This is a genomic window from Nostoc sp., assembly GCF_036917615.1.
Lineage (GTDB): Bacteria > Cyanobacteriota > Cyanobacteriia > Cyanobacteriales > Nostocaceae > Nostoc.
The window spans coordinates 115,343-196,145 of record NZ_JBALCZ010000060.1 but is presented as its reverse complement, the minus strand read 5'-3'; the positions used below and the strand labels follow the sequence as shown (position 1 = coordinate 196,145).

The window sequence follows — 80,803 nt, the reverse complement described above, 5'->3', positions numbered from 1 at the left end:
GGGGAAAGTAAGAATCGGGCTGCCTTACCTGGGGAAAGTAAGAATCGGGCTGCCTTACCTGGGGAAAGTAAGAATCGGGCTGCCTTACCTGGGGAAAGTAAGAATCGGGCTGCCTTACCTGGGGATAGTAAGAACCGGGCTGCCTTACCTGGGGATAGTAAGAACCGGGCTGCCTTAACTGAGGATAGTAAGAATCGGGCTGCCTTACCTGGGGATAGTAAGAATCGGGGAAATTATTGCGTTGTGGCATTAGTCCCGTTGCTGGGTCTACAGGCATAGGTGTGGGAATCGGACTACCATAAATAAAGGAACCAACAGCAGGCGATTGCCTGACTCCATAACCACCGTTAATCACTCTCACACGCTGGGCAGAAGCTGGAGCAATGCTTACACCCATAACTGCTAAAGTCATGCCTGCTAAGAGCCAATTCAGTTGCGAATGCTTGATTTTCAACATATTTTGCTCACCTGCATTTGATACCGGAATTTTTAATCAGAAAATAGTCGCAGCTACTTAGTTAAAATTTTAGAAGTTTATCCACTTCAGATTGCCAGCTTTTGAAAAAATTTCAAAAAGATTGCTGGCATTGGCAAAATTAAAACAGTGCTGATTTGTGTAGAAGACGTGAGTGCAGAAAGTTTAGAAATTGCTAAAACCCGCTACCAGAGTGGGAAAATTGCGTTTGAAAATGGGCAATACCGCCAAGCCGTAGAAAATTTAGAAAAGGCCAGCGCCCTGTTAGCTCGTAATTCTCGCCTTGGAGGCGAAGTAGAAATTCATCTAGTGACAGCTTATGAAGCGTCTGGACGCACGGATGATGCGATCGCTCTTTGCGAAAGACTCAAACGCCATCCCCATTTTGAAACCAGCAAACAAGCGCGACAGATGCTTTACATTTTAAAAGCACCAAAGCTGAAAAGACCCAGCGAATGGATGACCCAAATCCCTGATTTGGGGACACTACCTGATAATGAACTCAAAATTTCTATAGCTGCTAAACCTACTAAATCTTCTGTGCAGCAGAAGCCTAAACCTACGGAGCCAGAATTTGTTGACCTCAGTCAGGTCAATACCAGAGATAATCGCTTTATCTGGGTGGCGCTAATTGCCATTGGTTTAACCATCTCGTACTTGGTTTGGTTGAATTTTTCAGGAACCCCTGGCTGATACCAATTTTGGATTTTGGACTTCGGCTCCTTTCGGCTTACCTCGACTTACCTCGACTTACCTGTTCCAGGAATCTCAAACAATACGAATAAGTCAAGATTGGTTAAAAACTTTGACTTTTGGGGAGATTTATAGTTATGAATTCTTCAATTTTCGGAAAGATTTTCTTGTGGTTAATCAGACCATTTAATTTTGTGTTGGCAAAGATGAAATTTCTCTCACCACTGAATGGTCAAAATCGAATCAACCGCGTTTTTGCCATCCGAAATCCTATTCTGTGGCTAGTGCTGTTAACATCCCTGCTACTGTCTGGCTGTGTTAAGTACGATGTGGGGCTTAACTTTGACAACTCAAATAGTGGCGAACTAGTACAGCATATTAAGTTGGGAGAACGGCTAACCAGTTTTAGTGGGGATTCTGTGTACGAATGGATAAATAGCATAGAGCGCCGCGCCCGTAAACTTGAGGGTAAAGCACAGCGAGTTTCCACTGAAGAAATTATTGTCACAATTCCTTTTAGTAGTGGTAGGGAATTGCAAGAGAAGTTCAACGAATTTTTTAACTCCCGTACGAATCAACCCTCTGAGTCTGTGCAGAGCAAATCTGATTCAGAATTGCCGAAAATTGAATCAAACGTCCTCTTGGAGGAGAACAATTTTTTACTTTTAGTCCGAAATCGGTTAATTTATGATTTGGATTTGCGATCGCTGTCTCTAATTGCCAACAAAGGTAACGTCTTGGCTAATGCAGGTTCAATTCTCGACTTAGAATTTAGCTTGAAGACTCCTTGGGGAGCTAAAAACATTCAACTAACTGAAACTGCCATTGAGCCAAAAAAGAATGGCAATCAACTGGTGTGGAAACTTCAACCTGGTGAGTTAAACCACATAGAAACTGTTTTCTGGCTTCCCAGTCCCCTTGGTATTGGGGCGCTGTTAATTATCCTGTTTGTCTGGGGAGGATTGTACTTGAGATACAATTTCATGCCAGATCCCAGAATTCAGTTCCATCCCAAAGCAGCAGCTATCCAGGAACAGTAGACTATTCATCTGTTCAATATTGTTAGCAAAGCCGATGGAGAATGCATCGGCTTTTTTACACTTCCTCAGCTTTTTGTAAAGACTCAACAGTGTCTTTCGCAAGTATGAGGACTGCACCAACCAACGAAGAAACCATTTAACATCGACACTGTGATGTTATCAAGTGTAGTTTGGTAGCAAATCATTTTTAAGTGTAGTTTTGGGATCAGAAACAGACAACATTCAACTGCTTATATTGAATTTGGCGATCGCAACACTATATGTTGTTTTACGGTGAGCAATCCCTCAGCAAATAGCCCTGAGGGCTAGCATTGCGCCTACCCTACTTTTGTGTGGTCTATTTCAAACCTTATTTCGTCACGATTTTACACAAATCTGTACTAACTTACCGTTGCTCGTTGCCATACCAGCGTTCAGCAAGTGCATTGAGTTGATGAAGGATTTCAATGAGTTCCTGACCACGTTCTGTCAGACCGTAAGTTACTTGGGGTGGCACAGTTGGTTCATAGTGGCGATAAATAATTTCAGCTGCCTCAAGCATTCTCAGTCTTTCTGTCAAAACTTTGGTGGAGATGCCCTCGACTAAATGCTTCAATGCACCAAAGCGAGTAGGCCCATTATTACACAACACCCACAGTATATACATTGTCCAAGGCCCTGATAGTAAGGACATCAGAATATTGACAGGGCAAGCATCAGGATTTTTAGAGACAGACATCGATAAGTTCGCCAAAATTTACCAACAGTTACTTTATGGTAACTACTTTACTTTAGTAACTAGTTACTTTTAGTATAAAATGTAATGCTTTAAAATTTAGACTCAAAAAAAGTCAAAGCAGTAAATCCTAGTTAATCAGGAGATATTTGGTGGTAAACATTCTACATATTGATTCCAGCCCCCGTGGTGAACGATCGCACTCAAGAGAACTATCCAAAGAATTCGTCAGTGGTTGGAGAGCAGCGCATCCTGAAGATGCGATCGCTTATCGAGATTTAGGGCATCACCCGGTTCCTCACGTTGATGAACCTTGGATTGCAGCTGCATTTTCACCACCAGAAACCCATACCCCAGAGTTAACTGAGGCAATCAGGATTTCTGACGAACTGGTTGATGAGCTTTTGGCAGCCGATCGCTACGTCTTTGGAGTGCCAATGTATAACTTTAATATACCTTCCACTTTCAAGGCTTACATCGACCAAATCGTTCGTATTAACCGGACTGTTGCTTTAGAAGCTCAAGGTTTTAGAGGATTAGTTGAGGGTAAAAAGGCAGTTATCATTACGGCTAGCGGCGGTGACTATAGTGCAACATCCCCTGCTGCTGCCTATAACTTCCAAGAACCATACCTGCGGGCGATTTTCGGGTTTATTGGAATTACCGACATTCAATTTATTAACGCTAATAGCTTGAGTAATGGTGATGATGCCCGTATCCAATCTCTATCAAAAGCACGGGCAGCAATTCAAGATGCGATCGCCCAGTGGTAATGTGATGCGGGGCATTGGTAATTGGGTATTGGGCATTGGGAAAGAGGAAACAAAAATTCTTTAATTTTGAATTTTGAATTTTGAATTGATTTTTCCCCCTGCCTCCTCATCACGGTGACAACCGCTCAATTTTCCAAGTGCCATTATCTAAACAGCTATAGAGTAAGCGATCGTGCAGACGACTAGGGCGTCCTTGCCAAAACTCAATTTCTGTGGGGATCACTCGTAAGCCTCCCCAATGAGGCGGTCGAGGAATCTCCTGATTTTCATATTTGCTCTTAAACTCCTGCAAACGTTGCTCCAGAACTTCTCGGTTTTCTATCACCTCGCTTTGATTAGATACCCACGCACCCAGGCGACTGTTGGCAGGGCGACTGTGAAAATAGTGGTCAGACTCAGTTTCTGAAACTTTCTCCACATACCCACTAATCCGGACTTGACGTTCCAGTTCTGCCCACCAGAAGACTAAAGCCGCCTGGGGATTTTCTGCCAGTTCTTGTCCTTTATGACTGTTGTAGTTGGTGAATAAGACAAAGCCCCGTTCATCAAAATCCTTGAGTAACACCATTCTGGCTGAGGGCTTACCGTCTGGTGTGGCGGTAGCAATGGTCATGGCATTGGGTTCAGGAAGTTGCGCTGCTAGTGCTTGATCGAACCATTTTTTAAATTGGATAAAAGGATTGAGGTCTACTTCGAGTTCGCTTAAACCTTCCAAGGTGTAGTCTTTGCGAAGGTCGGCTACGGTTTTGTCCATTTTGATTTACTTGCCTGCTATCAGATACGCTTATACATGTGTTTGTTAAAAATATCTATGATGATCAGCGCCATCAAGAATTTTACAAATTCTCTCAAGGAATATCTAAAATAGGTTGCATAAGATGCGCCGTTCGACCTCCCTTAAACGCCTGTTAATTTATGGGCTTAGCGGCCCGGTTATCGCTCTCAATGTCTGGCTGCTGTCTGTGCTTTTTCGCTATTTTCAGCATCCCATTACCATCTTGATCATTGCGGCAATTCTGGCTTTTCTACTAAATTACCCAGTTAAGTTCTTTGAACGTGCTCGAATCACGCGCACTCAGGCGGTGAGCATAGTTTTACTTGCAACTTTAACCTTGGTTGGAATTCTAGGTGTCACCCTAGTGCCGTTGATTATTGACCAAACAATCCAACTGTTAAATAACATCCCTGATTGGGCGCGTACCAGTCAAGCAAACTTAGAGCAGTTTGAGTTGCTGGCAAAACAACGACGTTTGCCAATTGATTTGAGAGTTGTGAGCAGTCAAATCAATGCCAACATTCAAAATGTGGTGCAACAGCTAGCTTCTGGTGCAGTAGGATTTGCTGGAACACTGCTCTCAGGATTACTTGACTTAGTGTTAGTCATTGTGCTTGCATTTTATATGCTTTTATATGGCGATCGCGTCTGGTATGGTTTGGTCAATCTTTTGCCCTCTAATATTGGAGATCCCCTCACCACATCCTTGCGCCTAAATTTCCAGAACTTCTTCCTCAGCCAGTTGTTGCTAGGACTGTTCATGATGCTAACCCTGACGCCAATTTTCTTAGTGCTCAAGGTGCCTTTTGCCCTGTTGTTTGCCATATTAATTGGTATCTCAGAACTCATTCCCTTTATCGGGGCGTCTCTAGGCATTGGTCTGGTGACGATTTTAGTATTACTACAAAATTGGTGGTTGGCAGTTCAAGTTGCCATAGCGGCGATTATCATGCAGCAGATTAAAGATAACCTGTTAGCTCCCAGGTTACTCGGCAACTTTATTGGACTGAATCCTATCTGGATTTTTGTGGCTATTTTGATGGGATTTGAGATTGCTGGATTGTTGGGGACACTTGTTGCTGTTCCCATTGCTGGTACTATTAAAGGCACTTTCGATGCGATTAAGAGTGGCAAGCCGAGTAACTTTGTATCAACTGTCACTATTGCCCATGACTCGCCCCCCGATTAAGACGGCAGGGGGGCAGAGGGGCAGGGGGCAGGGGAAGTTAAAACTTGAACGTTCACCCTCAGAAGCTCAACGTTCACCCTCAGAAGCTCAACGTTTACCCTTAGAAGCTCAACGTTCACCCTCAGAAGCTCAACGTTCACCCTCAGAAGCTCAACGTTCACCCTTAGAAGCTCAATGTTCACCCTCAGAAGCTCAACTTTGAGCCATTGAGGCTGAACTTTCAAGTTCTAACTCCCCATGCCCGATGCTCAATGCTCAATGCTCAATGCCCTGTTTGGCCAATGCCCAATGCAAAAGTTGCACATTCTGATCTCACAATTCACAATGGTGATTGATTGTAAATTTCAGGGGATACTGCCAGCAGGCGATTCCTGAATAAAAGAAGCGTAAGGAAATTCATAAAGTACACGCTTTGCCAATAGTCAATGAGTTTACTGTTGAATTTACGGTCTTTTGATTCTCATTAATTAACTTAGAACCCGTTGATGGAAGCTTCTGAGCTATTAGAAACAATCACACTCCTGATTTACCAAGCTGAACAAGGAGAAATTGACCCTTGGGATGTTCAAGTGATTGAAGTGATTGACCGTTACTTAGAACTGATGGCACCGGAGGCAATAACAAGAGGTTATGAAGCGGACTTGTCTCAATCTGGACAGGCATTTTTGTCAGCATCAATGCTGGTATTGTTCAAAGCAAATACATTGATGCAATTGTCAACAGTAGGAGATGTTGATGATTGTGTAGAAGATGATACGCTATTGTCAGGTGAAGACGGTGTATCACATCAGGGTCATCGTCTACCATTAGAACGGCAATTGCGGCGTCGTCCAGCGGCAATGCCGCCACCAAAGCGGCGAGTGACCCTGCAAGAGTTAATCGAGCAATTGCAGATCATGGCTAACCAACTGAAACTGGTAGAAAAAGTCAGCAAACCTATCCGTCCCAGGCGTCAACCTAGCGTCCAAAGTATGCGGGAGGCGCTGGAGTTAGCTCACCAGGAAAATCTGACAGAAGTCGCTGGGGAACTGGAGCAGGTGTTGAATTTGTCGGCAACAGATCTGAGTCTAGAACAAAATTGGTTGAATTTAGAACAACTTGTAGAGTTGTGGACTCAGACAAAGCTTCTCAACCAAAATCGCTCTGGACATGAGTCTAAACACAGTCACCTAGTTAGCGTTTTCTGGGCGCTACTACTACTCTCAGCTCAATCGAAAGTAGAGCTATTTCAAGAGGAGTTTTACCATGAGATTAAAATTCGCTTACTTAAAGATTCAGCTAACTCCTGCAAACCCTTTGAGCACCCAATGAACTAAGAAAGCCAAAAGTAAGTAGGTAGGCGTAAATAATTATTGTTGGGATAAGGCAGGGGGCAGGGGGCTCTTAGCAGGGTTAAAAAGAGTTTGAGCCTTGTTTACTTTTCTTCACACAGTTTGGTTTTATTGTGCCGACTTACTTAGCCCTACAGATAATTTACAGATTTGTGCTTCAACTCCAAAATCCGAGTAAATTGAAAATATAAGCGATAGCTTGTCATCTAAGTATACCTATGGTTGCAATAACCACTAAATTCCTGTTATCCCTGTCTTGAGGGATAACTTAGAGCATAAATAAAAACTGATGATTAAGTATCACTCGATGAAAGTAAACTGGCTTGTGGTTGAGGAATAAATTTTTATGAAAGCGATGATTCTCGCGGCTGGCAAGGGTACTCGCGTGCGTCCGATTACCTATACAATTCCCAAACCAATGATTCCCATCCTGCAAAAGCCAGTGATGGAGTTCTTGCTGGAACTGTTACGCCAACATGGATTTGACCAGATTATGGTCAATGTTAGTCATTTGGCTGAAGAAATAGAAAACTATTTTCGTGATGGTCAGCGATTTGGGGTGCAGATTGCCTATTCTTTTGAAGGGAAAATTGATGACGACGGGAAACTGGAGGGAGAAGCAATCGGTTCAGCGGGAGGGATGCGCCGCATCCAAGACTTTTCACCCTTTTTTGATGATACCTTTGTGGTTTTGTGCGGTGATGCTTTGATTGACTTGGATTTAACTGCGGCAGTTAAATGGCATAGAGCTAAAGGGGCGATCGCTACTATTATTACCAAATCTGTCCCCAAGGAAGAAGTTTCTAGCTACGGTGTGGTTGTGACTGACGAAGACGGTCGTGTGAAAGCTTTCCAGGAAAAACCCTCAACTGAAGAAGCCCTCAGCACCAACATCAACACAGGTATTTACATCTTTGAGCCAGAGGTTTTTAACTATATTCCCTCTGGCGTCGAATATGACATTGGTAGCCAATTGTTTCCCAAATTGGTAGAAATCAAAGCTCCCTTCTACGCCATTCCTATGGACTTTGAATGGGTAGATATTGGTAAAGTACCAGACTATTGGCGGGCGATTCGCGGTGTATTGCTGGGTGAAATCAAAAATGTGCAAATCCCTGGTCATGAAGTCGCCCCTGGTATTTACACTGGCTTAAATGTCGCCGTAAATTGGGACAAAGTAGATATCACAGGCCCAGTTTACATTGGTGGCATGACCAGAATAGAAGACGGAGCTAAAATTGTCGGTCCAGCGATGATTGGCCCCAATTGTTGGATATGTAGTGGCGCAACAGTGGAAAACAGCGTGATTTTTGAATGGTCGCGCCTGGGACCTGGAGTCCGGTTAGTCGATAAGCTGGTATTTGGACGTTATTGCGTAGATAAAACTGGCGCTGCGATCGATGTTCAAGCCGCTGCTTTAGACTGGCTGATTACCGATGCCCGTCAGACACCGCCATCACATACCCCTGTTGAACAACAAGCAATAGAGGAATTGCTGGGGACAAACTCAAATTAAAGTTAGGAGTTAGAAGTTAGGAGTTATTATTTTGTGTTTCACTCTTCACTTCTAACTCTTAACTTTATTCCTAACTCTTCACTGCTAACTCCTAACTATTTAAGTACGTATATCTTCTGAGACTCTGCTCGTAGGTTTGCAGCAGTCGCTGAGATTCTGCTAGGGTGATGCGCTTTTCTTCTAATGCTTTCTCGCAACGCTGGCGAATGTTTTCTACCATATCTTCGGAGTCATACTGAACGTAGCTCACCACTTCGCTCATGGTGTCACCTTTGACAACGTGTTCAATCTGGTAGCCTTTGGGCGTTAATTGAATGTGAACGGCGTTGGTGTCGCCAAATAGGTTGTGCAAATTGCCCATGATTTCCTGGTAAGCTCCATTCAAGAACATCCCCAAATAATAGGGTTCGCCAGGCTTGTAGGTGTGCAACTCTAAAACCGACTTGACATCGCGCAGGTCAATAAAACGGTCGATTTTACCATCACTGTCGCAGGTGAGGTCTGCCAAAATTCCCCGCCGCGTTGGTTCTTCATCTAAGCGGTGGATTGGCATAATTGGGAATAGCTGATCGATCGCCCAGCAATCTGGTGCTGATTGAAACACTGACATATTCACGTAGTAGATGGAAGCCATGATTTTCTCTAAGTCTTCTAGTTCATCGGGTACGTATTCTTGCTGTCTAGTGATGTTTAGAATTTTCTGACAACAAGCCCAGTAGAGGCGTTCGGCCTTGGCTCGTTCTCTGAGGCGTAAAATTCCTAAGTTGAAGCGGCTGATGGCTTCTTCTTTGAATTGTGCAGCGTCGTGGTACAACTCTTGGTAATTCTCTTGGTTGATGGATTGGAAGCTTTCCCAAAGATAATTAATAATTGGGGATTCTCCCTCTTGCGGAGGTTCTGGGGCGTCGAGGGGGACATCACTAGTACTGAGAACATCAAAAATCAGCAGCGACTGATGGGAAGCGATCGCTCGTCCACTTTCGCTAATCAGTGTTGGTACGGTAATCTGCCGTTCAGCACAGGTATCTTTTAACTCTGCCACGATGTCGTTGGCATAGTTCTGCATGTTGTAATTTTTCGATGCATAGAAGTTGGTTTGGGAGCCATCATAATCTACGCCCAAGCCGCCACCTACATCAAGGTATTTCATATCTGCCCCCAGCATCGCCAATTCCACATAAATGCGGCTGGCTTCTTGGATGGCATCTTTAATCACATTAATGGCAGAGATTTGTGAGCCGATGTGGAAGTGCATCAACTGCAAAGAATCGAGCAGGTTAGCTTCCCGTAACTTGTCAACAGCCTCAATGACCTCAGGCATTGTCAAACCAAATTTAGCGCGATCGCCACTAGAGGCTCCCCAACGTCCCATCCCTTGGGTACTGAGTTTAGCACGAACTCCCAAAATCGGCTTAATACCTAACTGGCGATTGGCATCAATCACCAAATCAACCTCTTCAATCTGTTCTAAGACGATGATTGGTGTTTGACCTAGTCTTTGGGCTAACATTGCCGTTTCGATGTATTCTCGGTCTTTGTAGCCGTTGCAAACTAACAATGCTCCTGGTGTATCCAAGATAGCCAGAGCAATCATTAATTCTGGCTTGGAACCGGCTTCTAAACCAAATTGATGGGGTTTGCCAAATTTCACTAAATCCTCAATCAAATGCCGCTCTTGATTGCATTTGACGGGAAACACGCCCCGGTATACACCAGGGTAGTTGTAGCGGGCGATCGCTTTGGCAAAACAAGCGTTCAACCGCTCAATCCGGTCTTCCAAAATATCAGAAAAGCGAATCAACATGGGAAGTCCCAAGTTGCGCTGTTTCATGGCGTTGACCAATTCAAACAAGTCTAGAGAACCCCCGTGATCGCCCTTGGGTGCAACAGTAACGTGTCCAGCAGCGTTAATGGAAAAATAAGGTTGTCCCCAACCTTCAATCCGGTATAAGGCTTCGCTATCCTCAATTTTCCAGGAGCGAGGTAAATCTCCTGTAGTAGTACTAGGTGGTAACAGCTTTTTCTGTTTATGATTTTTCACTTCAGATTTCTGTCCATTGGACGGTACTTGTACTACCTCATCAGATGTAGCAGTTGACTCAACACCCATTTTTTCCTAACCTCAGTTTTTCTACCCACGAGTTAACAATTTAGCGCATTCATCTTGGAACGGATATGCACCCAAAGATAAATTCTAAGATAAACTCTGATTGGTCAGGAGTCAGGAGTCAGGAGTGCAAAACCCTTGTACAAAAGACAAAGGACAATTGACTAGATAAAAATTTTATTGAGCTTTGGGAGATAGCAATGGAACGCACATTCTTAGCAATTAAGCCTGATGGAGTACAGCGGGGATTAGTCGGTGAAATTATCCGTCGCTTTGAAACTAAAGGTTTTACCCTAGTTGGTTTGAAGTTTCTGAAAGTCAGTCGGGAACTGGCTGAACAACACTATGATATTCACCGGGAACGTCCTTTTTTTGCTGGTTTAGTCGAATTTATCACTTCTAGCCCTGTGGTGGCGATGGCATGGGAAGGTGATGGCGTGGTTGCATCTGCCAGAAAGATTATTGGTGCGACGAACCCCTTAACAGCAGAGCCGGGAACGATTCGGGGCGATTTTGGCCTGAATATTGGTCGCAACTTAATCCACGGTTCTGATGCTCAAGAAACCGCGCAACGGGAAATAGCCCTATGGTTTAAAGATGAAGAATTAGTCAATTGGCAACCACACTTAACACCTTGGTTGCACGAGTGATGGAGAGTTAGGAGTTAAAAATTCATAACTAATAACAGACGCGATTAATCGCGTCTTTACTCCTAACTCTTGTACAGACGCGATTAATCGCGTCTCTTACTTGGAGACTTCGCTCTTTTCTGGTTCTACTGGTTGAGGCAATTCAGTGCTAACACGCTTGGAAAATCCCCAGCCTAAAATTAGGAAGATGGCAGCAATCATTAACCATTCTGGTGGAACTAAACTATCGTTCACCACTTTCAACAACAAGCGCAAGCCCACCAAGGCCACAGTTACATAGCCTGCGTCTTCTAAGTTTTCATATTCGTCTAGCCAACGGATAAACAATCCCGCCATGAATCGCAGCGTAATAATACCAATTGTTGCACCCGTCAGCACCAGCCATTTTTCTTGAGAAACTGCGATCGCAGTTGTCACACTATCTAAAGAAAATGCCAAATCTGTAAATGCAATCACGGGTATCGCTTGCAATAACGAGTTAAAACGCGGGCCGTGATGATGATCATCTTCACTTTCTTGAGAGCTAAAGTGTTGGAATACTAACCACAGCAGGTAAGCAGCGCCCAATAATTCAAATTGCCAGAATTGTTGCACCCAAGTAGCAGTGAGAATCAGGGTGATTCGCAGCACATAAGCAACGACTAAACCAAAGTTGAGGGCCTTACGCTCAAGTTCTTTGTCTTCCAGCCCCCGAGCGATCGCAGCCAAGGCGATCGCATTGTCGGCAGATAACAGCGCCTCTAAAAGCACCAGGATGAGCAGAACTATCGGGGCTTCAACGCTGAAATGAAAATCGAGGTAATCAAAAATTCGGTCTAGCATTCCGGGTTTCTCAAACAGAAAAAATTAAAATTTGACAGGAACAGAGATTTGCATATTAAAAAGCGCAATAAATTGCTACTTTAATCCAGCTTAACGTGGTTGTGGTGCATTCTGAAGAAGGTTGAATGTATGCGATCGCCGTGCCATTAGGGTGTTTTTGGTATTATTCAATACACTAAAAGTTTTAACATCTTACTCAATGTGATGACAATAGACTGCTGTCATTTCACATCTAGAATTAGAATATGAGAACAAAAATATGGTAATATTTATAGTTTATGAATATTTCCTTAACTACCGAGCTTGAGCAGTTCATTCAAAGTTAGGTTGCAAGCGGGAAGTACACCTCATTTGAGGAAGTGATTCTTGCAGGCAATATCAATAACTCAGAACTTGAATCCCTATTTATAGCTAACTTCTAATCTCTAATCACATACAAATAAAAACTAAGGTGAATACACTACCAGAACCAAGCCCCATCATAGAAGTGGAGAAAGCTGTTTTCATTCCCATCAGTAGCTCTTTACTGGCAGTTATCAGTTCGTTGGTATCTTTTGTAGATAAATTGATTCCTTGGAGTCCCTGTTGTATACCATAAAACGTTCCTAAAAGGCCAATGGCAGTACACAAGTTTGTCACAAAACGCAGGGAACTTCGAGGTATTGGGCGGGCTAAGACAGATGGATACTTTATAAGTATAAAATCGCTATCCTGTTGGAATTGTTGCTTAATTCTGCTTAGATCATCGGTTCCTAAATGCTCTTTTAACCAGGGGCGAAGTTTGTCTAAAAGCTTTGCATTTTTAGCCTTTTTCAAATTACTCAAAAATTTAATTATGTGTATATTTTATTCTTTGGAAGTCCATAATATCAGTTAGCAAACATTAAGCAAGCTACATGTATCATGGTCAATCAATCAACTCCACAGCCCCTAGCTCCTTTAAGGAGGCTTTTTGAGCCTCAGTAATGCCTAAAACACCTGTGATATTCATGCCCTCGTACGGTCTAGCGGCTCTCAACGTTTTGAGGCACATACCTGTGTTAACATTCCAAAGCTTAATCGTCTCATCTTGGCTGCCACTGGCAATAGTTTGAGCATCAGGGCTGCAGGCAACTGACCAAACGGAACTGGTGTATCCGTGCAAAGTTTTGAGGCACATACCCGTGTTAATATCCCAAAGTTTAATTGTCCCATCATGACTGCCACTGGCAAGCATACGACTATCGGTACTGAAAGCGACTGAATATACCCAACTAGTGTGCCCTTGTAAAGTTTTGAGGCATTGACCAGTGCTGACATCCCACAACTTCACTGTTTGATCATGGCCGCCACTAGCAAGAGTTTGGCCATTAGAGCTGAAGGCAACAGACCAGACGCGACTAATATGCCCTTGTAAAGTTTTGAGGCATTGACCAGTGTTGACATCCCACAATTTTACTGTTCGATCATGACTGCCACTGGCAAGCATATGACTATCGGTGCTAAAAGCGACTGAACAGACCCAACTAGTGTGCCCTTGCAAAGTTCTGAGGCATTGACCAGTGCTGATATCCCACAATTTTACTGTTCGATCATGACTGCCACTGGCAAGCATACGACCATCGATACTGAAAGCGACTGAATATATCCAATGAGTATGCCCCTGTAAAGTTTTGAGGCATAGACCAGTGTTGACATCCCATAACCTCACCGTTTGGTCAGGACTCCCACTAGCCAAGGTCTTACCTTGAGGGCTGAAAGCGACTGATGATACAAAATTTGTATGTCCCTGCAAAGTTTTGAGGCATTGACTAGTGGTGATATCCCAAAGCTTGATCATCTTATCTCCACTGCCACTAGCCAAGGTCTGTCCATCAGGGCTGCAGGCCACTGACCAAACCCAGTTGGTATACCCTTGCAAAGTTTTGAGGCATTGTCCAGTGCTAACATCCCATAACTTTACCGTTTGATCATGACTGCCACTAGCAAGCGTTTGACCATTAGGGCTGAAGGCAACTGACCAGACTTGACTCATGTGCCCTTGCAAAGTTTTGAGACATTGACCAGTACTGACATCCCAAAGTTTAATTGTCCTATCTTGACTGCTACTGGCAATAGTTCTGCCATTTGGATTGAAAGCAACTGACAATACCTCATCACTATGTTCGTGCAAAGTTTTGAGGCATTGACCAGTGCTGATATCCCAGAGCTTTACTGTTTGGTCATTACTGCCACTCAGAAGAATGTCACCGTTAGGGTTGAAGACAACTGCTCGTACCCGATTGGTATGATCGTACAAAGTTTTGAGGCATTGACCAGTACTGACATCCCATAGCTTAATCGTCTTATCTTCACTGCCACTAGCTAAAATTTGACCATCAAGGCTGAAACTAGCTGAACTGACCCGACTACTATGCCCATGCAAAGTTTTGAGGCATTCACCAGTACTGACATCCCACAACCTTATCGTTTGGTCTACACTGGTACTGGCAAGGGTTTGACCATTAGGGCTGAAGACAACTGAATATACCCAATCAGCATGCCCATGCAAAGTTTTGAGGCATTGACCACTACTGACATCCCACAACCTCACTGTATGATCAAAGCTGCCACTAGCAAGTGTTTGACCATTAGGGCTGAAGGAAACTGACCAGACCCAACTGGTGTGCCCTTTACAACTGAGTAGTTTTTTACCATTTGAAACTTGCCACAAGCAAATTTTACCATCAACATCACTTGTAGCTAAAAGTTTCCCATCAAAGCTAAATGCTACTGACATAGTAGCGTGCAAGGTTTCAGTAAAAATTGATTTAGCTAGATCTGAGTGGGCAAAATTTACATGGTGCAAATTCACACCTTGTAAGTATGCTTGCCAAACTGTTAAATAAGAAAAATCATAACCGCTTAAATCAATCTTCAGTTGACAAAGTAGATTGAGAACATTTCCCCCTACATATCCTGGTTGTAACGGAGATTTCTCTTGCAGCATTGAAATAATTTGAATTAGCTGGCATTTCAGATTTATTTTGCCTAGAGTATTGAGTAACAATTTCGTAATTGGATTGAGTACGAGGCGAATCTGAGTATCCCTAATATAGTCTTTTGCCTGAGCTTTGAGCAGAGCATGGCTGTTAAGGAGTATAATTTCTCTAGTCTCAATTTCTTGAGTAACGTTCTCAATTAATTTCTCAGTCATGTACTCCATGACAACTGGTTGTTGGGTAAAAAATGCTGCACTTTTCTGAATCAAGGAACGCTGTATTAAAGAGTTTAGAGTGTCTATCAATCCTCTTTGTGATAAGGGGGATACAATATCTGCTCGTAATTCAGATAGTAAAACTGGCTCACGATTAATTGCTAGCCAGTACATTATCTCTTTCTCTAAATCTGTCAAGCGATTGAACTGTCGCTCCAAAAGATCGTGAATATCATTAAAAGTAAACTGTCCTGAATTTAGATAATCTTTTATTAAAATAGAAATATTATTATCTAACAAATCTCGAGTAAGTGCAGCTACTATCTTTAAGGCTAGGGGATTACCAGCATAGTGTTCAATGACAACTTGCCATTCATCATCTGTTGCCGAAAAGTTACCCAGATTGTTAAAAATATTTTTTCCCTCTATCTGGTTCAAGCCATGTAGTTGTAAGGAGCGAACTTGCTTTCCCTCTAATAAGGTAATTTCTTTAGGTTTCTCCCGACTAGTTAACATTAAGCAGCTCTGATGAGATACTTCCCCTAATCGTTTGATTAGTTCCCCATATCCTTCGTATCCTTCATGATAGTGTCCAGTGTGCTTGCCACTACGCAGAATAGCCTCTACATTGTCTAACACCAGTAGACAGCGTGAGGAACGTAAACACTCAATCAATTGCGATATTCTACCGTCTACGCTTTCTGATAAATTTGTTTCCTGCTGGTTAGACAAGAAATTGATAACATCTGCCAGGATTTCTGTAATCGGTGGGCTATTACGCAATGAGCGCCAAATGACGTACTCAAAGTCTCCTTGAATCTGCTCGGCACAGCATACACTCAGAGCAGTTTTGCCAATCCCACCCATGCCTAGTAGTACCACCAATCGGCAGCGGTCTCTTACAATCCATTGCTTCAAGATGGTTAATTCTTCTGTACGCCCGGAAAAATCGGAAATATCAACCGCCTCTCCCCAATCTTGGTGGTTGCAGTAATTCTGCCGAGTTAGGGGAGTTATTGGATGTAACCTAGGTTCGTAAACTAGGTGGGAGTTGGAAACAATCCTACCGCGCAAATCTTGCCAGGTCGGTGGTAATTGGGCTGAATTCTGGCAAATTGTTGGTAACCAAGTAGCACAAGGAAATCGATCTTCTAGACCTTGCAGTTTTTCCCGTGCTTCCCGCACTGCTACATAGAAGGGCTTACCATGAGAAAACAACTCTAAGAAATACTTCAAAAACTCCTGTGCAACCTGGTCTGGCACAGGCTCACGCATCACAATGACTTGCGGTATGTGCAAATCAGCTAGCTCTCTGGCTAATCCCAAACCATCACAGGAGTTGAAAATTACTAGCTTCAAACCGCGTTCAACACTTTTTCTCAGGGCATACTTTAGCTCATTAATTGTTAAGCTATCAGTTTGATTAATGTAAAGCTGACCAGATTCACCATTTGCTTTACCTGAGCTATGCCCAGCGAAAAAGAGAATATCCCAATCTTGCTCCCAAAGCTTTTCGTTCAACTCTCGGCGTTGGGGTTCTGCTAGAAAGGTAACTTCAGCCTCAGGTAAATGCTCTAGTAAGACTCGATCTGCCTGGGTATCAATACCAGCACTATTACCCAAAACCGCTAAGATTCTCACATGATCTCTATGAGGTAATGGCTGTTCAACAAATTCATAACTAGACGTACTTAAAGCAATTTCAGCCTTGGGATAATGATCAAACCAATCCCACAGGTGCCAAGGCAATCGCTGAAGTCGGATGTCTTTGGCTTGAATAATTACTCGAATTTCGTCCGATGGCATTAATCTTTCTAACAATTTCTCTCTAATAGAGCGAAACGATTCAGATTTAAGCCAAGCATTCAAGTGGTCAAGCAACTCCTTTGCGGTATTGTAGCATTTCTCTTGAATAGAAACATTGGTGACTTGAAAGGCTTCAGCTGTCAGCCGAGAACTTAGTCCTAAGCTACGATATGTTGATTGCCAGTAGATGTAGTGTTGAAGAACCTCTGGGGCTGGAGGTAGCTTACCTATAATTTGTACCCAAGGGAGAGCGTCATCTTCGCCAATCTGCAATGTAACTGGAAACCCTTGCTCAGGATTACTATCCTCCAGCTTTAAAACAACTAACTTACCCACAATTCTTGCTGATTCCCTAGGAGTTTCTATAATTTAGAATACAATATTTTTCCATGTTTAATTAGTAGATCACAAAGTTTTTTAAAAGCCCTGCCACATCAGCATTCCATCAAAACACTTGTACACAAGAAAAGAACCTATTAATCAACATTTCAGTCGATACGGTGAGTTGCTTGAAAGCGTAGGCGTAGCCCGTCGTAGCAGGGCTGTTTCATTCCATCTCAAACAGGATTTGTCAAGATGGTTTGCGAGAAAAATTGTAAGTGAGGGTGACGAGGAGATGAACTTTTAAGCACTTAAACAACAGTAAGATTGTTCATTTTATCGGCACGTTGGTAACAAAATAATCAATTTTTAATCGTTAGAACACTTGATTTTTAAGGCTCTTTAGGAAATGAAACAGCCCTGCCCGTCGTAGACATCGGTCTTAGAGGATGTTTTAAAAGGGTTTTTTGCTCTCATATTGAGCGCAGCGAAGCATCTCAGTGCAGGGAGCGATGATTTGGCTGTTTACCCAATTGACTACAAGATTATTTTCTGGGAATGAGGCTGCGATCGCAGTTTCTATCTAATCCGTCAAAACCTTTCCTCATAAGCATTTAGGATTCCCGGACAAGTCTACTATTCAGCCGTATTCTCAACAGATATCAGGTTCCATCAGTTAGTTTTACTCGGAAAGTTTTGATAACAATTCTCATAATGAGAATTGCTGCATACACAGCGTCCCATTGTAAACGTTTTTTAAAAACTTAAAGGGGAAATATCGTCAGTATATGAAGTTTTGTTACATAAGGCGTAATTGTTACAAGCCAAGCTGAATTCATAATTATGAGCGTTCATGAAAGATTTAGAAACCTAGTTCTTTCGTCCTCCTCTAGATTTGATTGCTTTATTGCAAACTTTAGTAATCGAATTCTCGTTAATGTTAGTACATTGCAAGATAAGTTCACACATCTACCAATCGGCAAGATAAGTAAAAATTATGTGTTCTCAAAAAAAACAACAGTTACATCCAATTGCGATCTCACCTTCAATTATACCTATACATGATTAGTTGTATATAAGTAATCATATATAGGTGTAATTTAGTACCAGCCATATTTCAAAGATTCAGGGAAGAGTGGAAATCAACACGAAAATTGCCGAAGAATCGTGTAAATAAGCAATAAAAATCATTGATTTTTTTCATCCCCCACTACTTAGTGTTAAGTGTAGCTTTTGCATGGATAAAATCATGTAAATTATGGGCGATAGAACTCACCATCTTGATTATGGTAAATTTTCGATTTTCATAATAACAAAGCAATCTGTCTGTGATGCTCAACAGGGTTGATTAGCCATAAAAATAGGCTATCAAGCTCTATATTACTGCTCATACATTATCGAACTAAAATGCCTTTTATCAGAATTGAAACTAATCATGACTTCAGCTCAGAAGTTATTCATTATGTCATCACTGAAATTACTGAACAACTTCATATCATCAAAGGCTATCCTCAGTCCATGATTTTAGTAGTTGTCAACACCAAAGTGAATGTAGCTTTTGGTGGTGATTATGAAAAGCCTGCGGCTGTTGTTCAAGTAATGAACGGGAGAATGCCTGTAGAGATTACCACCAAGCTAACAGAAATTATCAGCGATCTTCTCCTAGCAAAATTCAATGTTCCAGCTAACAGAATGTATATATTTTTTCAAGAAGATACAAAAATGCATTTGGTTGGCTGGAATCGCACAACTTTTGAACAAATATTAGGTGCTGATGACTTAGCTGATGTAGAAGCAGCTCGAAAAGACGCAAAAAAAACAGCAATTCAATATAACAGGAGTGATAACACAAATGAGTAACTTAATCCAAAGAATCATTGCAGGCGAAGTATCATTAAAAGAATATACCAAGACAGAAAAAGAACGTTTACTTTACAAAGTTCTGTCTGATTTACCTTTATCCTCTATCTTAAAAATTAAACAAGAGTTAAAAGGTAATGTATTTGCTAAATCACGGCGAGCGTTTGGTAAAATAGTACATCGTGACTCGCTGATTCCTATTCCCAATTTAAGCTTAGAGTTATGGGATAGAGATCCATTTGGGTTAAAAGATTATTTAGCCTGTGGAGAAACAGATAAAATAGGAAATTTTGAAATTATGTATGACCCGAAAGCAGGAGGTTTTGGTGATGCACCAGATTTAGAATTAAGAATTTTTGACCCGCCACAAAATGTCTTTATTCATGGTAAAAAAAGTGAACTTAGGAACTTAATTGAAGTTAAAATCGGGCCTGATAATGTTAGAGATGACTATGATTTTGGGGTTTTGCAAATTTTATATTATGAGTACGATCCGCAATATACATTTTCTTACAGCCTACCAGATTCCATTCGCCATGATTTTGTACCTGAAGCTTTAGCCAGGACAATGCAATCTGTAGCCAAGTATAGCCAGATAATGGATAGGCTCATCCAAAAAAATCGCCGTGATCCTAATCAGTCATCCTACGATGAAATCCAGAAATCATTTCCGGAAACTTTAACGCTAATTTTAGAAAAGAGCCACAAAGGCTATACCAGAAGTGATGAGTTTTTTGGTGAAAGGATGCTCAATGGTTTCAATCCGGTTATTTTTAAGAAGAATAAAAATAATCCTTCACTATATAACACTGCTTTTAATGGCGATAAATTTACCCTAACAGGCAAAATAGATTTGCCTAATTACAAAGTCATATTTGAGTTAAAAAACGGAAAATTACTACCTATTGAAATCACGCTGCAATTCCGTGAAGATAATTGTAAGCAACCAAATCCACCCTTAAAAGCACTACAGACTTACACCCCTGCTGATGGTAATAAATGGTTGCAAGCTAAACGAGTTGTTCGCGCTACTCATCTGGGTGTTTTAGGTGAAATTAAAGGGCATTTAAGCCAGTGTCACTTTAACATGGAACAGTATGCGATCGCTTTCTTAAGAAACATTAGAAAGAATCCGCTACGTGGTTTTTTATATCCCCATCTCAAAGAAGTAGTTCATATTAACAAATTTGGGCGTAAAATCCTCATGGATGCCGAAGAAGGATTTTTTGCCAAACTCGAACCCATGCGTATTAAACCAGATATGTTGCAATGGATAACAACAAATATCGGAACATATGATTGGACAGATTGGCAACCTAGAAAACCTCTGTATGAAGGTCATACATTTGCCAAACTCGGCAATTTATACTGGAATATTCTCACTACCTATGTAGAGTCATTTTTTGCTGCAAATCAAGAAGAGATTGCTAATAATTGGACAGAAATACTCAATTTTTCCAACGATTTAGTACAAAACAGCGTTCCCTATGTTCCTCTGAGTATGGAACAAGTAGATGATGGCGATGAATGGTATGATTTAAACGAAATTGAACACTCATCAAATCCACGTCAAGAAGTTAATGGTGAATTAAAAGCCATTAGACCGATTACTATATCACCACAATCAACTGAGCAAGATATAGCAAATCTTAAACAGGTTTGTAAGTATGTAATTTATCAATGCACTTTTTGGCATAGCTGGATTCACAATGAACATAATCCTGAGTTTGGGGAATTGAAGTACGGCGATTTGTTAACCAATGGCTCAATGGGTGACGAAGATGATGAGAGTGTATTACCAGGTCATCAGGTAGCCAGTATCATTTTGGCTGTGACAAATATGCTGACCAATTTTAATTACGGCTATATACTCAAAAACGAAGATGGAGACGTACCACCAGAGTTAATCAAACTCATTGAAAGTAAAAAAGCAGAGTTTGAAAAATTAGGATTTGATCTCACAACCTTACGTTCTAGATTGAATAGCTAAAAATTTAACGTTTGCAACAAATGCTTATAGCGGTTATCGTTTGGATGCATTACAGTCTGACCTCTCTTGTAACCTCTCTCCTAAAAGCAGAAAGGCTTTGAATCTTACCCCCCTTCCCTTGCAGGGAAGGGGTTGTTCTTGTTAGGTCTGTATTCACATGCAATTGAGAACCGCTATAAACGTTTCTTATAAATGCTTTAACGTGAGTAACAATTGCTTCAACATTGATCAAAAAAAATTTAACGTTTGCAAAAAATGCTCAAACTTTCTTATGAATGCTTGAAAGTCAAGAACAAATGTAAATAGCCTTTAGAAGCAATTTACGACAATAGAATTCTAAATCTCACAAAATCTCTGCCAACTTTACCACCAGGGTATTTGCTAAATCCACTAACCTAATATCATCTGTGTCAAAACTATGGCCTTCACCAGCTAACAGATTTTTCACCGCAGATAACCTGTCATTGGTTTCAGAAATTCTCCAAGATTCTTCTAAGTTTACTGCGAAATCAAACAGCGATCGCTCTCCCAAATGCTGTCTTACCTTGACAGCTACACTATCATTACTTACCAAAAATTCTTTAATAGCATCTAATCGAGAATTACTTAATATTTCGTCATGTCCCCACGTTTCTAGCCAGTCTCCATCCACATCTTCAACGTAAAAATTGATAAAATCAACCCCGTAAGTTAGCCAGCTTTGCTGCATTTGTCGCGCTGTTGCTAAAGCTTCAGCAAATCTATCTACTTGATTGTTGCAGCTGTGAGTTTCTCTTTTATTTGCCATAAAAGCTGTAATTAGCAGGTAAGTATGTATGCTATAACACAAATCTTGAGTATCAAATTCCAGAAAGTTCACGAAAATTTTAAATACTTGCCACCAGAAAGATAATCACTGTTATACAATGCCACGTTGACTAACTGCTTGACAAAATTAGCATTCTTGGGATTGTAACTTAAGAACAGTCCTCTCTCTATTTCCCACGAGCGCAGTGTATTTTGCCAAGCTTGATACTTTTGTTGATTAAGTTCTTCACTAACACTGGTAACTTGAATACACAGTGGTTGATTGTTACGACTAACAATTAAATCTGTTGCCATAGAAAGGTCGGCAATATAACGCTGCCAAAAACTACCTTCTCGCTGAACAATATCTTGGGCTATTGACTTAATGATATCATGATCAACCTGATTAAATTCGCCTGTCATCAATTTTTGTTTCCAAATATAAAACTTGGAGTCACTTGCATTGAACCATCTGGGAAAGAGATAACCATACCAATATCTCTCAATCGGCGTCATTTGCTCAAACTTTGCTTTTTGTTCTTCTGAAGGTAATGATTTGATTATCAGCCAAATTGTCGAATCCGTAATTACCTCTAGGAGAAAGGCAAGGACAAAAGGTTTTGCAGTCAGGGAACCTGGCTTAATATCCTTTACCCAACGATTAATTTCATCTAATCTTCTCGCTAAATTATGATCTATCGAGGAGGCTTGCTCGATAAGGGATTTTAGCTTCTCCTTAATCTCTTTAGCTTGCAAACGATGCCCTACTTTCAGAAGATAATGCTTTTTTTACACACTTGTAACTAAATTTTAACTTGAAATGTCTTTGGTTGATTTCCTCATACCATCAAATATTCTCAGTGCCTATGCCCTGTGTACGTAAAACCTCCCGCAGTCAAGTAATTTCTTCCTCTGCTTGTTGGACGCATTCTTCTGCTTGTTGGGCACGTAAACGTTCTTGTTCAGCTAGTTCTTCAGATGATAGTCTTAATTTATTTTCAGTAGTGAAGAATCTTAATTTACCTTCATAAACTCCCAAATAAAGTTCTAACTGCTGACTCCACAAACGTCCATCAGTGGTTAGTTGAATTTCTTGATACTTACCATCAACTAGATGAAATCCCTGAAGCTCCATTGTTACAGAGTCAAACCAGAAATAATCTGGTGTACGGAAGGTATCCTGATAAACTTGTTTTTTGAAGCCTTTATCAACTGTTGCTGTTGAACTTGACAAAATTTCCACAATCAGATTTGAATATTTGCCGTCTTCTTGCCAAACTACTCAACTCTTACGGTCTTTTTTTTTCGGTTCCCAAAACTACAAAAAAGTCTGGGCCGCGAAAACTTTCGGATTTTTTCTAGTTAGGACTATAGTAAATCGTCAAATTGCCAGAAGCGTAGAAATTTTGCGGCGATCGCTACCATAATTTAAGTATGCGAATCAGTAAATCGTAGTCACGGTGCAGGTCACTTTCCAAAGGTGGTTAGTCACTCAGTATATCGCCAGGAGGAAAAATAACTTCGTCCTCTGAAATATTATCAGAGATGAATTCTAGGGTAGCAGGTTCAGACATCAGCGATCGCCCCACGATTTACGTTCATTTTACTGAAAATTCGGTAACTTACAGATGGCTTTGAGAACTTGTAATAACTCAATCACATCTGGAGATTCATTCAGATTTAATAATGGCATTAACTGATAAGTTGGCTGCTGGTCATGTGTTAAATAAACAAATTGATAACGCAGTCCGTTAGTTACCAGTCCCCAAACAGATGTTTGTTGATTTAAACTTTTAAAAGCATAAGTCAGTAATTGAGGTAAACCTTCTCCTACATCTATGGCACTGTTTTTCGTTTCAATCACTACAACCCAAAAAGGCGGCGCAATATCACTTTTAGGACTGTTAATTGCTAAAATATCCATCCGTCCGGTAATTCTTCTGTCTTCATCATCGACTGCGATCGGAATGCTATCTTCCATTGTCAATCGAATCGGCACATCGTAAAATCCTGCTAACCGCATTAATGGTGCAAGTGTTAAAAATTTTACTAACCCTTCAGAAATTTTACTCAACCTGAGATAACGGCGGAAGTCGTTTCTAATTCGCAATAAATCCTGTTGTTCAAACTCTGTTAACGGTTCTAAATTTAAGAACTCTGTGAATGAAGCAGTTGAAAGTTCTTCTAATTTGAGAAAGCGATGAACATCGTTGAGAGATAGGCTGCTAGCTTCGACAGTGAGTGTCATAGTTTCAGGCGTTGTTTGCGAAGACTACTTACATTTTGCAACATTGTTAGTAGAGACGTTGCAATGGAAGGTCTTTCCCTTGCTATTAAACGATTATTATACTTTAGATGCGTTTGACCTGAGTAAAACAGGCTTCATGCCTAGTAATCTATACTTTGCCAAATCACACTTGTATTTCTTGATGGTTTGGTTTTGGGAGGTGAAAATGAATGTAAGCTAAATAACTCGGCAATTTTCACCTAGCTTAACGAAAATCTAAGCACGGTATAGCACAACTGGGCTAAGAATAGTTTTTAGTAACAATAGCGATCGCCCTTATAACCATGTCTCAACCAACTATAGAATCAATCCTACAAGAGAACCGCCTTTTCCATCCTCCCTCGGAATTTTCACAAAATGCCCATATCAAAAGTCTGGAAGATTACCAGCAGATTTACGACAAAGCCAAAGCAGATCCGCAGCAATTCTGGGCAGATTTGGCTACAACAGAATTAGAATGGTTCCAAAAATGGGATACAGTATTAGACTGGCAACCGCCTTTTGCTAAATGGTTCGTTGGCGGTAAAATTAATATTTCTTACAACTGCCTTGACAGACATCTCACTACTTGGCGCAAAAATAAAGCAGCATTGATTTGGGAAGGAGAACCAGGTGATTCCCGTACCCTCACCTATGCCCAACTGCACCGGGAAGTTTGCCAGTTCGCGAATGTGTTGAAGCAACTTGGTGTACAAAAAGGCGATCGCGTTGGTATTTATATGCCGATGATTCCCGAAGCTGCGATCGCCATGTTAGCTTGTGCCAGAATTGGCGCACCCCATAGTGTGGTATTTGGTGGTTTTAGTGCCGAAGCTTTACGCGATCGCTTAATTGATGTTAAAGCTAAACTGGTAATCACGGCTGATGGTGGTTGGCGCAAAGATGCGATCGTCCCTCTCAAGGAACAGGTGGACAAAGCCTTAGCTGATGGTGCTGTTCCCAATGTAGAAAGTGTCCTAGTTGTCAAGCGCACCGGACAGGAAACTTATATGCAGTTGGGCGGACGCGATCATTGGTGGCATGATTTGCAAAAAGGAGTATCAGCAGATTGTCCCGCCGAACCAATGGACAGCGAAGATATGCTGTTTGTCCTCTACACTTCTGGCAGCACCGGCAAACCGAAGGGTGTAGTGCATACAACTGCTGGTTATAATTTGTATACCCACATGACCACCAAGTGGATATTCGACCTGCAAGACACAGATGTATACTGGTGTACCGCCGACGTAGGTTGGATTACGGGACATAGCTATATTGTCTACGGCCCCCTTTCCAACGGTGCAACGAGCCTGATGTATGAAGGTGCGCCCCGTGCTTCTAATCCAGGTTGTACATGGGATGTGATTGAAAAATACGGCGTTAATGTTTTTTATACGGCACCTACAGCAATTCGGGCATTTATTAAGATGGGAGAACAACATCCTAATGCGCGAAACCTGTCTTCGTTGCGTTTGCTGGGAACCGTCGGCGAACCGATTAACCCAGAAGCTTGGATGTGGTATCACAAAGTGATTGGTGGCGAACGTTGTCCAATTGTTGATACCTGGTGGCAAACGGAAACTGGCGGTATCATGATTACACCGCTACCAGGAGCAATTCCTACCAAACCGGGTTCAGCAACTCTTCCCTTCCCAGGAATTATTGCAGATATCGTGGATTTAGAAGGAAATACCGTACCCAATAAGGAAGGCGGTTATCTAGCGGTGCGACATCCTTGGCCAGGAATGATGCGGACAGTCTACGGCGATCCAGAACGCTTCCGCCGCACCTATTGGGAACACATCCCGCCCAAAGATGGTAACTATACTTACTTTGCTGGTGATGGGGCAAGAATTGATGAAGACGGCTACTTCTGGGTAATGGGTCGTGTGGATGACGTACTGAATGTATCAGGACATCGCCTCGGTACAATGGAAGTAGAATCAGCTTTAGTTTCTCACCCAGCAGTGGCAGAAGCGGCGGTAGTGGGTAAACCAGATGAACTTAAGGGTGAAGAAGTAGTTGCTTTTGTGACTCTAGAAGGCACTTATCAGGGAAGTGAGGAACTGAGTAAAGAACTCAAACAGCACGTTGTCAAAGAAATTGGTGCGATCGCCCGTCCGGGAGAAATTCGCTTTACGGATGCTTTGCCAAAAACGCGATCGGGTAAGATTATGCGCCGATTGCTGCGGAATCTAGCTGCGGGTGAAGAGGTATCTGGGGATACTTCAACATTGGAAGATAGAAGCGTGTTGGATAAATTACGGGAAGGTACGTAAATAATTTCAAATCAGCCTAGTAGGGGCGTACATATATGCGCCCCGTCTGTGTTGTGATGCATTACGTATTAACGCACCTCAATATTATTATAAAGATTAGAACATTATTGAGGCACTCAGAGCGATGAAGTTGAAGCACAAACTTAAATCAGCATTTATTCAATCTTTTAGTGGCATGACGCTAAGTATGATCACTGTAATTGGTCTATCACCCTTAGTGTTAGCGGTTCAGGCAAAAGTTTCTTTGCATTCGCCTGAACAGTATGCACAGAGACAACCACAAAAACTAGCACAGTCTCAAGCTCCAGACACAGGATCATCAGAGCGATCGCAGATGATGCAACAAGCCAATGCTTCATTTAATCAGGGAGACTTAACAGGTGCAGAAGAAAATTTACGCAAGTTAATTAAAAAATTCCCAGACGATGCCTTTGGACGTTTTCAACTGGGAAATGTGCTTTTTCGGCAAAAGAAATCAGAAGAAGCAATTAGCTCTTATCGAGAAGCCATTCGCATCCAGCCAAAATACGCTCTTGCTTATAATGCGATCGGTATTGTTTATGCTAGCGAAAGTCGCTGGGAAGAAGCCATTACTGAATATAAAAAAGCTCTAGAAATTAATCCTAATTATGGCGAGGGGCTGACTAATTTTGCACTGGCATTGTGGCAAACAAACAAAAAAGACGAGGCACTATCTTCTTTAGAAAAAGCTTTAAATATTTTTAAAGCACAGAAGAGAGGTGAAAAAGTTAATCAAGTTGAACGAATCTTGCGAGAGATCAAAGCTGGTGATGAGCCTAGTGTTTCATGAAAATCATATTATTCAGTAGATAAGAGTCAGAATAGTTGCTGGCAATTATCTTTAAGGATGCTTAGTGAATCGGTTCCTATATTACCTGCGAACGCATCCAACAAATCCATACAGGCATTGCTACATGATTCAAAACAGTTGTAAAGTTTTTGTCTAAAATCCTGGAATTGCGCTATTAATTGATTGCAATACACTTGGGTTAAGGATAATTGTAGATTGGGTTGTAGCTTGCTTGTCTAGTAGCGGTACGTAGTTAAACCCAACAAAGTCCCGAAAATGTTGGGTTACCCTTCGGGATCTTGCTACGTCCCTCAAACGCCACTTGCTTCTCCTAAGGAAGACGCTACGCATAGCTTCTCAGTAGGAGTACAAGCCGGTAAACCGCAAGGGCGCAGTGGCTCCCCAACCTACGTAGGTTAAGGTTTTTGGCTTTAACTGAACCCTATTGTAATTGATTGTGATTAAATTGAGGCATAGCCATCAGTATCTTCCTCAAGACAATTTATAGTTAATATTACTATGTGTTGGAGAAGATATTGATGGCTATCCTTTTTTCTGCCCGTGCTAATCACCGATGGTTCGAGACTGTGAATGCGTAAAACTTATTATTAGACTTAAACCCGCCTGGGATGCGGCTGTAGCCAGAACCCCAGTACACTGTACCATCAACCACTGCTGCACCTGCAATTACTGATCCCCCACTGTTAAAATTCCACAGAATCTTACCAGTCTTTGCATCTAATGCATACATGTTATTTTTATCGGCTCCAGATGCCATCGAGCCACCATACACCACTCCATTCGCTACTGTCATTGGAGCCATATCCCTTTCACCTCCTGGATCTGCTGTCTGCCAGAGAATTTTGCCCGTCGCTGCATCAAGCGCACTCCATGACCCACCCTTAATAGTCTTACCTGATGGCTCTAATGTGTACTGCTCAAATCCGTAGTTTGAAATCGCGACATAAATTTGTTGACCATCCGTAGCCGATCCCCACATTATTCCACCAAGAGGACCACCAGGACCAACAATTCGGCTCCAGACAACTTTTCCAGTATCCCGGTCAAGCGCCCAAAAGACACCACTCTTCTGACCAGCACCCAGTAGATCGCGCGATTTTCCAGCATCTTTAACAGTGAAAAGCATGGGTGCCTGAGCGAAATCATAATCTGGTCCTTTGGGGTCAGGGCAATTGGAAATAACGCCATAGTAGCAGGCAACAGTCCAGGTATCGTATCCCTCTAGTTTATTTGCCCACTTAATCGTGCCACTATCGAGATCAAGTGCCATGATCGCGTCAATATAATTATTGGTATCGAGGCATTGTGACTCATCAGGAGCTTTCTGCGAAGAAAGTTTTTTAATACAATCTCTTACCGTTTGAGGCACATTATAGTTATTGCCTGTTGCAATATATACCGAATTTCGCTTTGGATCGATTGCTGGTGTGCTACCCCATACTGCTCCACCTGAATAGCCATTCGATTTCCCATAATTTTCCGGTACGATGTAAGTTTTCCACAGAAGCTTTCCAGTATTCAAATCTACCGCCGTCATGCTTCCACTGAATGTGCAGCATGGGTATTTCGGATCGTTAGCCGCTGTTTCCTCAGAAGAGGAAACTCCAACATACACACGATTGCCATAAATGGTCGGTGACTGAGTAATAATAGCATACGGGTGTTTGTCAAGTTTTGTTTTCCAGATTAGCTTCCCAGTATCTTTGTTAACTGCTATCAGGAAAGCACCTTCCTGGCTACCAATAATCACTTTATTCCCTTTAAGTGCTGGACTTGTGCGCGAGACAGCTTTTGGGATACTTGGATCATTAATATAGCTGGCAATGCTATTTGCCCAAATCTCTGTACCCGTCTGTGCATCAATCTTAAAAAAATTACCGCCCCAGTCAGGCATATATACAGTTTTATCTACAACTGCTGGTGTAGCTGAGAGTTCACCTCCTGCACTGAAAACCCATTTGGAAGACAAGTTTGTTACATTCTTTGGGCTGAGGTATCTCTCACCTGCTTGATAGCGAGTATTGTTTAGGTTCTGACCACCCAACCTCCACTGATTATCCGATCTCCACTCACTGTCTTCAGCACTACTACTAATTGTTGGCATGATAAAGATTAATGCCACTGTAACAATTCCCAGCGCTCGTTTACAGGATGAATAAGTTTTAATCAAAGTCACTAATCTCCTTTGCTACTACTAAGGTGACATAAGAGGATGTTTTAAAAGTCCCGAAAGGTATAATTTTGCTCTTCTGCACGGGGTTAAGTGCGACGAAAAATTAAGGTTTTAGCCATGTCCTGAGATGCTTCGCTGTCTAACGATGAGAGCAAAGACCCTTTTAAAACATCCTCTAAGCTAAAGTTAAGTCTAAGTAAGTAGGCGTTAAAAAACAAGCTATGTGACGAAATGTAAAATCAGCAAATAGCCAAGAAATTGGCCATTCCATAGTTTTTACAAAACTAAACATACATGAGTTTTATCGTGCTGACTTACTTAATCGGAATGATGGGAGGATATAGAAAATATTCGCAATCATTGTAATAGCTTTTTTAATATAGAAAGATTGACTTTTGTTATATAAATGCCACCTAACCTAGTAGCGCTTCTATTCAAAAATAGCAATCTACAATAAGAATTAGACAAACCTTTGGTTAAAGCCTATGACTTCCCAATCGGCATTAACTTTACCTGACCACACCCAGTTACCAGACTCAGATGGTACGTTCGTGAAAAACTGGCAAGAGCATCCCCAAAGTATTTTACTCACTGACTCGATTACACTTGTCCTAGAGGAACTTCATCCTGATAGTCAATATTGTATTGGACAAGATTCTGGCATCTACTGGCGATTGACAGATCCTCCTGAGAAGGGCGCTGAGGCGCCAGACTGGTTTTATGTACCCAATGTACCACCGACCCTTAACGGTAAAATGCGGCGTTCATACGTCCTGTGGAAGGAGTATGTCGCGCCCTTGATTGTGCTGGAATTTGTCTCTGGAGACGGTTCAGAAGAACGAGATAACACACCGCCATCTCAAGGGGAAGGTGGAAATGTTGGTAAATTTTGGGTTTATGAGCAGGCAATTCGAGTGCCTTATTATGGAATTTATGAAGTAGCAAAAGCGCAGGTGGAAGTTTACCACCTAGTCGATAATACTTATCAAGTGATGAAACCCAATGAACGTGGACATTACCCAATTGCTCCTATGGGGGTAGAGTTGGGAATCTGGCAGGGATTTTATCAAAATGCAGAGTTACCTTGGTTACGCTGGTGGGATGCACAAGGAAATTTACTGCTAACGGGTGAGGAACGGGCTGTGATTGAACAACAAAAGCGAGAGAGAATTGTAGAGAAATTGCGATCGCTCTCTGCTGAACAACTCAACGCTTTAGGAATTGACCCAGAAATGTTGGATTAAGAAACATTATCGTCTACTAATAATACAACTTTGCCAGTACAATAATTTGTACTGAACATCCCCATTTTTATACACATGTATTTAGTAATATACAACGCCAAGAGTTCAGGGTGCTTGTCAAGTATTATACTACTTGCTAGTACTGCCAAAGCATGTTGTATGTCTAAATCTGCGATCACCGTTACCGTCAAACTGTTCGCTGCTTATCAAGAAGCCTTTAGGGTTTCGGAACTGGTGCTGGAATTCCCCAATAGTATGCCAGTCAAAGCAGTATGCGATCGCCTCATAGCTGAACACCCCGAACTCTCCCAATGGCGTGACATCACCCGCTTTGGGATTAATCTGATATTTGTCGAACCAGATACTGTACTACAAGATGGCGATGAAGTTGTGTTAATTCCGCCAGTCAGTGGCGGCTAGCAAAACAGTTATGAGTTAGGAGTTATGAGTTAAAGAATCTGGAATCAAACTGGTTAGAAGTTGTACGTGCCAATTCTATTCAATAGCTTTAGGACTTAGCAGTTAGCTCCACTAAGTGATCTAACTCTTGCTGCATCTGACTAACAACTAATTCATAACATTGATTGACATAGTGGCGATCGCTTGCTGCTTCAGGGCCGTAACGTTCAAATACAATTGGCGGACAAACCCGCGTGTACATGGTCACAGGTAATGGAATGTTTGGCAACGGGCCAATTGCTAATCCCCAAGGCAGTCCAAGATAGATCGGAAAAACTTTTGGATCAATCCCAAACAGCCAAGGCATTCCCCATTCATGGAGTTGCTGCACAATTTTGTAGCAGTCAGCTAGCACAATCAACGTATCGTGAGCACCCCACGAAATCACAGGCACAATCGGCACATTTTCCCGCAATGCTAACTTGATAAATCCTTGCCGCCCCGCAAAATAGATTTTGTCACGTAAATAATGCGGTCGGAAGATATCTTCGGCTCCACCTGGATAAACTAGCACACTAGCTCCAGAGTTAAAGGCAGCGTAAGCCATTTTTGGATGAGCGATGATTGCTCCAGCCTTGACGACCAGTTGTGCTAGTGGTGAGCTAATCTGCCAAGCCTTGGGATACATCAAACCATAGACGGGTTGCTCGACACCAAATCGTAGAAACCAGTCGTACATTACCATCGTCATATCGGGTACCGCCAGTCCCCCATTATGCGAACCGACAAATAGGACTTTTTCTTGGGGTTGAATATTATCCCAGCCACTAGTTTGAACTCGGAAATAGTAGTGATACAAAAAGCCCCATAGGGGCATCAAAAATTCTATGAACTTTGGATCTCGCTCATCCAAAGACCAACCGGGTTTTTTGTTTAAGAGATGTTGCTTTTTTGACATCGATGCATTCTAACAGGATTGGTAAAGGTCAAACAATTAATGCAGGAGAAGGCATTAGCATTGTCAACCGACGCATTAGCATTGTAAGCCGACGCATTAGCATTGTCAGCCAACGCATTGGCATTGTCAGCCGACGCATTGGCATTGTCAGCCGACGCATTGGCATTGTCAGCCGACGCATTGGCATTGCAGGGTATTACCTTTCTTGAATTCGCTACGAATTAATCAAATGCTGTACTTAGCTTTCATCGCTGTTTTGCTTCTGCTTGACTAGCCAAATAGAGAGCAGAGCGATCGCTACACCAACCACAATAAAACAATAAATGTAGCCGAAGTTATCCACAATCCTACCGAATACCGCTGCGCCGATTCCCTGGCCGACAAACAGGTTGAAAACGAACAGCGAAACAGCAGTACCTCGTGCTTCAGGTGTTAGCTCAGTGGCTTGGGTCTGGAGGGTGCTGTGCATCATATAAAAGCCCAATCCGATTAAAATACTCAAGGGGATAAACAGCATCCAGTTCTGGAACAATGCGATCGCCAAAAAGCTGATAGACATCAAGCCTCCTCCCACGCCGATTAAACCAATTTCACCCAGTCGCCTAACTAACCATTTAACTGAGCGACTGTAAATCAGTCCACCCAATCCAAAACCACTGAGCATAAACCCGATCACTAGATAACTTAGACTATAGCGATCGCGCAGAAATGCGCCGATGTAAGCAAATGCCCCAAAGACGCAAAAGCCTTCCACAAACACCCCGATAATTACAGTCCGGGCGATCGGTTGGGTCAATAGTTGATAATAAGGGCGAAATGTTATTCTACCTATCCGACCTTGGGGACGTTGCCCATCGCTAAGGTGGCGCGTCCCCCGCCATAAAAGTCCAGCAATCCCAAGGGAGACGATCCCAAATAGGAGAAAGATGTCACGCCAGCCGATATATTCTCCAAAGATGCCGCCTAAACTACCACCAAGGATTTGACCTAGCACCAGCGCACTTAAATACTTGCCGATCGCAGCTTGGCGTTCTTCATAAGGGAAGTTATCGCCAATATAAGCTAGGGTAACGGGGATGACCCCAGCAGCAGCCATCCCGGTGAGAAACCGCAGCAGGGTAAGTATGACAATATTTGACACAAAGGCACAAACAGCACTACCCACAGCAAATGCTACCAATGCTACTGTAATTACCTTAAGTTTGCCGATGCGATCGCTTAGTGGCCCATAAACTAACTGAAATAGCCCGTAGGGAATCGTGTATGCCGAGATAATCACCGCAGCACTACCAACACCGACTTTAAACTCCTCAGCAATGATGTGCAGCAGGGGGTCAATCACCCGTGCATCAGCAACCACCATGAAGGCAGCAGCGCCCAATAGTCCTAATGAGACAGGTGTTTTGCCTGCTATATCCTTTGCTAACCTGCCCACTGCTATGTTCTCCTGTAGTTTGAGTTTTCGCACTTATAGAATAGACTTTTTGCAGAAGGGGAAGGGCTAGTACCGTAAGGCGGAAGTTAAAAGAATTATATTCCGCGCTTTTGCGCCATTTTGAATGGTTGGTTTATTTACACCGTGCTGTACTAGGGTAGTAAGAGAGTTAGTGAAGACTAACTCTTCTTTCCCTCCCTTGTGTGCTTCCGATTATTCGATAATTTATATTTAGAAAAAAGCGTGCGAGTTGTCATGCAAATAGAGCAGCCTTTTAGAATTAATGCCGCCCAACCAGACAAGCTAAAACAATTCCTTCCCAAACCTTTAATTATCGTCAGCCCAATTACCGCTGGGAGTGGTTTTTATTTTGCCTATCATCGCCAGTCGAACTATCAACTTCCTGAGACATCGCCTTTTCAGCACATTATTACTATTTACAGTAGAGAGTTTGAGGCAAAATTAAAAATTAACGGACAATGGCAAAGTAAATCCTATGCAACAACTGATGTGGGTATTTTTCCTGCTCACCAAATTTCTCCAGCAGTACAATTTGAACAGGAATTAGGGTTTATTCACGTCGGTCTTGAACCAACGATGATTTCTCGTGTTGCCTACGAGTCAGTAAATGCTGATGCCGTTGAAATTGTCCAACAACTGCAAACCCACGATCCACTGATTCAACAAATTGGACTGACACTTAAGCAAGAAATAGAAACTAGTGGATTTGATAGTAACCTGTATATAGAGTCAGCAGCAAATCTGCTGGCGATACATTTATTGAAACGTTACTCAACGCAAAAATTCATTCTTCGAGAATATACAGGTGGATTACCAAAACATAAATTAAAAGAAGCGATCGTTTATATCAACGATAACTTAGAACAAAACTTATCCCTTGCAGAAATTGCGGCGATCGCACAGATAAGTCCGCATTATTTTGCTAGCTTGTTTAAGCAATCAATGGGAATAGCACCTCACCAATATGTTACTAAATGCCGAGTTGAAAGAGCAAAGTATTTACTTGCAAAGCGAGAATTATCAGTTATACAAGTCTCTCAACTAGTAGGATTTCAAAGTCAAAGTCATTTCGCCAAGGTTTTTCGCAAATATATCGGCATCACTCCTCAAGCATTTAAGAAGCTACACTGAATTTTTCGGAAGCTAACGCTAGTTTTCGGAAGATTGCGTGAGACGGCATGATCTTGTTAAAGCTAGACTCAATAATTATCACCACACTTTGAGCTTACAATCCAAAAAATGACACAACTAAAACCAGCCGAGGAAATGCCCGGTAGCTTTGGGCTACCCATTTTAGGTGAAACTCTCCGATTATTTGGTACCCAAGGATGGGGGCTGACGAAGAACTACCAACGCTACGGGCCGGTTTTTAAAACCAGCATTTTAGGAAAGAAATATGCAGTTTTGGTAGGAACACAAGCAAATCGACTAATTTTGCAAGAAAAAGCGGATCATGTATCTTCCTACTTAGGATGGAAAATTGCTATGGAGCATATTTTCGGGCGGCCAATGATGCTTCAGGATGGCGAAGAACATCGCCGCACTCGTCACTTAATGGCTCCAGCGTTTCATGGGAAAGCCATTGCTAACTATTTTGATATCATGCAAACTGAAGTTAACAAGTGTCTAGAAAACTGGGTGGAAGGCAATCCAATTTCCATCAAGAATGAATTTAATCAGTTAGCATTGCGAATTGGAATTCAGCTATTATTAGGTGTTCAACTACAAAGCGAAGTTGAGCAAGTCGAACATTTGTATAATACTTTGACACAGGGAGCATTGGCACTATTACGGTTTGATATACCGTTCACAAAATATGGTCGTTCCCAAAATGCTCGTCGTCAGATGAAAGCTTTCTTACAAAAGATTATCAGCGAACGCAAACTTCAAGGCAACTTACAGGAGTCTTGTGAGGTATTAGGATTGTTTTTGGCAGCAGTAGATGAAGAGGGAAATGCTTTAGCTCAGTCGCAGATCATAGACGAACTGATACACTTATTAAATGCAGCGCATTTCACTACTGCTACATCCTTAACGTGGGCAATGGTTGAATTGGCAGCGCATCCGCAATGGCGCGACAAACTCCGCCAAGAACTGGCAGAAGTTGTAGGAGATGAACCTTTGAACTTGGGACACCTCAAGCAACTTAATCAAATGACTTATTTTTTAAAAGAAATAGAACGACTTTACAACCCCGCAGGTGTAGTACTGTTTCGGGGAGCTGTAAAAGAAATTGAATACGCAGGTTACCGCATTCCTCCTGGTTGGGTGGTGATTATTGCTCAAGGATTAACGCATCGGATGAGTGAGATTTATACTAACCCAGAAAGTTTTGATCCAGAACGCTTTGCCCCTCCCCGCGAAGAAGATAAAAAAGACTCCTTTGCTTTAATTGGTTTTGGTGGTGGCGAACATATATGTATTGGAATGGAGTTTGCCAAGATGGAAATGAAGATTTTTTTGGCAACGTTGCTGCAACGATATGATTGGAAAGTGACGCCAGAATATCAACCTAACAACTATTATCAACCACCGTTTCAAGTAGAAGGAAAATTACAGGCGCAAGTCAGCAACCCCGCTTTGAAAAACTAAACTCAAGATCAGCCTGTATCCGTTGCTAACCTAAGCACTCATTTTTTTTGTGAAGCACAAATTGCTCCAGATCGTGAAACTGCCCTTTGAAGAAGCCATACTGTTTCAATACACCCTGACTGTGAAAACCTAACTTTCCTAGCAACTTTTTAGAAGCTATGTTGTCCAACATGATTTGGGCAACAACGAAACGCAAACCCATTTTCTTAAACCCAAATTGCAAGATGGTATGCACTGCCTCAGTCATGATGCCTTGTCTCCAAAAAGTACTGGCAAGCTCATAACCGACCTCAGCAGCGTGTTCTTGTGGGTTCCACGTAAACCCACAAGAACCAATCAAAACGTTGTCTTGCTTACGGGCAATTCTCCAGCGAATTCCATCTCCTCGCTCAAACCGCTTGGCTCTACGTTCAATGAGTGCGTAGGCGTAGCCCGTCGTAGACATCGCTTCTTTAATAGAAGTAAAAGTATCAAGATCATGAAACTGAGTCACGCCTGGATCACAGAGTATAGCAAAAATCGCCTCAACATCCTGCAACGTTGTCTCACGAAGAAGGAGCCTTTCTGTTTCTAATTGAGGAAAGGAAGATAGTGAGAAATCGTTGCTCATAGTTGCAACCGATGATCTGGGGTTAGAGCTAACTTAGTACAGGCCACAGTTACAAGACAATTCAAAAGGCTCAAGCTTGAATAGTCTTCGCCGACTGGTTAAATAATAACTCTCGTGACTTATCTGGATCAAGCGTTTGAGTTTTCAATGCTTCTGCTTTCTCATAGGCGCGAATTGTTGCCGGACGGGCTTTAATTGTCTCAAACCAGCGCTTGATATGAGGAAAATCCTCTAGGTTTTGGCTTTGGCGCTCATGGGGCACAATCCAGGGATAAGCAGCAATATCGGCGATGGAATAATCGCCAGCGACAAATTCTCTATCTGCTAGTTGCTTATTCAGCACTGCATATAAGCGTCCCGTCTCATTCACGTAGCGGTTAATGGCATATTCAATCTTTTCGGGAGCATAGCCGCTAAAGTGATGATTTTGTCCCGCCATTGGCCCCAGCCCTGCCATTTGCCAAAACAACCATTCTAAAACTTGAGTGCGACCATATAAATCTTGAGGAATTAATTTACCGGTTTTTTCTGCCAAATATAGCAAGATTGCGCCAGACTCAAATATCGAAATCGGCACACCTCCATCTACTGATTCGTGGTCAACGATCGCGGGGATGCGATTGTTAGGAGAAATCTTCAGAAATTCGGGCTTAAATTGCTCCCCATCCCCAATATTCACAGGAATTATCGTGTAGGGTAATCGGACTTCTTCCAAGAAAATTGTGATTTTATGACCGTTTGGGGTTGTCCAATAGTAAAGTTCAATCATGGTTATTTCTCCTGACCTTGTGCGATTGTTTTGTAGGTTAATAGTGCCTTACAGACACTTCTGCTATTCGGATGAGCGACCATCAACTAGTCCAGGCTCTATCTGACGCCTGTTAATTACGAATTAATATAAGATTGTGGTGATTTTGCGATCGCAGCCCAAACTCTATGGTGAACCGGAAGAATTGGTGTGGGATATTTTGCTTCGAGTAATATTGCCAATTCCTGGTCAAATACTTCTATTTTTGCTGGTGTTAAGCTGTCTCTCACACCAGCACTAGCACGAATTCGCCCCCGCCAATCTTCGTGTGTATAAGACACAAATGCATCGTAAGAAAATGTGCGGATTTCTCGAAATTCTCTTTCTCCAATGTCTTGTAACCACTGGGGATACAATCCATTACCGCCGTCCAGTGTCCACGCTGGATTATGAGCCTTAATCAGTTGTTCTGTTGCTTCAACTACATTACCTTTTAAGGGTATCCAATCAAAATGAGCGATCGCAATCGAGCCATTTCTTCTCAATATGCGAGTAATTTCCTGGACGACACGCGGACGGTCAAACCAATGCCAACACTGTCCAGCAGTTACCACATCCGCACTTGCGTCTGGTAACTCTGTATTTTCGGCAGTTGCGACTCGATAATCTACTTTCAATTGGGCAGATTCGCTTAAATGCCTAGCTTGTTCTAAAAGTGAGATTGATCGGTCTATGCCAATCACATAAGCACCTCTATCCGCAAAGCCTCGCGCCAGTGTTCCTGTTCCTGTGCCAAGGTCAACAATATTCTGCCCTGGTAAACCTATACCATATTCAGACAGTTTGTTAAATAATGAGCTGGGAAAATCAGCACGGTGTTTTGCATAATCAGTAGTAGTTGCACCAAAATTAATTCTCATACCTGCAAAACTATCTTTTTAACAGTTGTCTAGGCTAGAAGTTCTCTATCCACGGACGTAGTTCTACTTCCCATGTCCAAGCACTGCGGGGTTGGCGGAGAATACTGAGATAAGTTTGAGCGATCGCATCTGGGTCAAGGGTACTATCTGGTTTATCTGCTGGATCTTGGCGGTCTGCTGAACGGATTCCACCATCAATCACGAAATGCGCCACATGGATATTCTTTGGTGCTAATTCTCTAGCAATACTCTGAGCCAAACCGCGCAGTGCAAATTTACCCATTGCAAAGGGAGCAGACAGAGGATAACCCTTAATACTCGCTGAGGCTCCAGTAAAAAATATAGCACCGCCGCCAAGCTGCAAAAACCTTTTGGTAGCAGCTTGGGCCACAAGAAAGCCACCATAGGCAGTTACATCTAAGGTTTTTGCCACCTCACCAGGGTCTAGATCAACAAGAGGCCCCCGCACCCGGAAACTGGGATTGTAAACGACAATATTCGGGGAACCGAGTTTATTTTCAACATCAATAAATAACTGTTCTACTTCGTTTGGCTTTGAGACATCAGCGGCAAAACTAACTGCGCCAATTTCACTACTTAATTGAGTGAGTTTTTCAATTTGGCGAGCCGCTAAAGCTACAGTGAATCCTTCTTTGGCAAATAGGCGAGCTAAAGAAGCGCTCAGTCCACTACCTGCACCGACAATTAAAGCTGTTGTTGCCATAAATTTAATTCTCCTAGTTAGAAATTTTTACCCAGTTCATAAGTCTCTGACAGCATTTGTTCTCGGTCTGCTTGCGAAATGTGTGGCACACCATAAAAGGGCTTGTAGATAATGTTTTGAATGCCACAGAACTGTAAAGTACCTTCCATCATGGTGTGTCGAAATACATCTTTATCAGTGCCGATGTGTGTAAACATTGCTTCTGTGCCGCCAGTGGTCTGAAAGATGATGGCTTTTTTGTGGATGAGTAAACCTTTGATACCATCGGCATCTGTATCAAAGGCAAAGCCTTGTAAAAATACCCGATCAATCCAGCCTTTGAGAATAGCTGGACGGTCATACCACCAAATTGGGTAAATGAAAATAAGTCCCTCAGCCCAGAGAATATCTTGTTGTTCTTTTAAGATATCATCTGGCGTTTTTCCGTTGACAATTTGCTCTAAATCTTCGGCATCAAGGGTAATTTTTAAAGATAAAGTATAAAGATCCTTAATTTTGGGAGTATGATCAGCTTCTTTGAGTCCAGTTACCACAGAGTCAAGGATGGCGTGATTAAAACTATTGGGATTTGGGTGGGCATAAACGATTAAGACATTCATCTTAAATACTAAGGATTGAGCGTGACTGAAGATAAGTGTGAATTGCCCTTAGTAGGACTTTGACCAATTTGCAGTACACAAACTGCGGCAATCAAACAGAGAACGCCTGATAAAATAAACGCTTGTAAATAACTACCTGTCCAGGTTCTTAACACTCCGGCTCCGAATGCTGCTGTGGCTGCACCGAGCTGATGTCCTGCGACAATCCAACCGAACATCACGCCGACGTTTTCTTTACCGAAGACATTGGCAACAAGACGTACTGTAGGTGGTACAGTCGCAATCCAATCAAGTCCATAGAAGACGGCGAAAATGGAAAGTCCATAGAAGGAAAAGTCGAAGCTGAAGGGTAAGAAAATCAAAGACAAACCCCGCAGTCCGTAGTACCAGCACAATAAATAACGATTGTTCCATCGATCAGATAGCCAACCGGACATAGTAGTTCCAAAAAAATCGAATAGTCCCATGATTGCCAAAAGACCAGCAGCCTTGACTTCAGGTATACCGTGGTCAATACAAGCGGGAATCAGATGAGTTCCAATTAACCCATTTGTGCTAGCACCACAGATAAAAAAGCTACCAAATAACAGCCAGAAGTCGCGCTTACGCATTCCCAGCCACAGGGCATTGAGGGTGGAGGTAATGGAATTCACTCTCGGCTGTGAGACTTCCACCGTTTCGCTGTTGTCGCCAAAGGCCCGCAAACCGACATCCGCCGGGCGATCGCGCATAAAGACTGCGATCGCTGGAATAATTAGAAGTGCTGCACCAGTCAGACCGAGAGCGGCAATTCGCCACCCAAAGCGATCGGTTACTGAGGCCAGCATGGGCAGAAACACCAGTTGCCCCGTTGCTGTACTAGCGGTTAGAATGCCGAGAACTAGACCCCGCTTCTCAAAAAACCAGCGATTGACAACAATAGCACCCAAAACCAGGGCGATAACTCCGCTACCACAACCGACAACTACACCCCACAGCAAGACTAGCTGCCAAGATGCTGACATCACAGTGGTTAAACCGACACCGAGAGCAATGACAGCAAGTGAGAATACCATCATCCGGCGAATGCCGATTCGCTCCATGAGTGTGGCGGCAAAAGGGCCAATTAATCCGTAGAGTACTAAGTTAATCGATATTGCCAAAGATATAGTAGCTCTACTCCAGCCGAACTCCTGTTCGAGAGGCACTATGAAGACTCCGGGAGTAGAGCGAATTCCGGCTGCCACCAATAAGGCTAGGAATGTTAAACCCGCGACGAGCCAGCCATAGTGGAAGGAACGACGCGCTAGGAAGGAGGCTAAGGACATGAGGGGGGTGGGGGGTGGGGGGTAGGGGGCAGGGGGGCAGGGGGAACAGGGGAAGTCACGGCAATGGAGTTCAAAGACTCATTCACGAGTATCAAAGACTCATTCACGAGTATCAAAGACTCATCGGCGAGTATCAAAGACTCATCGGCGAGTATCAAAGACTCGTTCACGAGTATCAAAGACTCATCGGCGAGTATCAAAGACTCGTTCACGAGTATCAAAGACTCATCGGCGAGTATCAAAGACTCATCTCCAATGCCCAATCCCCCATTCCCAATTTAGGCAAAGCTACCCTGCATAAGGGTTACCGATTCTGTCTACAGAGACGTTGGAGGAGAATGGCAAACGACCTGGATTTAAGCGTGGTTCGGCTGCATAGCCAACAGGAACTAAAACAGCGATCGCTAAATCTGGATTATCCTCAGCCCCAATCACTTTTTTTACCTGATCCTCAATCCAACCGTTCATAAAACAAGTGGATAATCCCAGACTTTCTGCTGCTAACACCAAATGGGTAGCGGCAATGATCGCATCTTTGATGGCATATTCGCGTCGCTTGTCGCCTAGCGTTGCTTGAAATTGGGGGACGGCGGTTTTAAAGTAGTTTACCGTGCCTTCATTCCATGCCCCAGTTTCGAGTCCCCGCTCTAGAATTGGGGCCAAGTTTTGTTCGCCTGCGTTCGGATCGGCGGCAAAGACGAAGGTTACAGGTGCTTGGACAATTTGCTGTTGATTCCACGATGCGGCTGAGAGTGCTGCCTTTTGCGCCTCATCTTGCACAAGAATAATTTGCCAGTCCTGGATGTTATAGCTGCTGGGTGCAGCTACGGTTAACTCTACCAGTTGCTTGAGTAGTTCTGGGGTGATAGGGTCTGTTTTAAAAGTTTTGATGGAACGGCGTTGAGTGATCGCACTGGGTACATCTAAAGGTTGGGTTTGAGTGATGGAATTCATGAGATTCTCCTGATGGTTAAGTTATGAAAGAGTTTCAGATTTTACTCTGCTGAGAGTGATTAAGAACGTTAAAGAGCAGGGCAATGTAATGTGTTCCTCTCTAATTGGCAATGTTAACCGGGTTAGAGATGTGCTCGTGGATAATGCGCCATTGTCCCTCTCGCTTCTCCCATACAAGCGTCGCATGAGCCGTAATTTTAACCGCCTCATTCGCTATGGTGGCTGCTGTACTTTCAAAAATCAGAGCCGAGACGGTAATGTTATCACCTGTAAATATCTGAATATCCCCAACTGATTTAACTTGCCACTGTGCTAGTGCTGCCATGAAGGGCTTCCATATCTCCTCATACGATTGCCATCCTTGAATTCGAGTGGTCTGCGGTGAGAGGGTATCGAAGGCGAGGAATTGTTCATCTTGCCAGTAGAGATTGTCTAGGACAGAAAAATCAAATGGTTTATTGCCTGCACTAAACGCAGCTAGCCAATCGTTAACGCGTTCTTTGATTTCCGTTTGTTCTAAAGTATCTTTCATAGTTGACAACCAATTTACACAACCATTTTGTTGTATCTTGAAAAAATCTCAAACTCATCAGTTTGATTTGATACTTTCGAGCGCGGAAAGTGGGTTTTAATTATTCAGATGAGAAGAATTAGGCATTGACCACCTGCTCATTAGCAGCTGACCAAAATGGATAATCTGTATATCCGTGTTCATCGCCACCATAAAAGCTTGCTTGATTTGCTTCATTTAGTGGTGCATTCAAAGCCAAGCGCCGGGGTAAATCCGGATTTGATATAAATAATGTGCCAAAGGCAACTAAATCTGCTGCTTTGTTTGCCAGTACAGCATCGCCTTTTTCACGGGTATAACCACCATTAACGATGAGTGTACCTGTAAAGCGATCGCGTAGATGACTGGTGGGTACAATTATCGCGCCATGTCTGATATCTGCCTCTATTGCCTCAAAAATATGCAGATATGCCAAATTAAACTGGTTCAACGCTTGAGCCGCATAACCAAATGTCTCCAGAGGATTCGAGTCATGCATATCGTTATAAGCCCCACTGGGAGATAAACGTACTCCTACACGGTTAGAATCCCACACACTAGTTACCGCTTTTGTCACCTCTAACAGGAATCGGGCGCGATTCTCAATCGAACCCCCATATTTATCTGTACGTTGATTTGTGCGATCGCGGAGAAACTGATCTATTAAATAACCATTGGCTGCGTGAATTTCCACCCCATCAAACCCCGCTACTAGGGCATTTGCCGCTCCTTGACGATACTGTTCTACTATTTGCGGTATTTCCGAAGTTTCTAAAGCACGGGGAGTAACAAAGGGTTTTGGCCCCTGATAAGTTGAGGCTTCACCTTTTGGAGCAATGGCAGAAGGTGCCACAGGTAAAGCTCCATTCGGTTGTAAGTCTGGGTGGGAAATCCTACCTACGTGCCATAGTTGCAGAAAAATTCTCCCTCCCTGCTGATGCACAGTATCGGTGACTAACTTCCATCCCGCCACCTGTTCTGGTGAATGAATTCCTGGTGTAGCGGGATAGCCCTGTCCTTCAGGAGTTACCTGTGTTGCTTCACTAATAATCAGTCCGGCGGAAGCACGTTGGGCGTAGTAGGTAGCATTCAGTTGGTATGGTACGTTTCCCTCACCTGCCCTGTTTCGAGTTAAGGGTGCCATTACTATCCGGTTAGGTAATTCCAGATTCCCTAATTGGTAAGGAGAGAATAAGTTGATATCACTAGTCATGTCGGCTTTGCTCCAATTCAAAGTTTTTTAACCCACGGAGGTGGGTTTTGTTTGTGTAGACGAGCCAGTGCGTTGGGCGGGTAATGCCCGACTTGTCCCTTGCGCGTCTCCCCTTCTCCCATTCGTGAGAGGCTAGCGCTTGCCGTAGGATGCCCAAAGGGCTGTAGGGAGCAACTGGCGTGCGGTTAGAAACCGCCTTTTTAATGTTAAGTTGACTGTACTCCTACGACAAATGTGGTTCAAATACTAAACAATCGACCGAATAACGCCACCATCTACCCGCAAAGCTGCACCATTAGTTGCTGAAGCTACAGGACTAGAAAGGTAAACTACGATCGCTGCTACTTCTTCATTAGTTGCAAAGCGTTTAATTAGGGAAGTTGGACGCACATTTTGAAAAAACTCAGCTTCAACTTCAGCGGGACTAATACCGCGTTCCTGTGCCAGGTTGGTGATGAACTCTTCAACTCCTTCTGAGCGGGTTGGCCCTGGTAGGACGGAGTTTACCGTAACTCCAGTTCCGACAGTGATTTCTGCCAGACCTCGTGCAATGGCAAGCTGGGCTGTCTTAGTTGTCCCATAGTGAATCATTTCCACTGGGATCTGAATAGCAGATTCGCTAGAGATAAAAATTATCCGCCCCCAATTTTGCTCTAGCTGCTTTTGCAGATATTGCCGACTCAAACGGACTCCGCTGAGGACGTTAACCTCAAATATCTTTAACCAGTCTTCATCAGTAATATCGAAGAACGTTTTTGGCTTATAAATCCCTACATTGTTAATGAGGATATCAACGTGAGGAACCTCTTGAATGAGTTTCTCTACCCCTGATGCAGTGCCTGCGTCAGCAATAACACCAGAAACTTTCGCGTCAGGTGTACTTTGCTTAATTTTGTCGATCGCTTGAGCTACTCGTTCTTCAGACCGACCATTGACAATCACTGATGCACCCTCCTGAGCCAGCCCAAGGGCGATCGCCAAACCAATACCTGCGGTTGAGCCACTCACCAGCGCGGATTTACCATGCAATTTCAAGTCCATTTCGTTCTTTCCCCGTTAGTTGAAACAGAATTCAGAATTCAGGAGTTAGGAGTCAGGAGTTAGGAGTTATATGTATTCTGACGGGAAAGGAGGGTCGGTCTTGTGCAGGGGGAGAATGCCCTCCGTAGGTGGTTGCAGCAGCCCTACATTTAATGGATGGAATTTGTTGGAACGCGCTGCGCGTCCCAACAAAGTGTCCTTGTTTCAGCAGCCCTACATTTATCTATGGGGTTTGCTCAAGAACAGATCCTCTTCTCCCACTACTTCCCCTGCTCTCTTCTTTGACTCCTGGCTCCCTTGGCTAGAGTAGACTGCAAACTAAATGCGTCTCACAATAGTACCTAGATTAAAGATGCTGTGCTAAGGTCTTATTCAAGGTGGTTTTTGGGACTGCCCCTACTACAGTATCGACCTGCCGACCTGCCTTAAAAACCATCAGCGTCGGAATGCTGCGAATTCCATAGTGGCTGGCGACAGTAGGATTTTGATCTGTGTTCAGCTTCACAAATTTCACCTGTCCTTCGTATTCAGCAGCAACTTCATCGACGACTGGGCCCACCATCCGGCAAGGGCCGCACCACGGTGCCCAAAAGTCCACTAAGACCGGAATTTCACTTTCCAAAACTTCTTGCTTGAATGTGGCTTCTGTGACATTTGTAATGGATGACATAAATTGCCTTCCTAATTAATTCTATAGTTCGATAATATCGAATAATAAAAATATATGCCACCTGATGAGATAATGCAACTATGAGATTTCTTTATCATCCAGATCGAAAAAATATTACTTTACCGGGAGTGCTGTATGCATTGGGCGATCCAGTGCGGCTAGAGATTGTGCGGCTGCTGGCCACTGAGGGGGAACATTGCTGTGCCAGATTTGATTTTGCGATCGCCAAGTCTACTATGTCTAATCATTTTAAGATTTTGCGGGAGTCGGGGATAGTCTTTACACGTAAAGAAGGGACACAGCACATTAACATCCTGCGGCGTGAAGATTTAGAGGTGCTGTTTCCAGGGTTGCTGGATGCGGTGTTGAAAGCGGCTCAACCATTGCCTGTTGAACCCGCGAGTACTAAACAAACAGCCTCAAGAATTTAGAGGCATGGGGCAATCGCTACTTGTTTAAGAAAACTTTACTGCCAACGCTTTCCTTACTTCACGCACATCTGGACGCAGGGCTATAAAATCTTGTAGTAAGTGCGATCGCATGAAGTGCTATTTTCTCTGCTGACTGTTGTCGGGATACTCCTGCTGGAAGTGTCCCAGTTGGGAAATGCAGACTGATCATTGTTGCTTATTAGACTTGGACGCATTTCCGTATTATTTCCCAGTCTTATTCAGAAATCAAACAGGAGTCCTATATCAGGATTATCTTTTTTTACATTATCGTTAGTAAGTGTCGAACAAAGGCACTCATTTCCGATTCAGATAGAACAGGTGATAAAGAGTGATGTAGAAAAAAGTATCCTGTTACCAACCCCAGAAGTAAAACCTAAAGATAAACGTAAGCGTGGACGACCAAAAAATCCGAAACGAACAATAGCTAGAATTGATACGCAAGCAGTATCTTCTGCCTCATCTGCCAAAACCACAACAGCAGCAATCACGGAGGCAAAGGTTGACTTAACCCAGATGTCAGGTAATAGGTTCGCTGGATTGAGTCAGATGACACCAGTAAATCAGCGCACACTTTTCTTCTCTGAGGATGGAAATAATTTCTACATTACTGTGCAGGGCAATAAGCCTAAACTTTACACTCCAAGCGCACCTCCCGATATTACTGTAACAGAGGGAAATACCGAGCGCTTGGACTTAAGCGAGCATCTATCGGGAATTCTTCTCTACCAAAATGACATAGGGCGATCGCTCCTTGAAGCACCTTGGTTGAAAGATTTATTTTCTGCATCTATTCTCCTTCTTTTCTCAACCGTTGCCGAAGAGATTCTTGTCGTTTTCTCATTCTATATTCTTCAATTGCTCGTTGATGAAGTAGTGACCCCCGTATTATAAAATTAGCTCTGAGGGAAATATTTTTTTGTCCACAGGCATTATCTATAAACTTCATTTTTCTTACTTGCGTCAACACAGCATTATCAATTTCAGTATTACCGCTTGAACGACCCAAGCTCACTTGAGTGACATGACCTTGTTCATCAATATCTAAAACCACCTCGGCTATCCCTTCAATACCTTTTTCTCTTAATTCTTCTGTATATTGAAAACTGCATTTGATGCAATCAATTTTTGCTGGACTTATAGATATTATAACTTTTGGTAAGCTCTTTTCACCCTGCACCACAACACTAACTTGGTTAGTATTATCAGAAGTTACACTAATAGATTGAACTCCTTGGACTGGGTTTTCTCGACGAAAAAATTTGCCACAAGGTAAAGACAATTGAGCTTTGGGAATATTAAATATACGTGTCTTAGCTTGTATTGTGGGAAAACTCAGTAGATTTTTGGGACTAGGAGTAACTAAAATAATTTCCAAACCTTTCTCAGTTAATCTATATTTAATTCCAGTAATTTGGGTGACTTGTGCAAATGTAGGTTGAGCAAATAATAATGGTAAGCTAGAGCCAAAAAAAAGCAAATACAATAGACGATATTTCATGTCAAATTATCTAATGCAGCAAATAAACAGTATTGTATAGATATTGACGCTTATTTGCTTGATTATACAATAAATGCTATTTGTCAAAGTTTTGTTACTCATCGCTGCTGCCTTTGATATTGCGATCGCCTTTATAAGCCCCCATATCCCAACTATAAATTATTTGGGTTGGTGTACACTCTTCCTTTCCAAGCGCCGCCGCGCCCTTGCCAGTGACGTAGTGCTGAGTCTAGAGTCATCAGGGTATAGAGAAAAGCGATCGCAGGTAAGCTCAACGCTAACCAGGGAGAACATTTATAAAAGCGGATCGTCGGGTAGTAAGCCAAGGTCATTAACAGCCATCCTAATAAACCTGTAAGTGCGATCGCCCAATTGCCCCAAACTACACCCAGAATTACACACAGAGGTGGAACTAGATAAATCAAGATCATTCCCAGCAAAGTTCCCACTAGTAGTAATGGAGAATAATTCAGTTGGGCATAGGCACTACGGGCAACCATATCCCAAATCGTCGCCAGCGAGTTATAAGGACGCAAACTATGAGTCAATGTACTCAATCCTAGCCAGATACGGCCGGGGGAGGCAGGGGGGGCAGGGGAGAAAGAAGAATTACTTTGTCTTCCAATCTGCTTAACAGCGTTAGCAAGGGCGCAATCGTCAATTAAAGCTTGGCGAATGACTTGAATACCCCCGATTCGCTCTAAAGCTTCACGGGCGATCAGAATAGATCCTCCAGCAGCGGCGGCTGTGGGATTGTTTGGATTATTGACCCAGCGGAAGGGATAGAGTTTTTGGAAGAAAAAGACGAAAGCTGGAATCAAAAGTTTTTCCCAAAAGCTTTCACACCTAAGTCGCACCATTACCGAAACCAGGTCTAAATCTTCTTGGACAGCTTTTGCAACCAGTCGGCGGAGATTACCAGGATCATGTTCGATATCTGCATCGGTCAGCAAAAAATAGTCAGGTGCAAATAAACTCGCACTGTTTATACCTTGCTCAACTGCCCAAAGTTTGCCTGACCAACCGGGAGGCAGTGATTCGCCTGAGATAATATGCAATTGCTCAGGTTTACTTAGAGCGTGTGCAACCCCTTCGGCAAAATTTGCTGTACCATCTGTACTGCGATCGTCTACCAAAAATACGTTTAAAGAACCAGGATAGTCTTGGAGTAGGAGCGATCGCAAACTGGTTGGTAGTAATTCAGCTTCGTTACGGGCTGGAACCACCGCACAAACCACAGGTAACGATTTTAGCTGAGTTTCTCCAATCTCTAATTGCTGGTCTGTCCGCCAAAATTGTCCCCAAAAACACACTAATCCCAACCAAATTGTCAAGGATAAGAGCATCAATCCTAATACAATTACACCCATGACCTATTGCAAATTCTCAGTAACTCAGACAGAATACTATGTCTACTGAATAGAGGAAAAAATTTTTTCCTGTAGTGCCGTGTTCATAACTAGTGTTGAGTGTTGAGGTTAAATAGTATTTGATGCGAACACAAGACAGGGTAAAAGTCAATCAAGTCACAATGGCGATCGCAGCCAGCCAAAAATATCTGCTTTCGATTCAAAATCCCCCTGGTTACTGGTGGGGAGAGTTAGAATCTAATGTCACCATCACTGCTGAAGTCGTCCTCCTGCATAAAATTTGGGGAACAGACCAAACAAGACCCTTAGACAAAGTTGAAGCATATTTGCGTCAAGAGCAACGCCAGCATGGGGGTTGGGAACTTTTTTATGGTGATGGCGGAGAACTTAGCACCTCGGTTGAAGCCTACATGGCGTTAAGACTGCTAGGTGTACCAGCAACCGATCCGGCGATGGTTCGGGCGCAAGCCTTTATTCTCCAACGGGGTGGGATCAGCAAAACTCGGATTTTTACCAAGTTGCACTTAGCCTTGATTGGCTGCTACAACTGGCGCGGTATTCCCTCGCTACCAGCTTGGGTGATGCTGTTGCCAAAAGCTTTCCCCGTGAATATCTACGAGATGTCTAGCTGGGCACGTTCCAGCACTGTGCCGCTGCTGATTGTATGCGATCGCAAACCTGTTTTGATCACCAACCCAACTATCAACCTAGATCAGCTATACGTTGAAGGTGTTGATCAAGTCCGGTGGGAATTACCCCAAAGTGGCGATTGGACAGATTTATTCCTCACCCTTGATCAGGGATTCAAGTTGGCAGAAAGTCTTAATTTAGTACCCTTCCGCCAAGAAGGCATCAAAGCTGCCGAAAAGTGGATTTTAGAGCGTCAAGAAGCTACAGGCGACTGGGGCGGCATTATTCCGGCGATGCTGAATTCAATGTTAGCTTTGCGGTGTTTGGATTATCACCCAAACGACCCGATTGTGGAACGAGGTTTGCAAGCAATTGATAACTTTGCGATTGAAACAGAGGATAGCTACCGAGTTCAGCCTTGTGTTTCACCCGTCTGGGATACAGCTTGGGCGATGCGTGCTTTGGTAGAATCTGGTTTTGCAGCAGATCATCCGGCTGTGGTAAAGGCTGGAGAATGGTTATTGCAAAAACAAATTTTAGATTACGGAGATTGGGCTGTCAAAAATCGCCAGGGAAAACCAGGGGCTTGGGCATTTGAGTTTGACAATAACTTTTATCCAGATGTAGACGACTCGGCTGTGGTGGTGATGGCACTACATGTTGCAAAACTTCCTAATGAAAAAATCAAGCAGGCTGCGATCACTCGGGCCTTAAATTGGATTGCATCTATGCAGTGTAAACCAGGCGGCTGGGCTGCTTTTGATTTGGACAACGACCAAGATTGGCTCAATTCCATCCCCTATGGTGACTTGAAAGCCATGATTGATCCAAACACCGCAGATGTCACGGCTAGGGTGGTAGAAATGCTTGGTGCTTGTGATTTGTCAATTGATAGTTATAATTTAGAGCGATCGCTTACTTATCTTCTGCGCGAACAAGAAACCGAAGGCTGTTGGTTCGGTCGCTGGGGTGTAAATTATATCTACGGGACAAGTGGCGTTTTGTCAGCCTTGGCGTTGATTGACCCTCAAAGGCATAAACTCAGTATAGAACGAGGAGCAACTTGGTTAGTTGAATGTCAAAACCCAGATGGTGGTTGGGGTGAGACTTGCCGCAGCTACGATGATCCCAGTCTCAAAGGAAAAGGAAATAGTACTGCATCTCAAACTGCTTGGGCTTTAATTGGTCTCTTGGCAGCAGGTGAAGCAACTGGTAAATTAGCTCTTAAGGCCATTGAGCAGGGAATTGGCTACCTAGTGGCAACTCAACAGCCCGATGGTACTTGGTATGAGGCGGACTTTACAGGTACTGGCTTCCCTAGCCATTTTTATCTCAAGTATCATATGTATCAACAATACTTTCCCTTAATCGCTCTAGGTCGCTATCAAACAGTGATTAAAAAAGGTTAATTGTTGTTACTGTGGCAGGCGCACAAACAATGTGTTGTGCCCCTAAGAGCGAGTCATCGAGCGTCACGAGCCTCATAGCCGATCATAGCGAAAAGTCGGGGCGGCGGGTGACGCCGTTGGCGCAGCCTCTTCGACGCAGAAGCGTGACTTTTCAAGACAGACATCGCTGTTCCCTTGATGAACCAATTCCATAAAAAAGCTCACTTTTTGCGTATATATGCGCTATTCAAAAATATTTTTTGTATAAATAATGTGTAATTTTTTCATAAAGTTATCAAAAAGCTGATTGTGACAGTTGGAAAAGCGATATAAACTAACAACCAGAAATATAGCTAGTAAATAGTTAGCGTCACCGATAGCGTTCGCGCAGCGTCTCGTAGAGAAGCGTTAGCGAGTCCTCTCCCTTGGCGCTAGCGCAGCGTTAGCGAGTCATCGAGCGTCACGAGCGTCACAGCCCGTCGTAGACATCGCAATTTTCCGGATTCAGAAATTCTATATAAAAGCGCCTTGTTTTGCTGATTTATGCTTGAGCTATGTTTTAGAAACAGCGATGTCTGTCTTGAAAAGTGACGCTACGCACAGTCAAAGAGGCTGCGCTAACAGATGCCTGTCTTGAAAAGTTCAGTTCGCCTTTGGCGTTGCCGCAGGCATCGGCGTTAGCCGCCGCAAGAAATGCCAATTGCAACTCAAGTCAAAGACGCGCAAGGGAGAAGTCGGAAAACCGCAAGGGCGCACTGGCTCAACTTTTCGCTGCGGCGGTCTGTGAGGCTCGTGACGCTCGATGACTCGCTAACGCTGCGCTATCGCCTTTGGCGTCTCCCCTTAGGAGAAGACTCGCTATCGGTGACACACCAATTCTACTTGGCACTACTTTATAACAATACTTTCTGTTTGGAACACGGAATTTCAAGTTTAGACCTTTGAACCTTACTCCCTGAAGATAGGAAAAAATCATGGCTAATTCATCATTTAATCTCTCTGACTTGAATGGCAGCAACGGCTTTTTAATTAACGGCTTTGATGGCGACTCAGGCTACAGGGTCAGCAATGCAGGGGACATCAACAACGATGGCATTGACGACTTGATTATAGAGGCACCTTATGCATCCCCCAGTGGTAATGATCGTGCTGGGCGAAGCTATGTGGTATTTGGAGGGGCAAATGTCGGCAGTAGCGGCATCTTCAACCTCTCTGACTTGAATGGCACTAATGGCTTTGCCATTAACGGCATTGCTGGAAATGACTACTCAGGCAGGTCGGTCAGCTATGGGGGGGACATCAACAACGATGGCGTTGACGACTTGATTATTGGGGCACCTTTTGCCTCTCGTAATAGCATCGGTCAAAATGGGGAAAGCTATGTGGTGTTTGGGGGAACGAATGTTGGCAGTAGCGGCAGCCTCAACCTTTCTAACTTGAATGGCACTAATGGCTTCACAATTACCGGTATTGGTCAAACTGACACCATAGGCTGGTCGGTCAGCAATGCGGGGGACATTAACAACGATGGTGTTGACGACTTAATTATTGGGGGATATGGAAAAAGCTATGTGGTGTTTGGGAAGACGAATGTGGGCAGTGGCGGCACTCTCAAACCCTCATCCCTGGATGGCAGTAATGGCTTCACCATCACCAGCATTGGTGACTTTGACAGCTGGTCGGTCAGCAATGCGGGGGATATTAATAGCGATGGTGTTGACGACCTGATTATTGGGGCATATCGTGCCTCCCCCAACGGCAAGGAGAATGCTGGACAAAGCTATGTGGTATTTGGAGGGACAAATGTCGGCAGTGGCGGCATCCTCAATGTCTCTTCCTTAAATGGCACTAATGGCTTTGCCATTAACGGCATTGCTGCGGGTAACGAATCAGGCTGGTCAGTCAGTAATGGGGGAGACATTAACAATGATGGTATTGATGATCTGATTATTGGCGCAGATCGTGCCCCCGCCAACGGTGTCTTTCAAGCTGGGCAAACCTATGTGGTGTTTGGGGGGACAAATGTCGGCAGTGGCGGCGCCCTCAACCTCTCTGACTTGAATGGCACTAATGGCTTTGCTATTAACGGTATTACTGAGAATAGCTTCTCAAGCTCCTCAATCAGCAATGCGGGGGACGTCAACGCTGATGGTATTGACGACCTGATTATAGGCGCACCTGATAGTGGGCAAACCTATGTGGTGTTTGGGGGGAGGAATGTGGGCAATAGTGGCAGCCTCAACCTCTCTGACTTGAATGGCACTAATGGCTTCACCATTCCTGGGGGTGGCGCGATAGGTCTTTCAGTTAGTTATGCGGGTGACATCAACAATGATGGCGTTGACGACCTGATTATAGGCGCATCTTTTGCCTCACCCAACGGCATTCCCGGCGCTGGGCAAAGCTATGTGTTGTTTGGGGGGCCAAATATCGGGGTCGGCACTCTTAACCTGACGGGAACTCCTGGTGCAGATACTCTTGTCGGTACAGCTAACAACAATATTATCGATGGGTTAGCTGGTAACGATACTCTCACAGGCAATGGCGGTAAAGATAAGTTTGTAATTCGCCGAGACGATGGTAATGACATCATCACGGATTTTGGTGGCGTAGGTAAAGGCATAAATCCATCGGCGGCTGTGATTGCTAAAGTAGACACTTTGGAATTTACAGGTTCGGGCTTAACTGCCCGAAATTTGCTATTGACTCAAAATGGCAAAAACTTGGAAGTCACGTTTGAAAATGTGGCTAATACCAAAGTCACTCTGCAAAACTTTCAGTTAGAAAACTTGGATAATCTGAAAGCTTCTGGAACAAGACCAGCGATTGGCAATATCCTGTTTGATGGGCAAACCAGCATCACCGACAACTTTAATGTCTTTGATGCCAACTCGACTGAAACTAGCTTGGGTATCAACAACACAGTCACCTTCCTCAATGACCTCGACAACAACATTACGGGTTTAGATAACTCTGCCGATGTGGTTAATGGTCAGGGGGGTAATGACAAAATCGACAGCAAGGGTGGCAACGACCTGCTGCGAGGCGGTGCTGGTAATGATACTCTGATTGGTGGTGCTGGCAATGATACCCTTGTTGGTGGTGTAGATGCTGACAGATTTTTGTACAATACTAATGCTGTCTTTGCCAGTGCTGCTGTTGGTCAGGATGCGATCGCTGATTTCAAACACTCCCAAGGTGACAAAATTATCCTGGATAAGACTACCTTTAGTGCTATTATTTCTGCTGCGGGAACGGGTTTTAGTAATGCCAGTGATTTTAAAATTACTTCTTCAGCAGCGACCAGCACGGCGAAAATTGTGTATGACGCTGTGAGTGGACAGTTATTCTACAACCAAAATGGTAGCGCGGCTGGTTTTGGCAGCGGCGGTCTATTTGCGACTCTGAGTGGTGCGCCAACTTTGATAGGTTCAGACTTTATAGTTCAAGCGTAGTTGATTAATAGAACGCATACTAATACTGCTTGGGTTAAGCTTTTTTCTCTCCCCCTACCTGCCTTAACAGATAAATTTCCTTAACCCAAGCGTATTGGAGCACATACCCCTTAAACTCAGAACTTCAAAACCTTCCTATAGCCTTTCATGAGCAAATATCTGTTCTGCCTGTAGCAGGTTTTGAATTTTTGCAACCAAATTCGCAGTCTTTTGATTTGGCACATTATTGAGAGCGATCGCTGGAATTTCATCAGCAATTTCAGTATACAATAACGCTATAACCGTCAGGCGATCATCTATATCCAAACTCGTAAATTTTTATCCGCTTTATTTGAAAAAATTGATGATCGTAAAAGTTATAAACACTTGAAAGTAATTAACTACTTAATTAACTAAAAACTCTTGAGTGAAAATTCTAATCCTGCCTTAAGCCAATGAGACTATCGCTTTTATCAAGAAAAAATAAACACGCCAGTCATCAAAATTTAGCTTGATATTAAGCGACTGGCGGATATAGCAAGTTTTAAGAGAAAGGGTATAAATGAGTATAACACCCTTACCCTTCTCTTGAGGGCGACGCTGCCTATCGCAGGCAAGAGTTGCTAACGTTATGCTAACACCAATCACCTAGTTGGGAAAACTTGCTGGAGAGTAAAGAAATTCTGATTCCTGAATCCTTCTACTACAACCAAATAAACTTCGTATAGCAGCATGTCATCCAGAGACTAAATAAGTAGCTTCAAGCAGCCGAAAAAGTTGAAAATTTCAGTTCAAAAGTGTTAAATTCCAGCACCTGCTTTTGCTTCGGCACCCATTGGCGAAACATAATCACGGAAAAGAGTAATCTGTTGCTCAAACTTTAATCCTTGAATTTTGCCAAACAACGGTTTAGCTTCTGAGGGAAGTTCATAGTCAGAAGGTATAGGAATGATAGTACCATCATCCATACCTTGAGATAATCGATACCAAAACAGTAGCTTAGTGGTATCACCCAAAGAGCCATATTCACGAGAAATTTCGCTATCGACTTTATTAATCAAATCACGCTGAACTTGTAATTGTTGTTCGTGAGATAATTCCTTAACTTGATTAAATAAACCTTCAGCTATTTCTGGGGAAACAGTACTGGCACCAGGGGCGGCTGGCGTAATTGAGCCACCCATTTCTTTATAGATAAACCAAAACAAAGCAAGCTGTTGATCCACACTTAGGTTTTGCCAAGCTTGAACATGTTCACGAATAGTTGGATCGTTAGTTTGCGTAGATGTCATTATTAACTCCAATTCCGATTTTTCAGTGTCATGAACAACGTTATCAAATTTACATTTGGAGTTCTACCCTACTGAAGACAGATGTTTTGGAATCATAAAGAAGAACAATTAGAAATAGAATAAAAATCGGGCAGAGTCTAGTCCTGCATTAAAAGCATTACAGTTGGATAAGCACCCGAAATCAAAAGCCAAAATAATGCTTGGAAAGGGTAAGGTAAAGGAGTTGGGAATTGAAAGTTTGCTACAAGATTCAGAGATTTTCAGGATGTATTTCTGTGGATAGATGTTAGCTTTATTGTGACAGTGCTTAAAGGATGTTTGAAAGGTATCAAATAGTCGCTCCCCCCAACCCACGCCACTTGAGGGCAGTTGCTACAACGGGGGAAAATATGCAACGCACTACCTGCATCACTTGCTGAAAAGTCAGAGTAGAGGTTTCCTTCGCTGTGAACTTCTCCTTCCCTTCTCTACCTTGGGCTATGCCAACGGGACGCGCAAGGAACGGGGGAGACGCCAAGACCCTTCGGGTGGTGCCGACGCTCGATAGGATTCGCAAAGCGTCTGGTAGAGAAGCGAAGCATTTTTGTTCAATTCTGATTCCTGAACATTTTCTTTTTAACAGATATTTGTGCAAACAAAGTTAATTACATCTGCAAGTCCTGAGTGAGTTTTCAAATTAGTAAAAATAAAAGGTTTATCGCCGCGCATTTTTTTAGCATCTCGTTCCATCACACTTAAATCTGCACCGACATAGGGTGCAAGATCAGTTTTGTTAATCACCAACAAATCAGACTTAGTAATGCCGGGGCCACCCTTGCGGGGAATTTTATCGCCAGCTGCAACATCAATGACATAAATCGTTAAATCCACCAATTCTGGACTAAAAGTAGCAGCCAAATTATCGCCGCCACTTTCCAAAAATACCAAATTTAAATCGATAAAACGTTCCTCTAACTGTTCAATTGCCGCCAAATTCATCGAAGCATCTTCGCGGATAGCAGTGTGAGGACAACCACCAGTTTCTACACCCAAAATGCGATCGCTTGCCAACGCTTGAGAACGCACTAAAAACTGAGCATCCTCCTGAGTATAAATATCATTCGTCACCACCGCAATCTGATACTGCTGACGCAATCCCTTGCACAAAGCATCTACCAAAGCCGTCTTCCCTGAACCCACAGGGCCAGCAACTCCCACTCGAAATGCATTCATAAGTCATTAGTTATAAGTCATTAGTCATTAGTCATTAATTATTATCCTGTTTTCTTTGCCCTCATGCCCAATGTCCAATGACCAATGACCAATAGACATCTCCAGAAATTAAATATGCGTTATCCAGAACCCTTGTAGAGACGCGAAATTTCGCGTCTCTACATTCTTTTTCGGAGATGTCTAATGACTAACTTCTAAACAACCTTGTATACTGCGTTTCATGCTGCATACTCGCCAGCGATAAACCCCAACTACAACAGACGAGTTGATCATCCTCTAACGCTAGAATTTCTAACGCCGCAACGCTAAATAATGGTTGCAAATCTAGCAATAACTGCTGTCCTGCTGTTTGTCCAAGGGGGATTAGTTTCACGCCAGCAGTAATCAAATTAGTTGCCCAACTATGCAGATATCCGAGTAATGCGGCTTTGATACTGATTTGCCAATGAGCAATGGCAATGCCAAAAGCGATCGCATAATTGCAAGGATTACCTACAGCATTGGCAATAGGTATAATCTGCGGTTCTAGTTTAGCAAGTAATTGCATGAGCGATCGCCCCATCTGCCAACTAGAGGCGCGTAACTCTTCTGTTTCCCTAGCAGCGGATAACCACAGATTCCAACGGCATAGTGACTCAACATCAGCTATTTTTGCAGCTTGCTCAGATCGTACCATCACCGCCGCCTCTAACCGAATTGCCCCATAGAGCAACTCCGCTTTTAACCAATCTTTGAGATCTGTGTCGTTAGCGATCATACCATTTTCCACCAGTATTTCCAAGCCTTCAGAATAACTATATGCTCCCACAGGCAAAGCGGGGCTAGCCAGCTGCAAAATACTCAAAAGATGGCTATCAGTGAGCATGATGGTGTTGTCCATAAGCTCCCAATTCTGGCTGAAACGGTAAAATTTCCTCTTTAACTTCTAATCCCAGTTGTTCCAACATCGTGTGTAAAACAGAATCTGAAGACAAGCGTAAATAAGTCGGAGTAATTTCTACAGGTACATGGCGATTTCCCAGATGGTATGCCGCCCTTAGTAATAAAAGTGGTGTTTGGCCAAAGGCAGTCAGCACGAGTTCTGGTTTGGCAATAATTCTGATTAAACTGCTATGGGTTTCTTCTTGCAGAATATCGCCATCGTGTAAGACAGTTCCTCTGGGTAAATGCAAAAACACAACTTTAGCATCTTCCGTTTGAAAGCGATGACGACTGCGGGTACGTTCTTCTGCTGTCAGCGCCAGAGTGAAAGTGACTGCGACATCAGGGTTAGGTAGTTTAAGTTGGTTAAATGTCAGCATACAGAGTTTCGCCTGAACTTACGCTTTTGATTTTGGTTCTAATTTAACTAATATTGTGGCTCCAGGGGTGATTTTTTCGCAAGCAGATAACGTTATACCGGATGTAGTTTGGAGTAAGTCGAGAACGACTAGCGCAAATTGAAGATGAAGCGGGACATTTGACAGGCGCACCAGAGTTAGTAGTAGAGGTTTTATCCCCTGGTAAACAAAATGAATTTCGAGACAAAGAAGCAAAACTGAAACTTTATTCAGTTCAAGGTGTGTGTGAGTATTGGATTGTTGATCGCTTCACTCAAAAAGTCGAAGTTTATCGGCGAGAAAAAGCCCAATTGGTTTTAGTTGCTACTTTGTTAGGCGATGATCAAATAACATCGCCACTTTTACCCAGATTTTGTTGTTCTATCCATTGTTTTTTTCCTGAATAATAGCAAATTCGAGAAGACTTATGGAAACCTAATCGCTAGATATAGATGCTTATAAAGATTGGCAAACTTTTGTCGCATCTGTTGAAAAATCCTCAGAGATTTTGGTAATAGCTATGTAATTAATTTCTTTAGCTACTTACAAAGGTGAAATACTCAGAAATTACTTGTTTTCTTCGTTTACTTGCTTCTTGTCTTCCTGGTTCGTTAAAAAAATATTTTGTAACAAAAAAGTTTAATTAGTAACTTCATCCTGTAGATGGGCTACTAATTGGTAAGGTAAACCAAAATGTTGTCCCTGCATCCAATTCACTGTTTACACCAATTTCGCCGCCGTGAGCATTGATGATTTGCTTACACAAATACAAGCCCAATCCCAAACTTACAGAATTGCGGATACTTGCACCCCGAAAATAAAGGTCAAAAAGCCGATCGCTTTGTTGTTGACTAATTCCCACGCCATTGTCACTAACAGTACAATAAATTTTGTCATCCTTACGGGTAGCGTTGATTGTCAAAAGCAACTCAGGGGGATTATGTTTCAGGGCATTAACAATTAAGTTAGAAAAAACTCGCCATAGTTGCGTGGGATCAGCATTCACTAATGGCAAATCTGCGGACACCAGATTCGTCAGCTTGGCTTGATTTTGCTCTAACAATGGCTCTAAATCTCCGATCGCAGCTTCGATAACTGTCAGTAATCGTACGGCTTTACGTTGCAAAACGACACCTTGTACTTCGCCCAGATGAGCTTCCATCAACGAATTAATCAAATTAAGTTGGCGATCGCTACTTTGAATCATCCGCTCTAAAATTGAGCGGGAAATCGAAATATTTTCCTCTGGACGTGCAAGCAAATTTTTCAGCACCATTAAAGTACCCAGCACTGGGTTGCGTAAGTCGTGGGAAACTGCATGGAAAAATACTCGTAGTTCTTCTTCAGTTTGTTTGCGCTGGGTAATGTCTTCAATCAAACCTTCGTAGTAAAGGAGTTTTCCGTGTTCGTCAAGCACTGCGTAGGCTTTTTCCGAAATCCAGACAATACTCCCGTCTTGGCGATAAATTTGGGACTCAAACTCAGAAACACTGCCATACTTTTCCATCAGGCGCACAAATTCTGCCCGGCGGTTCGGATCAATATACAGTTGATGTTCTATATCAGTGAAATTTGCTGTCACCTCCTCCGCTAAAGAGTAGCCATAAATGCGTGCTAAAGCAGGATTTGCTGTAATATAACGTCCATCAGGACTGCTTTGAAAAATCCCTTCAACAGCGTTTTCAAAAATGCTGCGATATTTAGCTTCTGCAACCTTGAGTTTTTGGTAAGCAGATTCCAGTTCTTGACGGGCGTAAAACTCAGAACGTTGCAGGCGATCGTACAGATAAACACCGATATCACATATAATACAAAACCAAAAAATGTATAAAATGAACGTTACATTATATATTTCTGGGTGTTCGGGGATTAGTGTTTTTAGCCCAAGTGCCGTATTCACACCAAAATAGTAAACCAGCACACTCACTTGAGTCAGCAAGTGAATAATCCAGCAGACAGGCATCAACACAGCTTGGCTCAAGAACAGCAGTGACCAGCCGATGGTATCGGGTAGTGCGAAACCTCTAAGAGTTGCAAACAACTGCGATGCTAAACTAATTGACCAAGAAGACCCCAAAAATAATAAATCTGGACGATGACGACCTAATTTAGTTTTATGTAAAGCAAAGCAGATTAGTATACTCAGGAGCATTGCAATATTGATTACAAGGCGTTGAGTTCTAAGTACTTCTGGCAGCTTCTCCAACTCTTGAAAAGGGAAAAACAAGCCGTAAATGTCTCGCAAAGTAAAAGACAACAGACAGATCAGCGCCAGCCATAACCATAAACGTAATCTCTGCCACAAAAAACCGTTACGCCAAGTTCTGTAAAAAGTAGTGGTTTCATCTCTTGTTGGTACAGAAAAGATTTTTCTCCACCAGCTTTGCACTGTTGTAAATGGAGTAGCCATTAGCATCCGAGCAACTTTGCCCATACTTTGAGGGTGTTTCCCTTACTCAACATTGCCATAAATAACACCCTCGCATTTTTTGGTGATTTATGGGCGATTTGTTGTGGATGAAGTTGTCAAAGGTAATGTAAACCAGAAAGTTAACCCGCGCTTGCGGTTACTAATAACACCGATTTCGCCGCCATGTGCCTTAATAACTTTCCGACAAAGATACATTTTTAAGCCAATGCTTGTGGAACAACAGTCTTGGGGATCACGGACATGCAGATCGAAGAGGCGATCGCACTCTAGTTTACTCATTCCCACACCGTTATCTTGAATCTGAGTACGAATCATTCCTGCCTCAACGGTGGCACTCAGAAGAAAATTTAATCCTGGTGGATTATTTTGCAAGCTATGTGTTACCAAATTTGCCAAAACTTTTTGCAACCGAGTCGCATCTGCCATTACTAATGGTAAATCGGCGGGAACCAAATTCTTCAGAGTCGCTTGATTTTGTGTCAGGATGGATTCAAACTGGGCGAACATTCCTCCCAGTAAGGTGCTAAATTGCACAAGTTCAGGCTTGATGTTAATACCCTGTTGTTCACAAGAATTAATTTCTAGCAATGAGTTGATCATCGTCAATTGGTGATCGTTGCCTTGAATCATCCGCTCGATTATTGAGCGAGATACTGGAATTGGGGATTGGGCATTGGGCATTGGGCATGGGGCATGGGGCATTGGGGATTGGGCATTGGGAGGAGACAAAGGAGAGACTTCTTCAATAATTCTTCGTTGTCCCCCTTCTCCCCCTTGTCCCCTTGTCCCCTTGTCCCACTCCCCACTCCCCACTTCCTGATTTAACAAATTCTTTAACACCATCAAGTTACCCATCACCGAAGTTCGTAAATCGTGGGCAACCGTATGCAAAACAACATCTTTTACACGATGCAATTTTTCAACTTCTTGCATTTTCTGCTGCAACTGTGCTGTCCGTTCTTCTACTTGGTGTTCTAAATTAGTGTTAAGTTCTGCTAGTTTTTGGCATATCTGGCTTTGCTGAATGGCGATCGCTACCTGTTCTGACATCTGCTGTAACAAATCAATTTCTATTGGCTGCCAATGACGCGAACCTGAGCATTGATTGGCAATTAACGCCCCAAATAATTCGTTGTTTAGCATAATTGGTACAGCCAAAGTCGCCTTCGTTTTGAATTTTCGATAGTGTGCTTTTACTTTGGGAGATACTGTTATTTGCGTTATGTCTTCAATGACACGCACAAGATTATCTTTTAATAAATTTCTTAATTCTTGTAGATAAGCTTCATCATTAGTAGACCAACCTAAGACTGATGGATACTTGGGATCTACTGATTCGGCAAGAGTTTTGACTCCTAAATTGGCATTATTTAAACCAATGAAAACTCGATCTGCTTGCAGAAAATGCCTGACTTCCGTTACGGTGGTTTGAAGAATTTGCTCTAAGTTGAGCGAAGATCGAATTCGGACTAGGGTTTCTGCCAACAAGCGATCGCGTTGGGCACAAAGGCGTAATTGCGCTTCCACCTGCTTGCGTTCTGTAATGTCGTGATGCACTGCTAGGATGCTCTTGTTACCATCCAAATCAATGACTTCGGCTGAAAGCAGTGCTGTAATTATCTCGCCAGACTTTGGCCGAAATTCAAATTCCAAGTTGCGAACAACTCCTTTGGCTTGCAACTCCTGTAACAAATTTAGGCGATCGCGCTCGTGTACCCAAACATTTAATTCAAAAGAAGTTTTACCAATCACCTGATCTCTTTCATAACCTGAGAGTTTCACAAAACTGTCGTTAACTTCAATAAAGCGTCCTTCTTGCAGCGTACTAATAGTAATTGAATCCGGACTGCAACTAAAAGCTTTAGCAAATTTTTGGGCAAGATTTTGTAAGGCGACTTCTGCTTGTTTGCGTTCTGTGATATCTCGCACAATTGCTAGGATCTCATCTTGACCACTCACTACCAACCGCGCCTCATAATCTCTTACTCCCAAAGGCGTTGGTAGTTGATATTCGCAAGTTTGCAAAGTTCCAGAATCTAAAGTTTTAGCGATCGCTTCCAGGCTAATCGTTGCAACATCACTAGGCAATAACTCCTGTACATGTTTCCCAACTATTTCTTCTCTGGTAAGAGTGATATTTGCTCCCTCACTTTTCAAATCTAGATACTCGCCATCGCGGCTAATGCGAAACATCAAATCGGGGATAGCATCCAAAATTGCTTTATACCGCGCCTCACTCTCTTGCAATTTTTCTTCGACTAGTTTTCGGTCTGTAATATCCATGACCAAACCATTCCAAAGAAAATCGCCTGCTTCTTGTAGTTCGGGTTGCGAAGTACCTTGAATCCACTTAATACCACTAGGCGTGATGATGCGACCTTCCCAATGCCAAGGTGTAATAGTGGTACTACAAACAGCAATAGATTCTCTAAAAGCTTTTATATCCTGTGGATGAATCAGTCTGTATAGCACCTGAAAGTCTGCCTTTACAGCTTCTGGTTCTAATTCATACAAATATTCACAACCAGAACTGACATAAAGGACAGAAATAGAACTATCCTGCTTTTGCAGAACTTGGAAAATTATTCCTGGTAAATTGACAGGAATTTTTGATAGCAGGTTTATAGCATCTTGCTGACAATTTGGTGTATACAGCGATTTTACAACGGTTTCATCCACTCTTTGACCCTTTGATAGATAAACTATTGATATACAATTAAAAGTCAGAATAACCAATTTAACAGTTTTGATTCTATGGGCATAATCGCTAACAGAATCAAAACAGTACCTTCTTTCAGAGTAGTTCCTGATGAGGCGATCGCATTCCCCCAATCGGGTGAACCATTTGCCAGAGGGCGAATCAGGTAACAAAAAAGTTAGTTGTAAAGAGTGATCAACAACACTTTTTCAGATTTGATCGCAATAATCAGATAGAAAGTAGTTTATCAATACATTTATTCTAGTTTTATCTAAAGAATAAACAGAGTTACCAAGATACAAGATGCATTTCAGAGTGGATACTTTGCTATACATCCAAGGAGGTATAAATGCAACTACAACAGACATCAGTTTTGTCAGAAACTCTTTGGGAAGCAGTTCTCAATCGAGATGCCACAATTGACGGCAAGCTTTTCTACGGTGTTCGCTCTACAGGCGTTTATTGCCGACCTATTTGCCCTAGCCGCAGACCGAATCGCAATCAAGTTTGTTTCTTCGACTCAGCAAAAGAAGCTGAAAGTGCAGGTTTTCGACCTTGTAAGCGGTGTCAGCCACAATCTCAAACAGTTTCAAATCCGGCCAAAGCGAAAGTCTTAACAGCATGTCGATACATTGAAGCACAAGTCGATCGCATCCCAACCCTCTCGGAATTATCCTCTCAGGTGGGAATGAGTCCCAGTTATCTGCAAAAGGTATTCAAGCAAATAATTGGCGTATCCCCTTTTCAATATGCAGATGCGCTGCGTAGCCAACGATTGAAGCAGCGTCTCCAAGAAGGCGAGGAAATTGCTCATGCAGTTTACGACACGGGGTATGGTTCAAGTAGTCAACTGTATGAGAAAGCACCTAACCAACTGGGAATGACACCAAAGACTTACCAACAAGCTGGAAAGACAATCAGCATTGTCTATGCGATCGCTCCATGTCCACTAGGATATTTGCTTGTGGCAACAACAGAGAAGGGTATCTGCGCCGTTAAACTAGGTGATGAAGCAGATAAACTTGAACACATTTTGAACCAGGAATTTAACCAAGCCGACATCGTGCGTGATCACCAGACACACAAGGAATGGATACAGGCAATCCTCGACTTTATTGCGGGAGATGAAACACATCTTGATTTACCACTTGATGTCCGTGGCACAGCATTTCAAAAACAGGTTTGGCAAGCATTACAAAAAATTCCCTATGGCGAAACCCGCACCTATGCCGATATCGCCCGTGATCTTGCCAAGCCGCACGCAGTCCGCGCGGTGGGAAATGCTTGTGGAGCTAATCCGATAGCGCTGATTGTACCGTGTCACCGGGTGCTACGGAGTGATGGCAGTCTTGGTGGTTATCACTGGGGGATTGAGCGCAAACAAAAACTGCTTATACAAGAATCGAAATTGATCAAAGATGACTCAAATACCTGAACTAGAATCGCTGACTGAAGAAAGTTTGACCCGTGGTTTAATGGTGCTTGCCAATCTTGACAGCGATTTGGCTGGGATTTTAGAAAGACTGGGGCCTCCACCTATGTGGCAAAGAGAAGCAGGTTTCGCAACCTTGTTGTGCATAATTCTGGAACAGCAAGTTTCCGTAGCGGCTGCAAGAGCTGTATTTAACCGACTATGTGGGGTTGTTGTACCGCTGACGCCAGAAAATTTTCTGACATTGGATGATGCTCAATTGAGAGGGATTGGATTCAGTCGGCAAAAGATTCTATACTGTCGTGGGTTGGCAGATGCAATCACAAGTGGTCAGCTTGACCTAAACAAGCTGGAAAAAATGGATGAAACTGCGATCAGAACTGAGCTAAAGTGTCTCAAAGGGATAGGAGACTGGACAGTTGATATTTACTTGCTAATGGCGCTGCAACGTCCTGATGTCTTTCCTAAAGGCGATTTAGCGATCGCGATCGCTCTACAAAAACTCAAAGGATTGGCGACGCGTCCAACACCAGTTAAACTAGAAGCAATGACACAGCACTGGCGACCGTGGCGAGCAGTTGCTGCAAGACTTTTATGGCACTACTACTTGAATAATGCCAATTCTCCCTAAACTTGCACTTAATGCAATACAGTTTAGTTAAGCATTTCTTTCTTCTCTGTGCGTTGTGGTGCGTCTTCTCTGCGAGACGCTAACCATGAATAGATTTAGACAAGACGCCACATGCTTAAAGTCGGCAGAGCCGTCCAAAACAGTGGCTCCCCAACTTGTACGAATTACTACATAAATGATTTTTTTCGAGGTAAATTGTGTTTCTACCCATGCGGTAATAATCGGAAACCAATTTTTTTCAATTGTTAGGTTTAGTAATGAAATTAGGACTTACGCACTATACAAATTAACCATAATGTGTTTAATGGAAAATGCCCGTTTCAAGCGCTGCTCACAACGCTGAATTTCAATATCAGCCTTTCGGCATACACAAGGTTATGGCTTTAGTAAAATTTGGCAGAGACTGGCATCTGTTAATTGAGAAAAAATTCATACCTAAGAATAAAAAAGGAGTCGATTATCATTTATTTAGATAGATGAATAACCGGGCAAAAAAAGCAAATATTAAAAATACTTTATAAGAGGAATCAAACTTGTTATTCCAATATTCGCAAAGTTGAGTTAATTATTATTTATGTCAAGCAATATGCAAGTAGAAAATAACGGTGCTAGTAACGACGTAAGTCATATTGTGTCGCCAAAGCTGAGTGAAGCAAAGCTATCGGAACCAGCCAAATTCCAATCATTAAAGACATCATCACTGAATTTATCCTCACTCAATAAAACTTCCCGAACAAAAAAATTTACAGATACACCTGATTTAGTTTGCCTATCTCATTTGCGTTGGAATTTCGTTTATCAAAGACCACAACATCTTCTAAGCCGCTGCGCTCAAGGAAAGCGGGTGTTCTTTATCGAGGAGCCAATTTTTAGGCAGGAAACATTGGGGCGATTGAATGTCAGCCAAGATGATAGTGGAGTTGTTGTTGTTGTACCACACTTACCAGAAGGTCTGAGCGAGGAAGCAATAAACGCAGATTTACAAGTGTTGATTAATGGTTTGTTTATAGAGCATAACATCAACAAGTACATTTGTTGGTATTACACTCCAATGGCGATCGCTTGGACATGTCATTTACAACCCCAAGCAGTTATATATGATTGCATGGATGAATTGTCTGCCTTTAAGGGAGCATCACCGACTTTAAAAAACTACGAAGCAGAACTGTTTCGTCGTGCAGACTTAGTGTTTACAGGGGGACAAAGCCTTTACGAAAGCAAGGTGAATCAGCACCCAAACATTTATGCATTTCCTAGTAGTGTAGATGTAGCCCACTTTGGACAAGGAAGAACCTTTGAAGAAGAACCAGCCGACCAAGCAAATATTCCTCATCCCCGTCTTGGATTCTTTGGTGTGATTGACGAGCGGATGGATATTGAACTCCTGGCTGGAATTGCCGAGACTCGCCCTGATTGGCATTTAATAATAATTGGGCCAGTTGTGAAAATTGACCCAGCAATTTTGCCACAGCATGAAAATATTCATTACCTCGGTAGTAAAGACTATAAAGAGTTACCTGCATATCTAGCGGGTTGGAATTTAGCAATGTTGCCGTTTGCGCGAAACGAATCAACACGCTTTATTAGTCCAACTAAGACTCCAGAGTATCTTGCCGCAGGTAAACCAGTAGTATCTACCTCAATTCAAGACGTAGTACGCCCCTATGGAGATTTGAAGTTAGTACGAATTGCAGACACTCCTGAAGAGTTCGTCACCGCCGCAGAACAAGCAATGCAAGAAGATACCCCAGTATCAGGATGGTTGAATCGGGTAGATGCCTTTTTAGAGCAAATTTCTTGGGATCGGACTTGGGGATCAATGATGCAGTTGATAGAGTCTGCGTTGGCGCAGCCGCTCTTTAAGAGCTTCGCTAGCACACAAGATGCCACAGTTAATGGTACAAATGGCAAATCTCATATCTCAACAAATATCCCAGAAGCACCAAGCATCATTACCAGAGAGTTTTTATTTGATTACTTAGTTGTCGGTGCGGGGTTCTCTGGTAGCGTTCTAGCTGAACGTTTGGCGAGAAACTCTAGTAAAAAAGTATTGGTTGTGGATAAGCGCAACCACATCGGTGGTAATGCTTACGACCATTACAATAACCACGGTATTCTCGTACATAAATACGGCCCCCATATCTTTCATACCAACTCACGCGAAGTTTTTGAATACCTCTCACAGTTTACTCCCTGGCGTGCTTACGAGCATCATGTTCTAGCCAGCGTAGATGGGCAACTCGTTCCCATCCCCATTAACCTTGACACCATCAACAAACTCTATGGAATGAACCTCAATTCATTTCAGGCGGAAGAGTTTTTTCAGTCGGTTGCAGAACCGAGAGAAGACATCCGAACCTCTGAAGATGTAGTCATCAGTAAAGTCGGTCAGGTACTTTACGAAAAGTTCTTCCGAAATTACACCCGTAAACAATGGGGACTCGATCCATCGGAACTTGACAAAACAGTAATTGCCCGAATTCCCACCCGTACTAACCGCGACAGTCGATATTTCACGGATAGTTACCAAGCAATGCCACTGCACGGCTTTACCCGGATGTTCGAGAATATGCTAAATCATCCGAATATCAAGCTAATGCTCAACACTGATTACCGTGAAATCCAGAAAGGAATACCTTGCCGCGAAATCGTTTACACTGGCCCTGTTGATGAATTTTTTGATTATCGCTACGGTAAACTACCCTATCGCTCACTAGATTTTAAACACGAAACGCATCACACCCCTGTGTTTCAGTCAGCGCCAGTGATTAACTATCCCAACGAACAACTCTATACCCGTGTCACCGAATTTAAGTATCTGACTGGACAGGAACACTCCAAAACTAGTATTGTTTACGAGTTTCCCAAAGCAGAGGGCGACCCTTATTATCCCGTGCCACGTCCTGAAAATCAGGAAATTTACAAACAATACAAAGCGCTGGCTGAGGTAAAGCCAGGGATACATTTTGTGGGACGGCTAGCTACATACAAGTATCTCAACATGGATCATTGTGTAGCGCAGGCTTTGGCAACATACAAACAAATAGCGCTTAAGGCTTGAGTTTGTTGACATTGATCATGGGCAGGTACTGCCCAGCCGACAATTTTTTAGTGAAGAAAGAATTCAGCTTTAGTTGTGTAAATTATGACTTTTGTCTTTAACTCAAATAAAGATGCGGTTAATAGCGTCTTGAGAGAGAATAATTTACAACTCCCCCTGGAAGTGTGGGCTGGTGTAGAGTGTACAGTTAATCGCGTGGGTAACGAGTATTTTGACCAGTTGGAATCCAACGGTCATGCAATGCGCCTGGATGACTTAGATTTATTTGCGGAACTAGGGATAAAAGCTATCCGCTACCCTGTGCTATGGGAGAGGATAGCACCTAATGGATTAGAAAATGCTGATTGGTGGTGGGCGGATGAAAGACTGGGGCGCTTGCGCGAACTCGGCATCCGTCCGATTGTAGGATTAGTGCATCATGGCAGCGGGCCGCGTAACACCAGCTTGGTAGACTCGGAATTTCCAGAAAAACTAGCGGTGTTTGCCCGTGCAGTTGCCGATCGCTATCCTTGGATAACACATTACACACCTATAAATGAGCCACTGACAACAGCGCGATTTAGTGGGATGTATGGCCATTGGTATCCTCACGGCCAGGATAATTTAACTTTCGCTCGTGCTTTGTTGGGACAATGCCGTGGAGTAGCACTGGCAATGCAGGTAATCCGGGAAGTCAACCCCAATGCCCAACTGCTGCAAACCGAGGATTTGGGTAAGATTTACAGTACACCAAAGCTGGCTTATCAAACAAAATTTGAAAACGAACGTCGCTGGTTGAGCTTTGATTTATTATGTGGTCGAATCACTCAAACTCATCCCATGTGGGGTTACTTGCGCCACTGTGGTGTCAGTGAGGCTGAACTTGAGGAATTTTTACAAAATCCTTGTCCACCTGACATCATCGGCATTAACCATTACTTAACTAGTGAACGCTTTTTGGATGAGCACACAGAAAACTATCCAGCTTGGACTCATGGCGGTAATGGGCAACATAAGTATGCAGATGTAGAGGCGGTGCGAGTTTGTGCCGAGGGTTTGGCAGGCCCGCGCACATTGCTACTTGAGGCATGGGAACGCTATCACCTGCCCCTTGCTGTCACTGAAGTTCATATTAGCTGCACCCGTGAAGAGCAGCTACGTTGGTTTTATGAAGTGTGGAATGCGGCGCAGGAATTACAATCTCAGGGTGTGGATATCCGTGCTGTAACTGCTTGGGCACTCCTTGGCAGCTACGATTGGAATAGTTTAGTCACAAAAGCTCACGGCTACTACGAGCCAGGTGCATTTGATTTGCGTTCTCCACATCCTCGACCGACAGCGATCGCTAAAATGGTACAAGTTCTAGCAACTGGGCATCAACCAGATCACCCGCTACTTGATACCCCAGGATGGTGGCATCGCCAAGAGCGCCTGTTATACCCGGCGCTAAGTTGCAATGCGGAAATAGGGAGAGCAAGGAAAACTCAAGCAACATCCCCATCAGCTTCCCTGGCGATCCTCGGTGCGAGAGGAACTCTAGGAAAGGCTTTTGCTCGGTTGTGCCAAGCGCGCGGGATTTCATATCACCTGCTGACGCATCAAGAGATGGATATTACCGATCCTGCTTCTGTGAATGCGGCGCTTACCAAGTTGAAGCCGTGGGCGGTTGTGAATGCTGCCGGATACGTGCGGGTGGACGATGCTGAACGTGAACCCCATGTTTGTCTGCAAGTGAATGCCGAAGGCCCAGCAATTTTAGCTGCTGCTTGCGCTCAACATCGTATACGGTTATTGACTTTCTCCTCAGATTTGGTATTTGACGGTGCTGTGTCTAATCCTTATGTCGAAACTGATACCGTTGCCCCCCTAAATGTATATGGGTGCAGCAAAGTTTTGGCGGAAAAGCTAGTATTGCAAGCTGATCCAGCATCGCTAGTGATTCGCACCAGTGCATTTTTTGGCCCGTGGGATGATTACAACTTTATCACGATCGCCCTGCGTCAGCTTAGTGCTGGGAATACTTTCGTCGCCGCAGAGGATGGAATTGTTTCACCTACCTATGTGCCTGATTTGGTTCATGCTAGCCTGGATTTATTAATTGACGGCGAGTGTGGGCTGTGGCATTTGGCGAACAAGAGTGCGATCGCCTGGGCCGATTTAGCACGGTTAGCGGCCAAGCGAGCTGGAGTCAGTGTCAGCAATCTGATTGCACTACCCACAAAACAACTTGGTTTAACTGCTCTGCGCCCAACTTATAGCGTTCTTGGTAGCAGCCGAGGTGAATTAATGCCATCCCTTGACAGTGCAATTTCTCGCTACTTGGAAGAAAGAATCTAGTGGTCTATGTGATTAATTTCTTAATCAGCGCTCGCCAGATTTGGGCGATCGCTGATTTCTATGGCACTATTACTTGAGTTATGCCAATGGGAAGTCGGTTACAGTTTCCCAGTGAATACTCGTTCAGCCGGGCCTGTCATGTAAACTCTTTGGTCGATTTCTGACCATTCAATTTGCAAGGGTCCACCAGGTAATTCTACAGTTGCGGTGCGATCGCATTTTCCTGTTAACACTCCAGCTACCAAGGAAGCACAAGCACCAGTACCACAAGCTAATGTAATCCCAGCCCCCCGTTCCCACACCCGCATTTTCAAATAGTCACGGCGTACCACTTGCATAAATTCGGTATTTATGCGTTGCGGAAAAGCTGGGTGATGCTCAAATTTCGGACCGATGCTTTCTAGCTCAATTGCTGCTACATCTTCCACAAAGGTAATGCAGTGAGGATTTCCCATACTTACACAAGTGACATCCCAAGTTTGCCCCGCCACCTCCAACGGCTGAGAAATTACTTTTTCTTGGGCGGGTGCAAGGGTGGTGGGAATTTCAACAGCGAGTAACCTGGGTAAACCCATATCCACCTTCACTAGACCATCAGATAAGAGTTGGGGAGTCATTACACCACCCAAAGTATGAATGCGATATGAGTCTTGATTCCGGGATTCGCCTTCTAAGTCTGCTAAAAAGCCAGCTAAACAGCGAATGCCATTGCCACACATTTCTGGTTCTGAACCATCGGAATTAAAAATCCGCATGGTGTAGTCCGTGCCGTTTTCTGGCGGTAGGGCAAAAATTACACCATCAGCACCGATGCCAAAGTGGCGATCGCACAACTTGATGGCTTGCTCTGGCGTCAGTACAGGCAAAGATGACGAGCGATTGTCAATCAGAATAAAGTCGTTGCCTAGACCATGATACTTAGTAAATTCGATTGCCATTTCCTCAAGGATGAATTATCAAAGATCAGTTACTCTTTATTTTGCCTCGTAGGTTCATCTTTACTAAAAATGCTTACCGAATTTGACACCACTTTGCCTAGTATTAGACAAGTCCAAAACCTGATTAAACAAACGATACCAGTAGAGTTTAAGCTACTGACTGGTGATTTAGTCACAGGAAGGGTTTTATGGCAAGACCCACAGTGTATATGTATTGCTGATGAAAACAGTCAGCAAACCACTGTTTGGAAACAAGCGATCGCTTATATTAAACCCAAGAGTTAGACATTTGTCCTTTGTCGTTAAATCAGATTTTTCGCTCCTGATTTGATCAAGCGATGTTAAGCAGGATGTGTCGTATCCATCCATTTGTTCAAAGCGATGTCTACGCCGGGCTGTTCGATGACGCTGATTTCAACCCGGATCGGGAAAACTTTGTAGTGGTAAAAATCCTTCTTATTACCACTATAAAAAATACTTAACATTATAAACCCAAACTAGTGATAGTTTTTTAGCCGAAGTTAGCACAAAATAGTGATCGCTTGCTTTTGCATTTTATATTTTTATATTCCAAAAGTAATAAAACAGGCACCAATCAAATAAACATCTAATATAATTAAATTTTTGTATAGATTAAAATGATTGTGCAGTTAGGTAATCTTGATTTTTCTTGCCAAAGATTTAGTGCTTGTCTAGCATCCGGCTATCAAGATGAGTCATGTTTACTGTGGGAGCAGGCATTGCAAGATGTCTTAGACTGGGTACAGGGGAAAAGTTTAAGCATTTTGGACTATCAGTTTTTGGTAGCCAGCCAAGAACTAGAGCGTCGCCAACTTCAGCAAAAACTAGAAGCTGCTAATGAAGAATTGCAGCAATTAAGTATTATAGCTACTATCGATTCCTTAACTCAAGTAGCTAACCGCCGACGATTTGAAGAGTATCTTGATATTGAATGGCGGCGCATGACACGCTCACAACAGCCGCTCTCCCTCATCCTTTTTGATGTAGATTTCTTCAAATCCTACAACGATACCTATGGTCATCCTATAGGCGATCGCTGTCTTAGTAAAATTGCTAAAGTCATGAAAGATGTTGTTCAACGTCCTACTGATTTAGTTGCCCGTTATGGTGGGGAAGAATTTGCTGTAATTTTGTCTAACACAGACATATTTGGTGCTGCTCACATTGCAGAAAAAATTTGCTTTGCTGTACGGAAACTGGCAATTCCCCATGAAAATTCACAAGTTAGTACTTATGTAACCCTGAGTGCTGGGTTAGCTTCAGTAATTCCTATATCTAACTCTAACTATCAAAAAATAATTGTGGCGGCGGATAAACTATTGTATCAAGCAAAGGCAACAGGACGCAATCGTGTGTCCAGTTGTCAAAAGCAAACTGAAAATTTAGAAGTAAAGCGGATTGCAACTCTTGCAAAGCAGTTCCTCTCAAATAGGTTGTTCACTAGAGAGGAATTAAGGCTGTCTATACAGAAATCTCAGCAGATTAGGGAGAAAAACCAACAGCTTTTGAAGCAAGTCCAAAAGTCTATGCAGAAAAACCAACAGATTATGCAGAAAAGCGCCGAATTATGCAGAATGCGTAAAATGCGATAAAATTTTTCGACAATTCTTCATGTCAATATTTGCTAATTGGATTAGTTCATTTCTTATTAAATTACTTCCATAAATTATTCATAGGGAGAAGCATTTAAAGAGTTTCTGCCTCACTAGCTTTTACTACTGAGATAAAAAGGGGTACTTTAGTGCCGACTGCAAATAACTGTTCTAGTTGACTCAGACCTGTCAAGCCTCCACATAACAATACTTGATCGCTAACTCGCAAGTCCATGCCGCCATCAGGATAGCGGATAAACTTGCCATCTCGCCGGATTGCCTGTACCTGTACTCCAAATTGCTTGCCGATTTCTAAATCTCTTAGGGTTTTACCTAGCGTTGGCGCATCTGCATTCACTGTAATCCACTGACAAGCACTATTTTCTCCGGGAACAACAGCTTGTCCCTTAGCTAACTCTGCCAAAGCCGCTAGTTCTTCATCTGCTCCCACAATCAGCAAGCGATCGCCTTCTTCCAATTTGGTTTGATTATTGGGATAATCGATTTCATCCCCGTTAGCGCGGCGAATTGCCATCAAACTCGCTCCTGTTAAGTAGCGCATATCTACTTCTTCTATGCTCATGCCAATTAAAGGCGAAGCAGATGGGAGAGGATACCAGCGCTGATTTAAATCGCGGGTTGCTTGGCGCAAATCACGAGCAACTTCAGTAGCAGAACGCTCTGGGCGCAATTCTAAATAATGATCGTTGCGGATTTGCTGCATTTGGCGTTGGACAACAGCTGGCGACAACAAGCCTAAGCCAGTTAATAAATGAGTTGCCATTTCTAAGCTGGCTTCAAACTCTGGTTGCACAACTTCTCTGGCTCCCAATTGATACAGCACCTCTATATTTTTATCCTGGGTAGCACGGACAACCAAATCTAATTCTGGGCGCAATTCCAAAGCGCGTTTCAAGCAAAGACGGCTACTGATGGGGTCTGGGAGGGCGATCGCCATTCCTTTGGCATGATTCACACCAGCAGTTTCTAGAACATGTAAACTCACGCAATTGCCATAGACGTAAGACACACCCATCTCACGCAACTGCTGAATTCTACTTTCTGATTGGTCGATTACTACCACAGGCAGGTCATGTTGCAGCAACAACTTTACTAAATTTTTGCCAACTTGCCCATAGCCACAGACTACCACATGGTTTTTGAAAGGCAAATCTTCCGACACATCCCGCGCCTCTTGTTCTTCTAAATACGGTTTCAACCAGGGCATTGATTCGGCAAAGTTAAATAAAAATGGCACTAGCCGCAGGACAAAGGGAGTAAGCATGAGAGTAACTGCGGTGGTTCCCAAAATTAATAAGTATATTTGTCGGGACACCAGCCCCAATGCCTGCCCTTCACTAGCCAGAACAAAGGAAAATTCTCCAATTTGCGCCAGTCCCAAACCGGCGATTATGGCTGTTTTTAAAGGGTAGCGAAACAGCTTTACTAGGGGGGTGATAATCAAAAATTTCCCTACGAAAACTATTGCCACTAACACCAAAATCAATTCTAGGTTGTTCCACAAAAACACTGGGTCGATTAACATCCCAATGGCGGCAAAAAATAAACTGGCAAAGATATCTCGCAAGGGTTCGACATAAGTCAGGGTTTGATCGGCGTACTCCACCTCAGAAATCATCAAACCTGCGACAAATGCCCCCATTTCAATCGACAGCCCCAAATGCTCTGTCAACAGAGCAATGCCCAAACATAGAGCTACAACCCCTAATAAAAATAGTTCTCGGCTTTCGGTACGGGCTAACAGTTGCAACAAAGGTGGTATCAGCCAAATCCCCGCAGCTACTGCCCCGGCAGCAAATAAACCAATCAACAGTAGTGCTGTTAGCACGGTGATGCCAATAGTTTCTGGTGGTTGGTTAAGGGCTGGTAAGACTGCTAACATCAGTCCTAGTGCCAAGTCCTGTACTACCAAAATCCCTAGCATAACTTGCCCGTGCGGCGTTTCTGTTTCGTTGGCTTCCATCAAACACTTGAGGACAACCGCCGTGGAAGACAAGGACAGAATACACCCCAAAAACATCCCCTTAGCAGGTAAGGCTCCCCAGGCTCCGGTTAACCCGCATACCATAACTGTGATCAAAATCGTCAAAGCAATCTGGAGTCCACCTCCGCCAAGAGCGATCGCTTTTACCTTCTTGAGTTCCGCAAAGGAAAATTCCACACCCAAGGCGAATAATAAAAAGGCAACCCCGAACTGTGCCAGAGTCTCTACTTGAATAACTTCTTTAATCAGTCCCAGTCCGGCTGGCCCAACGATCATCCCGCCTATGAGATAACCTAGCAGCACGGGTTGTCGCAAAAGTGCCGCCAACAGTCCGCCACAGGCTGCAACGCCTAGAACTAAAACTAAATCAACAATTAGCCTAAAATCTTCTTGCACCAGTTTTAAAAGAACTATTAATTAAGACCTATTAATTCAGCATACAAAGTTTTATGTTCTGAAACCGCTTGTTTGGTGAAGGTGCGACAAAATTTGATTATTTTGAAGGCGGCAGGGGGCAGGGAGGAATTTTGGAAGTTGCTAAATCATCCCGCAACTATGCAACGTCCAGTTTTCTTTTGCATGAAGTACAAAGCTAGTATCAAAGGTGGATTCATCCAGTTTAAAGACTCGTTCACGAGTATCAAAGATAGAGGAACCGAGTTTTCTAACTCCTACCTCCAGTAATAACTGCTTAATCACACCAGTCACTCATGGGGGAAAACCCTCTTCTCTACGAGACGCTCCACGTTCGCCCTACAGCCCTACGGGCATCCTACGGCGGGCGTCTCCTAGAGAAGGAGTTAGTACAGCACGGCGTAAATAAGCAGACCATTTTAAATCCCTAAAGAGCTTATTCCATAATACTTTTGACTTTTGACTTTTGATTTTTGACTTCCGCCTTGCGGTACTAGCTCCCCAATGCACATTAAATTTTCGGTGAACTAAGGGCACTCAGTAGTGATAAATCTCTCTCAAGTCTGAGATGCTATATGTGCTGTGGTAGAGGATTTTTTAATTCTATTTCAGTATCCTTGTTAACAAACAAATTATTATATAAATAATCCCACAAAAACAATGGTAAATATGGATAATACGAACAAGACTGACACTACTAAAAATAATTTGGATCAGCAGACAATAGGCAATGAAACTGATATACGTTCATCATCTAACGAACTAACACAGAGAACTAAAACAATTAATATAGATGGTCAGCGTCCAGTTGATCCAAGTAGCATTGAAATTAAGGAAACAATTAATATAGATGGTGAGCGCCCAATTGTCAAGGATGAAAATCATTCTGATAAAACAATCGATATAGATGGTCAACGCCCCATTGGTAAGAGCGCTTTTCAAGAGCATGAGATGCTAATCCAAGACGGCGAACGTCCAATTGATCCTAGTGATTTTGAGGTTGAGGAAATTCTTGAAATAGATGGTCAACGTCCGATTGCTAAGAGTAATTTTCAGGTTCAAGATACTATAAAGATAGATGGTAGCCGCCCAATAGTTTCAGATAACACTGTTGATTCGCAAATACCAACGGATTATATAGACTAAAATCACGACCTTCTTTGACTGCCAATAGATTCCAACTTCTCTTCTTAGGCTACGCCAAGATGAGGTACAGATAATCGTAGGGGCACAACATGTTGTGCCCCTACCTGTGTAGTTTATTTACCTGAAATACGCTGTGAAAGAAAGGGACAGATCCTTTCTCAAGAGCCTCTTCGGTTAACGCTATAGCCAAACACGCAATAGTGAAAGCAGTTGTTCAGTATCTACAGGTTTGGTAATGTAGTCGGATGCGTCGGCTTGAATATACTTATCGCGATCGCCTTGCATGGCTTTAGGGAGGCGACAGCCCCCATATTAGGCAAACCTCGTTAAGAGCCTCTGGCTGGAAATGCTGATCATTGTGGCTCTGCGGCAGTTAGGGAGGCGGAGCCTCACATTAGGCATTCCCAGTCAGAGACTGGGAACGAGAGAAGGTGGATCAACGGAGCTAAAAGACTCGTTCACGAGTATTAAAGGTGGATCAACGGAGCTAAAAGACTCGTTCACGAGTATTAAAGGTGGATGAACGGAGCTAAAAGACTCGTTCACGAGTATTAAAGGTGGATTAACGGAGCTAAAAGACTCGTTCACGAGTATCAAAGGTGGATGAACGAGTATTAAAGGTGGATGAACGGAGCTAAAAGACTCGTTCATGAATATCAAAGGTGGATGCCCCATCCCCAATGTCGATTAAATTTTAGGTGAGCTAACGGCACTCAATAGTAGTAGTGACCACGGTACTTTAATATCAGGTATGAGCCATGAGTACTTTCTCAGTATAGGTAGTGCAACTGGCAACACAAAACGCAGAGAGCGAAGCGATGCAGGCCGATCGCCATTTTCATCGACAATTCCATATTGCTTGGCTAGTTCGGCAACAATCTGCACCCGTCCTGTATGGCGCATGAGATTTGGCTGACAAGCAAGTGCAGCAATCACCCGTCCAGTTAATAAAGGAGTTTCCCAGTTGTAGCGCTCACTGATGAATGAGCTTTTTTGGTCAGTAGCATTGGTTTGATTCATTTCAGAAGCAAAACGGGAAAAAAGCTCAGTACCAACTATACCTGGCCAAATTGAAACAGAAGCGACATTATGGGGTTTAAGTTCAACAGCCATATCAGCTGCTAGGCGATCGCAAGCTGCTTTACCAACACCGTATGCTGTATTAAAGAGATAAGACATTCCAGCCCACGAGGAAATGGTGCAAATTAGTCCAGAGTTGCGCTTGGTCATCATTCGGGCAGCAAAAACACTTGCAACATAGTGGCTACGAAGACCAACGTTGTTGCTAGCATCCCAAATACTTGGTTCACAATCCCAAAAGGGTTGCCCATAAGCGTCTTTTATTGCTTGAACTCCTGAGTAAGCATTGTTAACCAGTAGGTCGAGTTGTCCATCTTGCTCATCTTGGATGCGCTCAAACAGTAAACGCACCTGTTGATCGTCGCTGTGGTCTACTTGCACGGGAATGCATACACCACCAACTTCTTCTATGGCTGATTGGGTTTCACTAAGGCTCCCAAAAACCGCATCACTGGAAGAGTTGTTAAGGCTGCGGCCGGTGACGTATACAGTTGCGCCAGCCTCAGCCAAGCCAATAGCAATTCCCCTACCAATTCCCCGCGTAGCACCTGTTACCAATGCCACTCTATCTTCAAGATGTTTCATATCGCTGTTCTCTGCGGTTAATGGTATAGCCAAACACGCAATAGTGAAAGTAGTTGTTCAGTATCTACAGGTTTGGTGATGTAATCGGATGCACCGGCTTCAATACACTTCTCGCGATCGCCTTGCATGGCTTTAGCGGTGAGTGCAATAATCGGCAAAGATTTAAATTGACTGTTCTGGCGAATTACGCGTGTTGTTTCGTAACCGTCCATTTCTGGCATCATTACGTCCATCAAAACGACATCAATATCTGGTGTAGTTTCTAACAGGGTAATTCCCTCCCTGCCGTTTTCAGCATATAAAACTTGTATTTGATAACACTCCAACATACTGGTAAGCGCGAAGATATTACGCACATCGTCGTCTACAATTAGCGCTTTTTTGCCAGTGAGTAAGTAGTCTTGTGAATGCAGTTGTTCGAGTATTTCTCGCTTGGGTGCAGGTAAATTTGCTTGGACTCGGTGTAAAAACAATGCTGTTTCATCGAGGAGACGTTCGGGCGATCGCACATCTTTAATGATGATTGTTTCGGCAATCCGCCTGAGTTCTGTTTCTTGAGCTTTGCTAATTTCTCTACCTGTGTAGACAATAATTGGTAATGTTTTGCCGTTAGGTAGAAGCTTTATCTGCTCGATCAGTTCAAACCCAGTCATGTCAGGTAGTCCTAAATCGAGAACGAGACAATCAAAATGCTGGGCGCGGATGGCTTCTAACGCCTCTACACCTGTGCTAACAGCAGTAGTAGAAACATCGCTGTTGCCAATTAGCTCAACAATACTGTGCCGTTGAGTGTCGTCATCTTCGACTACCAGTAAATTTTTCACCTGGCGTTCAACAAAACCTTTAATTTTGGTCAACGCTTGGGATATTGTCTCGCTGGTTAAAGGCTTTTGCAGATATGCGATCGCTCCTAATTGCAAACCGCGTTGTCTCCCTTCCTCAATGCTCATAATATGTACAGGAATGTGACGCGTGTTTTGGTCATGTTTCAGGCGATCCAATACCGTCCAACCATCGATTTCTGGCAATCTAATATCTAGCAAAATGGCTGAAGGCAGGAATTGTTGCGCTAGTGTCAAACCTGTACCGCCGTTTTGGGCAGTGATTACTTTGAATCCTTGCTGTTGCGCCATTTCTATGAGGATACGCGCAAAGTTAATGTCATCTTCGATGATTAACAACACGCGATCGCCTATGCCAATAGTAGTGCGATCGTCATTTAAACCTGCTGTTAGCGCATAGCTCTGGTTTAGCTTGGGCTGAGTGCTGTTAGCGGATAGCTCTGGTTTAGCCTGGGTTGAGTAGGGAGTGGGAAATATTAATGTAGACTCTTGACTATGGACTCTTGAGTGTTGACTCAATTGTGGTAAGTAGAACGTAAACGTGCTACCTTGACCGAGTTGACTAACTAATTTAATTTCGCCACCAAAGAGATGGGCGATTTCGCGGCTAATTGATAAGCCCAATCCGGTGCCGCCGTATCTCCGACTGGTAGAGCCATCGGCTTGCTGAAATGCCTCAAAAATCACTTTTTGCTTGTCGGGGGCAATGCCAATGCCTGTATCGCTGACTGAGAAGGCAATCACAAGCTGGGCGCTATTTAAAGTTTTATGGTCGTTGCTCCATCCCTGCTTCGCCACCGCAATCTTTAAGCGTACCTCCCCATGCTCTGTAAATTTAAAAGCGTTGGAGAGGAGATTTTTCAACACCTGTTGTAAGCGTTTGACATCTGTATTGATGCTGATTGGCAATTCGGGAGTAAATTCAATTGCAAAGCCAAGTCTTTTGCTTTGAGCTATTTCTTTGAAGGTGCGCTCAGTCTGTTCGCCCAACTCTGCTAACAGCATTTGGGTTATGTCAATTGACATAGTTCCAGATTCAATTTTAGCGAGATCCAGAATGTCATTGATTAACGTCAACAAATCAGTACCTGCTGAGTAAATTGTCTGGCTGTATTCGACTTGCTTGTTGGTGAGATTGTGATCAATGTTATCTGCCAACAACTTCGCCAAAATTAACAAGCTGTTCAATGGTGTCCGCAGTTCATGGGACATGTTGGCGAGAAATTCTGATTTGTATTTTGAGGAGAGGGTGAGTTGTTCAGCTTTGTCTTCTAAAGAGAGTCTTGCTTGTTCAATTTCCCGGTTTTTGCGCTCGACTTCTTTCTTCTGCGTCGCTAACAACTCTGCCTTTTCTTCTAACTCAGCATTGGTTTGTTGCAATTCCTCTTGCTGTCCTTTGAGTAAATCCTCAGAAGCTTTGAGAGATTGGGCTTGTTGTTCTAAGCGCTGGTTGGTTT

General features: G+C 43.1%; 68 protein-coding genes and 5 pseudogenes (1 of these 73 only partly in view). 30 read left to right on the top strand and 43 right to left on the bottom strand.

What is annotated here, in order from left to right; all coding sequences use genetic code 11:
* A pseudogene (locus V7K85_RS21340) lies at positions 1–457 on the bottom strand (hypothetical protein); the annotation flags it as partial.
* Positions 458–625: 168 nt separating this feature from the next.
* Here V7K85_RS21340 and V7K85_RS21335 point away from each other — a divergent pair.
* Together V7K85_RS21335 and V7K85_RS21330 are read left to right on the top strand one after the other, a co-directional pair.
* Complete coding sequence (locus tag V7K85_RS21335; RefSeq protein WP_334816310.1) at positions 626–1,168, top strand: tetratricopeptide repeat protein; 543 nt, start codon at positions 626–628, stop codon at positions 1,166–1,168.
* A gap of 137 nt (positions 1,169–1,305) precedes the next feature.
* Positions 1,306–2,208, top strand: coding sequence for a DUF3153 domain-containing protein (locus V7K85_RS21330; RefSeq protein ID WP_334816296.1), 903 nt, complete (start codon positions 1,306–1,308; stop codon positions 2,206–2,208).
* A gap of 385 nt (positions 2,209–2,593) precedes the next feature.
* Here V7K85_RS21330 and V7K85_RS21325 read toward each other — a convergent pair whose 3' ends face one another.
* Entirely contained in the window at positions 2,594–2,926 is a 333-nt protein-coding gene (locus V7K85_RS21325; RefSeq protein ID WP_334816294.1) for a winged helix-turn-helix transcriptional regulator, read from the bottom strand.
* Between the two features lie 149 nt (positions 2,927–3,075).
* Here V7K85_RS21325 and V7K85_RS21320 point away from each other — a divergent pair, with 149 nt between their 5' ends.
* Entirely contained in the window at positions 3,076–3,696 is a 621-nt protein-coding gene (locus tag V7K85_RS21320; protein ID WP_334816292.1) for an FMN-dependent NADH-azoreductase, read from the top strand.
* Positions 3,697–3,805: 109 nt separating this feature from the next.
* Here the strand turns inward: V7K85_RS21320 and pdxH are convergent, their stop codons facing one another.
* Positions 3,806–4,450, bottom strand: coding sequence for a pyridoxamine 5'-phosphate oxidase (gene pdxH / locus V7K85_RS21315; protein ID WP_334816290.1), 645 nt, complete (start codon positions 4,448–4,450; stop codon positions 3,806–3,808).
* A 124-nt stretch (positions 4,451–4,574) separates the two neighbouring features.
* On the opposite strand from pdxH, the gene V7K85_RS21310 reads away from it, so the two are divergent.
* The 4 genes from V7K85_RS21310 (at position 4,575) to V7K85_RS21295 (ending at position 8,507) form a co-directional block, all read left to right on the top strand.
* Positions 4,575–5,660, top strand: coding sequence for an AI-2E family transporter (locus V7K85_RS21310; protein WP_334816288.1), 1,086 nt, complete (start codon positions 4,575–4,577; stop codon positions 5,658–5,660).
* Positions 5,641–5,862, top strand: coding sequence for a hypothetical protein (locus V7K85_RS21305; protein ID WP_334816286.1), 222 nt, complete (start codon positions 5,641–5,643; stop codon positions 5,860–5,862). The genes V7K85_RS21310 and V7K85_RS21305 overlap by 20 nt, the downstream gene beginning before the upstream one ends.
* A gap of 283 nt (positions 5,863–6,145) precedes the next feature.
* On the top strand, positions 6,146–6,976 hold the full coding sequence (locus V7K85_RS21300; RefSeq protein ID WP_334816285.1) for a ScpA family protein: 831 nt from the start codon (positions 6,146–6,148) through the stop codon (positions 6,974–6,976).
* A 361-nt stretch (positions 6,977–7,337) separates the two neighbouring features.
* On the top strand, positions 7,338–8,507 hold the full coding sequence (locus V7K85_RS21295) for an NDP-sugar synthase (RefSeq protein ID WP_334816283.1): 1,170 nt from the start codon (positions 7,338–7,340) through the stop codon (positions 8,505–8,507).
* Positions 8,508–8,598: 91 nt separating this feature from the next.
* On the opposite strand, the gene speA is transcribed toward V7K85_RS21295, so the two are convergent.
* Positions 8,599–10,617 carry a biosynthetic arginine decarboxylase gene (gene speA, locus V7K85_RS21290; RefSeq protein ID WP_334816281.1) on the bottom strand — a complete coding sequence of 673 codons (2,019 nt, stop codon included), beginning with the start codon at positions 10,615–10,617 and terminating at the stop codon, positions 8,599–8,601.
* Between the two features lie 197 nt (positions 10,618–10,814).
* Between speA and ndk the strand changes: the two genes are divergently transcribed.
* Positions 10,815–11,264 (top strand): nucleoside-diphosphate kinase, encoded by a 450-nt coding sequence (ndk, locus tag V7K85_RS21285; RefSeq protein ID WP_334816279.1) that lies wholly within the window; start codon positions 10,815–10,817, stop codon positions 11,262–11,264.
* A 96-nt stretch (positions 11,265–11,360) separates the two neighbouring features.
* Here the strand turns inward: ndk and V7K85_RS21280 are convergent, their stop codons facing one another.
* The 3 genes from V7K85_RS21280 to V7K85_RS21270 all read right to left on the bottom strand — a co-directional run bounded on the left by V7K85_RS21280 (position 11,361) and on the right by V7K85_RS21270 (position 17,403).
* Complete coding sequence (locus V7K85_RS21280; RefSeq protein ID WP_334816277.1) at positions 11,361–12,086, bottom strand: TerC family protein; 726 nt, start codon at positions 12,084–12,086, stop codon at positions 11,361–11,363.
* 429 nt (positions 12,087–12,515) lie between these two features.
* A complete protein-coding gene (locus tag V7K85_RS21275; protein ID WP_334816275.1) occupies positions 12,516–12,911 on the bottom strand; it encodes a MotA/TolQ/ExbB proton channel family protein in 396 nt (131 codons plus the stop codon).
* Between the two features lie 82 nt (positions 12,912–12,993).
* Positions 12,994–17,403 (bottom strand): CHAT domain-containing protein, encoded by a 4,410-nt coding sequence (locus V7K85_RS21270; protein ID WP_334816273.1) that lies wholly within the window; start codon positions 17,401–17,403, stop codon positions 12,994–12,996.
* A 1,392-nt stretch (positions 17,404–18,795) separates the two neighbouring features.
* Here V7K85_RS21270 and V7K85_RS21265 point away from each other — a divergent pair.
* Together V7K85_RS21265 and V7K85_RS21260 are read left to right on the top strand one after the other, a co-directional pair.
* A complete protein-coding gene (locus V7K85_RS21265) occupies positions 18,796–19,248 on the top strand; it encodes a phenylpyruvate tautomerase MIF-related protein (RefSeq protein WP_334816271.1) in 453 nt (150 codons plus the stop codon).
* Positions 19,241–21,238, top strand: coding sequence for a lipoxygenase family protein (locus V7K85_RS21260; RefSeq protein ID WP_334816269.1), 1,998 nt, complete (start codon positions 19,241–19,243; stop codon positions 21,236–21,238). The genes V7K85_RS21265 and V7K85_RS21260 overlap by 8 nt, the downstream gene beginning before the upstream one ends.
* Positions 21,239–21,581: 343 nt before the next feature.
* Here V7K85_RS21260 and V7K85_RS21255 read toward each other — a convergent pair whose 3' ends face one another.
* The 4 genes and pseudogenes from V7K85_RS21255 to V7K85_RS21240 all read right to left on the bottom strand — a co-directional run bounded on the left by V7K85_RS21255 (position 21,582) and on the right by V7K85_RS21240 (position 24,272).
* Positions 21,582–22,025 (bottom strand): hypothetical protein, encoded by a 444-nt coding sequence (locus V7K85_RS21255; protein ID WP_334816308.1) that lies wholly within the window; start codon positions 22,023–22,025, stop codon positions 21,582–21,584.
* A 68-nt stretch (positions 22,026–22,093) separates the two neighbouring features.
* The gene (locus V7K85_RS21250; RefSeq protein WP_334816267.1) at positions 22,094–22,780 is read right to left on the bottom strand and encodes a hypothetical protein; all 687 of its coding nucleotides are present in this window, start codon (positions 22,778–22,780) and stop codon (positions 22,094–22,096) included.
* 139 nt (positions 22,781–22,919) lie between these two features.
* Positions 22,920–23,598: pseudogene (locus V7K85_RS21245) on the bottom strand (Uma2 family endonuclease).
* Positions 23,599–23,627: 29 nt separating this feature from the next.
* The gene (locus V7K85_RS21240) at positions 23,628–24,272 is read right to left on the bottom strand and encodes a restriction endonuclease subunit R (RefSeq protein WP_334816265.1); all 645 of its coding nucleotides are present in this window, start codon (positions 24,270–24,272) and stop codon (positions 23,628–23,630) included.
* 323 nt (positions 24,273–24,595) lie between these two features.
* Between V7K85_RS21240 and acs the strand changes: the two genes are divergently transcribed.
* Positions 24,596–26,569, top strand: a complete 1,974-nt coding sequence (gene acs / locus V7K85_RS21235; protein WP_334816263.1) for an acetate--CoA ligase — start codon at positions 24,596–24,598, stop codon at positions 26,567–26,569.
* Between the two features lie 124 nt (positions 26,570–26,693).
* Positions 26,694–27,380, top strand: a complete 687-nt coding sequence (locus tag V7K85_RS21230) for a tetratricopeptide repeat protein (protein WP_334816261.1) — start codon at positions 26,694–26,696, stop codon at positions 27,378–27,380.
* A 568-nt stretch (positions 27,381–27,948) separates the two neighbouring features.
* Here the strand turns inward: V7K85_RS21230 and V7K85_RS21225 are convergent.
* The gene (locus tag V7K85_RS21225) at positions 27,949–29,577 is read right to left on the bottom strand and encodes an outer membrane protein assembly factor BamB family protein (RefSeq protein WP_334816259.1); all 1,629 of its coding nucleotides are present in this window, start codon (positions 29,575–29,577) and stop codon (positions 27,949–27,951) included.
* 482 nt (positions 29,578–30,059) lie between these two features.
* Here V7K85_RS21225 and V7K85_RS21220 point away from each other — a divergent pair, with 482 nt between their 5' ends.
* Both V7K85_RS21220 and V7K85_RS21215 read left to right on the top strand, forming a co-directional pair.
* Positions 30,060–30,818 carry a Uma2 family endonuclease gene (locus V7K85_RS21220; RefSeq protein ID WP_334816257.1) on the top strand — a complete coding sequence of 253 codons (759 nt, stop codon included), beginning with the start codon at positions 30,060–30,062 and terminating at the stop codon, positions 30,816–30,818.
* Between the two features lie 159 nt (positions 30,819–30,977).
* Positions 30,978–31,238, top strand: coding sequence for a MoaD/ThiS family protein (locus V7K85_RS21215; protein WP_334816255.1), 261 nt, complete (start codon positions 30,978–30,980; stop codon positions 31,236–31,238).
* A gap of 88 nt (positions 31,239–31,326) precedes the next feature.
* Here V7K85_RS21215 and V7K85_RS21210 read toward each other — a convergent pair whose 3' ends face one another.
* Positions 31,327–32,175, bottom strand: coding sequence for a glycerol acyltransferase (locus V7K85_RS21210; RefSeq protein ID WP_334816253.1), 849 nt, complete (start codon positions 32,173–32,175; stop codon positions 31,327–31,329).
* Positions 32,176–32,177: 2 nt separating this feature from the next.
* Between V7K85_RS21210 and V7K85_RS21205 the strand changes: the two genes are divergently transcribed.
* Positions 32,178–32,384 carry a hypothetical protein gene (locus V7K85_RS21205; RefSeq protein ID WP_334816251.1) on the top strand — a complete coding sequence of 69 codons (207 nt, stop codon included), beginning with the start codon at positions 32,178–32,180 and terminating at the stop codon, positions 32,382–32,384.
* A gap of 29 nt (positions 32,385–32,413) precedes the next feature.
* Here the strand turns inward: V7K85_RS21205 and V7K85_RS21200 are convergent, their stop codons facing one another.
* Entirely contained in the window at positions 32,414–33,610 is a 1,197-nt protein-coding gene (locus tag V7K85_RS21200; protein ID WP_334816249.1) for an MFS transporter, read from the bottom strand.
* Positions 33,611–33,865: 255 nt separating this feature from the next.
* On the opposite strand from V7K85_RS21200, the gene V7K85_RS21195 reads away from it, so the two are divergent.
* Together V7K85_RS21195 and V7K85_RS21190 are read left to right on the top strand one after the other, a co-directional pair.
* Positions 33,866–34,762, top strand: a complete 897-nt coding sequence (locus V7K85_RS21195; protein WP_334816247.1) for an AraC family transcriptional regulator — start codon at positions 33,866–33,868, stop codon at positions 34,760–34,762.
* A gap of 108 nt (positions 34,763–34,870) precedes the next feature.
* Positions 34,871–36,223 (top strand): cytochrome P450, encoded by a 1,353-nt coding sequence (locus tag V7K85_RS21190; RefSeq protein WP_334816245.1) that lies wholly within the window; start codon positions 34,871–34,873, stop codon positions 36,221–36,223.
* A gap of 25 nt (positions 36,224–36,248) precedes the next feature.
* On the opposite strand, the gene V7K85_RS21185 is transcribed toward V7K85_RS21190, so the two are convergent.
* From V7K85_RS21185 to trxA, 12 genes are all read right to left on the bottom strand, one after another.
* Positions 36,249–36,833, bottom strand: a complete 585-nt coding sequence (locus tag V7K85_RS21185; protein ID WP_334816243.1) for a GNAT family N-acetyltransferase — start codon at positions 36,831–36,833, stop codon at positions 36,249–36,251.
* 70 nt (positions 36,834–36,903) lie between these two features.
* Positions 36,904–37,602, bottom strand: a complete 699-nt coding sequence (locus tag V7K85_RS21180) for a glutathione binding-like protein (protein WP_334816241.1) — start codon at positions 37,600–37,602, stop codon at positions 36,904–36,906.
* Between the two features lie 116 nt (positions 37,603–37,718).
* Positions 37,719–38,501 (bottom strand): class I SAM-dependent methyltransferase, encoded by a 783-nt coding sequence (locus V7K85_RS21175; protein WP_334816239.1) that lies wholly within the window; start codon positions 38,499–38,501, stop codon positions 37,719–37,721.
* Between the two features lie 34 nt (positions 38,502–38,535).
* Positions 38,536–39,225: an SDR family NAD(P)-dependent oxidoreductase gene (locus tag V7K85_RS21170; protein ID WP_334816237.1), complete on the bottom strand. Its 690-nt coding sequence runs from the start codon at positions 39,223–39,225 to the stop codon at positions 38,536–38,538.
* 17 nt (positions 39,226–39,242) lie between these two features.
* Positions 39,243–39,824: an NAD(P)H-dependent oxidoreductase gene (locus V7K85_RS21165; protein ID WP_334816235.1), complete on the bottom strand. Its 582-nt coding sequence runs from the start codon at positions 39,822–39,824 to the stop codon at positions 39,243–39,245.
* Positions 39,825–39,832: 8 nt separating this feature from the next.
* Positions 39,833–41,131 (bottom strand): MFS transporter, encoded by a 1,299-nt coding sequence (locus tag V7K85_RS21160; protein ID WP_334816233.1) that lies wholly within the window; start codon positions 41,129–41,131, stop codon positions 39,833–39,835.
* Positions 41,122–41,394 carry a hypothetical protein gene (locus tag V7K85_RS21155; protein WP_334816231.1) on the bottom strand — a complete coding sequence of 91 codons (273 nt, stop codon included), beginning with the start codon at positions 41,392–41,394 and terminating at the stop codon, positions 41,122–41,124. The genes V7K85_RS21160 and V7K85_RS21155 overlap by 10 nt, the downstream gene beginning before the upstream one ends.
* A gap of 25 nt (positions 41,395–41,419) precedes the next feature.
* Positions 41,420–42,085: a nitroreductase family protein gene (locus V7K85_RS21150; protein WP_334816229.1), complete on the bottom strand. Its 666-nt coding sequence runs from the start codon at positions 42,083–42,085 to the stop codon at positions 41,420–41,422.
* A gap of 100 nt (positions 42,086–42,185) precedes the next feature.
* Entirely contained in the window at positions 42,186–42,617 is a 432-nt protein-coding gene (locus tag V7K85_RS21145; RefSeq protein ID WP_334816227.1) for a YybH family protein, read from the bottom strand.
* 118 nt (positions 42,618–42,735) lie between these two features.
* A complete protein-coding gene (locus V7K85_RS21140; protein WP_334816225.1) occupies positions 42,736–43,848 on the bottom strand; it encodes an alkene reductase in 1,113 nt (370 codons plus the stop codon).
* Between the two features lie 246 nt (positions 43,849–44,094).
* Positions 44,095–44,889 (bottom strand): SDR family NAD(P)-dependent oxidoreductase, encoded by a 795-nt coding sequence (locus V7K85_RS21135; protein WP_334816223.1) that lies wholly within the window; start codon positions 44,887–44,889, stop codon positions 44,095–44,097.
* Between the two features lie 346 nt (positions 44,890–45,235).
* Positions 45,236–45,559, bottom strand: coding sequence for a thioredoxin (gene trxA, locus V7K85_RS21130; RefSeq protein WP_334816221.1), 324 nt, complete (start codon positions 45,557–45,559; stop codon positions 45,236–45,238).
* Between the two features lie 80 nt (positions 45,560–45,639).
* On the opposite strand from trxA, the gene V7K85_RS21125 reads away from it, so the two are divergent.
* Positions 45,640–45,990 (top strand): ArsR/SmtB family transcription factor, encoded by a 351-nt coding sequence (locus tag V7K85_RS21125; RefSeq protein ID WP_334816220.1) that lies wholly within the window; start codon positions 45,640–45,642, stop codon positions 45,988–45,990.
* Positions 45,991–46,048: 58 nt separating this feature from the next.
* Here V7K85_RS21125 and V7K85_RS21120 read toward each other — a convergent pair whose 3' ends face one another.
* On the bottom strand, positions 46,049–46,180 hold the full coding sequence (locus V7K85_RS21120) for a hypothetical protein (RefSeq protein WP_334816218.1): 132 nt from the start codon (positions 46,178–46,180) through the stop codon (positions 46,049–46,051).
* Positions 46,181–46,215: 35 nt separating this feature from the next.
* Between V7K85_RS21120 and V7K85_RS21115 the strand changes: the two are divergent.
* Positions 46,216–46,425, top strand: a pseudogene (locus tag V7K85_RS21115) (IS4 family transposase); the annotation flags it as partial.
* A gap of 373 nt (positions 46,426–46,798) precedes the next feature.
* Here the strand turns inward: V7K85_RS21115 and V7K85_RS21110 are convergent.
* Complete coding sequence (locus V7K85_RS21110) at positions 46,799–47,509, bottom strand: TonB family protein (RefSeq protein ID WP_334816216.1); 711 nt, start codon at positions 47,507–47,509, stop codon at positions 46,799–46,801.
* A gap of 152 nt (positions 47,510–47,661) precedes the next feature.
* Positions 47,662–48,879: a glycosyltransferase gene (locus tag V7K85_RS21105; protein WP_334816214.1), complete on the bottom strand. Its 1,218-nt coding sequence runs from the start codon at positions 48,877–48,879 to the stop codon at positions 47,662–47,664.
* A gap of 122 nt (positions 48,880–49,001) precedes the next feature.
* On the opposite strand from V7K85_RS21105, the gene shc reads away from it, so the two are divergent.
* The 3 genes from shc (at position 49,002) to V7K85_RS21090 (ending at position 54,352) form a co-directional block, all read left to right on the top strand.
* Positions 49,002–50,918 carry a squalene--hopene cyclase gene (shc, locus tag V7K85_RS21100; RefSeq protein WP_334816212.1) on the top strand — a complete coding sequence of 639 codons (1,917 nt, stop codon included), beginning with the start codon at positions 49,002–49,004 and terminating at the stop codon, positions 50,916–50,918.
* 566 nt (positions 50,919–51,484) lie between these two features.
* Positions 51,485–51,703, top strand: coding sequence for a hypothetical protein (locus V7K85_RS21095; protein ID WP_334816210.1), 219 nt, complete (start codon positions 51,485–51,487; stop codon positions 51,701–51,703).
* 168 nt (positions 51,704–51,871) lie between these two features.
* Positions 51,872–54,352 (top strand): beta strand repeat-containing protein, encoded by a 2,481-nt coding sequence (locus tag V7K85_RS21090; protein WP_334816208.1) that lies wholly within the window; start codon positions 51,872–51,874, stop codon positions 54,350–54,352.
* A 135-nt stretch (positions 54,353–54,487) separates the two neighbouring features.
* Here V7K85_RS21090 and V7K85_RS21085 read toward each other — a convergent pair whose 3' ends face one another.
* The 6 genes from V7K85_RS21085 to ureE form a co-directional block, all read right to left on the bottom strand.
* A complete protein-coding gene (locus V7K85_RS21085) occupies positions 54,488–54,658 on the bottom strand; it encodes a hypothetical protein (protein ID WP_334816206.1) in 171 nt (56 codons plus the stop codon).
* A 473-nt stretch (positions 54,659–55,131) separates the two neighbouring features.
* Positions 55,132–55,623 (bottom strand): orange carotenoid protein N-terminal domain-containing protein, encoded by a 492-nt coding sequence (locus V7K85_RS21080; protein ID WP_334816204.1) that lies wholly within the window; start codon positions 55,621–55,623, stop codon positions 55,132–55,134.
* 328 nt (positions 55,624–55,951) lie between these two features.
* Positions 55,952–56,140: a hypothetical protein gene (locus V7K85_RS21075; RefSeq protein WP_334816202.1), complete on the bottom strand. Its 189-nt coding sequence runs from the start codon at positions 56,138–56,140 to the stop codon at positions 55,952–55,954.
* A 98-nt stretch (positions 56,141–56,238) separates the two neighbouring features.
* The gene (gene ureG / locus V7K85_RS21070) at positions 56,239–56,835 is read right to left on the bottom strand and encodes an urease accessory protein UreG (protein ID WP_334816200.1); all 597 of its coding nucleotides are present in this window, start codon (positions 56,833–56,835) and stop codon (positions 56,239–56,241) included.
* A gap of 187 nt (positions 56,836–57,022) precedes the next feature.
* Positions 57,023–57,715, bottom strand: a complete 693-nt coding sequence (locus tag V7K85_RS21065; RefSeq protein WP_334816198.1) for an urease accessory protein UreF — start codon at positions 57,713–57,715, stop codon at positions 57,023–57,025.
* Positions 57,690–58,136 (bottom strand): urease accessory protein UreE, encoded by a 447-nt coding sequence (gene ureE / locus V7K85_RS21060; protein ID WP_334816196.1) that lies wholly within the window; start codon positions 58,134–58,136, stop codon positions 57,690–57,692. The genes V7K85_RS21065 and ureE overlap by 26 nt, the downstream gene beginning before the upstream one ends.
* 55 nt (positions 58,137–58,191) lie before the next feature.
* Between ureE and V7K85_RS21055 the strand changes: the two are divergent.
* Positions 58,192–58,561: pseudogene (locus V7K85_RS21055) on the top strand (Uma2 family endonuclease); the annotation flags it as partial.
* Positions 58,562–58,806: 245 nt separating this feature from the next.
* On the opposite strand, the gene V7K85_RS21050 reads toward V7K85_RS21055, so the two are convergent.
* Positions 58,807–60,588: a PAS domain-containing sensor histidine kinase gene (locus V7K85_RS21050; protein WP_334816194.1), complete on the bottom strand. Its 1,782-nt coding sequence runs from the start codon at positions 60,586–60,588 to the stop codon at positions 58,807–58,809.
* Between the two features lie 63 nt (positions 60,589–60,651).
* Positions 60,652–63,264 (bottom strand): sensor histidine kinase, encoded by a 2,613-nt coding sequence (locus tag V7K85_RS21045; protein WP_334816192.1) that lies wholly within the window; start codon positions 63,262–63,264, stop codon positions 60,652–60,654.
* A gap of 368 nt (positions 63,265–63,632) precedes the next feature.
* On the opposite strand from V7K85_RS21045, the gene ada reads away from it, so the two are divergent.
* From ada to V7K85_RS21025, 4 genes are all read left to right on the top strand, one after another.
* Positions 63,633–64,718 carry a bifunctional DNA-binding transcriptional regulator/O6-methylguanine-DNA methyltransferase Ada gene (gene ada / locus V7K85_RS21040; protein ID WP_334816190.1) on the top strand — a complete coding sequence of 362 codons (1,086 nt, stop codon included), beginning with the start codon at positions 63,633–63,635 and terminating at the stop codon, positions 64,716–64,718.
* Positions 64,702–65,346, top strand: a complete 645-nt coding sequence (locus tag V7K85_RS21035) for a DNA-3-methyladenine glycosylase family protein (protein WP_334816188.1) — start codon at positions 64,702–64,704, stop codon at positions 65,344–65,346. Before ada ends, V7K85_RS21035 begins: the two co-directional genes overlap by 17 nt.
* 574 nt (positions 65,347–65,920) lie before the next feature.
* On the top strand, positions 65,921–68,407 hold the full coding sequence (glf, locus tag V7K85_RS21030) for a UDP-galactopyranose mutase (protein ID WP_334816186.1): 2,487 nt from the start codon (positions 65,921–65,923) through the stop codon (positions 68,405–68,407).
* Between the two features lie 84 nt (positions 68,408–68,491).
* Entirely contained in the window at positions 68,492–70,723 is a 2,232-nt protein-coding gene (locus tag V7K85_RS21025) for a family 1 glycosylhydrolase (protein ID WP_334816184.1), read from the top strand.
* Positions 70,724–70,821: 98 nt separating this feature from the next.
* Here V7K85_RS21025 and dapF read toward each other — a convergent pair whose 3' ends face one another.
* Entirely contained in the window at positions 70,822–71,661 is an 840-nt protein-coding gene (gene dapF / locus V7K85_RS21020; RefSeq protein WP_334816182.1) for a diaminopimelate epimerase, read from the bottom strand.
* Between the two features lie 69 nt (positions 71,662–71,730).
* On the opposite strand from dapF, the gene V7K85_RS21015 reads away from it, so the two are divergent.
* Both V7K85_RS21015 and V7K85_RS21010 read left to right on the top strand, forming a co-directional pair.
* On the top strand, positions 71,731–71,946 hold the full coding sequence (locus V7K85_RS21015) for an Hfq-related RNA-binding protein (protein ID WP_334816180.1): 216 nt from the start codon (positions 71,731–71,733) through the stop codon (positions 71,944–71,946).
* Positions 71,947–72,299: 353 nt separating this feature from the next.
* Positions 72,300–73,274 (top strand): diguanylate cyclase, encoded by a 975-nt coding sequence (locus tag V7K85_RS21010; protein WP_334816178.1) that lies wholly within the window; start codon positions 72,300–72,302, stop codon positions 73,272–73,274.
* 94 nt (positions 73,275–73,368) lie between these two features.
* On the opposite strand, the gene V7K85_RS21005 is transcribed toward V7K85_RS21010, so the two are convergent.
* Positions 73,369–75,675, bottom strand: a complete 2,307-nt coding sequence (locus V7K85_RS21005; RefSeq protein WP_334816176.1) for a cation:proton antiporter domain-containing protein — start codon at positions 75,673–75,675, stop codon at positions 73,369–73,371.
* 141 nt (positions 75,676–75,816) lie between these two features.
* Positions 75,817–75,978 carry a hypothetical protein gene (locus V7K85_RS21000; RefSeq protein WP_334793176.1) on the bottom strand — a complete coding sequence of 54 codons (162 nt, stop codon included), beginning with the start codon at positions 75,976–75,978 and terminating at the stop codon, positions 75,817–75,819.
* 384 nt (positions 75,979–76,362) lie between these two features.
* Here V7K85_RS21000 and V7K85_RS20995 point away from each other — a divergent pair, with 384 nt between their 5' ends.
* On the top strand, positions 76,363–76,839 hold the full coding sequence (locus V7K85_RS20995; protein WP_334816174.1) for a hypothetical protein: 477 nt from the start codon (positions 76,363–76,365) through the stop codon (positions 76,837–76,839).
* A gap of 180 nt (positions 76,840–77,019) precedes the next feature.
* Here the strand turns inward: V7K85_RS20995 and V7K85_RS36605 are convergent.
* The 3 genes and pseudogenes from V7K85_RS36605 to V7K85_RS20985 all read right to left on the bottom strand — a co-directional run.
* Positions 77,020–77,130 (bottom strand): annotated as a pseudogene (locus V7K85_RS36605) (response regulator); the annotation flags it as partial.
* Between the two features lie 396 nt (positions 77,131–77,526).
* A complete protein-coding gene (locus V7K85_RS20990) occupies positions 77,527–78,504 on the bottom strand; it encodes an SDR family NAD(P)-dependent oxidoreductase (protein WP_334816173.1) in 978 nt (325 codons plus the stop codon).
* 17 nt (positions 78,505–78,521) lie between these two features.
* Positions 78,522–80,803: the 3' portion of a HAMP domain-containing protein gene (locus tag V7K85_RS20985; protein ID WP_334816171.1), read on the bottom strand. It continues 4,360 nt past the right edge of the window; the window shows 2,282 of its 6,642 coding nt (coding positions 4,361–6,642); its start codon lies off the right edge, out of view — the gene reads right to left on this strand; its stop codon occupies positions 78,522–78,524.

Coding starts and splice junctions, on each gene's coding strand:
- trxA (WP_334816221.1), bottom strand. CDS start 45,559: ATGTCATCCATTACAAATGTCACAGAAGCCACATTCAAGCAAGAAGTT.
- V7K85_RS21255 (WP_334816308.1), bottom strand. CDS start 22,025: ATGGCAAATAAAAGAGAAACTCACAGCTGCAACAATCAAGTAGATAGA.
- V7K85_RS21190 (WP_334816245.1), top strand. CDS start 34,871: ATGACACAACTAAAACCAGCCGAGGAAATGCCCGGTAGCTTTGGGCTA.
- V7K85_RS21110 (WP_334816216.1), bottom strand. CDS start 47,509: ATGAAATATCGTCTATTGTATTTGCTTTTTTTTGGCTCTAGCTTACCA.
- V7K85_RS21175 (WP_334816239.1), bottom strand. CDS start 38,501: ATGAGAATTAATTTTGGTGCAACTACTACTGATTATGCAAAACACCGT.
- V7K85_RS21105 (WP_334816214.1), bottom strand. CDS start 48,879: ATGGGTGTAATTGTATTAGGATTGATGCTCTTATCCTTGACAATTTGG.
- V7K85_RS21185 (WP_334816243.1), bottom strand. CDS start 36,833: ATGAGCAACGATTTCTCACTATCTTCCTTTCCTCAATTAGAAACAGAA.
- V7K85_RS20995 (WP_334816174.1), top strand. CDS start 76,363: ATGGATAATACGAACAAGACTGACACTACTAAAAATAATTTGGATCAG.
- glf (WP_334816186.1), top strand. CDS start 65,921: ATGTCAAGCAATATGCAAGTAGAAAATAACGGTGCTAGTAACGACGTA.
- V7K85_RS21135 (WP_334816223.1), bottom strand. CDS start 44,889: ATGGACTTGAAATTGCATGGTAAATCCGCGCTGGTGAGTGGCTCAACC.
- V7K85_RS21120 (WP_334816218.1), bottom strand. CDS start 46,180: ATGATCAGTCTGCATTTCCCAACTGGGACACTTCCAGCAGGAGTATCC.
- V7K85_RS21310 (WP_334816288.1), top strand. CDS start 4,575: ATGCGCCGTTCGACCTCCCTTAAACGCCTGTTAATTTATGGGCTTAGC.
- V7K85_RS21180 (WP_334816241.1), bottom strand. CDS start 37,602: ATGATTGAACTTTACTATTGGACAACCCCAAACGGTCATAAAATCACA.
- V7K85_RS21145 (WP_334816227.1), bottom strand. CDS start 42,617: ATGAAAGATACTTTAGAACAAACGGAAATCAAAGAACGCGTTAACGAT.
- V7K85_RS21215 (WP_334816255.1), top strand. CDS start 30,978: ATGTCTAAATCTGCGATCACCGTTACCGTCAAACTGTTCGCTGCTTAT.
- V7K85_RS21195 (WP_334816247.1), top strand. CDS start 33,866: ATGCAAATAGAGCAGCCTTTTAGAATTAATGCCGCCCAACCAGACAAG.
- V7K85_RS21080 (WP_334816204.1), bottom strand. CDS start 55,623: ATGACATCTACGCAAACTAACGATCCAACTATTCGTGAACATGTTCAA.
- V7K85_RS21220 (WP_334816257.1), top strand. CDS start 30,060: ATGACTTCCCAATCGGCATTAACTTTACCTGACCACACCCAGTTACCA.
- V7K85_RS21125 (WP_334816220.1), top strand. CDS start 45,640: ATGAGATTTCTTTATCATCCAGATCGAAAAAATATTACTTTACCGGGA.
- shc (WP_334816212.1), top strand. CDS start 49,002: ATGCGAACACAAGACAGGGTAAAAGTCAATCAAGTCACAATGGCGATC.
- ureG (WP_334816200.1), bottom strand. CDS start 56,835: ATGAATGCATTTCGAGTGGGAGTTGCTGGCCCTGTGGGTTCAGGGAAG.
- ndk (WP_334816279.1), top strand. CDS start 10,815: ATGGAACGCACATTCTTAGCAATTAAGCCTGATGGAGTACAGCGGGGA.
- V7K85_RS21260 (WP_334816269.1), top strand. CDS start 19,241: ATGAGTAACTTAATCCAAAGAATCATTGCAGGCGAAGTATCATTAAAA.
- pdxH (WP_334816290.1), bottom strand. CDS start 4,450: ATGGACAAAACCGTAGCCGACCTTCGCAAAGACTACACCTTGGAAGGT.
- ureE (WP_334816196.1), bottom strand. CDS start 58,136: ATGCTGACATTTAACCAACTTAAACTACCTAACCCTGATGTCGCAGTC.
- V7K85_RS21170 (WP_334816237.1), bottom strand. CDS start 39,225: ATGGCAACAACAGCTTTAATTGTCGGTGCAGGTAGTGGACTGAGCGCT.
- V7K85_RS21300 (WP_334816285.1), top strand. CDS start 6,146: ATGGAAGCTTCTGAGCTATTAGAAACAATCACACTCCTGATTTACCAA.
- V7K85_RS21065 (WP_334816198.1), bottom strand. CDS start 57,715: ATGGACAACACCATCATGCTCACTGATAGCCATCTTTTGAGTATTTTG.
- dapF (WP_334816182.1), bottom strand. CDS start 71,661: ATGGCAATCGAATTTACTAAGTATCATGGTCTAGGCAACGACTTTATT.
- V7K85_RS21295 (WP_334816283.1), top strand. CDS start 7,338: ATGAAAGCGATGATTCTCGCGGCTGGCAAGGGTACTCGCGTGCGTCCG.
- V7K85_RS21165 (WP_334816235.1), bottom strand. CDS start 39,824: ATGAATGTCTTAATCGTTTATGCCCACCCAAATCCCAATAGTTTTAAT.
- V7K85_RS21140 (WP_334816225.1), bottom strand. CDS start 43,848: ATGACTAGTGATATCAACTTATTCTCTCCTTACCAATTAGGGAATCTG.
- acs (WP_334816263.1), top strand. CDS start 24,596: ATGTCTCAACCAACTATAGAATCAATCCTACAAGAGAACCGCCTTTTC.
- V7K85_RS21090 (WP_334816208.1), top strand. CDS start 51,872: ATGGCTAATTCATCATTTAATCTCTCTGACTTGAATGGCAGCAACGGC.
- V7K85_RS21280 (WP_334816277.1), bottom strand. CDS start 12,086: ATGCTAGACCGAATTTTTGATTACCTCGATTTTCATTTCAGCGTTGAA.
- V7K85_RS21150 (WP_334816229.1), bottom strand. CDS start 42,085: ATGAATTCCATCACTCAAACCCAACCTTTAGATGTACCCAGTGCGATC.
- V7K85_RS21160 (WP_334816233.1), bottom strand. CDS start 41,131: ATGTCCTTAGCCTCCTTCCTAGCGCGTCGTTCCTTCCACTATGGCTGG.
- V7K85_RS21025 (WP_334816184.1), top strand. CDS start 68,492: ATGACTTTTGTCTTTAACTCAAATAAAGATGCGGTTAATAGCGTCTTG.
- V7K85_RS21230 (WP_334816261.1), top strand. CDS start 26,694: ATGAAGTTGAAGCACAAACTTAAATCAGCATTTATTCAATCTTTTAGT.
- V7K85_RS21210 (WP_334816253.1), bottom strand. CDS start 32,175: ATGTCAAAAAAGCAACATCTCTTAAACAAAAAACCCGGTTGGTCTTTG.
- ada (WP_334816190.1), top strand. CDS start 63,633: ATGCAACTACAACAGACATCAGTTTTGTCAGAAACTCTTTGGGAAGCA.
- V7K85_RS21015 (WP_334816180.1), top strand. CDS start 71,731: ATGCTTACCGAATTTGACACCACTTTGCCTAGTATTAGACAAGTCCAA.
- V7K85_RS21265 (WP_334816271.1), top strand. CDS start 18,796: ATGCCTTTTATCAGAATTGAAACTAATCATGACTTCAGCTCAGAAGTT.
- V7K85_RS21325 (WP_334816294.1), bottom strand. CDS start 2,926: ATGTCTGTCTCTAAAAATCCTGATGCTTGCCCTGTCAATATTCTGATG.
- V7K85_RS21050 (WP_334816194.1), bottom strand. CDS start 60,588: ATGGGCAAAGTTGCTCGGATGCTAATGGCTACTCCATTTACAACAGTG.
- V7K85_RS21305 (WP_334816286.1), top strand. CDS start 5,641: ATGACTCGCCCCCCGATTAAGACGGCAGGGGGGCAGAGGGGCAGGGGG.
- speA (WP_334816281.1), bottom strand. CDS start 10,617: ATGGGTGTTGAGTCAACTGCTACATCTGATGAGGTAGTACAAGTACCG.
- V7K85_RS20990 (WP_334816173.1), bottom strand. CDS start 78,504: ATGAAACATCTTGAAGATAGAGTGGCATTGGTAACAGGTGCTACGCGG.
- V7K85_RS21205 (WP_334816251.1), top strand. CDS start 32,178: ATGCATTCTAACAGGATTGGTAAAGGTCAAACAATTAATGCAGGAGAA.
- V7K85_RS21330 (WP_334816296.1), top strand. CDS start 1,306: ATGAATTCTTCAATTTTCGGAAAGATTTTCTTGTGGTTAATCAGACCA.
- V7K85_RS21240 (WP_334816265.1), bottom strand. CDS start 24,272: ATGACACTCACTGTCGAAGCTAGCAGCCTATCTCTCAACGATGTTCAT.
- V7K85_RS21010 (WP_334816178.1), top strand. CDS start 72,300: ATGATTGTGCAGTTAGGTAATCTTGATTTTTCTTGCCAAAGATTTAGT.
- V7K85_RS21035 (WP_334816188.1), top strand. CDS start 64,702: ATGACTCAAATACCTGAACTAGAATCGCTGACTGAAGAAAGTTTGACC.